Below are 110,074 nucleotides of genomic sequence, written 5' to 3'. Positions count from 1 at the left end.
AAGAAACCACGCAGACCACGTTGATCGTAGTGGCTGTTGTTCTGGTTATGGCGTTGCTGTTGTGGGGGCTTGACTCCCTGCTCGGCTGGCTTGTTTCCTTGATTGTTGGCTAAGGGTGTCCCGTGGCTAAGCGTTGGTACGTTGTGCATGCTTACTCGGGTTACGAGAAGCATGTAATGCGTTCGTTGATCGAGCGCGTAAAGCTGGCTGGCATGGAAGATGGCTTTGGCGAAATTCTGGTTCCCACTGAAGAAGTGGTTGAGATGCGTAATGGCCAGAAACGTAAAAGCGAGCGCAAATTCTTCCCAGGTTATGTGCTGGTTCAGATGGATATGAACGAGGGTACTTGGCACTTGGTCAAGGATACTCCTCGGGTGATGGGTTTCATCGGTGGTACTGCCGACAAGCCTGCACCAATCACGGACAAAGAGGCGGAAGCCATTCTGCGTCGTGTCGCTGATGGTAGTGACAAGCCTAAGCCCAAGACTCTGTTCGAGCCGGGTGAGGTTGTTCGTGTTACCGATGGTCCGTTCGCTGACTTTAACGGCACCGTCGAAGAAGTTAACTACGAAAAGAGCCGGATCCAAGTGGCTGTGCTCATTTTCGGTCGCTCTACTCCGGTAGAGCTAGAGTTCAGTCAGGTCGAAAAGGCATAACTGAACGAGAATCCCATACCCCGCAGCCCAAGGCTGTGGGGTTTTGTCGTCACTGGGATAAACGCGCAAGTAACCGGGGAGCCTTTCTAGGCGTTTGAACCCGTAATTGGAGTGCCTCATGGCTAAGAAGATTACTGCTTACATCAAGCTGCAAGTGAAGGCCGCACAGGCCAACCCAAGTCCACCCGTCGGTCCAGCTCTGGGTCAGCACGGCGTGAACATCATGGAATTCTGCAAGGCCTTCAACGCCCGTACCCAGGGTCTTGAGCCAGGTCTGCCGACTCCTGTGATCATCACTGTTTACAGTGACCGCAGCTTCACTTTCGAAACTAAGAGCACCCCTGCTTCGGTTCTGCTGAAGAAAGCTGCTGGCCTGACCAGCGGTTCCGCTCGTCCGAACACCGTTAAGGTTGGCACCGTTACCCGTGCTCAGCTGGAAGAAATCGCGAAAACCAAAAACGCGGATCTGACTGCAGCTGATATGGATGCAGCCGTGCGTACTATCGCCGGTTCTGCTCGTAGCATGGGCCTTAACGTGGAGGGTGTGTAATGGCTAAGCTGACCAAGCGCCAAAAGGCTATCGCCGGCAAGATTGAAGCGGGCAAGGCCTACAGCTTCGTAGACGCAGCTGCTCTCCTGACCGAGCTGTCGACCGTCAAGTTCAGCGAGTCTGTTGACGTCGCTGTAAACCTGGGCGTTGACCCACGTAAATCCGACCAGGTTGTTCGCAGCGCTACCGTGCTGCCACACGGCACTGGCAAGACTGTGCGTGTAGCTGTGTTCACCCAAGGCCCAGCTGCTGAAGCTGCCTTGGCTGCCGGCGCTGATCGCGTAGGTATGGACGACCTGGCTGCCGAAATGAAAGGCGGCGACCTGAACTATGACGTAGTTATTGCTTCCCCGGATGCAATGCGCGTTGTAGGTCAGCTGGGCCAGATCCTCGGTCCACGTGGCCTGATGCCTAACCCTAAGGTTGGTACCGTAACTCCAGACGTAGCTGGCGCTGTTAAAAACGCCAAGGCTGGTCAGGTTCGTTATCGCACCGACAAAAACGGCATTATCCACACCTCCGTTGGCAAGGTCGGCTTCGACGCCGTCAAGCTGAAGGAAAACGTTGAAGCCCTGATCGCTGATCTGAAGCGTATCAAGCCAGCTTCCTCGAAAGGTATCTACGTCAAGCGCGTTACCCTGAGCACCACTATGGGCCCAGGTCTGGTCATCGACCAAGGTTCGCTGGACGTATAAGACACAGGTTGACGCAAGAGATTGCGTCAATTGAAAGATTGGGGTCCCTGCCTGGCGGGGGCTATCCAAGACCGTAGGCGACGCAAGTCTTAAACCACAAGCCTACGCAGATGGTGCTCCCGGTTCCTTACCGAATCAGACACCAAAACGACATCCGACCTCGGTTGGATGAAACGGTAACAAGCAGGAGTTAAACCCGTGGCAATTAAACTCGAAGACAAGAAGGCCATCGTCGCTGAAGTCAACGAGGCTGCCAAAGGCGCTCTGTCCGCTGTCGTGGCTGATGCCCGTGGTGTGACAGTAGGCGCTATGACCGGACTCCGTAAAGAGGCCCGCGAAGCTGGCGTGTATGTACGTGTCGTACGTAACACCCTGCTCAAGCGCGCTGTTGAAGGCACTCAATATGACGTGCTCAACGACGCGTTCGTCGGCCCTACCCTGATTGCATTCTCCAAGGAACATCCGGGCGCTGCTGCTCGTATTTTCAAAGAGTTCGCAAAGGGTCAGGAAAAGTTCGAGATCAAGGCAGCTGCGTTCGAGGGCAAGTACCTCGCAGCAAACGAGATCGACGTGTTGGCTTCGCTGCCAACTCGCGACGAAGCTATTGCGAAGCTGATGAGCGTGATCCAAGGCGCTACCAGCAAGCTGGCTCGTACTCTGGCGGCCATTCGCGACCAGAAAGAAGCTGCTGCTGCCTAAGGCACTGCAAGCCCTTTCAAAATCATATGTTTAATTTGATGGCTGCGTAGGCTGTCACCCCAATACAGGAATTTATAGTCATGTCTCTGACTAACGAGCAAATCATCGAAGCAATCGGCCAGAAAACCGTTCTGGAAGTTGTTGAGCTGATCAAAGCAATGGAAGAAACCTTCGGCGTTACCGCTGCTGTTGCCGCTGCTGGTCCAGCTGCTGCTGCCGCTGTTGTTGAAGAGCAAACTGAATTCAACGTCATGCTGACCGAAGCTGGCGAGAAGAAAGTTAACGTGATCAAGGCTGTACGTGAACTGACCGGTCTGGGCCTGAAAGAAGCCAAGGCTGTAGTTGACGGCGCTCCTGCCATGGTTCTGGAAGGCGTTGCTAAAGAAGCCGCTGACAAAGCCAAAGCAGCTCTGGAAGAAGCAGGCGCTAAAGTCGAGCTGAAGTAAGCATCGACTTTGTGTCTCCAGCCCAAGCGTTAAGCTGAGGCTGATGGCTGGTGGCTCTTGCCACCGGCCTTTTTCCGTTATTGGCAGCCGACTGGGTCGGTGCTTCTAACGTGCTGTAACCACCCTGTGCGGTGGCGCAAACCAAAGGGTTTGCACGATTTTCTGGCTGCTCCCGTCGGGAGGGGCCAAATAAGCAGGTGACCAAGCTGGGGAACGCTGATGGCTTACTCATATACTGAGAAAAAACGTATCCGCAAGGACTTTAGCAAGTTGCCGGACGTCATGGATGTGCCGTACCTCCTGGCCATCCAGCTGGATTCGTATCGTGAATTCTTGCAAGCGGGAGCGACTAAAGATCAGTTCCGCGACGTGGGCCTGCATGCGGCCTTCAAATCCGTTTTCCCGATCATCAGCTACTCCGGCAATGCTGCGTTGGAGTATGTCGGTTATCGCCTGGGCGAACCGGCATTTGATGTCAAAGAATGCGTGCTGCGCGGTGTAACTTACGCCGTACCTTTGCGGGTAAAAGTTCGTCTGATCATTTTCGACAAAGAATCGTCGAACAAAGCGATCAAGGACATCAAAGAGCAAGAAGTCTACATGGGTGAAATCCCCCTGATGACTGAGAACGGTACCTTCGTAATCAACGGTACCGAGCGTGTAATCGTTTCCCAGCTGCACCGTTCCCCTGGCGTATTCTTCGACCACGACCGTGGCAAGACGCACAGCTCCGGTAAGCTGCTGTACTCCGCACGCATCATTCCTTATCGCGGTTCCTGGTTGGACTTCGAGTTCGACCCGAAAGACTGCGTATTCGTGCGTATCGACCGTCGTCGCAAGCTGCCTGCATCGGTACTGCTGCGTGCGCTGGGCTACACCACTGAAGAAGTGCTGGATGCTTTCTACACCACCAACGTATTCCATGTGCGCGGCGAAAACCTGAGCCTGGAACTGGTACCTCAGCGCCTGCGTGGTGAAATTGCAGTCCTCGATATTCAGGATGACAAAGGCAAGGTTATTGTCGAGCAGGGTCGTCGTATTACCGCTCGCCACATCAACCAGCTGGAAAAAGCCGGGATCAAAGAGCTGGAAGTGCCTCTGGACTACGTCCTGGGTCGTACTACCGCGAAGGTCATCGTGCATCCGGCCACCGGCGAAATCCTGGCAGAGTGCAACACCGAGCTGAACACAGAGATCCTGGCGAAGATCGCCAAGGCTCAGGTTGTGCGCATCGAAACGCTGTACACCAACGATATCGATTGCGGTCCGTTCGTTTCCGACACTCTGAAGATCGACTCCACCACCAACCAGCTGGAAGCGTTGGTCGAGATCTATCGCATGATGCGTCCTGGCGAGCCTCCAACCAAGGATGCGGCCGAGACCCTGTTCAACAACCTGTTCTTCAGCCCTGAGCGTTATGACCTGTCTGCGGTCGGCCGGATGAAGTTCAACCGTCGTATCGGTCGTACCGAGATCGAAGGTTCGGGCGTGTTGTGCAAGGAAGACATCGTTGCGGTTCTGAAGACTCTGGTCGACATCCGTAACGGCAAAGGCATCGTCGATGACATCGACCACCTGGGTAACCGTCGTGTTCGCTGTGTAGGCGAGATGGCCGAGAACCAGTTCCGCGTTGGCCTGGTGCGTGTAGAGCGCGCGGTCAAAGAGCGTCTGTCGATGGCTGAAAGCGAAGGCCTGATGCCGCAAGACTTGATCAACGCCAAGCCAGTGGCTGCGGCGGTGAAGGAGTTCTTCGGTTCCAGCCAGCTGTCCCAGTTCATGGACCAGAACAACCCGCTGTCCGAGATTACCCACAAGCGTCGTGTCTCCGCACTCGGCCCAGGCGGTCTGACTCGTGAGCGCGCAGGCTTCGAAGTTCGTGACGTACACCCGACTCACTACGGTCGTGTATGCCCGATCGAGACGCCGGAAGGTCCGAACATCGGTCTGATCAACTCCCTGGCTGCCTATGCTCGCACCAACCAGTACGGCTTCCTCGAGAGCCCGTACCGCGTGGTGAAAGAAGGTCTGGTGACCGACGAGATCGTGTTCCTGTCCGCTATCGAAGAGGCCGATCACGTGATCGCCCAGGCTTCGGCGACCATGAACGACAAAGGTCAGCTGATCGACGAACTGGTGGCTGTTCGTCACCTGAACGAATTCACCGTCAAGGCGCCAGAAGACGTCACCTTGATGGACGTTTCGCCGAAGCAGGTAGTTTCGGTTGCAGCGTCGCTGATTCCGTTCCTCGAGCACGACGACGCCAACCGTGCGTTGATGGGTTCGAACATGCAGCGTCAGGCTGTACCAACCCTGCGTGCCGACAAGCCGCTGGTAGGTACCGGCATGGAGCGTAACGTTGCCCGTGACTCCGGCGTTTGCGTTGTGGCTCGCCGTGGCGGCGTGATCGACTCGGTTGACGCCAGCCGTATCGTGGTTCGTGTTGCAGATGACGAAGTTGAACCAGGCGAAGCCGGTGTCGACATCTACAACCTGACCAAATACACCCGCTCCAACCAGAACACCTGCATCAACCAGCGTCCGCTGGTGAGCAAGGGTGATCGGGTTCAGCGCAGCGACATCATGGCCGACGGTCCGTCCACCGACATGGGTGAGCTGGCTCTGGGTCAGAACATGCGCATCGCGTTCATGGCATGGAACGGCTTCAACTTCGAAGACTCCATCTGCCTGTCCGAGCGTGTGGTTCAGGAAGACCGCTTCACCACGATCCACATCCAGGAACTGACCTGTGTGGCCCGTGACACCAAGCTTGGCCCAGAGGAAATCACTGCGGACATCCCGAACGTGGGTGAGGCTGCACTGAACAAGCTGGACGAAGCCGGTATCGTTTATGTAGGTGCTGAAGTTGGCGCAGGCGACATCCTGGTCGGTAAGGTCACTCCGAAAGGCGAGACCCAGCTGACTCCGGAAGAAAAACTGCTGCGTGCAATCTTCGGTGAAAAAGCCAGCGACGTTAAAGACACCTCCCTGCGTGTACCTACCGGTACCAAGGGTACTGTCATCGACGTACAGGTCTTCACTCGTGACGGCGTAGAGCGTGACGCTCGTGCCCTGTCGATCGAGAAGAGCCAGCTCGACGAGATCCGCAAGGACCTGAACGAAGAGTTCCGTATCGTTGAAGGCGCCACTTTCGAACGTCTGCGTTCCGCTCTGGTCGGCCACAAAGCCGAAGGCGGCGCCGGTCTGAAGAAAGGTCAGGAAATCACCGACGAAGTACTCGACGGTCTTGAGCATGGTCAGTGGTTCAAGCTGCGCATGGCTGAAGATGCTCTGAACGAGCAGCTCGAGAAGGCCCAGGCCTACATCGTTGATCGCCGCCGTCTGCTGGACGACAAGTTCGAAGACAAGAAGCGCAAGCTGCAGCAGGGCGATGACCTGGCTCCAGGCGTGCTGAAAATCGTCAAGGTTTACCTGGCAATCCGTCGTCGCATCCAGCCGGGCGACAAGATGGCCGGTCGTCACGGTAACAAGGGTGTGGTCTCCGTGATCATGCCGGTTGAAGACATGCCGCACGATGCCAATGGCACCCCGGTCGACGTCGTCCTCAACCCGTTGGGCGTACCTTCGCGTATGAACGTTGGTCAGATTCTCGAAACCCACCTGGGCCTCGCGGCCAAAGGTCTGGGCGAGAAGATCAACCGCATGGTCGAAGAGCAGCGCAAGGTCGCGGAACTGCGTAAGTTCCTGGACGAGATCTACAACCAGATCGGTGGTCGTAACGAAGATCTGGATAGCTTCTCCGATCAGGAAATCCTGGATCTGGCGAAAAACCTGCGCGGCGGCGTGCCGATGGCCACTCCGGTGTTCGACGGTGCCAAGGAAAGCGAAATCAAGGCCATGCTGAAACTGGCGGACCTGCCAGAAAGCGGCCAGATGCAGCTGACCGACGGCCGTACCGGCAACAAGTTCGAGCGCCCGGTTACTGTTGGCTACATGTACATGCTGAAGCTGAACCACTTGGTAGACGACAAGATGCACGCTCGTTCTACCGGTTCGTACAGCCTGGTTACCCAGCAGCCGCTGGGTGGTAAGGCGCAGTTCGGTGGTCAGCGTTTCGGGGAGATGGAGGTCTGGGCACTGGAAGCATACGGTGCTGCATACACTCTGCAAGAAATGCTCACAGTGAAGTCGGACGATGTGAACGGTCGGACCAAGATGTACAAAAACATCGTGGACGGCGATCACCGTATGGAGCCGGGCATGCCCGAGTCCTTCAACGTGTTGATCAAAGAAATTCGTTCCCTCGGCATCGATATCGATCTGGAAACCGAATAACACGTGACGCGAATCGAGAGCGGGGCAGGATTGCCCGCTCTCTGCTCCGCCAGGAGGAAAGGCCTTGAAAGACCTACTGAATTTGCTGAAAAACCAGGGTCAAGTCGAAGAGTTCGACGCCATCCGTATCGGATTGGCCTCGCCTGAGATGATCCGTTCGTGGTCGTTCGGTGAAGTTAAAAAGCCGGAAACCATCAACTACCGTACGTTCAAGCCTGAGCGTGACGGCCTGTTCTGCGCCAAGATCTTTGGCCCGGTAAAGGATTACGAGTGCCTGTGCGGTAAGTACAAGCGCTTGAAGCATCGTGGTGTGATCTGCGAGAAGTGCGGCGTTGAAGTTGCACTGGCCAAAGTTCGTCGTGAGCGCATGGCGCACATCGAACTGGCTTCGCCGGTTGCCCACATCTGGTTCCTGAAATCGCTGCCGTCCCGTATCGGCCTGCTGATGGACATGACCCTGCGTGATATCGAGCGTGTTCTCTACTTCGAGAGCTACGTCGTTATCGATCCGGGCATGACCACTCTGGAAAAAGGCCAGCTGCTCAACGACGAGCAGTATTTCGAAGCGCTGGAAGAGTTCGGTGACGACTTCGACGCCCGCATGGGTGCCGAGGCTGTCCGCGAACTGCTGCACGCTATCGACCTGGAACACGAGATTGGCCGTCTGCGCGAAGAGATTCCGCAAACCAACTCGGAAACCAAGATCAAGAAGCTGTCCAAGCGTCTGAAGTTGATGGAAGCCTTCCAGGGCTCCGGCAACCTGCCAGAGTGGATGGTGCTGACCGTTCTGCCGGTTCTGCCGCCAGATCTGCGTCCACTGGTCCCACTGGATGGCGGTCGTTTCGCGACTTCCGACCTCAACGATCTGTATCGTCGAGTGATCAACCGTAACAACCGTTTGAAGCGCCTGCTGGATCTGTCCGCTCCGGACATCATCGTGCGCAACGAAAAGCGTATGTTGCAGGAAGCTGTCGACGCACTGCTCGACAACGGTCGTCGTGGCCGCGCTATCACCGGTTCCAACAAGCGTCCTCTGAAATCCCTGGCCGACATGATCAAGGGTAAGCAGGGTCGTTTCCGTCAGAACTTGCTCGGTAAGCGTGTTGACTACTCTGGCCGTTCGGTAATTACCGTAGGCCCGACCCTGCGTCTGCACCAGTGCGGTCTGCCTAAGAAAATGGCTCTCGAGCTGTTCAAACCGTTCATTTTCGGCAAGTTGGAAATGCGTGGCCTGGCCACCACCATCAAAGCCGCGAAGAAAATGGTCGAGCGCGAGCTGCCAGAGGTTTGGGACGTTCTCGCTGAAGTGATTCGCGAACACCCAGTGCTCCTCAACCGTGCACCGACCCTTCACCGTCTGGGTATCCAGGCGTTTGAACCAGTACTGATCGAAGGTAAGGCTATCCAGCTGCACCCTCTGGTCTGTGCCGCGTACAACGCCGACTTCGACGGCGACCAAATGGCCGTGCACGTACCGCTGACACTGGAAGCCCAGCTGGAAGCGCGTGCGTTGATGATGTCGACCAACAACATCCTGTCGCCAGCCAACGGTGAGCCAATCATCGTTCCGTCGCAGGACGTTGTATTGGGCCTGTACTACATGACTCGTGAAGCGATCAACGCCAAGGGCGAAGGTCGTGTGTTCGCGGATCTGCAGGAAGTTGACCGTGTGTTCCGTGCCGGTGAAGCCGCACTGCATGCCAAGGTCAAGGTGCGGATCACCGAAACCGTCAACGATCGTGATGGCGGCAGCGTGACCAACACTCGTATCGTCGACACCACTGTCGGCCGTGCGCTGCTGTTCCAGGTTGTGCCAAAAGGTCTGTCGTACGACGTCGTCAACCTGCCGATGAAGAAGAAGGCAATCTCCAAGCTGATCAACCAGTGCTACCGCGTGGTTGGTCTGAAAGAGACTGTGATCTTCGCTGACCAGTTGATGTACACCGGTTTTGCCTACTCGACCATTTCCGGCGTTTCCATCGGTGTTAACGACTTCGTTATCCCGGACGAGAAAGCCCGCATCATCGGTACTGCTACCGATGAAGTGAAAGAAATCGAGAGCCAGTACGCCTCCGGCCTGGTAACCCAGGGCGAGAAGTACAACAAAGTGATCGACCTTTGGTCGAAAGCGAACGATGAAGTCTCCAAGGCGATGATGGCCAACCTCTCGAAAGAGAAAGTCATCGACCGTCACGGCGACGAAGTCGAGCAAGAATCGTTCAACTCGATGTACATGATGGCCGACTCGGGTGCGCGGGGTTCCGCAGCACAGATTCGTCAGCTGGCCGGTATGCGTGGTCTGATGGCCAAGCCGGACGGTTCCATCATCGAAACGCCGATTACCGCGAACTTCCGTGAAGGTCTGAGCGTACTCCAGTACTTCATCTCGACTCACGGTGCTCGTAAAGGTCTGGCGGATACCGCGTTGAAAACTGCGAACTCCGGTTACCTGACTCGTCGTCTGGTAGACGTGGCGCAGGATCTGGTTGTAACCGAGATCGACTGTGGCACCGAGCACGGCCTGCTGATGACTCCGCACATTGAAGGCGGTGACGTTGTTGAGCCGCTGGGTGAGCGCGTGTTGGGTCGTGTTATCGCCCGTGACGTATTCAAGCCAGGTACCGAGGACGTCATCGTTCCTGCCGGCACTCTGGTCGACGAGAAGTGGGTCGAGTTCATCGAGCTGAACAGTATCGACGAAGTGATCGTACGCTCGCCGATCAGCTGCGAAACCCGCTACGGCATTTGCGCCAAGTGCTACGGCCGCGACCTGGCTCGTGGTCACCAGGTGAACATCGGTGAAGCGGTCGGCGTTATCGCTGCTCAGTCCATCGGTGAGCCGGGTACCCAGTTGACGATGCGTACGTTCCACATCGGTGGTGCGGCAAGCCGGACCTCCGCGGCCGACAGCGTTCAGGTGAAGAATGGCGGTACCGTCCGTCTGCACAACCTGAAGCACGTTGAGCGAGTGGATGGTCACCTGGTTGCTGTGTCCCGTTCCGGTGAGCTGGCGATCGCGGACGACTTCGGTCGTGAGCGCGAGCGTTACAAGCTGCCGTACGGTGCCGTGATTTCGGTTAAAGAAGGTGACAAGGTCGACGCTGGCTCTATCGTGGCCAAGTGGGATCCGCACACTCACCCAATCGTTACCGAAATGAAAGGTACCGTGACCTACGTGGGCATGGAAGAAGGCATCACGATCAAGCGTCAGACTGACGAATTGACCGGTATGACCAACATTGAAGTGCTCGACGCGAAAGATCGTCCAGCTGCCGGCAAAGACATCCGTCCAGCCGTGAAGATGGTTGACGACAACGGCAAGGATCTGTTGCTGCCAGGCACTGACGTAATCGCTCAGTACTTCCTGCCAGCTAACGCCCTGGTCGGTGTAGCGGACGGCGCGAAGATCGCGATCGGTGACGTTATCGCTCGTATCCCGCAAGAAACTTCGAAGACTCGTGACATCACCGGTGGTCTGCCGCGTGTTGCCGACCTGTTCGAAGCTCGTCGTCCGAAAGAAGCCTCGATCCTGGCTGAAGTCAGCGGCACCATCGCGTTCGGTAAAGAGACCAAAGGCAAGCGCCGTCTGGTCATTACCCCGAACGACGGTAGCGATCCGTACGAAGAGCTGATTCCGAAGTGGCGCCACCTGAACGTCTTCGAAGGCGAACAGGTAAACCGCGGCGAAGTTATCTCCGACGGTCCAAGCGATCCACACGACATCCTGCGTCTGCTGGGTGTGAGTGCGCTGGCCAAGTACATCGTGAACGAGATCCAGGACGTTTACCGTCTGCAAGGCGTGAAAATCAACGACAAGCACATCGAGACCATCCTGCGTCAGATGTTGCGTAAGGTTGAGATCGCTGAATCCGGCGATTCCAGTTTCATCAAGGGCGACCAGATGGAACTGACTCACGTACTGGTAGAGAACGAGCGTCTGAACACCGAAGACAAGTTTGTCGCCAAGTTCACCCGCGTTCTGCTGGGTATCACCAAGGCGTCGCTGTCGACCGAATCGTTCATCTCGGCGGCCTCTTTCCAAGAGACCACTCGCGTACTGACCGAAGCGGCGGTAACCGGCAAGCGCGATTACCTGCGCGGCCTGAAAGAAAACGTGGTCGTGGGTCGCCTGATCCCGGCTGGTACCGGCCTGGCGTATCACAGCGAGCGTAAGCGTCGTCGTGATGCCGACAAGCCGCTGCGCGTAAGCGCAAGTGAAGTTGAAGCTGCACTGACCGAAGCGCTGAACTCCAGCGGTAACTGAGGTCTGCAGTAGATTGAGATAGGGCCCTGGCTTTTCCGCTCACGAATCAAGACGATTTTGTCGGGGTTCGCTGATCGGGGAGGCCGGGGCCTTGCCTTGACTGGGGACAAGATCCTCTTTAGACTCTTGTACCCCTAAATTTGGTGGGGCTTGCGCCCTGCCATTTTGTTTATGTCGAAAGACAACAGTGGAGCTAGTAGATGGCAACTATCAACCAGCTGGTACGTCAGCCGCGTAAGCGTATCGTCGAGAAATCCGACGTGCCTGCGCTGCAGAACTGCCCGCAACGTCGTGGCGTGTGCACTCGCGTGTATACCACTACGCCGAAAAAACCTAACTCGGCACTGCGTAAAGTATGCCGTGTGCGTCTGACCAACGGTTTCGAGGTTTCCTCGTACATCGGTGGTGAGGGCCACAACCTGCAAGAGCACAGCGTGGTACTGATCCGCGGCGGTCGTGTAAAAGACTTGCCAGGTGTTCGTTACCACACCGTTCGCGGCTCCCTGGATACCTCCGGCGTTAAAGGTCGTAACCAAGGTCGTTCGAAGTACGGTACCAAGCGTCCGAAGTAATCGGCCGTTTTGCAGTTAATTATTTTATTGAGTCGATAAGAGTAAGGTCGGGCACGAGTCCTTTGGATCAACTGTCCCGAGCTAACCTGAAGACCGTTTGAGGGCTTATCATGCCAAGACGTCGCGTAGCAGCCAAACGTGAGATTCTGGACGATCCGAAATACGGAAGCCAGATCCTCGCCAAGTTCATGAATCACGTAATGGAAAGCGGCAAGAAAGCCGTTGCCGAGCGTATCGTTTATGGCGCGCTGGAAAAAGTTAAAGAACGCAAGAACAGCGATCCCCTGGAAATCTTCGAGAAAGCTCTCGACGCCATCGCTCCGCTGGTCGAAGTGAAGTCGCGCCGTGTTGGCGGTGCTACTTACCAGGTTCCGGTCGAAGTTCGTCCGTCCCGTCGTAACGCTCTGGCAATGCGCTGGTTGGTAGACTTCGCCCGTAAGCGCGGCGAGAAGTCTATGGCTCTGCGCTTGGCTGGCGAACTGCTGGACGCTGCCGAAGGCAAAGGTGCTGCAGTTAAGAAGCGTGAAGACGTACACCGTATGGCTGAAGCCAACAAGGCTTTCTCGCACTACCGCTTCTAATATCGGCATCATTCATTTTGCGAGGGCTCTATGGCTCGTACTACAGCAATCAACCGCTACCGTAACATCGGTATCTGTGCCCACGTTGACGCGGGCAAGACTACCACTACCGAGCGGATCCTGTTCTACACAGGTCTCAGCCACAAGATGGGTGAGGTGCATGACGGCGCTGCTACCACCGACTGGATGGTGCAGGAGCAGGAGCGTGGTATCACCATTACCTCCGCTGCTGTAACTACCTTCTGGAAAGGTTCGCGCGGCCAATACGATAACTATCGTGTAAACGTTATCGATACCCCTGGCCACGTAGACTTCACCATTGAAGTAGAGCGTTCGCTGCGTGTACTCGACGGCGCGGTCGTTGTGTTCTGCGGTACTTCCGGTGTTGAGCCTCAGTCTGAAACCGTATGGCGTCAAGCCAACAAGTACGGCGTTCCACGTGTTGTTTACGTGAACAAGATGGACCGTGCCGGTGCCAACTTCCTGCGCGTTGTTGCTCAGATCAAAAACCGTCTGGGTCACACCCCGGTTCCAGTTCAGCTGGCTATCGGCGCAGAAGATAACTTCGAGGGTCAGATCGATCTGATCAAGATGAAGGCTATCTACTGGAACGACGACGACAAGGGTACTACCTATCGCGAGGAAGAAATTCCTGCCGATATGCTGGACCTGGCTAACGAGTGGCGCTCCAACATGGTTGAAGCTGCTGCTGAAGCCAACGAAGAGCTGATGAACAAGTACCTTGAAGAAGGTGAGCTGACCGTCGAAGAGATCAAGGCAGGCCTGCGTGCGCGCACCCTGGCCAGCGAGATCGTTCCGGCTGTCTGCGGTTCCTCGTTCAAGAACAAGGGCGTTCCGCTGGTTCTTGATGCTGTCATCGACTTCCTGCCGGCTCCGACCGAGATCCCTGCAATCCAGGGTATCCATCCGGACAACATGGATGATGAAAACGCTCCGAAAATCGAGCGTCACGCCGACGATAGCGAGCCGTTCTCGGCTCTGGCGTTCAAGATTGCTACCGACCCGTTCGTGGGTACCCTGACCTTCGTGCGCGTTTACTCGGGCATGCTGCAGTCTGGCGACTCCGTGATCAACTCGGTCAAGGGCAAGAAAGAGCGCGTTGGTCGTATGGTGCAGATGCACGCCAACCAGCGTGAAGAAATCAAGGAAGTTCTCGCGGGCGACATCGCCGCGCTGATCGGCATGAAGGACGTCACCACTGGTGACACCCTGTGTGATGCTGCCAGCCCGGTTATCCTCGAGCGTATGGATTTCCCTGAGCCGGTAATTTCGGTAGCTGTTGAGCCGAAAACCAAGCAAGACCAGGAGAAGATGGGTATTGCACTGGGCAAGTTGGCTCAGGAAGACCCGTCGTTCCGCGTCAAGACTGACGAAGAAACTGGTCAGACCATCATCTCGGGTATGGGTGAGCTTCACCTGGACATCCTCGTTGACCGCATGAAGCGCGAGTTCAACGTCGAAGCGAACATCGGTAAGCCGCAGGTTTCCTACCGCGAGAAGATCACCGTCGGCTGTGAAGTTGAAGGTAAGTTCGTTCGTCAATCCGGCGGTCGTGGCCAGTTCGGCCATTGCTGGATCCGTTTTGCTCCGGCAGACGTCGACGAAAAAGGCAATATCACTGAAGGTCTGGTGTTTGCCAACGAGGTCGTTGGTGGTGTGGTTCCGAAGGAATACATCCCGGCAATCCAGAAAGGTATCGAAGAGCAGATGAAGAACGGCGTTGTCGCCGGCTATCCGCTGATCGGCCTGAAGGCTACCGTGTTTGATGGTTCTTACCACGACGTCGACTCTAACGAGATGGCGTTTAAGGTAGCGGCCTCCATGGCGACCAAGCAGCTGCGTGAGAAGGGCAAGGGCGTAGTTCTTGAGCCGATCATGAAGGTTGAAGTAGTAACCCCTGAGGACTACATGGGTGACGTGATGGGTGACCTGAACCGTCGTCGTGGTCTGATCCAGGGTATGGAAGACTCGGTCTCTGGCAAGGTTATCCGTGCTGAAGTGCCGCTGGGTGAAATGTTCGGTTATGCGACCGACGTTCGTTCCATGTCCCAGGGTCGCGCGAGCTACTCCATGGAGTTCTCCAAGTACGCCGAAGCTCCGTCGAATATCGTCGAAGCACTCGTTAAAAAACAAGGCTAATCCAGCCCTTTAGGCAAGAGGTTCACTGTCGTGGCTAAAGAAAAATTTGAACGTAACAAACCGCACGTCAACGTTGGCACCATCGGTCACGTTGACCACGGTAAAACCACTCTGACCGCTGCACTGACTCGTGTTTGCTCCGAGGTTTTCGGTTCGGCTCGCGTTGACTTCGACAAGATCGACAGCGCTCCAGAAGAAAAAGCTCGTGGTATCACCATCAACACCGCGCACGTAGAGTACGACTCGAACATTCGTCACTACGCGCACGTTGACTGCCCAGGTCACGCCGACTACGTCAAAAACATGATCACTGGTGCTGCCCAGATGGACGGCGCGATCCTGGTTTGCTCGGCTGCCGATGGTCCGATGCCGCAAACTCGCGAGCACATCCTGCTGTCCCGTCAGGTAGGCGTTCCGTACATCGTTGTCTTCCTGAACAAGGCTGACATGGTTGACGACGCTGAGCTGCTGGAGCTGGTTGAGATGGAAGTGCGCGATCTGCTGAGCACTTACGACTTCCCAGGTGATGACACTCCAATCATCATCGGTTCGGCTCTGATGGCTCTGAACGGCCAAGACGACAACGAAATGGGCACTACCGCTGTTAAGAAGCTGGTAGAAACTCTGGATACCTACATCCCAGAGCCAGAGCGTGCTATCGACAAGCCGTTCCTGATGCCTATCGAAGACGTATTCTCGATCTCTGGTCGTGGCACCGTGGTAACTGGCCGTGTTGAGCGTGGTATCGTTCGCATCCAGGAAGAAGTTGAGATCGTTGGTCTGCGCGATACTCAGAAAACTACCTGCACCGGCGTTGAAATGTTCCGCAAACTGCTCGACGAAGGTCGTGCTGGCGAGAACTGCGGCGTTCTGCTGCGTGGCACCAAGCGTGACGACGTTGAGCGTGGCCAGGTTCTGGTTAAGCCAGGTACTGTTAAGCCGCACACCAAGTTCACCGCTGAAGTGTACGTTCTGAGCAAAGAAGAAGGCGGTCGTCATACTCCGTTCTTCAAAGGCTACCGTCCTCAGTTCTACTTCCGTACTACTGACGTGACTGGTAACTGCGAGCTGCCAGAAGGCGTTGAAATGGTAATGCCAGGTGACAACATCCAGATGACTGTCACTCTGATCAAAACCATCGCGATGGAAGATGGTCTGCGTTTCGCTATTCGTGAAGGCGGTCGTACCGTCGGCGCTGGCGTCGTAGCTAAAGTCATCGAGTAATCGGCGACTCATGAAAAAGCCCCGCTTGCGGGGGCTTTTTTATTGGGTTGACACTCTGTGGGGCCGTCTATAGAATTGCGCCTCCTTTTAACGGGCGTATTGCGCCCGGTGGGAATAGCAGCCTGGAGTCTGAAATCCAATGCAAAATCAGCAAATCCGTATCAGGTTGAAGGCTTTCGACCATCGCCTGATCGACCAATCCACCCAGGAAATCGTGGAAACCGCGAAACGTACTGGTGCTCAAGTGCGTGGTCCTATTCCACTGCCTACCCGTAAAGAGCGGTTCACCGTTCTGGTCTCCCCGCACGTCAACAAAGACGCGCGTGACCAGTACGAGATCCGTACTCATAAGCGCGTACTGGACATCGTCCAGCCAACGGATAAAACCGTTGATGCACTTATGAAGCTTGATCTTGCGGCAGGTGTGGAAGTGCAGATCAGCCTCGGCTAAGACTCGGTCTTAGTCGTGTAACGCTCTGAAATGGGCGGCCATAGCGGGTGAAAGCCCCGTACACTCATGAGGTTTACAACATGACTATTGGTGTAGTCGGTCGTAAATGCGGTATGACCCGTATTTTCACCGAAGAAGGTGTCTCCATTCCGGTCACGGTCATTGAGATCGAGCCGAATCGCGTCACCCAGTTCAAAACTGAAGAAACCGATGGCTATCGTGCAGTGCAAGTCACTGTAGGTGAGCGTCGTGCTTCGCGTGTGACTGCTGCTCAAGCAGGTCACTTCGCTAAAGCGAACGTTGCTGCCGGTCGTGGCGTTTGGGAATTCCGTCTTGAAGAAGGCGAGTACCAAGCTGGCGATCTGATCAATGCAGAAATCTTCGCAGCTGGCCAACTGGTAGATGTTACCGGTCAGTCGAAAGGTAAAGGCTTCGCCGGTACCATCAAGCGTTGGAATTTCCGCGGTCAAGATAACACCCACGGTAACTCCGTTTCCCACCGCGTCCCGGGCTCTATTGGCCAGTGCCAGACTCCTGGTCGTGTATTCAAGGGCAAAAAAATGTCCGGTCATATGGGCGCTGAGCGCGTGACCGTGCAGTCCCTGGAAGTAGTGCGCGTCGACGCTGAACGCAATCTGTTGTTGGTCAAGGGTGCTGTTCCTGGCGCTACTGGCGGCAACCTGGTTGTACGTCCGGCGGCCAAGGCTCGCGGTTAAGGGGAAGCTGACATGCAATTAAATGTAAATGACGCTCAAGCGATCGAAGTTTCCGAACTGACATTTGGCGGCGAATTCAACGAGACGCTGGTTCACCAAGCAGTCGTGGCCTACATGGCCGGCGGCCGTCAAGGTAGCAAGCAGCAAAAGACCCGTTCCGACGTTTCCGGTGGCGGCAAGCGCCCGTGGCGTCAGAAAGGTACTGGCCGTGCTCGTGCCGGTACTATCCGTAGCCCAATCTGGCGTGGCGGCGGTACCACTTTCGCAGCTCGTCCACAGGATCACTCCCAGAAGCTGAACAAGAAGATGTATCGCGCAGCAATGCGTTCCATCCTTGCTGAGCTGGTGCGTACTGATCGTCTGGTCGTGGTTCAGGATTTCGCTGTTGAAACTCCGAAAACCAAAGATCTGCTGGGCAAGCTGAACAACATGAGTCTGACCGACGTTCTGATCGTGTCGGACGCTGTTGATCAGAACCTGTACCTGGCTGCTCGTAACCTGCCACACGTTGATGTACGTGACGTGCAAGGTTCCGATCCAGTTAGTCTGATCGCATACGACAAAGTGTTGATCACTGTGTCGGCCGTGAAGAAATTCGAGGAGCTGCTGGGATGAACCAGGAACGCGTATTTAAAGTTCTGCTTGGCCCGCACGTTTCCGAGAAGGCTACGGTTCTGGCAGACAAGAAAGGCCAGTTCGTTTTCAAGGTTGCTACTGATGCAACCAAGCTGGAAATCAAGAAGGCCGTCGAAAGCCTGTTCAGCGTGAAAGTGGAGCGCGTTACTACCCTGAACGTTCTGGGTAAGAGCAAGCGTACCGCTCGCGGTCTGGGCAAGCGTAATGACTGGAAGAAGGCAGTTATCTCCCTTCAGCCAGGCCAAGATCTCGATTTCAGCAGCAGTGCTGAGTAAGGAAGGGGTGCATCATGGCAATCGTTAAATGCAAACCGACTTCCCCTGGCCGCCGTTTTGTGGTCAAGGTGGTCAACCAGGAGCTGCATAAAGGCGCTCCTCACGCACCGCTGCTCGAGAAGAAGTCGAAGTCTGGTGGTCGTAACAACAATGGCCGCATTACCACTCGTCACGTTGGTGGTGGTCATAAGCAGCATTACCGTCTGGTCGACTTCCGTCGCAACGACAAAGATGGCATCGCTGCCACTGTCGAGCGTATCGAATACGATCCAAACCGTACTGCTCACATCGCTCTGCTGCTGTACGCAGACGGCGAGCGTCGCTACATCATCGCCCCTAAAGGCGTGAGCGCTGGCGACCAGCTGATCGCAGGTGCTCTGGCACCGATCAAGCCGGGCAACGCTCTGCAACTGCGTAACATTCCAGTTGGTAGCACCGTACACGGCATCGAACTGAAGCCAGGTAAAGGCGCGCAAATCGCTCGTTCCGCTGGTGCTTCGGCTCAGCTGATCGCTCGTGAAGGTGTCTACGTGACCCTGCGTCTGCGTTCTGGTGAGATGCGTAAAGTCCTGGCTGAATGCCGTGCGACCCTGGGCGAAGTCTCGAACTCCGAGCACAGCCTGCGTTCGCTGGGTAAAGCCGGTGCCAAACGCTGGCGTGGCGTTCGCCCAACCGTTCGTGGTGTTGCCATGAACCCGGTTGACCACCCACATGGTGGTGGTGAAGGTCGTACCTCTGGTGGTCGTCATCCGGTATCGCCATGGGGCTTCCCGACTAAGGGCGCGAAGACTCGTGGTAATAAGCGTACCGACAAAATGATCGTCCGTCGTCGCAAGTAAATAGAGGGATACGACAGTGCCACGTTCTCTGAAAAAAGGTCCTTTTATTGATCTTCACCTACTGAAGAAGATCGAAGTGGCGGCGGAAAAGAACGATCGCAAACCAGTTAAGACCTGGTCGCGCCGTTCCATGATCCTGCCACAAATGGTCGGTCTGACCATTGCTGTGCATAACGGTCGTCAACATGTTCCAGTTCTCGTGAACGAAGACATGGTCGGCCACAAACTGGGCGAGTTCGCCGGTACCCGTACATATCGCGGGCACGTGGCTGACAAGAAAGCCAAGCGTTAAGGGGTAAGGAACGATGGAAGTAGCCGCTAAGTTGTCGGGCGCTCGAATCTCCGCCCAGAAAGCCCGCTTGGTCGCCGACCAGATCCGCGGGAAGAAGGTGGGCGAAGCGCTCAACCTGTTGGCTTTCAGCAGTAAGAAAGCCGCCGAGATCATGAAGAAAGTGCTGGAGTCGGCCGTAGCCAACGCCGAGCATAACGAAGGCGCAGACGTTGATGACCTGAAGGTCTCCACCGTTTTCGTCAACGAAGGGCGTTCGCTGAAGCGCATCATGCCACGTGCCAAAGGTCGTGCTGATCGCATCGTCAAGCGGTCTTGCCATATCACTGTCAAGGTTGCTGACAAGTAACGGAGTCGAAGAGATGGGTCAGAAAGTACATCCCATTGGCATTCGCCTGGGAATCGTCAAGGAGCACACCTCCGTCTGGTACGCAGACGGTCGGACTTATGCGGACTATTTGCTCGCAGATCTGAATGTGCGTGAGTACCTCCAAGACAAACTAAAAAGCGCGTCCGTAAGCCGTATCGATATCCATCGTCCGGCTCAAACTGCACGCATCACCATCCACACCGCTCGTCCCGGCATCGTGATCGGCAAGAAAGGTGAAGATGTTGAGAAACTGCGTCAGGACCTGACCAAGCAAATGGGTGTGCCTGTGCACATCAATATCGAAGAGATCCGCAAGCCGGAGCTCGACGGTATGCTGGTTGCCCAGAGCGTAGCTCAGCAGCTGGAGCGTCGTGTAATGTTCCGTCGCGCTATGAAGCGCGCAGTACAGAACGCCATGCGCATTGGTGCCAAAGGCATCAAAATCCAAGTGAGCGGTCGTCTCGGCGGTGCTGAAATCGCACGTACTGAATGGTATCGCGAAGGTCGTGTGCCACTGCACACCCTGCGTGCCGATATCGACTATGCCACCTACGAAGCTCACACCACTTACGGTGTGATCGGTGTGAAGGTTTGGATCTTCAAAGGCGAAGTAATTGGTGGTCGCCAAGAAGAGCTGAAGCCACAAGCACCTGCGCCTCGTAAAAAAGCTGCTAAGTAAGGGGTACGCCAAATGTTGCAACCAAAGCGTACGAAGTTCCGCAAGCAAATGACCGGCCACAACCGTGGTCTGGCATTGCGCGGTAGCAAAGTCAGCTTCGGCGAGTTCGCGCTGAAGTCTGTTGCTCGTGGTCGTCTCACCGCTCGTCAGATCGAGTCGGCACGTCGTGCTCTGACCCGTCACGTAAAACGTGGCGGCAAGATCTGGATCCGTGTATTCCCGGACAAGCCTATTTCCAAGAAGCCACTCGAAGTTCGGATGGGTAAAGGTAAGGGTAACGTCGAATACTGGGTTGCCCAGATTCAGCCAGGCAAAGTCCTGTATGAAATCGAGGGTGTTTCTGAAGAGCTGGCGCGTGAGGCTTTCGCCCTGGCTGCTGCAAAGCTGCCGCTCGCCACCTCCTTTGTTAAACGGACGGTGATGTGATGAAAGCGAATGAACTTCGTGAAAAATCCGCACAGCAGCTGAACGAGCAACTGCTCGGCCTGCTGCGCGACCAGTTCAATCTGCGTATGCAGAAGGCAACTGGCCAGTTGGGGCAGTCTCATCTGCTCTCGCAAGTTAAACGTGACATCGCTCGCGTGAAGACTGTGCTCAACCAGCAGGCAGGTAAGTAATCATGGCTGAAGCCGAAAAAACTGTCCGTACGCTGACTGGCCGTGTTGTCAGCGACAAGATGGACAAGACCATCACCGTTCTGATCGAGCGTCGCGTTAAGCACCCTATCTACGGTAAATACGTTAAGCGTTCGACTAAGCTGCACGCGCACGACGAAACCAACCAGTGCCACATCGGCGACAAAGTCACTATTCGTGAAACTCGTCCGATGGCCAAGACCAAGTCTTGGGCTCTGGTTGATGTTCTCGAACGCGCTGTGGAAGTCTAAGGGCTAAGGGTCGGAGAAATTATATGATTCAGACTCAATCCATGCTCGATGTGGCCGATAACAGCGGCGCTCGCCGCGTTATGTGCATCAAGGTGCTGGGTGGCTCCCATCGTCGTTACGCTGGTATCGGTGACATCATCAAAGTTACCGTCAAGGAAGCAATTCCTCGCGGTAAGGTGAAGAAAGGTCAAGTGATGACTGCTGTTGTAGTCCGCACTCGCCATGGCGTCCGTCGTGCTGACGGCTCCATCATCCGCTTTGATGGCAATGCTGCTGTTCTGTTGAACAACAAGCAAGAGCCGATCGGCACCCGTATCTTTGGGCCAGTGACCCGTGAACTTCGTACTGAGAAGTTCATGAAGATCGTCTCGCTCGCCCCAGAAGTGCTGTAAGGAGATCCGACATGCAAAAGATTCGTCGTGACGACGAGATCATCGTGATCGCCGGCAAAGACAAGGGTAAGCGCGGTAAGGTGCTTAAGGTTCTCGCTGACAACCGTCTGGTTGTTGGTGGTCTGAACCTGGTTAAGCGTCATACCAAGCCTAACCCGATGTCGGGCGTACAGGGCGGTATCGTCGAGAAAGAAGCGCCACTGCACGCTTCCAACGTCGCCATTTTCAACGGCGAAACCAACAAGGCTGACCGCGTTGGTTTCAAAGTAGAAGACGGCAAAAAAATTCGTGTCTTCAAGTCGACCCAAAAAGCGGTTGATGCTTGAACACTGCTAGGTAGAAGACCATGGCACGACTACAAGAGATTTACCGGAAGGAAATCGCTCCGAAACTTAAGGATGAACTTAAGCTTTCGAACGTGATGGAAGTTCCGCGCGTTACCAAAATCACCCTGAACATGGGTCTGGGCGAAGCGATCGGCGACAAAAAAGTCATCGAGCACGCTGTTGCTGACCTGGAAAAGATCACCGGCCAGAAAGTCGTTGTGACCTACGCTCGGAAATCCATCGCTGGCTTCAAAGTCCGTGAAGGTTGGCCGATCGGCGTCAAAGTGACCCTGCGCCGTGAGCGTATGTACGAATTCCTGGATCGTCTGCTGTCGATCTCCCTGCCTCGGGTTCGCGACTTCCGCGGCCTGAATGCCAAGTCCTTCGATGGTCGTGGCAACTACAGCATGGGCGTGAAAGAGCAGATCATCTTCCCGGAAATCGACTACGACAAGATCGATGCTCTCCGCGGTCTGGACATTACCCTGACCACCACTGCCAAGAACGATGATGAAGGCCGCGCTCTGCTGCGTGCTTTCAAATTCCCGTTCCGCAACTGATTGGAGTAGGAAAATGGCCAAGAAGAGCATGAAAAACCGTGAGCTGAAGCGTCAGCTCACCGTTGCCAAGTACGCCACCAAGCGTGCAGCGCTGAAAGCTATCATCGTCGATCTGAACGCAAGTCCAGAAGCGCGTTGGGAAGCTACCGTAGCTCTGCAGAAGCAGCCACGTGACGCAAGCGCTTCGCGCATGCGTAACCGCTGCCGCCTGACTGGTCGTCCGCACGGCGTTTACCGCAAGTTCGGCCTCGGCCGTAACAAGCTGCGTGAAGCTGCAATGCGTGGTGACGTACCAGGTCTGGTTAAAGCCAGCTGGTAATAGCTATCAAAGTCGCGGTGTTCGGGGTCGCAAGATCCTGACCACCGGTGGCATTGAACATGAATCAAGCCCCTTTTGGGGCTTGATTCATTTCTGGGGTGTGTCTAGAATGACCGGCTCGCCTGAGCCCGTGTTTTTTGCCCGGAATTTCTCGGCGACAAGCTGTAGCCGCAAGGCTCATTTTTTTTGTATCAGGAGCGTCTAGCCCATGAGTATGCAGGACCCGTTAGCGGACATGCTAACTCGAATCCGTAATGCCCAGATGGCTGAAAAGTCCGTCGTAAGCATGCCGTCTTCCACGCTGAAGGTGGCTGTAGCAAAAGTCCTGAAGGACGAAGGTTACATCGCGGGTTATCAGATCAGCAGCGAAACCAAGCCACTGCTGTCCATCGAGCTGAAATACTTCGAAGGCCGTCCGGTCATCGAGGAAGTGAAGCGCGTTAGCCGTCCAGGCCTGCGTCAGTACAAGTCCGTTGAAGATCTGCCGAAAGTTCGTGGCGGTCTCGGCGTGTCTATCGTCTCCACCAACAAAGGTGTGATGACTGATCGTGCTGCGCGCGCTGCCGGTGTCGGCGGCGAAGTTCTTTGCACTGTGTTCTAAGGGGGGATAAGCATGTCTCGCGTCGCTAAGAACCCCGTTAAGCTGCCAGCTGGTGTTGAAGTTAAATTCGCCGGCCAACAGCTTTCGGTGAAGGGTGCCAAGGGCACTCTCGAACTGAACGTACACTCGTCCGTTGAAATTGTTCAGGAAGCTGGTGAGCTGCGTTTCGCTGCTCGCAATGGCGACCAACAAACTCGCGCAATGGCCGGTACCACTCGTGCGTTGGTAAACAACATGGTCCAAGGCGTAAGCCAAGGCTTCGAGCGCAAGCTCCAGCTGGTCGGTGTTGGTTACAAAGCGCAAGCAAAAGGCACAGTGCTGAACCTGGCCCTTGGCTTCTCGCATCCAGTGGACTACGAGCTGCCGGAAGGCATCACCGCTGAGACTCCTAGCCAGACCGATATCCTGATCAAGGGCATCGACAAGCAGCTGGTAGGTCAAGTGGCCGCTGAGATCCGCGACTTCCGTCCACCAGAGCCTTACAAAGGCAAAGGTGTGCGCTACGCGGACGAAGTCGTCCGTCGTAAAGAAGCCAAGAAGAAGTAGGGCATAGCAAATGACCGACAAAAAAGTTACTCGACTGCGTCGCGCTCGCAAAGCACGCCTGAAAATGCACGAACTCGAAGTCGTGCGTCTCTGCGTGTTCCGCTCTTCGCAGCACATCTACGCCCAGGTCATTTCGGCCGACGGCAACAAAGTCCTGGCAAGCGCCTCGACTTTGGATAAAGAACTGCGTGATGGCGCCACTGGCAACATCGACGCGGCCACTAAGGTTGGCCAGCTGGTCGCTACGCGTGCAAAAGCCGCTGGCGTCTCGCAGGTGGCTTTCGACCGCTCTGGCTTCAAGTACCACGGCCGCGTCAAGGCGCTGGCTGATGCTGCTCGTGAAGCTGGGCTGGAGTTCTAAGTTATGTCAAATAACGACCAAAAGCGCGACGAAGGCTACATCGAGAAGCTGGTTCAAGTTAACCGCGTAGCCAAAACCGTAAAAGGCGGCCGTATCTTCACTTTCACCGCGTTGACCGTGGTTGGTGATGGTAAAGGTCGCGTTGGCTTCGGCCGTGGCAAGTCGCGTGAAGTGCCTGCTGCGATCCAGAAGGCAATGGAAGCTGCTCGCCGCAACATGATCCAAGTTGATCTGAACGGCACCACTCTGCAGTACGCAATGAAGTCCGCTCACGGCGCTTCGAAGGTGTACATGCAGCCTGCTTCTGAAGGTACCGGTATCATCGCTGGCGGCGCTATGCGTGCTGTCCTCGAAGTTGCTGGCGTTCAGAACGTTCTGGCCAAGTGCTACGGCTCGACTAACCCAGTAAACGTGGTTCACGCCACTTTCAAGGGTTTGAAAGCAATGCAGTCCCCTGAATCCATTGCCGCCAAGCGTGGCAAAAGCGTCCAGGAGATCATCTGATCATGGCTACCGTTAAAGTAACGCTGATCAAAAGCATGACCGGCCGTATCCCTAACCACAAACTGTGCGTTAAGGGTCTGGGTCTGCGTCGCATCGGTCACACTGTAGAAGTCCAGGATACTCCCGAGAACCGCGGGATGATCAACAAGGCTTACTACATGCTGCGTGTCGAGGGTTAATCGATGAAACTCAATGATCTGAGTCCAGCGCCGGGTTCCCGTCGCGAAAAGCATCGTCCGGGCCGTGGTATCGGTAGTGGTTTGGGTAAGACTGGTGGCCGTGGTCACAAAGGTCAGACTTCCCGCTCCGGTGGCACCATTGCTCCAGGCTTTGAAGGCGGTCAACAGCCGCTGCATCGTCGCCTGCCGAAGTTCGGTTTCGTATCCCTGAAAGCCATGGATCGCGCAGAAGTGCGTCTGTCCGAGCTGGCTAAAGTGGAAGGCGATATCGTTACCGTGCAGTCCCTGAAAGATGCCAACGTGATTAACCAGAACGTACAGCGTGTGAAAATCATGCTGTCCGGCGAAGTTACTCGCGCTGTGACTATCAAGGGCATCGCAGCCACCAAAGGTGCGCGTGCGGCTATCGAAGCAGCTGGCGGCAAGTTCGAGGAATAAATGGCTAAGCAAGGTGCTCTCTCTGCGCTCGGCAAAGGCGGTATGTCTGAACTCTGGGCACGTCTGCGTTTTCTGTTCCTGGCGATTATCGTCTACCGAATAGGCGCACACATCCCGGTTCCAGGTATCAACCCTGACCGACTCGCAGACCTGTTTCGACAGAATGAGGGGACCATTCTTAGCTTGTTCAACATGTTTTCCGGCGGTGCGCTGGAGCGGATGAGCATCTTTGCACTGGGGATCATGCCGTACATCTCGGCATCGATCATCATGCAACTGATGACCGCCGTCAGCCCGCAGCTGGAGCAGTTGAAGAAGGAAGGTGAAGCTGGCCGTCGCAAGATCAGCCAGTACACCCGCTACGGCACTGTCGTCCTAGCTCTTGTTCAGGCCATCGGCATGTCCGTTGGCCTGGCAGGGCAGGGCGTTGCGTTCACTGGTGACTTTGGCTTCCATTTCGTCGCGGTATCCACTTTTGTGGCTGGTGCGATGTTCATGATGTGGCTGGGTGAGCAGATTACTGAGCGTGGTGTTGGCAACGGTATCTCGATGTTGATTTTCGCAGGTATCGTCGCCGGTCTTCCGAGAGCGATCGGGCAGTCTTTCGAGTCTGCGCGTCAGGGTGATATCAACATTTTTGCCCTGGTTGCCATCGGTTTGCTGGCAGTAGCGATTATCGGTTTTGTGGTGTTCATTGAGCGTGGTCAGCGGCGTATTGCTGTTCACTATGCCAAGCGTCAGCAGGGCCGCAAGGTGTTTGCTGCGCAGACTAGCCACTTGCCGCTGAAAGTGAATATGGCAGGCGTTATTCCTGCTATTTTCGCGAGCAGCATTTTGCTGTTCCCGGCTTCGTTGGGTGCCTGGTTCGGTCAGTCTGAAGGTATGGGCTGGTTGCAGGACATCTCGCAGTCGATCGCTCCTGGTCAGCCGTTGAATATTCTGCTGTTTAGTGCAGGGATTATTTTCTTCTGCTTCTTCTATACGGCGTTGATGTTCAATCCGAAAGACGTAGCGGAAAACCTGAAGAAGTCCGGTGCCTTTATTCCGGGCATCCGTCCAGGTGAGCAGTCTGCGCGCTACATTGATGGCGTTCTGACCCGCTTGACCATGTTCGGTGCTCTATATATGACGGCCGTCTGCCTGTTGCCCCAGTTCCTGGTGGTTGCAGCAAACGTTCCGTTCTACCTTGGCGGGACCTCGTTGCTGATCGTGGTCGTGGTTGTTATGGACTTTATGTCGCAAGTACAATCGCACCTCGTTTCGCACCAGTACGAATCCCTGATGAAGAAAGCCAACCTGAAGGGTTACGGCAGCGGCATGCTGCGCTGACCCATAAGGTTCGAGGAGTTGGTGATGAAAGTTCGTGCATCGGTGAAAAAGCTGTGCCGTAACTGCAAGATTATTCGCCGCGAAGGTGTTGTTCGAGTAATTTGCAGCGCGGAACCGCGTCACAAACAGCGCCAAGGCTGAGTGTGATTGTGCTTCAAGCCCAGCAGCTAGTGCGCTGCTGGGTTGATTATTTGTTATTACAGCGATATTATCTCGCGCCCTATTTCTTGGCTTCCGGGGCGTAGGTAGCTGTCAATTGGAGTCCCACTGAATGGCCCGTATTGCAGGCGTTAACATTCCAGATAACAAGCATACTGTTATCTCGCTGACCTACATCTATGGTGTTGGTCGCACGACTGCGCAGAAAATCTGTGCAGAGACTGGGGTCAACCCAGCCGCAAAGATCAAGGATCTGAGCGACGAGCAAATTGAACAGCTGCGTGGCGAAGTGGCGAAGTTCACCACTGAAGGTGACCTGCGTCGCGAAATCAACATGAAAATCAAACGCTTGATGGATCTGGGCTGCTACCGCGGTCTGCGCCATCGTCGTGGTCTGCCAGTACGCGGTCAGCGTACCAAGACCAACGCGCGTACTCGCAAAGGTCCGCGTAAGCCGATCCGCAAGTAATCGCACCAGCGAATCGACAGGAATTTAGTCATGGCAAAACCTGCTGCTCGTCCTCGTAAAAAGATTAAAAAGACAGTGGTTGATGGCATCGCCCACATCCACGCGTCTTTCAACAACACCATCGTGACCATCACCGACCGTCAAGGTAACGCTCTTTCCTGGGCAACCTCCGGTGGTTCGGGTTTCCGCGGTTCCCGCAAGTCCACCCCGTTCGCTGCTCAAGTAGCTGCTGAGCGTGCTGGTCAAGCTGCGCTGGAATATGGCCTGAAAAACCTCGACGTTAACGTCAAGGGCCCAGGTCCAGGTCGTGAATCCGCAGTCCGCGCTTTGAACGGCTGTGGCTACAAGATCGCCAGCATCACCGACGTGACGCCAATCCCGCATAACGGGTGCCGTCCGCCGAAGAAGCGCCGCGTGTAATCCAGGAGATTGTAAAGAATGGCTCGTTACATTGGTCCAAAATGCAAACTGGCTCGTCGCGAAGGCACCGATCTCTTCCTGAAGAGCGGCGTGCGCGCTATCGAATCCAAGTGCAACATCGAAGCAGCACCTGGTATCCACGGCCAGCGCCGCGGTCGCCAGTCCGACTACGGCACCCAACTGCGTGAAAAGCAGAAGGTCCGTCGTATCTACGGCGTTCTCGAGCGTCAATTCAGCGGCTACTACAAAGAAGCTGCTGGCAAGAAAGGTGCAACCGGTGAAAACCTGCTGCAACTGCTCGAATGCCGTCTGGACAACGTTGTATACCGTATGGGCTTCGGTTCGACTCGTGCCGAATCCCGTCAGCTGGTATCGCACAAGTCGATCAGCGTAAACGGTCAGACCGTTAACGTTCCGTCCTACCAGGTTCGTGCTGGTGACGTGGTTGCTGTTCGCGAGAAAGCAAAAAACCAACTTCGCATTGTCCAAGCTCTCGATCTGTGTGCCCAACGTGGCCGCGTAGAATGGGTAGAAGTAGACACTGAGAAGAAGTCGGGCGTTTTCAAGAACGTTCCAGCTCGCAGTGATCTGTCCGCCGACATCAACGAAAGCCTGATTGTCGAGCTCTACTCCAAGTAAGGGCTAGAAAATAGGTGCATCCATGCAGATTTCGGTAAATGAGTTCCTGACACCCCGCCATATTGATGTGCAGGTTGTCAGTCCAACCCGCGCCAAGATCACCCTCGAGCCTCTCGAGCGTGGTTTTGGCCACACCCTGGGCAACGCGCTGCGCCGCATCCTGTTGTCCTCAATGCCCGGCTGTGCAGTAGTCGAGGCCGAGATTGACGGTGTGCTCCACGAGTACAGCGCCATCGAAGGTGTACAGGAAGACGTAATTGAAATCCTGTTGAACCTTAAAGGTCTGGCTATCAAGCTGCACGGCCGTGACGAAGTTACGCTGACCTTGTCGAAGAAGGGTTCGGGGGTGGTTACCGCTGCCGATATTCAGCTGGATCATGATGTCGAGATCGTTAACCCCGATCACGTAATCGCTAACCTGGCGTCTAACGGCGCCCTGAACATGAAGCTCGTAGTAGCTCGTGGTCGTGGTTATGAACCGGCAGACTCGCGTCAGAGCGATGAAGACGAAAGCCGCAGCATCGGTCGCTTGCAGCTTGACTCTTCGTTCAGCCCGGTTCGCCGCATCGCATACGTGGTGGAAAACGCCCGTGTCGAGCAGCGTACCAACCTGGACAAGCTGGTTATTGATCTGGAAACCAACGGTACTCTGGATCCTGAAGAGGCTATCCGCCGTGCTGCAACCATCCTGCAACAGCAGTTGGCTGCGTTCGTCGACCTCAAAGGTGACAGTGAGCCAGTGGTAATCGAGCAGGAAGACGAGATCGATCCGATCCTGCTTCGCCCGGTTGACGATCTGGAACTGACTGTACGTTCGGCTAACTGCCTTAAGGCGGAAAACATTTACTACATCGGCGACCTGATTCAGCGTACCGAAGTAGAACTGTTGAAGACTCCGAACCTTGGCAAGAAATCCTTGACCGAAATCAAGGACGTTCTGGCCTCCCGCGGTCTGTCCCTCGGCATGCGCCTCGACAACTGGCCGCCTGCAAGTCTTAAGAAGGACGACAAGGCGACTGCCTGATCGTCGTAATCACCGAACGTTGTGTTTGGTAAGGAATGAACCATGCGTCATCGTAAAAGTGGTCGTCACCTGAGCCGCACCAGCTCGCACCGCAAGGCCATGTTCCAAAACATGGCGGTGTCGCTGTTCGAGCACGAGCTGATCAAAACTACACTGCCGAAAGCTAAAGAACTGCGCCGCGTTGCTGAGCCGCTGATCACTTTGGCCAAGACAGACAGCCTGGCTAACCGCCGTCTGGCTTTCGACCGTACTCGTTCGAAAGCTATCGTTGGCAAGCTCTTCAACGACCTGGGCAAGCGTTACGCTACCCGTGAGGGTGGCTACCTGCGCATCCTCAAGTGCGGTTTCCGCGCTGGCGACAACGCGCCTATGGCGTACGTCGAGTTGGTTGATCGTGCTGTCGGCGGTGAAGCTGTATCCGCTGAGTAAGACGTCAAAAACAAAGGACCGGGCCTAGTGCCCGGTTTTTTGTGTTTGCTGTATTAGAAAAAATCTATCGATAGTAATCATTTAATGAATTTGATGCTGTCATCTTGATGGTCGATACTCCTCGTCAGCCGATTAGCCGGCAGTTCCAAGACTGACAGAGGAAGATTGAGCATGAGCCAAAACAAAACGCTTACCACCGCAAGTGGCGCTCCAGTCGCCGATAACCAGAATTCCCGTTCTGCTGGCCCTCGTGGCCCGCTGCTGCTCGATGATTTTCATCTGATCGAGAAGCTGGCCCACTTCAACCGTGAAAACATTCCTGAGCGTCGTGTGCACGCCAAGGGCTCGGGTGCTTACGGTACTTTTACCGTGACCCGGGACATCACCGAATACACCAGCGCCAAGCTTTTCGAGTCCGTGGGTAAGCAAACCCCTACCTTCCTGCGTTTCTCCACCGTAGGTGGCGAGCGTGGTTCGGCTGATACCGAGCGCGACCCGCGTGGCTTTGCCCTGAAGTTCTATACCGAAGAAGGTAACTGGGACATCGTCGGCAACAACACGCCTGTGTTCTTCATTCGCGATCCACTGAAGTTTCCCGACTTTATCCACACCCAGAAACGTCTGCCGCAGAGCAACCTGAAGAGCGGCCAGGCAATGTGGGATTTCTGGTCGCACTCGCCCGAGGCGCTGCACCAGGTCACCATCCTGTTCTCGGATCGCGGGATTCCAGACGGCTATCGTCATATGCACGGCTTCGGTAGCCACACCTACAGCCTGATCAACACCAAGGGCGAGCGGCACTGGGTGAAATGGCACTACAAGACCAAGCAGGGCATCAAGAACCTGGCGCCGGCCGAGGCTGCCCGCCTGGCGGGTACCGATCCGGATTACGCTCAGCGTGACCTGTTCAACGCGATCGAACGCGGCGACTTCCCGAAATGGAGCGTGTGCATTCAGATCATGACCGAAGCCGAGGCGGCCGCTCACTACGAGAACCCGTTCGACGTCACCAAGACCTGGTCGCAGAAAGAGTTTCCTCTGATCGAAGTCGGTGAGCTGGAGTTGAACCGCAACCCGCTGAACTACTTCGCGGAAGTCGAGCAGGCTGCCTTTGGTCCTAGCAACATGGTTCCAGGCGTTGGCCTGTCGCCGGACCGCATGCTGCAAGGCCGCGTATTCGCTTACGCTGACGCTCATCGCTATCGCGTCGGTACCAACCATCAGCAACTGCCGGTCAACGCCCCACGCAGCCCGGTGCACAGCTACCAGCGTGATGGCTCCATGGCCTTTGGCAGCAATGGTGGTGCGGCACCGAACTACGAGCCGAACAGCTACGCCGATGCGCCTAAGCAGGCTCCTCGCTACGCGGAGCCCGCCCTGGCCCTCAGCGGTGCGGCGGATCGTTACGATCACCGTGAGGACACCGACTACTACAGCCATGCAGGCGCCCTGTTCCGCCTGATGAACGATCAGCAGCAAGCTCTGTTGATCAGCAACATCGCCGGCGCAATGGCGGGTGTCAGCTCGGATGTGGTTCAGCGTCAGCTGCAGCATTTCTTCAAGGCCGACCCGGCTTATGGAGAGGGCATCGCAAAGGCGTTGGGCGTACAGCTTAACTAAGTCTAAACGAGAAGCAGAACCGCCCTCATTTGGGCGGTTTTTGCGTTTTTTCGGCTACTTTTCTCTGAAAATCTTCACTTTGTTAGCGTTTTTACAGTGACCTGCAAGTCAGCTTGGTTCAAAATACAGACTTTCAAGCAGGGAGATGTAGGGCGATGCAAGGTCACCCGGACGTAATCGATTACCTCAACACGTTGCTGACGGGCGAACTGGCGGCGCGTGACCAATATTTCATCCACTCGCGTATGTATGAAGACTGGGGCTTCAGCAAGCTCTACGAGCGCATCAATCACGAGATGGAAGAAGAGACTCAACACGCTGACGCATTGATGCGTCGCATCCTGATGCTCGAGGGCACGCCACGCATGCGCCCTGACGATCTGGATATCGGCACCACCGTGCCGGACATGTTCGCCGCCGACCTGCGCCTGGAGTACAAGGTCCGCGCCGCGCTGTGCAAGGGCATCGAACTGTGCGAGAAGCACAAGGACTATGTCAGCCGCGACATCTTGCGTGTGCAGTTGGCCGATACCGAAGAAGACCATACCTACTGGCTGGAAAAGCAGTTGGGCCTGATCAAGTCGATCGGTCTGGAAAACTACCTGCAGTCGCAGTTCTGATGCGTTAGTCATTCCCGGCAGCCAACTGTAGGGTTCTGACAGACACAAAAAAGCCCCTGCCATTTCACAATGGCAGGGGCTTTTTCATTGGGCTCAGGCCCGGTCGCGGGTCAGCAGTGGCTTGAGGTAGTAACCGGTGTGGGATTGCGGCATTTCCGCCAATTGCTCCGGTGTACCCACGGCAATGATCTGTCCGCCCTTGGAGCCGCCTTCCGGCCCCAGGTCCACCAGCCAGTCGGCGGTCTTGATCACGTCCAGATTGTGCTCGATCACCACCACGGTGTTGCCGTGGTCACGCAGGCGATGCAGAACGTCCAGCAACTGCTGGATATCGGCGAAGTGCAGACCGGTGGTCGGTTCGTCGAGGATGTAGAGGGTCTTGCCGGTGTCGCGCTTGGACAGCTCGCGAGACAGCTTGACCCGCTGCGCTTCACCGCCGGACAAGGTCGTCGCCGACTGCCCCAGCTTGATATAGGACAGCCCCACGTCCATCAGCGTCTGCAGCTTGCGCGCCAGCGCCGGCACCGGGTCGAAGAACTCCCGCGCTTCCTCGATGGTCATTTCCAGGACCTCGTGGATGCTCTTGCCCTTGTATTTGATCTCAAGGGTTTCGCGGTTGTAGCGCTTGCTCTTGCACACATCGCACGGCACGTAGATGTCCGGCAGGAAGTGCATTTCCACCTTGATCAGGCCGTCGCCCTGGCAGGCTTCGCAGCGCCCACCCTTGACGTTGAAGGAGAAGCGGCCCGGGCCGTAGCCGCGCGAGCGCGATTCGGGAACCCCGGCAAACAGTTCGCGGATCGGCGTGAACAGCCCGGTGTAGGTCGCGGGGTTGGAGCGCGGTGTGCGGCCGATCGGGCTCTGATCGATATCCACCACCTTGTCCAGGTGCTGCAGGCCGTTGATGCTGTCGTGCGTGGCGGCTTCCAGCGTGGTCGCGCCGTTCAGGGCCGTGGCGCTGAGGGGGAACAGGGTGTTGTTGATCAGGGTCGACTTGCCCGAGCCGGAGACACCGGTCACGCAGGTCAGCAGGCCGATCGGAATCTCCAGGTCGACGTTGCGCAAGTTGTTGCCGCGGGCCCCTTTGAGGGACAGCGAAAGCTTCTTGTTGCGCGGCGTACGCTTGGCCGGCACGGCGATCTTCACCCGCCCGGAGAGGTACTTGCCGGTCAGCGAGTCGGGATGGGACATCACCTCGTCGGGTGTACCTTCGGCGACGATCTGCCCGCCATGCACACCGGCGCCAGGACCGATGTCCACCACATAGTCGGCCAGGCGAATGGCGTCCTCGTCGTGTTCAACCACGATCACTGTGTTGCCGATATCCCGCAGGTGTTTCAGGGTGCCCAGCAGGCGGTCGTTGTCGCGCTGGTGCAGGCCGATAGAGGGTTCGTCGAGGATATACATCACCCCCACCAGGCCGGCGCCGATCTGGCTGGCCAGGCGAATCCGCTGGGCCTCGCCGCCGGACAGGGTGTCGGCGCTGCGATCCAGGGTCAGGTAATCCAGGCCGACGTTGACCAGGAACTGCAGGCGCTCGCGGATCTCCTTGAGGATCTTGTCGGCGATCTCGCCACGCCGTCCGGTCAGCGACAAGGTACCGAAGTAATCGGTGGCATCGCCGATCGGCAGGCTGGTGACGGCCGGCAGGGTCTTCTCGCCGACCCACACATGGCGCGCTTCGCGACGCAGGCGGGTGCCGCGGCAGTCCGGGCACGGCTGGGTGCTGAGGAACTTGGCCAGTTCCTCGCGCACGGTGGCTGACTCGGTCTCGCGGTAGCGACGTTCCAGGTTTGGCACTATGCCTTCGAACGGGTGCGAGCGCTTGACGATATCGCCACGATCGTTGAGGTACTTGAAGTCGACGTTCTGTGTGCCGCTGCCGTTGAGGATGACCTTCTGCTGGTCGGCCGGCAGCTGGTTGAACGGCACTTCCAGGCTGAAGCCGTAATGGGATGCCAGCGAGCCGAGCATCTGGAAGTAATAGACGTTGCGCCTGTCCCAGCCGCGAATCGCCCCTTCGGCCAGGGTCAGCTCGCCATTGACCAGGCGCTTGATGTCGAAGAACTGCTTGACCCCCAGGCCGTCGCAGGTCGGGCAGGCACCGGCCGGGTTGTTGAAGGAGAACAGCTTGGGTTCCAGTTCGCTGATGGCGTGGCCACAGATCGGGCAGGCGAAGCGCGCGGAGAAGATGATTTCTTCGCCGGGTTCGTCGTCCATCGGCGCCACCAGGGCAATACCGTCGGCCAGCTTCAGCGCGGTCTCGAACGACTCGGCCAGACGCTGCTGCAGGTCGGCGCGGACCTTGAAGCGGTCGACCACCACATCGATCGAGTGCTTCTTCTGTTTATCCAGCTTCGGCAACTCATCCAGCTCGTAGAGCTTGCCGTTGACCCGGGCGCGGACGAAGCCCTGGGCGCGCAGTTCCTCGAAGACTGACAGGTGCTCACCCTTGCGCTCGCGAATCACCGGCGCCAGCAGCATCAGCTTGCTGCCTTCCGGCTGGGCCAGCACCAGGTCGACCATCTGGCTGACGGTCTGGGCTTCCAGCGGGATGTCGTGATCCGGGCAGCGTGGCGTACCCACGCGTGCATACAGCAGGCGCAGGTAGTCGTAGATCTCGGTGATGGTGCCCACGGTGGAGCGCGGGTTGTGCGAGGTGGATTTCTGCTCGATGGAAATCGCCGGCGACAAACCTTCGATGGTGTCGACGTCGGGTTTTTCCATCATCGACAGGAATTGCCGGGCATAGGCCGACAGCGACTCGACATAACGGCGCTGGCCTTCGGCGTACAGCGTGTCGAACGCCAGAGACGATTTGCCGGATCCGGACAAGCCGGTGATGACGATCAGTTTGTCCCGTGGCAGGGTCAGGTCGATGTTCTTCAGGTTGTGGGTTCGGGCCCCACGAATCAGGATCTTGTCCAAAGTGGCCTCGCTCGGCGGGCGTCGAAAACATAGGAGTATAAGGGCAAATACTGGATGGATGCACACTATCAAATGAGGTCTGTGCAGTCGTAGATGAAACCTGCGCGGCAAAGCGTCGCCATATACCCCGTCAATCGATCGGACTGGTAGAATCGCCGCCGGTTCACACGAGGTTTTTCCATGCATGATCCCCACAGCGAGCGCATGAGTGGCGCCGAGACCCGCGCGGCAAGCGGTCTGGCCCTGGTGTTCGCCTTCCGTATGCTTGGCATGTTCATGGTGTTGCCGGTCCTGGCGACCTATGGGATGGATCTGGCAGGAGCGACCCCGGCCCTGATCGGGTTGGCGATCGGCGCTTACGGCCTGACCCAGGCGATTTTCCAGATCCCGTTCGGGATCATTTCCGACCGTATCGGTCGTCGTCCGGTGATTTACCTGGGGTTGATCGTCTTTGCCCTGGGCAGTGTGCTGGCGGCCAACGCCGATTCGATCTGGGGCGTGATCGCCGGGCGCATCCTGCAGGGCGCCGGGGCGATTTCCGCGGCGGTCATGGCGCTGTTGTCGGACCTGACCCGCGAGCAGCACCGCACCAAGGCCATGGCCATGATCGGCATGACCATCGGCCTGTCCTTTGCCGTGGCCATGGTGGCCGGCCCGCTGCTGACCCGCGCTTTCGGTTTGTCCGGGCTGTTCTTCGCCACCGGCGGCATGGCGCTGCTGGGTATTTTCATCGTCGTCTTCATGGTGCCGCACTCGACCGGCCCGTTGCAGCACCGTGAGTCCGGGGTCGCGCGCCAGGCCCTGTTGCCGACGCTCAAGCATCCGGACCTGCTGCGCCTGGATCTTGGTATCTTCGTGTTGCACGCGATGCTGATGTCGAGCTTCGTCGCCTTGCCGTTGGCCCTGGTGGAAAAAGCCGGCCTGCCCAAGGAACAGCACTGGTGGGTCTACCTCACCGCGCTGTTGATCTCCTTCTTCGCCATGATCCCGTTCATCATCTACGGCGAGAAGAAACGCAAAATGAAACGAGTTCTGTTGGGCGCGGTCAGTACGCTGCTGCTCACCGAGCTATTCTTCTGGGAGTTCGGCGACAGCCTGCAGGCGCTGGTGATCGGCACGGTGGTGTTCTTCACCGCGTTCAACCTGCTGGAAGCTTCGCTGCCGTCGCTGATCAGCAAGGTTTCACCGGCCGGCGGCAAGGGCACGGCCATGGGGGTCTATTCCACCAGCCAGTTCCTCGGTTCGGCGCTGGGTGGCATTCTCGGCGGCTGGTTGTTCCAGCATGGCGGTTTGTCGGTTGTGTTCCTGGGGTGTGCAGGACTTGCTGCCCTGTGGTTGGCCTTTGCTGTTACCATGCGCGAACCACCTTACGTGACGAGCCTGCGCTTGCCGTTATCGCCCGAAGCGATCCGCGAAGCCGGTCTGGTCGAGCGCCTGAAGGCCGTTGTTGGGGTAACAGATGCAGTGATGGTGGCCGAAGAAGCCGCCATTTACATCAAATTGGACACCGAATTATTGGATCGCGCGACCCTCGAGCAGCTGGTCAACCCAGCCCGATCGGCGTGCGAAGCCTAGGAGAACGTTATGGCCCGTGGGGTTAACAAAGTCATATTGGTCGGCACTTGCGGCCAGGATCCTGAAGTTCGCTACCTGCCTAACGGTAACGCCGTGACCAACCTGAGTCTGGCCACCAGCGAACAATGGACCGACAAGCAGACCGGTCAGAAGGTCGAGAAGACCGAGTGGCACCGTGTGTCGATGTTCGGCAAGGTCGCGGAAATCGCCGGCGAGTACCTGCGCAAAGGTTCGCAGGTCTACATCGAAGGCAAGCTGCAGACCCGCGAGTGGGAAAAAGACGGCATCAAGCGTTACACCACTGAAATCATCGTCGACATGCAGGGCACCATGCAGCTGCTGGGCGGCCGTCCACAGGGCGACCAGGGCCAGGGCATGGGCAACTCCGCGCCACGTCCGCAGCAGTCGCGTCCGCAGCCTTCGCAGGCGCCACAACGCGAATCGCGTCCAGCGCCTCAGCAGTCCTCGCCACAGCCGGCGCAGAACTTCGACGACAGCTTCGATGACGATATTCCGTTCTAAGAGAGCCCTCTCGGCAACGGCATGAAGAAAGCCCGTAGCGCGCAAACGCTACGGGCTTTTTGCTTTCCATCTATCGCGAGTTCGGTGCCGGGGACGAGGTCCCCGCAAGGAACGGCCCGACAGAATCAGCGGCTGCCCGCCAGAAACTCATCGGTGGGCACCACGCTGGCGTAGGCGAACCCCAGGGACGACATGAACGCGGCATGCACCTGGGCCGCCGGCACTACCACACCATTGAATTCGAGGTCGCGGGTGGCGCAGGCGTCATGGATCACCGTGACGTCGTAACCCAGGTCGGCGGCGGCGCGGGTGACGCCGTCGATGCACATGTGGCTCATGCTGCCGACCACCACCAGTTGTTCGATGCCGTGTTGGTCGAGAATGGCTTCGAGCTCGGTTTCGCGGAATGAGTTGACGAAGTGCTTGAGCACCACCGGTTCGTCGGCGCGGTTGGTGACTTTGGCGTGCAGTTGCGCGCCGCTGGAGCCGGGGGTGAAGAACGGCGCGCTGTCGGAGGTGAATTCGTGGCGGATATGCACCACCTGCTGGCCGCTGTCACGGAAGGCCTGGATCAGCCGCGCGGCGTTGTCAGCGGCGGCTTCGACCCCGACCAGGGGCCACTTGCCGTTGGGGAAGTAGTCGTTCTGGATATCGACTACGATGAGCGCTTGCTTGGCCATGGGTGTTTCCTCTGAAGTAGTGGTTGGCTGTGGAGTCCAGTATTGGCTCCGGTAGGCCGGTCGAGGATTGGCCGCACCGACAATAGAAGGGGGAAAACTGACAATGGGTATGGAAAGCGCAGTCGCCGAACTGGGCGTGCTGATCTATCCCGGCGCACAGATGGCGGCGGTGCATGGCTTGACCGACCTGTTCGGGGTCGCCAACCGTATTGCTGCCGAACAATGCAGCGCGCAATTGCCACTGTTGCGCATCAGCCACTGGCAGGCACAGGCCGACCAGGCGCCCGTGCGGGTGTACGACAGCCATCCTGGGGCTGACGGTCCGTTGCTGGCGGTGCTGATTCCACCTTCGGTAGCCGGTTTCTCCCAGGCGCAGGCACCGCTGGCGCTGACCCAATGGCTGCGCCAGCAACATGCCAAGGGCGCGACCCTGGGCGGGGTCTGTGTCGGCTCGATCCTGCTGGCCGAAAGTGGCCTGCTCGACGGCCGCAGCGCCACCACTCACTGGACCTCGGCGAAGCAGTTCGCCGAGCGCTACCCGAACATCCGCCTGAACGCCGACAAGCCGATCGTCGACGATGGCGACCTGATCACCACCGCCGGCCTGATGGCCTGGTCCGAACTGGGGCTGCGCATGGTCGACCGCCTGCTGGGCCCGAGCATCGCCAGCGGCACCGCGCGTTTCCTGGTGATCGAACACAGCGACAGCGCCAGCCAGTGCGGCAGTAATTTCGCGCCGATCTTCGGCCACGGCGACGCGGCGATCCTCAAGGTGCAGCACTGGCTGCAGGCCAATGGCGCGGTGGACGTTTCCCTCGCCGTCATGGCGCAGCAGGCCGGGCTGGAGGAGCGCACCTTCCTGCGGCGCTTCCGGGCCGCCACCGGGCTCAAGCCCACCGAGTATTGCCAGCACTTGCGGGTGGGCAAGGCACGGGAAATGCTCGAGTTCACCAACGGCACCATCGACCATATCGCCTGGACGGTCGGTTACCAGGACCCGGGGGCGTTCCGCGCCACCTTCAAGAAGATCACCGGGCTTGCGCCCAGTGAATATCGCACGCGTTTCGGCGTGACTCCGCCGACACCGCTGGCGCGAGCAGAGCAGGGCTGACCCCGCGGGTCGTGCAAAGATAAAACAGGCAGCTGTGCCACAGGCGGCTTATCCATGGGACATTGGCCCTTCCATGACCTTGGTGTGCCCATGCCCTGAGCGATCCGGTGTCGCAGCAGGCCTGCACCTCGATCCTGGTGGACTGGATGTGGGGGAGTGCTTGAGCATCATTCAGTCGCGACAGTTGGGGGCGTTGGTTGAATGGCAGCGAAAGCCCGCTTCTGGAGAGGAACGTGCGCGTTTGTCGCGATAGCCTCAGTTGCCTTTGCGCGGCTTCTTCTCCACGCGCAATGCCTTGGCCTTGGCTTCCACCGCCAGGTACATCAGCAACGCGATCAGCAGCGGCAGGATGAAGTAGATCGCTCGGTAGGCGATCAACCCGGCCAGCAGGCTGCCACGGGATACCTCATGTTGCAGCAGAGCGATAAACACCGCCTCCAGCACCCCGAGCCCCGCCGGAATGTGGGTGATGACCCCGGCGATGCTGCTGATCAGCAGTACCCCGAGCACCAGTGGGTAATCGAGTTTGCTGGGCAGCAGGGTAAAGATCACCGCCGCCATCAGCGACCAGTTAAGTGCGCCCAGCGCCAGTTGCAGCAGGGCCATGCGCAGCGAGGGCAAATTGATCTCGACGCTGCGTATCGACCACTCGCGCCGGCGGGAAAACCGACAGGCCGCCAGGTAACCCACGCCCAGCACCAACAGCAGGACGCCCACCCCCTGCAAGGCATCGCTGCTGAGCTTCCAGCCAGGCGGCATCCGCACCAGGCCGCTGGCAAACACCGTGCCGGCCAGTGCCATGTAGCCGAGCCAGTTGGTAGCCAGGCTCAGGCCGAGGACCTTGGCGATATTGCCAGTGCTCACCCCGAGCCGGGAGTACAGCCGATAGCGCATGGCGATCCCGCCAACCCAGGCGCTGAGGTTGAGGTTGAAGGCGTAGCTGATGAACCCCACCGGCAGGATCTGCCGCCAGCCAAGGTTCTGCCGGATGTAGGTGCGACCGATCAGGTCGAAGCAGGCGTAGACCAGGAAGCTGGCCAGGGTCAGGGCCGCGGCGATGACCAGGGTGCGCACCTTGAAGTCGGCCAGGGTGCCGAGCACCTCGCTCCAGTCGATGCGCCGGGCCAGCAGGGTGAACAGCAGGATCAGCAGCAGGAAGAAGGCGACGGTCAGCGGTTTCTTCAGGCGTTGCCAGCGCGACCGGGAGTGCGGCACGGCGCGCGTCGAGCCAGGGGCGTCAGTGCGGCTCATGACGCGAATCCTGCCCGGTGTCGGTCTGGCCGAAGGGTTTCAATTGCGGCTTGCGCGCGGGCAGCCAACCGGCCCAGGCCGGGAAGTGGCGCAGTGCGTGGAACACCAGAAAGCCTACGGTCAGTCGCCACAAGCGGCCGCGGCTGGCGCCCATGGCCGGCATGACCCGGCAGTGGTCGCGGCTGAGCCGGTCGAGGCGCTCGAACAGGTCGCGATTGAACGCCCGGTCGCGGATCAGCACATTGGCTTCCAGATTCAGCGACAGGCTCAGCGGGTCGAGATTGCTCGAGCCCACGGTGCTCCAGTCGTCGTCCACCAGCGCCACCTTGCCGTGCAGCGGCCGCTCGCAATATTCGTAGATGGTCACGCCATCCTTGATCAGGTAGTCGTAGAGCATGCGTGCCGCCAGCCTGGCCACCAGCATGTCCGGCTCGCCCTGCAGGATCAGCCGCACCTCGACGCCACGGCGCGCGGCGTTGCGGATCTCGCGCAGCAGCCGGTAGCCGGGGAAGAAGTAGGCATTGGCGATCACCACTCGTTGCCGGGCCCCGCGCAGCACCAGGCGGTAGACCTCTTCGATATCGCTGCGGTGCTGGCGGTTGTCGCGATAGACCAGGCGTACCTGGCCGTCATGGTCGGTCAGGGCCAGCTCCGCGCGGCGCTGCCGACGACGTTGCCACCAGTAGCGGGCGCGAGCCGGGCGGTCGCCTTGCAGCAGGGCGAAATGGTGGATATCCACCACCGCCGGCCCCTGGATCTCTACCGAGTAATCCTGTTTGGCCTGGGGGCCGAAATCGGCCAGGTGATCGGCAGAGAAGTTGATCCCGCCGACAAAGGCGATGGCGCCGTCGACCACCACTATCTTGCGATGCAGGCGGCGGAACCAGTTGGTGCGCACCCCGAAGATCGGCTGCACCGGGTCGAATATCTGCAAGCGCACCCCGGCGTTGCTCATGGCGGCAAGGAACTCGGTGCTCAAGACTCCGCAACCGAAGCCGTCGAGGCTGACGGTGACTCGCACGCCGCGTTGTGCGGCTTCGATCAGGATGCGGTGCAGCTCATGGCCGACCTTGTCCTCGAAGAGGATGAAGGTCTCCAGCAGGATCTCGTTCTGCGCCTGGCGCAGGACTTCGAACACCCGGGGGAAGTACGCCTCGCCATTTTCCAGCAGCACCACCCGGTTGTTGCTGTGCCAGCCGTATTCGAGGTCCATCCGTGGCGGTTCGTGGGCCAGCCCCGCATCGGGCAGGCTGTCCACCGTGGTTTTTTCCAGGGGCATGTCGTTCATAGCTCGACCTCGACCGACAGCGGTGCGTGATCGGAGAGATGGGACCAGGGATGGGAGGCCAGTACCTGGGGGCGGTGGATTTTCAGGTGACGCACGTAGATCCGGTCCAGCCGCAGCAGGGGCAGGCGCGCGGGGAAGCTGCGCGCCGGTTTGCCATGCAGGCTGACAAAGGCCTCCCGCAAGCCGCTGGGTACAAGCCGCGCATCGGCACGTAGCCGCCAGTCGTTGAAGTCGCCGGCGACGATCAAGGGCGCGTCGGCGGGCAGCTCGGCGATCAGTTGCAGCAACAGATCCAGCTGTTGCTGGCGATGGCTTTCGCGCAACCCCAGATGCACGCAGATGGCATGCACTTCCAGAGCATCGCCGGGCAGGCGCAGCACGCAATGCAGCAGGCCGCGGCTTTCGTGCCCGGACAGGGAGATGTCGAGGTTGTCGTAGCGAATGATCTGGAATTTCGACAGCAGCGCATTGCCGTGGTCGCCCGCCGGGTACACCGCATTGCGCCCATAGGCGAACTGCGGCCAGATGCTGTCGGCGAGAAACTCGTATTGCGGCATGCTCGGCCAGTTGTTATAGCGCTGCGGATGCTGGTCGTGAGCGCCGTGCACCTCCTGCAGGAACACCACGTCAGCGGCCACGCTGCGCACCGCCTCGCGCAGCTCGGGCAGGATGAAGCGTCGGTTCAGGGCGGTGAACCCCTTGTGGGTATTGATCGTCAGCACGGTGAAGCGGCGCGCGGCGACAAGCTCCAGCGCGGACGGCGGGCTGTTGGCCGACTCGTCATGGCTCATGGCAGCACCCCTGGCGCGGCGGGCTCGCCGGGCGCCGTCGCCAGCGTCTTGTCGAGCCCGAAGCGCTGCAGCAACCGACGGGCGTCGAAGGGCGCGCGGACCTTGAGGTCATTGTCGAAATAGCAGAACACCTCCCGGCTCTTGCGGGGCCTGGGGGTGTGCCGGGCGTCGATCAGCCGGGCATCGGCGGGTTGTTTGCCGCTGTGCCAGGTCTCGATCCGGTCGCCCCAGCGCTTCAGGGCCTGGGGCGTATAGCCACTGGCGTACAGCGCCTTGTCGCCGTGCAGCCGCAGGTAGACGAAATCGCCGGTCAGGTCCTCGCAATAGGGCCACTTGCCGGCGGTGTCGGCCACCACCAGCGCCACGCCGTGCTGGCGTAGCAGGTGGGTGAATTCGGGCACGGCAAAGCTCTCATGGCGGATTTCCACGGCATGGCGCATGGCTCTTTTGCCGTAGGCCTTGGTGCTGGCCTGGCCGTTCAGGTGGGGTTCGTGCTGGCGGGCGAGGGCGGCGGCCTGTTCGGTATCGGCGGGCAATTGCTGGAGAAAGGCGCCGAACAGCTCGGCGTCGAACTCAAAGCTCGGCGGAAACTGCCAGAGGATCGGGCCGAGCTTGTTCTTGAGCTCCAGCACGCCCGAGGCGAAGAAGTTGGCGATCGGCTTGTGCACATCCCGCAGCCGCAGGATATGAGTGATGTAGCGCGGCGCCTTGACGCTGAACACGAAGTCCTTGGGGGTATCGGCATACCAGTCGGCATACCGCTCGGGGGGCTGCAGCGCGTAGAACGAACCGTTGATTTCGATGCTGTTGACTGCGCGGGAAGCGAATTGCAGCTCGCGCTTCTGCATCAGCCCCTCGGGGTAGAAGTCACCACGCCAGGGCTTGTAGCGCCAGCCGGAAATACCGATATGAATCGCCGCCATGTTCGCTCCTGTCTGATGCTCTCCGAACCGCCTCTATCTTTTGATGACTGCCCGGCTGACGGGAAAGTTTCGGTCTTCCTACGGACGGCACTTTTCATCCTGTAGGAGCGAGCTTGCTCGCGAGAGGCCGCGCAGCGGCTGCCAAACCAGCCTCCGCGTTGGCTCAGGCCAACCGCTATCCACCATCCCCCAGGCAAGCGCGGCCCTCTACGACCGGGCATAAAAAAACGCAGCCGGTCAGGGCTGCGCTTTTCTGGTTGGGCGCTGCCGGCGGGCTCAGTGCCCGACCACCACCCGGTTCGAACCCTCGGCCGGCTCGGTGTACACCGGGCCGAGGCGATCCAGGCGACCGCTCCAGGCGGTCAGGGCCAGGGCGCCCAGTACCACCAGGCCACCGATCCAGGCGGTGTGGATCAGCCCCAGGTGGGCGACGATCAGGCCGCCACCCCAGGCGCCGCCAGCGATGCCGAGGTTGAAGGCGGCGATGTTCAGGCCCGAGGCCACGTCCACCGCTTGCGGAGTGTGGTGTTCGGCCTGGCGTACCACGTAGACCTGCAGGCCCGGCACGTTGCCGAAGGCCACGGCGCCCCACACCAGTACGGTGGCCAGCGCCAGCCAAGGGTTGCCGGCGGTGAAGGTGAGCAGCAACAGCACGCCGGCCAGCAGGGCGAAGATGATCTTCAAGGCGCTGATCGGGCCGCGCTTGTCCGCCAGCTTGCCGCCCCAGATGTTGCCCACGGCGACCGAGATGCCGTAGACCAGCAGCACCAGGCTGACGGTGCTGGCGCTGAAGCCGGAAATGTCCTGGAGAATCGGCGCGAGGAAGGTGAAGGCGATGAACGAGCCGCCGTAGCCCACCGCGGTCATGGCGTACACCAGCAACAGGCGTGGTTGTTTCAGCACTTGCAGTTGTTGCAGCAGGGACGCCGGTTTGCTGTGGGCGATGTTTTTCGGCACGTAGATCAGGCTGCCGATAAAGGCGATCACCCCCAGGGCGGATACCGCGAGGAAGGTTTCGCGCCAGCCGAAATGCTGGCCGATAAAGGTCCCCAGCGGCACGCCGGTGACCAGGGCCACGGTCAGCCCGGTGAACATGATGGCAATCGCGCTGGCGGCTTTTTCCTTGGGCACCAGGCTGGTGGCGATGGTCGAGCCGATGGAGAAGAATACGCCGTGGGCCAGGCCGGTGACGATGCGCGCCAGGACCAGGGACTCATAGCTGGGCGCTTTCCAGGCCAGCAGGTTGCCGAGGGTGAACAGCACCATCAGCAACAGCAGCAACAGTTTGCGCGGGACCTTGCCGGTCAGCGCGGTGAGCACCGGCGCGCCGACGGCGACACCGAGGGCGTAGAGGCTGACCAGCAGCCCGGCGGACGGCAGGCTGACGCCGAGGTCGGCGCCGATGGTGGGTAACAGGCCAACGATGACGAATTCGGTCGTCCCGATGGCGAAGGCGCTGAGGGTCAGCGCGAGCAAGGCAATGGGCATGGCTGCAACTCCGGTGGATTTGACAATGGAGCGCAGTGTCCGGATTCGACTCGTGCGGAAAAATAGCGGTTTCGGTATTTGATATTTGACCTGCGAGCAAATATCGAATGACCAGGCTTCTGTAGGAGCGAAGCTTGCTCGCGATAAGGCCGACGCGATGTACCAGGCAGCCCGCGGCCCGATGTCAGTGACGAATCAACCGGGTCCGCAGCTCAAGGCTGGCCTGCGGCTCAAGGTCCAGCCAGAAGTGCTGTTTGCCGGCGATCTCGGCGGCCGCGGGCAGGCCGTCGCGGTACACCAGCCGGTTGCCGGCCAGGGCCGGGACCTTCTGCCCGGGCAGCAGGGTGCCGGCGAGGTTCAGCGGGTCGACGCCACACACCGCGATCAGGCTGCCATCCAGCGGGCGTCGGCGAACTTCGCGCAACAGGGCGATGGCTTCGGGCAGGGCGAACTGCTCGCCGGCCAGGCCGCTGACAAAACGCCCGCCGCGGATTTCGCCGCGGGCCTCCAGCCGATGGAAAGTGCGCAACAGTTCGCGCCAGCTCGGCAGCCAGTCGGCCTCGCGCTCCAACAGGCGCCAGAACACCACGCCATAACGCCGCAACAGGGTCATGGCGATGTGTTCCAGGGTGGCCGGTGGGATTGCCTGCGCATGGCTGTCGACGCCCTCCAGCACCTGCGACGGACGCCGTAGCAGGGCCCAACGCCCCGCATCGTCCATGCCGCCGACCAGCGCCCCGCGCCCGCGCCGGCTGCTGCGGGCCTGGCGCTTGCTGGCCGGGGTGATCAAGGCGCGCAGGCCGGCGAAGCTGTCGGCATTCACCCGCCCGGCGGCCACCAGTTCCTGCAGGGCGATCTCCAGTTCGGTGCGCAGAACCTGGGCTTCGTGCTGTAACTCATCGAAGAACAAGGCGCCGTGCTGGCTCAGGGCCTCATGGACCTTTTGCGCCTTGGGCGACAGCTCGCTGCTGTCGGGCTGCGCGCCCAACCCACTCCACAGCGCGACCTGGCTGCGGGGCAGCAGCACGATCGGCGTGTTGCGCAGGGTCGCACCGGTGGTTTTGTGTGGCGCGCTGAGCCTGCTCCAGACCACCTTGCCGGTGCGGCACAGCTCATCCAGCCAGGTGGCGGAGTAATCCTTGATCCGCGCCGGCAACAGGTCGCTGTCCCAGGCGCCGGCCGCGGCGGCATAGCCCTCGAACTGGACGAGCGTCTGCGCCAGCATGGCGCTGCCCTGGCCCTGGGTGGCGCTGGACAGGTGCTGCCAGTCGAACAGAAAACGCATCAAGTCCTGCAGCGACACCGGTTCGATTTCCCGGCGCAGGCGTTTGACGGTGTAGCGATGAATCCGCGCCAGCAGATGCCGTTCGCACCACTCCTCCCGGGCCTCGCCGGGGCTGAAGCGGCCGCGCAGCACATAACCTTCGCGCTCCAGTTGCGCCAGGGCCTGGGCGACCTCGCTGGCGCTCAGGCCCAGGGGCGCGGCGATACTCTCCAGCGGCAAGGGGCCGAAGCCACTGAGCCGGGCTCGAATCACCTCCACCAGCGCATCATCGCGCTGCCATTGCTCATCGAAGCCGGGCGGAGCCTCGAGGAGTGGTTGCAGCGGCGCCTGTGGATAAACCGTCCGCAGGCAGTCCAGGCGCTCGACGGCCAGCCACAGGACCTGCTCGCCGCCGATCTGCAACCGGCTGGCGCGGCCACTTTCCGCCAGGGCTCGCAGCCAGTCGGCCCACCGTGGGTAGGCCTGGACCTCGTGTTCGTCGATGCAGGCCAGGCTCATCAGCGCTTCATGCATTTCATCCGGGTTGCCGGGGGCGGGCCAGGCCTCCTCGCGCACCGACTGGATGGCCTCGGCATCCAGGGCGCCAAGGTCGTCGCTGGATTCGGGGTCGCTCCAGCGGCGGCTGAGCACGGCCTGGGTCCGGCGTTCCTCCAAAGGTGCATCGTCAAGGAAGGTGTATGGCTTGGCGCTGAGAATTTCCGCGGCCAGGGGCGAGGGCGCCGGCAGGTCGCGGCTGATCAGGCGCAGTTCGCCGCGCTCCATGCGCCGCAGCAGCTTCAGCCAGCCCTCGCTGTCCATGGCTTCGTGCAGGCAGTCGTCCAGGGTCTGCTCCACCAGTGGATGGTCGGGAACCTGCCGTTCGCCGGCGAGGTTTTCCAGGCAGGCGATCTGGTCGGGAAACACGCTGGCGATCAGGTCTTCGCTTTTCATCCGCTGGATCTGCGGCGCCACCTTGCGCCCGCCGACAAAGCGCGGCAGCGCCAGGGCTACACCGGCATTCCAGCGCCAGCGCACGCCGAACAGCGGCGCATCCAGTACGGCCTGGACCAGGATGTGTTCGGCGCTGTTGCTGTGCAGGTAACGCCAGACTTCGTCGAGCTCGAAACTGTGGCTGGTGGACAGCGACAGCACGATGGCGTCTTCGCTGGCGGCGGCCTGCAGTTCGAAGTTGAAGGTGCGGCAGAAGCGCTTGCGCAGCGCCAGGCCCCAGGCGCGGTTGATCCGGCTGCCGAACGGCGTGTGGATGATCAGTTGGGTGCCGCCGGACTCATCGAAAAAGCGCTCCATGATCAGCGTGTCCTGGGACGGCAGCGCGCCCAGGCTCTGGCGGGCGCGGGCCAGGTAGTCGACCAGCTGTTCGGCGCTGGCGGCGTCCAGGCCAAGGCTGTCGCCCAGCCAGTCGAGGGCTGGCTGCAAGTGGCCGGGTGTGGCGCCGAGCAGTTCGTCGAGCCGGGCCAGCAGGCGCGCCACGGCAAACGACAGTTCGGCACTGCGCCCGGGGGCTTCGCCGAGCCAGAACGGAATGGTCGGCGGATGGCCGTGGGCGTCCTCGACCCGCACCCGGCCGGTTTCCACCCGCAGAATGCGGTACGAGGTGTTGCCCAACTGAAACACATCGCCGGCGATGCTTTCCACCGCGAAGTCTTCGTTGACGCTGCCGATATTCAGCGCCTGGGGCTCCAGCAACACGGCGTAGTCGGCGTTGTCGGGGATGGTGCCGCCACTGGTCACCGCCGTCAGCTGGCTGCCCCGGCGGCCGCGCAGGCTGCGATTGACGGCATCGCGATGGAGATAGGCGCTGCGAATGCCCTGGCGACCGTTGTAGCCCTCGGCGAGCATGCGCAGCAGTGCCTGGAAATGCCCTTCGTCGAGGTCGCTGTAGGGCGAGGCGCGGCGGATCATTTCCAGCAGCGGCTGCTCCTGCCATTCCTGATTGCTGACTTCGGCGACGATCTGCTGCGCCAGCACATCCAGCGGTGCCTTGGGGATCTGCAGGGTGTCGAGTTCGCCGCGGCGCACGCAGTCGAGCAGGGCGGCACATTCGATCAGGTCGTCGCGGGTCAGGGCGAACAGGCGGCCCTTGGGCGTGCCGCCGACCTGGTGCCCGGAGCGTCCGACCCTTTGCAGGAAAGCCGAGATCGAGCGCGGCGAGCCGATCTGGCACACCAGGTCGACATCGCCGATATCGATGCCCAGCTCCAGCGAGGCGGTGGCGATCAGCACCTGCAGGTCGCCGCGCTTGAGGCGCTGTTCGGCGTCCAGGCGAAACTCCTTGGCCAGGCTGCCATGGTGGGCGGCCACCGCGTCCTTGCCCAGGCGCTCGCTCAGATGGCGGCTCAGGCGTTCCGCCAGGCGCCGGGTGTTGACGAACACCAGGGTGGTGCGGTGTTCCCGTGCCAGCTCGGCGATACGTTCGTAGACCAACTCCCAGACGTCGTTGGCCATGACCGCCGACAGCGGCACGGGCGGCACTTCGATGGCCAGGTCCCGGGGCCGGGCGTGGCCGATGTCGACGATCTCGCAGGGGCGTTCATGGCCCACCAGAAAGCGCGATACCGCTTCAATGGGCTTCTGCGTGGCCGACAGGCCGATGCGCGTCAGCGGCTCGCCGCACAGCGCTTGCAGGCGCTCCAGGCTCAAGGCCAGGTGGCTGCCGCGCTTGCTGGCGGCGATGGCGTGGATCTCGTCGACTATCACCGTGCGGGTGCTGGCGAGCATCTGCCGGCCAGAGCCCGAGCCCAGCAGCACATACAGCGATTCGGGGGTGGTCACCAGGATATGCGGCGCGCTCTTGCGCATGGCGCTGCGGTCTTTTTGCGGGGTGTCGCCGGTGCGCACCGCGGTGCTGATGCGCAATTGCGGCAGGCCCATGCGTTCGAGCTGTTGGGTAATCCCGGCCAGCGGGTCCTGCAGGTTGATCTGGATATCGTTGCTCAGGGCCTTGAGCGGCGAGACGTACACCACCAGGGTCTGATCCGGCAGCGTGCCGCCGTTTTCCAGGCCGCGATGAACCAGTTCGTCGATCACCGCGAGGAAGGCGGTCAGGGTCTTGCCCGAGCCAGTGGGCGCGGCGATCAGCGTCGAACGGCGCTGGCGGATCAGCGGCCAGGCCCGGGCCTGGGCAGCGGTCGCCGCGGGGAAGCAGTTGTTGAACCAGGCGCTGACCGCGGGGTGGAAACCCGGCAGGGCGTTGGCGGGGATCTGGGGAAGGTTCATGCACAACGTTATGCGACCGCCGGGGCGAAGTTGCAAGTCTGCCTTGTAGCCGCTGCCGCGGACTGCAACCGGTTATGTAGCCCCGCAAACCCGTGAGTGCGGGACTCCAGGTAGCCCTGGCACGGGCAGCGCGTTCAATCGCCGCTGGCGCCAGCAGCTATAAAGAGCGGTGTGGTTTGCTGCGTTGCACTTTCTCAGTGACGGTTGCGCCGGAAACCCGCAAAATGCAACGATTCTGAGCAATATTCATGGCCAAGCCCGCGGGGCTGGCCGATTCAAACCATCGTTCCGAACAGATTGGGCCTGCTGACTCTATGCGAATGCGCCTTATGTTACTGGGCGGCGGAAATGCCCTTGGGCAGGCGCTGATTCGCCTCGGTGCAGAGGAAGACATCGGTTTCCTCGCCCCCCGTCCGCCGCAAGACGGCTGGGATGCCGCGAGCCTGACGCAACTGCTCGACGACACCCGTCCGGATGCCTTGATCAACCTTGCCTACTACTTCGACTGGTTCCAGGCGGAGAGTGTCCCCGAGGCCCGTCTGGCCGGCCAGGAACGGGCGGTCGAGCGGCTTTCCGAGCTGTGCCAGCATCACAACATCATTCTTCTGCAGCCTTCCAGCTACCGCGTGTTCGACGGTTCGCGGGCCACCGCCTACAGCGAAAAAGACGAACCTGTACCGCTGGGCCTGCGTGGCCAGGCCTTGTGGCGAATCGAGCAGAATGTGCGCGCCACCTGTCCGCAGCATGTGCTGCTGCGTTTCGGCTGGCTGCTGGATGACAGCGCCGACGGCACCCTGGGGCGTTTCCTGGCGCGTGCCGAGCAACCCGAAGAACTGCTGCTGGCCGACGACCGTCGGGGCAACCCGACGCCGGTGGACGACGCCGCCCGGGTGATCATCTCGGTGCTCAAGCAACTCGATTGCGCCGCGCCGCTGTGGGGCACTTACCACTACGCCGGCCATGAGGCGACCACGCCTCTGGCGCTGGGCCAGGCGATCCTCACCGAGGCCCGCGGCCTGCATCCGCTGGCCATCGAGGCGCCGACCGCCCAGGCTCACGCCGCCCGGCCGGACGCCGCCGAAGAACCGCAGCACGCGGTGCTGGCCTGCAAGAAAATTCTGCACACCTTCGGGATCAAGCCACGTGCCTGGCGCGCGGCACTCCCGGCTCTACTGGATAGGTTTTATCGTCATGGCTGATGGCCCAATTCTGATCACCGGCGGTGCCGGTTTCATCGGTTCGCACCTGACCGACGCTTTGCTCGCCAAGGGCTACTCGGTGCGGATCCTCGACGATCTGTCCACTGGTAAACCAGACAACCTGCCGCTGGACAACCCGCGGGTCGAACTGATCGAAGGCGACGTCGCCGATGCGGCCCTGGTGGCACAGGCCATGAGCGGTTGCCGTGCGGTGGCGCACCTGGCGGCGGTCGCTTCGGTACAGGCTTCGGTGGACGACCCGGTGCGCACCCACCAGAGCAATTTCATCGGCACCCTCAACGTCTGCGAGGCCATGCGCCAGGCCGGCGTCAAGCGTGTGCTGTTCGCTTCCAGCGCGGCAGTCTATGGCAACAACGGCGAGGGCGAGTCGATCGACGAAGACACACCCAAGGCGCCGCTGACGCCTTATGCGTCGGACAAGCTGGCCAGCGAGTACTACCTTGATTTTTATCGCCGCCAGCATGGCCTGGAGCCGGCGATCTTTCGCTTCTTCAACATCTTCGGGCCGCGCCAGGATCCGTCCTCGCCGTACTCCGGGGTCATCAGCATCTTTTGCGAACGCGCGCAGAAAGGCCTGCCGATCACCGTATTCGGCGATGGCGAGCAGACCCGCGATTTCATGTATGTCGAAGACCTGGTGGACGTGCTGGTGCAGTCCCTGGAAATGCCGCAGTTGGAAGTCGGCGCGGTGAATATCGGCCTGAACCAGGCCACCACCCTCAAGCAATTGCTCGAGGCCCTGGGCGAGGTGGTGGGGCAGTTGCCTCCGATCAGCTACGGCCCGGCGCGTTCGGGGGACATTCGCCATTCGCGGGCGAACAACCAGCGCCTGTTGCAGCGCTTCAAGTTCCCCGAGCCGACGCCGATGAGCGTCGGGCTGGCACGTTTGCTGGGCCTCTGAGCTTTCCCCCAGCCATGAAAAAAGGCGCCTTTGCAGGCGCCTTTTTTTGTCTGGCCGATTTAGAACTTGTAGCCCAGGCCGACCATGTAGACCCATGGATCGACGTCCACGTCGACCTTGGCCCGAGTGCCGCCGGCGACTGCGTTGTTGTCCACGTAGGCGGTGGTGTCGATGTCGACGTAGCGCACCTGGGCGTTGATCATCACGTTGTCGGTCAGCATGTAGTCGGCACCGACCTGCCAGGCCAGGCCCCAGGAGTTCTTCGCCCGGAAGTTGTCGAAACCGGCGGCGCTGGCGCGGCTGCCGACGTGCTCGTCATAGATCCAGGTGTAGTTGATGCCGGCACCCACGTAAGGCTGGAAGGCGGCCTTGTGATCGAACGGGTAGTAGACCAGGCTCAGGGTCGGCGGCAGGTGCTTGAGGGTACCGAGCTTGCCGTTGGCGGCGTCCAGCGCGGTGCCCTTGAGCTTCACGTCATGCTCGAATGGGGTGGCCGCGAGCAGTTCGATACCGAGGTTGTTGGTCAGCATGTAGGCGAAGTTCAGGCCCAGCTGGGTGTCGCTGCTCATGGTCGCCTTGCCGCCGAGGTTGGTGCCGGCCAATGGGCCGCGGTCGACCTTGACGTCGCCGCTGTCGGCTTTCGGGTTGACGGTGATGGCACCGGCGCGAACGATGATGTCGCCCGCTTCGTGGGCGTGGGCGATCGGGGCGGCGAGCGCGAGCGCGAACAGGGAGGCGCTGAGCAGGGACTTGTGCATGGGAGCTCCAAAGGACGATTCGAGTTGGCTAGGTCCAATGGTAAGGATCGTCAAGGAACAGGCTTTGACTCAGCTCAATGAAAACCGGATCAGCGCGGGAGCAAGGGAAGTGGGAGGCTCTGGGGGGCTCTGGAACTGATCGCGGGCAAGCTCGCTGCTACAGGCAACTGTGCTGTTTTTGCAGGAGCAGGCCTGCTCGCGATGAGGTCACGGACGGTACTGCAGGATCTGTGGTTTCACTCCTGCAATTCGTACACGTAGATCTTTTGCGCCTCCATCTGGTAACCCGCGTCGGCGATTTCGCTGGTGGACGCCTTGACCTGCATCGGCCCTTCGATCCAGTACGGCTGATACAGCTCGTCGAGCTTCACGCCGACCTCGCTTTTCACGTGCACGATCTGGTTCGACGGCGGTGGCGGCACGTGGATGCAGGCGCCGAAATACGGTACCAGCAGAAACTCCGTGGTGCGGCCTTCCTCACTGACTTCCAGCGGCACTATGTAGCCGGGCAGGCGCACCGACAGGCCGTCCAGGCTCTGCACCACCGGGGCGTTGGGCATGTCCTGCTTGGCCGCCGGGGCGGACTCGGCGGCCAGGGCGTCACCCATCTGCGACAGGTCATGCAGCGGCTTCATGTTCGGTACTTCTGCCGGCGCGTCCGGCGGGATCATTTCCGACCAGGCCAGGTCCCGGGGTTCGGCGGCCCACAGCGGCAGGGCGACCAGCATCAACAGCGCAAGCAGGGCACGGGGCATGCCGGAGCTCCTCATAACTAGAGTTCCTCATAAACGGATGGACAGGCCATCGGCCAGCGATTGTCGGTAGGCGCGCCAGGCCGGCACGCTGCCCATCAGCAGGGCGGCGATCAGGATACCGCCGAGCAGCGTCCACTCATACTCGCTCGGCCAGGCCAACGGCAGGTACAGGCCGTAGGTCGACTGCACATAACCCTGGGCCAGGGCGATGCCCAGGTACAGAAGGCCCAGCCCGGCGAGCACGCCGAACAGCGCCAGGGCGAAGGCCTCCAGCACCAGCAAGGTCGCGATATGCCAGGGGCGGGCGCCGACCGAACGCAGGATCGCCATCTCCCGGCGGCGTTCGTTGAGGCTGGTGAGGATCGCCGTGAGCATGCCGATCAGGCCGGTCAGCACCACGAACAGCGACACCACGAACAAGGCCTTTTCCGCGGTGCCCATCAGGCTCCACAGCTCCTGCAGGGCGACCCCTGGCAGGATCGCCAGCATCGGTTCGCCGCGGTATTCGTTGATCTCGCGCTGCACCGCGAAGGTGGCGATCTTGCTGTTCAGGCCGAGCATGAAGGCCGTGATCGCTTGCGGCGTCAGGTCCATGTTGCGCGCCTGGTCGGCGCTGATGCGGCCGTTGCCCTGGGCCGGCACGCCGTTATGCCAGTCGATATGGATCGCCTCCATGCCGCCGAGGCTGATGTGCAGTGTGCGGTCCACCGGGGTGCCGGTACGCTTGAGGATGCCGACCACGGTGAAGGGTTTGTCGTCGTGTTTGACCAGGCTGATGGCCGCCACGCCGTGGGCCAGCACCAGCTTGTCGCCGAGCTTGTAATGCAGGGCCTCGGCGACTTCGGCGCCCAGCACCACTTCGAACGGATCGCTGGCGAACTCGCGGCCGCTGGCCAGTTGCAGGTTCTGCTGGTGGCCGTACTGGTAGTGCTCGAAGTAGGCCTCGGTGGTGCCCATCACCCGGTAGCCGCGATGGGAGTCGCCGAGGGAAATCGGGATCGCCCATTTCACTTTCGGGCTATTGGCGAAGTGCTCGAAGCTGTCCCAGCGGATGTTGTTGGTGGCGTTGCCGATGCGGAACACCGAGTACAGCAGCAGGTTCACCGAGCCGGAGCGGGCGCCGACGATCAGGTCGGTGCCGCTGATGGTGCTGGCGAAACTGGCGCGGGCTTCGGTGCGCACCCGTTCGACCGCCAGCAGCAGGCAGACCGACAGGGCGATGGCGAAGGCGGTGAGGATCGCGGTGAAGCGGCGGTTAGCCAGGCTGGCCATGGCTAGACGGAACAGATACATCTCAGACCTCTGCGGGCGTGGCGGCGCGATTGAGTTCGGCCAGCGACAGGTTGCGATCGAACAGCGGCGCCAGGCTCTGGTCGTGGCTGACGAATAGCAGGCTGGCCCCGGCCTCGCGGCATTCGGCGAACAGCAGGCGGATAAAGGCTTCGCGGGCGTCGTAGTCCAGCGCCGAGGTGGGCTCGTCGGCGATCACCAGTTCCGGCTGGCCGATCAGCGCGCGGGCGGCGGCGACCCGTTGTTGCTGGCCGATGGACAGCGAGTCGGCGCGCCGCCCTAGCAGGTTGGGGTCTTTCAACCCTAGGTGGGCGAGCAGAGTGGCCGCCGCCTGGTCGACGCTGCCGTGGCGCTGTACGGCGCGGCCGGCGCGCAATCTGGAGAAGTGGCAGGGCAGCTCGACGTTTTCGCGCACCGAAAGAAACGGCAGCAGGTTGAACTGCTGGAAGATGTAGCCGGTGTGATCGACCCGGAAGCGGTCGCGGGCGCCGGCGGAGAGTTCGGTCAGCTCCTGGCCCAGCAGGCGGATGCTGCCGCGGTCGGGTTTCTGCACGCCGCCGAGCAGGCCGAGCAGGGTGGTCTTGCCGCTGCCGCTGGGGCCCTTGAGGAACAGCGTTTCACCCGCTTCCAGGCGAAATGCCGGAATATCCAGCAACTGCGGATGGCCGGGCCAGCTGAAGCCCAGGTCGGACAGTTGGATCAGTGCTTGGGTCATGGGCATGGGGTCATGAGTGAGTGCTTATGTAGGAGCGAAGCTTGCTCGCGATGGCGGTTGTCCGGCTTGCATGATTTGTTGGCCGAAATATCGCTATCGCGAGCAAGCTTCGCTCCTACAGGGTGGGTGGGTCAGAACTTCAGGCTGGCGGCCTTGGAGGTCGCTTCCACGCCTTGCTGGCCACTTGGCGAGATGAGTTGTACCTGAATTTTCTGGGTGGCGGGGAAGGTCTTGAACACGCCGGCCAGATCCAGGCTTTTCAACGCGCCCGGCGTGGCACAGGTGAACTGGTAGTGCGCATGGATCTCGCTGTGTTCGTGGTGATGTTCGTGGCCGTTGGCGTCCTTCGCTTCGTCATGGTCTTCATCGTGATCCTCGGGCTTGTCGCCGAACAACGGGCTTTCCAGTTCTTGTTGCGCTACCACGCAACCGGCGGCAGGCGGCAGGTTGAACAGCGCCAGGGGTTTTTCCAGCTGGGCCCGCACGGCGGCGACCTTGGCTTTCTCCGCGTCGGTGCTGGCGGCGTGCTCGAAACCCACCAGGTTCATCGCCGGGCTTTCCAGTTCCAGCTCCAGGGTCTGGCCGTCCAGCGCCGCGTTCAGACGGGCCACGCCATGCTCGTGAGCTCCGAGGCTGCCGTGCTCATGGTCGTGGTCGTGTTTTTCGGCCGCGTGAGCGATGGCCAGGGGCAACAGAGCGAACGGCAGGGCGAGCAACAGACGACGCATGGCAAGTCTCCGGGAGCGAACATGAAAAAAATGTTATGTAATCTTATAACAAGAGTGGCGAGAGTTTGACCGCCTGCTTGGCGTTGCGCAAGACGCGTGGGAGCATGCTCGTCAGAAATATTCGGGAGCAGAGCGATGGTGCGGATTCGAGGAAGCATCGGCGAATGGCCGGTGGATTTGACCCTGGAACTGGACGAGGCCGACTGGGATCAGTTGAGTGCCCGGCTGGGGGCGCCGTTGCCGACGGCCAAGGCCGAAAGCGGCGCGGCTGTGGCCAAGCCGGTGAGCCAGGATGATGCGCTGTGGCAGATCGCCAGGGACTTGCTGCGCAAGGCCGGGCAATTGAGCGGCCCGGACCTGCTGGAGCAACTGGAAGGCCTGACCGGCAGCGCCGCAGCGGGCAAGCGCCTGTTGGTGCGCCTGCGCCATAGCGCACAGGTCAAGGTGGTGAGCGGCGGCGATACGCCGCTCTACAGCTGGATCGAGTAGGCGAGGGCTGAGCAGGTTCGCCCTGGGCGAGCCTGCTTGCAATCCAGCGGTGAATCAGTACAGCGCGGCGAACAGCTTGCGGCGGTAGGTGGTCACCAGCGGGTGATCGTTGCCCAGCAGTTCGAACACTTGCAGCAAGGTTTTGTGCGGCAGGCCTTCGTTGTAGCTGCGGTTGCGGATAAACAGCTTGAGCAGCGCATCCAGCGCCGCGTCGTACTGCTGGCGCGCCAGTTGCTGGATGGCCAGTTGATACACCGCCTCGTCGTCCTGCGGGTTCTGCGCCAGGCGGCTTTTCAGGTCGGCGCTGTCCGGCAGGTCGGCGGCCTGCTTGAGAAAGGTGATCTGTGCCTTGGCCCCGGCCAGCGCGGCCTTGTGCTCATCGCCGGTGACCGCGTCGAGCACGGTCTGGGCTTCACCCAGTTCACCGCGTTCGGCCAGGCAGCGGGCGTAGAGGATCAGCGCCTTGGCGTTGCTGTTGTCTTCGCCCAGCAGCACTTTCAGCGTGGCTTCGGCCTCGGCGATGCGCCCTTCGGCGAACAGCGCTTCAGCCAGTTCCAGCGGATCGGCGGCCTTGGGCGGCGGCATCTGCACATGGGGTTCGAGCATGGTGCGCACCGCGGACTCGGGTTGCGCTCCGGCAAAACCGTCCACCGGCTGGCCGTCCTTGAACAGCACCACGGTCGGCAGGCTGCGAATGCCGAAGCGGGCGACGATGTCCTGCTCGATATCGCAGTTGACCTTGGCCAGCAGCAACTCGCCCTGATAGCTCTCGGCGATCTGTTGCAGCATCGGCATCAGCGCCTTGCAGGGCGCGCACCATTCGGCCCAGAAATCCACCAGCACCGGCTTGTGGAACGAGTTCTCGATCACTGACTGGTCGAAGTCGGCGGTGCTGGCGTCGAAAATGTACGGCGTGTCCTGACTCATGGGGGATCTCGAAAAAACGTGAATGGAGCCACTATAAGGCTTGGCGGGGGGCGGCTGAAAGCAGGGTATGGGGTGACAGGTAGATTGTTTCGCGGGCAAGCCTCGCTCCTACAGACACCATTGAACTTTAGTAGGAGCGAGGCTTGCCCGCGATACGCGATAGAGCACAACCTGGTCTGTCCTTCATCAATCGCGCTGCGCGTGATACAGGCTCACATCGCGGAACTCCCAGGGCTCGGCCAGATCCGGCAGGGTCAGGGCGTGGAGCATTTCCAGGCGTCGGTACAGCGGATGCTGGAAGTCCTTGACCCGGGAGTCCGCCACCAGCGCCTGGCGTCCGCGGCTGAGGAACTGATCCAGCAGCGGCAGGTTGGCGCGGTCGTACAGCACGTCGGCTACCAGGATCAGGTCGAAGCGGTCGGCTTCCGCGAAAAAGTCCGTGGAGTAACCCAGTTCAACCCCGTTGAGCGCGGCATTCGCCCGGCAGGCGGCGATGGCCAGCGGGTCGAGGTCGCAGGCCACCACTTCCAGCGCGCCGGCTTTCAGCGCCGCGATGCCGGCCACGCCGGAGCCGGCGCCGAAATCCAGTACCCGCTTGCCTTGCACCCACTGCGGCCGCTCGGCCAGATAGCGCGCCAGGGCCAGGCCGCTGGCCCAGCAGAAACTCCAGTACGGCGGTTCGTGGAGAATTCGCCGGGTTTCTTCCGGGGTGAAGGCGCGGTCCATGTTGTCGGCATCGATCAACCACAGCTTCAGCTCGGTGTCCGGCAGTTCGCAGGCCACCAGTTGGGCATCGCCCAGCAGTTCGCTCAGGGCGCGTTGCAGGTCGAGCGGTGGGGTCATGGTGCTTTGACGAATTGCAGCTGGCCCACGGCCTGGGTGGTCGGCTGAGTGATGAGTTGCGCCGGCAGGTGCAGGATCAACTGGCCGGACTGGCTGGCGCGGCCGCGCAGTTCGACGCGGGCGCCCACCGGGAAGACATCGGGATTGAAGCGCAGGCGAAACGGCAGGACCTTGTTGTTGCCGATCAGGTTGCTGCTGGCCAGCAAACGTTGCGGCCGGCCGCGCTCGTCGATCACCAGCAGCGCCAGTTCCACTTCGGCACCCGCCGGCACACCTTGCAGTGTGCCGCTCAGCTCACGCTGGTAGGCCGGCAGGGGACCGAGGTCGGTGGATGCCTGGGCTTTTTTCACACTTTGCTGGGGCGGTAGGGTGGAGGCGGCAGGTTTCGGGGCGTCGCTGCTGCAAGCCACCAGCAGGCTGAAAAGGCTGAGCAAAACGAGCGGTCGTAGTGGCATGCGAAGCTCCAACAAGGCGAAATTCCATGTGCAAAACATAATAGTCGGTCTGTATACCGTAAAGGCTATGGCTTGTCTTGCCAGTGGGATGCGCTACCATGGCCCTCCCTTTTTTTGTTGCCTGCCACCATGCACTGTCCCTTCTGCGGTGCCAACGACACCAAGGTCATCGACTCGCGTCTGGTCGCCGAAGGCGAACAGGTGCGCCGCCGGCGTGAATGCCTGGCCTGCGGTGAACGTTTCACCACTTTCGAAACCGCCGAACTGGTGTTGCCGCGCCTGATCAAGACTGACGGCAGCCGTCAGCCCTTCGACGAAGAAAAACTCCGCGCTGGCATGCAGCGTGCCCTGGAAAAGCGTCCGGTCAGCGTCGAGCGCCTGGAAGCCGCGCTGGTGCATATCAAGCACAAGCTGCGCGCCACCGGCGAACGCGAGGTCAAATCCCTGGTCGTCGGCGAACTGGTGATGGCCGAGCTGCAAAAGCTCGATGAAGTGGCTTATATCCGCTTCGCCTCGGTCTACCGGCGCTTCCAGGATCTCAACGAATTCCGCGAAGAGATCGACCGTCTCGCCCGCGAGCCGGGCAAAGAATGAACATCTCTAGCGAACAGGCGGTGCTCGACGCCCACTACATGGCGCGAGCCCTGGAGCTGGCCGCAAAGGGCCGCTTCAGCACTCACCCCAATCCCCGGGTCGGTTGCGTGATCGTGCGCGACGGCCAGGTCGTCGGCGAAGGCTGGCATGTGCGGGCCGGCGAGCCCCACGCCGAAGTCCACGCCCTGCGTACCGCCGGTGCCAACGCCCGCGGCGCCACTGCTTACGTGACCCTCGAACCCTGTAGCCATCACGGCCGTACGCCGCCGTGCGCCGATGCCCTGGTGGATGCCGGTGTGGCGCGGGTTGTGGCGGCGATGCAGGACCCCAACCCGGAAGTCGCCGGCCGTGGCCTGCAGCGTCTGGCCCAGGCGGGCATCGCCACCCATAGCGGGGTGATGGAGCAGGAAGCCCGGGCGCTCAACCGGGGCTTCCTCAAGCGCATGGAGCAGGGCCTGCCGTTCGTGCGGGTCAAGCTGGCCATGAGCCTGGACGGGCGCACCGCCATGGCCAGCGGCGAAAGCCAGTGGATCACCGGCCCCGCCGCGCGTTCCGCGGTGCAGCGCCTGCGGGCCGAGGCCAGCGTGGTGCTGACCGGTGCCGACACGGTGCTGGCGGACAATGCACGGCTGACCGTGCGTGCCGAGGAGCTGGGGCTGGACGCGGAACAGACCGCCCTGGCCATGAGCCGTCCACCCTTGCGCGTATTGATCGACGGCCGCCTGCGGGTGCCGCTCGATGCGCCGTTCTTCAAGGCGGGGCCGGCGCTGGTCGCCACCTGCGCCGCGGTGGAGGAGCAGTACGCCAATGGTCCGGAATGCCTGATCGTGCCGGGTGTCGATGGCCAGGTGGACCTGCATCGGCTGCTGAGCGAGCTGGCCGCCCGTGGCGTCAACGAGGTGCTGGTGGAAGCCGGCCCACGCTTGGCGGGGGCCTTTGCCCAGCAAGGCCTGGTGGACGAGTACCAGATCTTTGTCGCCGGCAAGTTCCTCGGCTCCTCGGCGCGACCGCTGCTCGACTGGCCGCTGGCGCAGATGCGCGAGGCGCCGCAGCTGAAAATCATTGAAATGCGCGCCGTAGGCGATGACTGGCGAGTCATTGCCATTCCTCTGCCAGCAGCGAGCGTATAATTTCGGGCCTTCGCCACGCGGCGACCCTGTTCTCGAGGAGGACTCCATGTTTACAGGCATCATCGAATCCATCGGCAGCATCCGTGCATTGACTCCCAAAGGCGGCGATGTGCGGGTGTATGTGGAAACCGGCAAGCTCGACCTGGGCGACGTGAAACTGGGCGACAGCATCGCGGTGAACGGCGTCTGCCTGACCGCGGTGGAACTGCCGGGCGACGGCTTCTGGGCCGACGTCAGCCGCGAGACCCTGGACTGCACCGCTTTCCATCAGTTGAAGGCCGGCAGCCGGGTCAACCTGGAAAAGGCCCTGACCCCGACCACCCGCCTGGGCGGTCACCTGGTCAGTGGCCACGTCGACGGTGTCGGCGAGGTAGTGGCCCGGGAAGAAAATGCCCGCGCCATCCAGTTCCGCATCCGCGCGCCCAAGGACCTGGCCAAGTACATCGCCCACAAGGGCTCGATCACCGTCGACGGCACCAGCCTGACGGTCAACGCGGTCAATGGCGCCGAGTTCGAACTGACCATCGTCCCGCACACGCTGGCCGAAACCATCATGGCCGACTACCGGCCGGGCCGGCAGGTCAACCTCGAGGTTGATCTGCTGGCGCGTTACCTGGAGCGCTTGCTGCTGGGCGACAAGGCCGCGGAGCCTGCGAGCGGCGGCATTACCGAAAGTTTTCTGGCCGCTAACGGCTACCTCAAATCCTGAACCTCAAATTTTGAAAGAAGGGGGGTGCCGCGTGGCGCTCAACAGCATCGAAGAACTGGTTGAAGACATCCGCCAAGGCAAGATGGTCATCCTCATGGATGACGAAGACCGCGAGAACGAAGGCGACCTGATCATGGCCGCCGAGTGCTGCAAGGCCGAGCACATCAACTTCATGGCCAAGCACGCCCGCGGCCTGATCTGCATGCCGATGAGCCGCGAGCGTTGCGAACTGCTCAAGCTGCCTTTGATGGCGCCGCGCAACGGTTCCGGGTTCGGTACCAAGTTCACCGTGTCCATCGAGGCCACCACCGGCGTGACCACCGGCATTTCCGCCGCCGACCGCGCACGCACGGTGCAGGCGGCCGCCGCCAAGGATGCCAAGGCCGAAGACATCGTCAGCCCGGGCCACATCTTCCCGCTGATGGCCCAGCCGGGTGGCACCCTGGCCCGCGCCGGCCACACCGAAGCCGCCTGCGACCTGGCACGCATGGCCGGTTTCGAGCCGAGCGGGGTGATCTGCGAAGTGATGAACGACGACGGCACCATGTCCCGTCGCGCCGAGCTGGAAGCCTTCGCCGCCGAACACAAGATCAAGATCGGCACCATCGCCGACCTGATTCACTACCGGATGATCCACGAACGTACCGTTCAGCGGATTGCCGAGCAGCCACTGGACAGCGAATTGGGCCAGTTCAACCTGGTGACCTACCGTGATTCGGTGGAAGGCGACGTGCACATGGCGCTGACCCTGGGCAACATCTGCGCCGAAGAACCGACCCTGGTCCGCGTGCACAACATGGACCCGCTGCGCGACCTGCTGATGGTCAAGCAGCCTGGCCGCTGGAGCCTGCGGGCCGCCATGGCCACGGTGGCCGAGGCTGGCAGCGGCGTGGTGCTGTTGCTGGGCCACCCGCTGGACGGCGACGTGCTGCTGGCGCATATCCGCGAAACGGCCGAGCACGCGCCTGCGAAAAAACCGACCACCTATAGCATCGTCGGTGCCGGTTCGCAGATTCTGCGCGACCTGGGCGTACGCAAAATGCGCCTGATGAGTGCGCCGATGAAATTTAATGCGATATCCGGTTTCGACCTGGAAGTTGTAGAATACGTGCCCTCCGAATAAAAGCCGGCTGTTGCGGGCTTGAAATTCGCGGTTCAAATATCACTAGTGAGCGCGTAGTGAACGCGCTCCGGCTCTTTAAGAGATTTGTCGAATGACCCTGAAGACCATCGAAGGTACCTTCATCGCCCCCAAAGGCCGCTATGCCCTGGTGGTCGGCCGTTTCAACAGCTTCGTCGTCGAAAGCCTGGTCAGCGGCGCGGTTGACGCCCTGGTCCGTCATGGCGTGAGCGAAAGCGACATCACCGTGATCCGTGCCCCTGGCGCCTTCGAGATTCCGCTGGTTGCGCAGAAAGTCGCGCAGAAGGGCGAGTTCGCGGCGATCATCGCCCTGGGCGCGGTCATTCGTGGCGGTACTCCGCACTTCGAATACGTGGCGGGCGAATGCACCAAGGGCCTGGCCCAGGTGTCCATGGAGTTCGGCGTACCGGTCGCCTTCGGCGTGCTGACCGTCGACTCGATCGAGCAAGCCATCGAACGTTCCGGCACCAAGGCCGGCAACAAAGGTGCTGAAGCTGCCTTGTCCGCTCTGGAAATGGTCAGCCTGCTGGCGCAGTTGGAGGCCAAGTGATTAGCGACGAAAGCGATCGTTTCAACCCGCGCGATCCGAAACCTGCGGACGCTGGCAAGCCATCCAAGAGCGCCAAGCGTCGCGAAGCTCGTCAGCTCGCGACCCAGGCGCTGTACCAATGGCACATGGCCAAGCACTCGCTGAACGAGATCGAAGCGCAGTTCCGGGTCGACAACGATTTCACCGACATCGACGGTGCTTACTTCCGTGAGATCCTGCACGGCGTTCCGGCCAACAAGAACGAGATCGACAACGCTCTCGCCCCTTGCCTGGACCTCACCATCGAAGAGCTGGACCCGGTCGAACTGGCGGTCCTGCGCCTGTCCACCTGGGAACTGCTCAAGCGCGTCGACGTGCCGTACCGCGTTGTGATCAACGAAGGTATCGAACTGGCCAAGGTCTTCGGTTCCACCGACGGCCACAAGTTCGTCAACGGCGTACTCGACAAGCTGGCCCCGCGTCTGCGTGAAGCTGAAGTGAAGGCATTCAAGCGCTGATCCGCGCTTGCAGCTGCCATGGGCGAGTTTGAGCTGATCCGTAACTTCTTCGCTGCCGCGCCTTGTGCGCAGGGCGGCGAGGGCGTTGCACTGGGGATTGGCGACGACTGCGCCTTGCTGGCTGTTGCCCCTGGCGAACAGCTGGCGATTTCCACCGACACCCTGGTGGCCGGTGTGCATTTCGCAGACCCCTGCGACCCTTTCCTGCTCGGCCAGCGCTCGCTGGCAGTGGCAGTCAGCGACCTGGCGGCCATGGGCGCCGCGCCCGTCGCCTTCACCCTTGCCCTGACCCTGCCGACAGTCGAAGCCGATTGGCTGCAAGCCTATGCCAATGGCCTGAGCGCCATGGCGCAGAGCTGTGGCGTGCGCCTGGTAGGCGGCGACACCACGCGCGGCCCGTTGACCCTGACCATGACCGTGTTCGGTCGCGTGCCCGCCGGCCAGGCCCTGACCCGCAGCGGTGCCCGTCCGGGCGATCTGCTGTGCGTCGGCGGTGAACTGGGCAATGGCGCTGGCGCCTTGCCCCTGGTGCTCGGACAGCGCAGCGCCGATCCGGAGATCGCCGAGCCCTTGCTGGCCCACTACTGGTCGCCGCAGCCGCAACTGGCCCTGGGCCAGGCACTGCGTGGCAAGGCCAGCGCGGCCATGGATATCTCCGATGGCCTGCTGGCCGACTGCGGGCACATTGCTGCTGCTTCAGCTGTCGGCTTGCTGATCGAAAGTGAAAAACTGCCGATGTCCCGGGCGTTGTTGAGCTTTCTCGGTGAGAATGGCGCCCGCTCGGCGGCACTCAGCGGCGGCGACGACTACGTGCTGGTCTTCACCCTGCCCGAAGCCGAGCTGGCGCCGCTGCTCGCCGCCGGTTGGCCAGTGCATGTGCTGGGCCGGGTCGTGGCCGGGCAGGGTGTAGTGCTGCTGGATGCCGAGGGGCGGGACATCACCCCGAGCACTCGGGGCTATCAACATTTTCGGGAGACACCGTGACAGATCATCCCAAACAGGTTCCGGCAGAGTGCGTGCCGCCTTCCGTCTGGCGTAATCCCTGGCATTTTCTGGCCTTCGGCTTCGGTTCGGGCACCTTGCCCAAGGCCCCGGGCACCTGGGGCTCGCTGGTGGCGCTGCCTTTCATTCCGCTGTGGCAGATGCTGCCGGACTGGGGCTACTGGCTGATGCTCGGCATCACCATGCTGTTCGGCTTCTGGCTGTGCGGCAAGGTGGCCGACGACCTGCGGGTGCATGACCACGAAGGCATCGTCTGGGACGAAATGGTCGGCATGTGGATCACCCTGTGGCTGGTGCCGGAAGGCTGGCAGTGGTTGCTGGCGGGCTTCCTGATGTTCCGCTTCTTCGACATTCTCAAGCCCTGGCCGATCCGCTGGATCGACCGGCATGTGCACGGCGGTATCGGGATCATGCTCGACGACGTGCTGGCCGGGGTCTTCGCCTGGTTGGCGATGCAGGGACTGGTGTGGTGCTTTACCTGAGGAGTCAGCCATGCCGGTCGCTCGCGCTCTGCTGGTAACGCTCTGTGTCTTGACCGCCAGTCTGGTCCGGGCCGCCGAGCGGGCGGCGCTGCCCGGGGAAATCCGGGTGGCCAGCGAGGAGTGGGACAGCTACACCCAGGCCGATGGCCAGGGCATGGCCTGGGATATCCTGCGCGAGGTCTTCGAGACCCAGGGCGTGAAGCTCGACATGCGCAGCGTGCCCTACACCCGCTCGGTCGGGCTGGTGCAGCGGCGTGAAGTCGACGCCCTGGTCGGCTCCTATCGGGACGAAACCGATGGCGCCCTGTATCCGCGCTGGAATTACGACACCGACCATATCTACAGCCTGGGCTTGGCGACGAATTCGCCGCCGACCCTGGCCACGCTCGGCAACTACCGTCTGGTCTGGGTGCGTGGCTACCGGTACCAGGACTATCTGCCCAACATCAAGCGCTTCAATGAAATCCGCCGGCGTGTCGGTATCTTGCCGATGCTCCAGCAAGGCCGTGCCGACTTCTATATCGATGCCCTGACCGAGGTCGATTTTGTCCTGTCTCAGGCCGAGGACCGCGCGCAATTCCGGCGCACTCATCTGGCCGAACTGCCGCTGTTCCTGGGTTTTGCCAACAATGAACGGGGTCGGGTGCTGCGCGCGCTGTTCGATCGGCGGATGGCCGAGTTGGTGAAGAACGGCCGTCTGCGCCCGATTTTCCAGCACTGGCAGCAGCCCTATCCGTTCGATGCCGGCCGTCCGCCGGCCGACCGTTGATCTAACTTCTCGATCTTTATGCTCGATAATTCAGCCTAAGCGTCTGTCGGAAGCTGCTGCTACAATGCCGCCTCTGCGAATCTCCAGTCCCATACAGATCAGGAGCACAACGGTGCCCGTCGTTTTTGTTGCCGCTTCCAAGCTGCCCACCCCTTTTGCGCAATTCACCATGCACGGTTTTCTCGATGAAGCCACCGGCCGCGAGCACGTCGTGCTCAGCCTGGGTGATATTGCCGATGGCGCTCCGGTACTCGGCCGGTTGCACTCCGAATGCCTGACCGGCGATGCCCTGTTCAGCCAGCGTTGCGACTGCGGCTCGCAACTGGAAGCCGCCCTGCAGGCGATCGCCCGCGAAGGTCGTGGCGTGCTCCTGTACTTGCGCCAGGAAGGCCGGGGCATCGGCTTGCTCAACAAGATCCGCGCTTATGAATTGCAGGACGGCGGCGCCGACACCGTGGAAGCCAACGAGCGCCTGGGCTTTGCCGCCGACCAGCGTGACTACGCCATGTGCCTGCCGATGCTCGAGCACCTGGGGGTGAAATCCTTGCGCCTGATGACCAACAACCCGCGCAAGGTCAAAGCCCTGACCGAGATGGGTATAGTCGTGGCCGAGCGCGTGCCGCTGCATACCGGCCACAACCCGCACAACAAACTCTACCTGGCCACCAAGGCCAGCAAGCTCGACCACATGATGGGCAACGAGCACCAGGGCGAGGTAGACCGGGCGTGACCCGCGCTCAGGTCCGGCGGCGCCTGGCCGTCAGCTGGTGGCAATACCTGGCGCTGGCGCTGCTGCCGCTGTTCGTGCTCAACCTGGTGTTTGGCCAGGGCGAGCCGCTGCTGCCGATCCTGGCGATGCCGTTTTTCATCGCCGGGGTGGCTTCGATGTTTGTCAGCCTGCGTTTCTTCGGCGGCTACAAGCGCGCGCTGATCGCCACCCATAAAGCCCTCGATACCCCTTTGGAGCCGTCGGCCTGGATCGAACTGGCGGCCTGCCGTCGTGCGGCGTTTCTGGCTGCGGCGCTGCCGGCCTGGATTGGCGCCCTGGCGGTGTTCGTCGGCCTGGAAGCAGTGCCGCTGATCCTGCTGGCACTGTCCACCGCGGTGCTGTTCTACCTCTACCGCATCCCGCGTCAGCTCGGTTGATGGGTTGCTGGCTGGCAGTCCTGCTGCTGGCCCTCGCTGGTCCGGCGCTGGCCGTGGAGCGCGTGGTCAGCCTTGCGCCTTCTCTGTCGGAAATCGTCGTCGAACTGGACTCCGCCGACCTGCTGGTCGGCGTGCTGGATGCTGGCGAGCGTCCTCCCCAATTGCAGAACCTGCCGTCGGTGGGCCGCTACGGCCAGCTGGACATGGAGCGCCTGCTCAGCCTCAAGCCGGACCTGCTCCTGCTTTGGCCCGGCAGCGTCGGCCCGGCCCAGCGCGAGCAGCTCAGCCGCCTGGGTATCCCGACCCAGGTGGCCGAACCCCACAGCCTTGACCAGCTCACCACCCAGATCGAAACCATCGCCGCCCGGCTAGGGCGCCCACAACGCGGCCTGGTACGAGCCAACGAGTTGCGGCAGCAGTTGGCCAGCCTGCGTCAGCGCTATGCCCACAGTGCGCCGATGGCGGTGTTTTATCAGGTCTGGGATCAGCCGCTGTACACCGTGGGCGGCGGGCAAATCATCAGCGATGCTCTGGACGTGTGCGGCGCGCGCAATGTGTTTGCCGACCTGCCGCTGCCGGCGCCCCAGGTCAGTGTCGAGTCGGTGTTGCAGCGCGACCCTGAAGTGATCCTGGCCAGCACCCAGGCCCAACTGGATGCCTGGAAAGCCTGGCCGCAACTGAAGGCCGTGGCCCAAGGCAGGTTGTTGCTGATCAGCGATAAAGGCCTGGAGCGGCCGAGCGGGCAGATGATCGCCGCGACGGCCAAGCTCTGTGAGCTGCTTGATCCCGAGTAGCCGCAGCTAGCGCATCGTGGGCAAGCCTCGCTCCTACGGGCTGCGGATTCTGTAGGAGCAAGGCTTGCCCGCGATAGCGCCCTCACTGGTGCTACATGCCTAAAGCTCCGGCGTCCAGGTCACCCCGAACATCCAGGCCCGGCCCTGCTCCCGATACCCGTACTGCGCGCCATCATGGCTGTACAGCACCCGGCTGTAGGACTTGTCGAGCAGATTGTCGACCTTCAACTCCAGTCGGACCTCGCGATTCAGCGCCCAACTGCCGCGCAACCCCAGCAGGGCATAACCGCCGAGACGTTGCTGGTTGGCCAGGTCGTCATAGCTGCTGCTTACCGCCTGCCAGCTTGCGCCGAGGCCCAGGCGGTCGAATTGCCGATCCAGGTCCAGGCTCAGGGTGCGCCGGGCACGCCGGGCCAGGGTGTGGCCGGTGTCGCGGTCGCGGGGATCGATGATCGCCAGCCCCAGATTGCTCTGCCAGCCGAACAGCTCCTGCCGCAGCGCCGCCTCGAAGCCGTTGATCCGAGCCGAGGCCACGTTCTGCGGGCGCGAGTTGCTGCCGAAGATAATCGCGTCCTCCAGGTCGGTGCGGTACAGCGAGGTCTCCAGGCGCGTGCTTTCGCTCAACTGGCTGCGCCATTGCAGCTCGTAGCTTTTCGAGGTCTCGGGCTTGAGGTCGGGGTTGCTGAAGTCGGGGTAATACAGGTCGTTGAAGGTCGGCGCGCGGAAGCCTTCGCTGTAGGTCAGCAGGACATCGTTGTCTGCATTCAACGGCAGGGTGAGGGTGCCGCTCCAGCTGTTCTGGCCGCCGAACTGCTGGTTCTGGTCGCGGCGCAGGCCCAGCTCGGTGGAGAAACTCTCGGCCTTGAAGCGATGCTGGACAAAGGCCGCGCGGTTCCAGCGGCTGTCTTCGGCGAAGGCGGTGCTGCTGTTGACCCGGTCTTGGTACCAGTCGCCACCGACGATCAGGCTGTTGCGTTCGTCGAGGGTCAGGTCGTTCTGCCAGTTGACCGAGTCGCGGTAGGTGTTGAACACCGTGCGCTCGTCGCTGAGCTTGTCGAAGGTCTTCTCGCGGTTCTCGCTGTGGCCCAGTTCCAGGCGCGATCTCCAGACCTCGTTGATACGCCCGTCGACATAGCTGCTGAAGCTGCTGACCGCGAATTCGCTGTAGGGCTTCTGGGGGAGGCTCTCGAAGGTAGTGCTGTCGAAGCGCCCGAAGGGGTTGTCGAACTCGCTTTTGCCACGGTTATCCAGCAGGTTCAGGCCGGCTTCCCAGTCGTCATTGAAGGCGTGGCTCAGGCTCAGGCTGAGGGACTGGTTGCGGTAGGCGTCATTGTCGCGATCGCTGGCATAGGACTCATGGGTGCGATTGCTCCCGGCCGTGTCGTCGAGGCTGGCGCCCAAGCTGAAGCGGGTCTGCTGGTCGCCGCCGGACAGGCCGATGCTGCGCTCCCAGCTCTGGCGGCTGCCCAGCCCCAGGTGCAGGCGCGGTTGCAGGCCCTGCTCGGCGCTGCGTCGGGTGAAGATCTGGATCACCCCGCCGATGGCGTCGCTGCCGTAGATCACCGAGCGGGAGCCGCGCAGTACTTCCACCCGCTCGATCTGCTGGATATTCAGATGTTGCAGGTTGCTGTCGCCGGAGCTCGAACTGCCGATGCGCTGGCCGTCCACCAGCACCAGGGTCTGCGCCGACGAAGTGCCGCGGATGTAGATCCCCGGCACGCTGCCCCGGCCGCCGCTCTGCGCCACCTGCACGCCAGGCACTCGTTGCAGCAGGTCGGTGACGCTGGAGGGTTGCAGGCGGTCGATATCGTCGCGGGTGAAGACGGTGTTGGCGGCGCTGCTGTCGTTGCGTGCTTCCACCTGGCGGTTGGCGCTGATCAGCGTGTCCGGCAGCTTGAGGGCTTGTTCACGCTCGAGAGTATCGGCCAGCAGTTGGCCGGCGGGAAGCAGGGCAAGGGGCAGGAGGAGGCGGGAAGCTTTCATCGACAATCCGTTGCGAATTGGTCAGGCGAGAAGAAAAACGCTAGCCGCTGCCTCGAAAGCAACGCCCTTCGGGGCGATTGCAGTCTTGGCAGCGGCTACAGGTTACAGGCCGAGCAGTTGCAGGCGTGCTTGTACGGCGGCTTCGATGCCGGCTTCGTCCAGGCCGCATTCGGCCAGCATCTGCGCCGGCTTGGCGTGTTCGACGTAGAGGTCTGGCAAGCCCAGGTGCAGGATCGGCTTGAGGATCGCCTCGCGCGCCAGGAACTCGCTGACCGCGCCGCCGGCGCCGCCCATGATGGCGTTCTCTTCGACGGTCACCAGCAGCTCGTGGCTGGCAGCGATCTCACGTACCAGGGCTTCATCCAGCGGTTTGACGAAACGCATGTCGACCACAGTGGCATCCAGCTTGTCGGCGACTTTCAGCGCCTCGGCCAGTTGCACGCCGAATACCAGCAGGGCGACCTTGCTGCCCTGGCGGCGAACCACGCCCTTGCCGATCTCGATCGGCTGTAGGTCTTTTTCGATGGTGGCGTTCGGGCCGGTACCGCGTGGATAACGCACGGCGGCCGGGCCGTTGTACAGGTGGCCGGTGCTGAGCATCTTGCGCAGTTCGTTCTCGTCGCTCGGGGTCATCACCACCATGCCGGGGATGCAGCGCAGGAACGACAGGTCGAAGCTACCAGCGTGGGTCGGGCCGTCTTCGCCCACCAGGCCGGCGCGGTCGATGGCGAACAGCACGTCGAGGTTCTGCACCGCTACGTCATGCACGAGCTGGTCGTAACCGCGCTGCAGGAAGGTCGAATAGATCGCCACCACCGGCTTGGCGCCTTCGCAGGCCATGCCGGCCGCCAGGGTCACGGCGTGCTGCTCGGCAATCGCCACGTCGAAGTAGCGCAGCGGGAAACGCTCGCTGAAGGCCACCAGGTCCGAGCCTTCCTTCATCGCCGGGGTAATGCCCACCAGGCGCGGATCGGCGGCGGCCATGTCGCACAGCCATTCGCCGAACACACCGGAGTACTTCGGCCCACCGGCTTTTTTCGGCGCGGCGGCAGGGCTGTCCAGGGGATCGAGCTTGGTGATGGCGTGGTAGCCGATCGGGTCGACTTCCGCCGGGGCGAAACCCTTGCCCTTTTTGGTCACCACGTGCAGGAACTGCGGGCCCTTGAGGTCGCGCATGTTGCGCAGGGTGGCGATCAGGGTCGGCAGGTCATGGCCATCGATCGGGCCGATGTAGTTCCAGCCCAGCTCTTCGAACAGGGTGCCGGGAACCAGCATGCCTTTGGCGTATTCTTCGGTGCGGCGGGCGATTTCCCAGGCACCGGGCAGGCGCGACAGCACCTTCTTGCTGCCTTCGCGCATGCTGGCGTAGGTGCGGCTGGAGAGGATCTTGGCCAGGTAGTTGGACAGGCCGCCGACGTTGCGCGAGATCGACATGTCGTTGTCGTTGAGGATCACCAGCATGTTGGCGTCCACTTCCGGCGCGTGGTTCAGCGCTTCGAAGGCCATGCCGGCGGTCAGGGCACCGTCGCCGATCACCGCGATCGCCTTGCGCTCGCTGTTCTGCAGGCGGGCGGCAATGGCCATGCCCAGCGCTGCGCTGATCGAGGTGCTGGAATGGCCGACGCCAAAGGTGTCGTACTCGCTCTCGGAACGTCGCGGGAAGGCGGCCAGGCCATCCTTCTGACGCAGGCTGGCCATGCGCTCGCGGCGACCGGTGAGGATCTTGTGCGGATAAGCCTGATGACCCACGTCCCACACCAGACGGTCGTCCGGTGTGTCGAAGACGTAATGCAGCGCGATGGTCAGCTCGATGACGCCCAGGCCGGCACCGAAATGCCCACCGGTCTGGCCGACCGTATAGAGCAATTCCAGGCGCAACTCATCGGCCAGGGTTTCCAGCTCGGCTTCGCCTAACCGGCGCAGGCCGTCCGGCGTGTTGGCACGGTCGAGCAGGGGCGTGGTCGGGCGCTTGCGGGGAATCTCATGAAACGTCGTGGGCATCAGGCGAATCGTTATAGGTATAAAAGAGGCGGCAGTTTACCTTATGCATCGCAAGCTGCCCACGCAGAGCGCGGAACTTGGCTGATATGCGGTCTGCCGCGCCGGGGTCGATCAACTGCGTCGTTCGACGATATAACGCGCCAGTTCCCGCAGGGGCTCGGCGGCCGCGTCAAAGGGTCGCAGTGCGTGCAGGGCCTGATCGCGCAGCTCCAGGGCATACGCCTTGGCCGCTTCCAGGCCGAGCAGGGCCGGGTAGGTCGGCTTGTCCCGGGCGATGTCGGCACCCTGGCGTTTGCCGAGGGTCGCGGTATCGCTTTCCACGTCGAGAATGTCGTCCTGCACCTGGAACGCCAGGCCGATGGCCTGGGCATAGGTCTGCAAGGACTTGAGTTCGTCTTTTTCGGCCCGGCCGCTGGCCAGGGCGCCAAGCTTGACGCTGGCTTCGATCAGCGCGCCGGTCTTGTGCCGGTGCATGTATTCCAGGGCTTTCTGGTCGAGCTTGAGGCCGACCGAACCGAGGTCGATGGCCTGGCCGCCGACCATGCCCGCCGGGCCCGCCGCCAGCGCCAGGGCGCTGACCATCTGCAGGCGGATCTCGGCGCTCGAATCGCTCAGGCGCGGGTCGAGCAGGGCGCTGAAGGCCAGGCTCTGCAAACCGTCGCCGGCGAGAATCGCGCAGGCTTCATCGAAGGCTTTGTGGGTGGTCGGCTGGCCGCGACGCAGATCGTCGTCGTCCATCGCCGGCAAGTCGTCGTGCACCAGGGAATAGGCGTGGATCAGCTCCACCGCGCAGGCCGCGCCGTTGGCCTGTTCCGGCCGGGCACCGAGGGCTTCGCAGGCAGCGTAGGCCAACAGCGGGCGCACGCGCTTGCCGCCGTTCATCACGCTGTAGCGCATGGCCTCGTAAAGACGGGCCAGCTCCGGGCTTGGTGCGTGGAACAGGGTTTCCAGTGCAGCATTGACCCGGGCCTGGCTGCTGGCCTGATAGGCCGCGATCATTCTGGCTGTTCCGCGTCGAAAGGTTCTTCGGCCAGCTCGCCATCGCGCTCCAGCAGGATCTGCACCTTCTGCTCGGCCTGGGCCAGCGCCGCCTGGCAATCGCGGGTCAGGCCGATGCCTTGCTCGAAGGCGGTCAACGAGTCTTCCAGCGACAGCTCGCCGTTCTCCAGACGCTCGACCAGCGTTTGCAGGTCGGCGAGGGATTGTTCGAAATCTAAGGCAGCTTTTTTGCGGGCCATGGCGGCTATCCCGGTTGACGTTAAACCGGCGCGACACTAGCAGACATGGGGTTTTGGGGCAAATGAGCGGCGCTCGCCGAACGGGTAGGCAGGGCAGATTTTCTGCCCTGGGTCAGGGGCTTGTTGTGTGGGCCAGCCTTCTGTCGCCATTTCTTGCTTTGCGACAAGGAAAGTTGCGCGCACTTGCCTTGCAATGGCCCATCGTTGATTGGCAAGGAGAAGCTGCAATGAGTGTTTTTCGAAGTGTATTGGGGGCCTGTGTACTGCTTGGCAGCTGTGCCAGCAGCCTGGTGCTGGCCAGCGGGGCCGAGGGACTACAGCGGGTGAAGGTCGATCTGGTCGCGCCGCCGCTGGTTCATCCCCATGAACAAGTGGTCAGCGGGCCGCCCAAGGTGGTGCAGTTCCGCATGAGTATCGAAGAGAAAAAAATGGTCATCGATGACCAGGGCACCACGCTACAGGCCATGACCTTCAACGGGTCCATGCCCGGCCCGACCCTGGTGGTGCATGAGGGGGACTATGTGGAGCTGACACTGGTCAATCCGGCGACCAACAGCATGCCCCACAACGTCGACTTTCACGCGGCCACCGGCGCCCTGGGCGGGGCGGGCCTGACCCAGGTGGTGCCGGGGCAGGAAGTGGTGCTGCGTTTCAAGGCCGACCGCAGCGGCACCTTTGTCTATCACTGCGCGCCGCAGGGCATGGTGCCGTGGCACGTGGTGTCGGGCATGAACGGCGCGCTGATGGTGCTGCCCCGTGACGGCCTGCGCGACCCGCAGGGCAAACCCCTGCATTACGACCGCGTCTACACCATCGGCGAATCCGACCTGTATATCCCCAAGGATAAGGACGGCCACTACAAGGACTACCCGAACCTGGCGTCCAGCTACCAGGACACCCGTGCGGTGATGCGCACCCTGACCCCGAGCCACGTGGTGTTCAACGGCCGGGTCGGCGCCCTGACCGGGGCCAACGCGCTGACCTCCAAGGTCGGTGAAAGCGTGCTGTTCATCCATTCCCAGGCCAACCGCGACAGCCGTCCGCACCTGATCGGCGGCCATGGCGACTGGGTCTGGACCACCGGCAAATTCGCCAACCCGCCGCAACGCAACATGGAAACCTGGTTTATCCCCGGCGGCTCTGCGGTCGCGGCGCTGTACACCTTCAAGCAGCCGGGCACCTACGTGTACCTCAGCCACAACCTGATCGAAGCCATGGAGTTGGGGGCCCTGGCCCAGGTCAAGGTGGAGGGACAGTGGGACGATGACCTGATGACCCAGGTGAAAGCGCCAGGGCCGATCGTCGAGAGCAAGTAACAGGAGGAAGGGCGGGGATATTGTTCATGTCTTGAACATTTCGGAAAAGTCCGTAATATCTCCGCCATGCTCATCGATCAAATCAAAGCGCTGGCCAGCGACATCCGCATGCAGATGCTTGAATGGCTGAAGGACCCGGAAGGCAACTTTCCGCCCCAGGGGCATGACGCGCCGAAAGAAATCGGCATCTGCATGACTCACCTGCAGCACAAGGCCGCGCTATCGGCGTCCAGCACCTCCAGCCATCTGGCGATCCTGCAGCAGGCTGGCCTGGTCGAGGCCACGCGCATCGGCAAGTGGACCTACTTTCGCCGTAACGAAGCCGCCATTGCGGCCTTTACCGAGCAACTGAAGCACGAACTCTGAGTTTTTTACTTGAACATTTCGTTATTTTTCGAAATGAAAGGCAACCCAGGAGGATCTGTCCATGAAAGCAATCTACGTACAACCCGGTGGTGGTTACGACAAAGTAGTGGTCGGCGAGGCTCCGGCCGCGGCGCCGCAAGCGGGCGAAATCACCGTGCGTCTGCGCGCCAGTTCCCTCAACTACCACGATTTCGCGGTGGTCAGCGGCATGTGGGGCCCGACGGAATCGCGCATCCCGATGGCCGATGGCGCCGGTGAAGTGGTAGCCGTGGGCGAGGGGGTCAGTGAATTCGCCGTCGGCGATTCGGTGGTCAGCACTTTCTTCCCCGAGTGGCTGGACGGACGGCCCAATGTCGTCGGTTTTGCCACGGTGCCGGGTGACGGCCTGGACGGCTACGCCCGTGAAGTCGTCACCGCCCGCGCCACCTCCTTTACCCGTGCGCCCAAGGGCTGGAGCCACGCCGAAGCGGCGACCCTGACCACTGCCGGCCTCACCGCCTGGCGCGCGCTGGTGGACGACGGCCGGGTGACCGCCGGCGATACCGTGCTGGTGCAAGGCACCGGTGGTGTGTCGATCTTCGCCCTGCAATTCGCCAAGATGCTCGGTGCTACCGTGATCGCCACTTCGTCCAGCGATGCCAAGCTGGAGCGACTGAAAGCCCTCGGCGCCGATCATCTGATCAATTACCGCGAAGACCCGGCCTGGGGCGAAACCGTGCAGAAGCTCACCGCCGGCCGTGGCGTCGACCACGTGATCGAAGTGGGCGGTCCGGCCACCCTGGAGCAGTCGATGATCGCCGCCCGGGTTGGTGGCCATATCTCGGTGATCGGCATCCTGACCGGCGTGGCCGGCGAATTCCCGATCGTCACCGCGCTGGTCAAGCAACTGCGCCTGCAAGGCGTGCTGGTGGGCAGCCGTCGGCAGCAGCAGGACATGGTCCGCGCCATTGACGCCAACGGCATGCATCCGGTCCTCGACAAGCATTTCGCCCTGGAGGCGATAGTCGATGCCTTCCGCTACCAGGAAAGCAACCAGCACTTCGGCAAGATCATTCTCGATATCTGACCCTGCCTGGCCGGCCGCCGCGGATCACTCACTCTGGTCCGTGGTGGCCAGCACTTCGTTGATCTTCCAGCAGCCCTTGTCCTTGACCAGCAGCAGATCGACGATCTGCGTGGTGTCCGGCGTATTGCCCAGGGTCACCGACTCGCGTGCCGAGGTGCCTTGCACCTGGGGATCGCTGACCTTGATCTGGGTCAGCCACTCATCCATGTAGTCCTGGGTCTTGAGGAAGTAATCCTCTTCCAGACCCTCGGGGCTGCTCATCTGCTTCTTGATCCGTTCGATCAGCGCTTGCGTGACGTACTGCTGCAGGTGCGGCAGGTCATCGGTGATCGGGTCTTTCTCGTTGCTGAAACTCTGCAGGTACCAGTTGTAGAAGGCCTCGGCCACCGGCTTGGGCGAGCTGGCGCAGTCGGCGAGGGCGAGGGGTTGATGGAAAGCCGCGGCGAGGAGCAGCAGGGGGAACAGCTTTCTCATGGGGCGTCCTTACAGGGAAGTGGGGGGCTTTAAGGCATTGAGACAGCAAGAAAGGGTCGGCTGTTCGATTTCACCACGCGATGGCGCGGATCGCTATCGGCCTGTGCGCTGGCAGTGCTTTGCAATACAAATACGCTTTCAAATACTGTAGTCTTGAAACTACAGTCTCGGGATGATCGAGATCAAACAGACCGCGACCTTTATGGAGTGGGAAAACAGGCTCAAGGATTCCAGAGCCAGGGCGTTGATCGCTGCGCGGATTTTTCGCCTGGCCAACGGCCTTGCCGGTGACGTGTCACCGGTGGGCGAGGGCGTCAGTGAGCTGCGCATCCATTACGGGCCGGGCTACCGGGTTTACTTCCAGCAGCTCGGTTCGCAACTTGTCATTCTGTTATGCGGCGGCGACAAGAGTCGCCAGAGCCGCGATATCGAACTGGCCAAACAGCTGGCCCGTCGTTGGAGCCGATCATGAACGAACCGTTATTCGACTATGACCCCGCCACGTCCCTACGCGACCCGCAGGCCATTGCCCTGTTCATGGCGGACGCCTTCGAGACCGGCGATGCCGGCTACATCGCCAAGGCCCTGGGTGTGGTGGCGCGGGCCAAGGGTATGACCGAACTGGCCCATGAAACCGGGCTGTCCCGCGAGCAGTTGTATCGCTCGTTCAGCGACAAGGGCAACCCGACCCTGAAGACCCTGCTGGCGGTGATGCGTGCCCTGGGGCTGGACATGACGGCGCGGGTGCATGTCAGGCCGTAGCGGCCTCAGCCCAGCTCTGGGGCCAACAGTGTCTGCACCCGATTGCGCCCCTGGCCCTTGGCGCCATACAGCGCCTCGTCCGCCTGGGACAGCAACCGGGAAAGGTCGTAGCCCGTCGTCTGGCTGCTCACTACGCCGATGCTCACGCTCAGCAACCCAGGTTCGAGCAGGGACAGCGTCGCGAAATCCTGGCGAATCCGCTCGGCTACCTGCACCGCCTGTGGCTCTCGGGTATTCATCAACAGGCAGGCAAACTCCTCACCGCCGATCCGCGCGAACACATCCTGCGGGCGCAGGTTTTCCAGGGAAACCTGGCTGAAGGCGACCAGCGCCTGATCGCCCATCTGATGGCCGAAGGCGTCATTGAGCCGTTTGAAATGGTCCAGGTCGCACAGCAGCAGTGCCACGGGTTCTTCCCGGCGCGCGCACTCGGCCAGCATCTGCTCGCCATGAACCATAAACGCCCGGCGGTTACCCACGCCGGTCAAGGCATCGCTGAACGCCGCTGCCTTGAAGCGCAACTCGGCGCGCTCCTTGACCATCGCCAGCGTCACGTAGGCGATGCCGATCACATAGAGCATCGATTCGAACAGCATGAAGGAAAAAAACGGCATGCCCTGGCCAGTGCCCGAGAGTGCGTTATCGAAGGCCAGCCCACCGTCAGTAGCCGCCCGGACGATATAGAACGTGGTGTGCAGCAGGGTCAGGACCAGTGCCGGCAGATAGGCGACATCCAGTTGATGCCGGCTACGCCAGAACTCCAACGCCGTCAGCGTCCCGTAACCGACCACCAGTAACGAATAGACCAACACCCGTGTCGCCATCGTTCCATAGAAGGCGGGCACCAGGCACAGCCCCAGCCACAGCACGGCCCCCGCCAGAATGCCCGGCACCGAAGGCGCCCGCCCGGCGAACAGGCGCATCGCCGTCCAGTTCAGCGCCGCGCTCAGCAACAGCAGCACATTGCCCAGCACCAGGGGCACAAAGTCCCCGTCCAGGTTGCGCAGGCTGTTGAGCAGCAGGCCGATTGCTGCCAGCAGCATCATGCCGCCCAGGTACGCCAGGGGCTGCTCGCGGGTTTCCCGGGACCAGGCGTGAAAGCTCAACAGCCCCATCAGGCAGAAGATGAAGAGCGACACCACGAGCAGGGTAGGGATATGCAGCGCCATGTCCTTGGTTCTCGTTTTGCGTCATGCGGGGGATGCCCAAAGTCGTGGGCAGAGAGGGAGGCGCGGTAGGTGGGGCCGCAGCCTGGGGATCAAGGCGCAGGATTGTAGCGATATCTTTTGGCCACTGTCTGGGTTGTTTGGAGAGGGAGACGAGGCAGTTGAGGTTTGTCCCGTCTCCCTCAGGCGATTGCGCTGGGCTTTTATCTTCCCGGCGGGGCCGCAACCGGTCGGTTGGCATCCAGCAGTGAATCCACCACGGCCCTGGCCATTTCCACCGAATGGATCATCGACCAGATCAGCCCGCGCTCCACGCCGCTGGCGCGTTCGCTGATTTCATCGCTGACCTGCACCGCGCAATCCAGCAGCAGCGACACATGCACCAGGGCTTCTTCGGCGCTGACGCCGTGGCGGACGTTGAACAGCGAGTCGTGGCCCACGGCTGTCGCGGCGGTGTCTTTCAGGGAGGCGAGAACCGAGGGTTCGGCGTTGTTCGCGGCCAGGGCCAGGCGGATGCGCTGGGTGGCGAGGTCGTGTTCGAGGGTTCTGAATTGCCCGGGCAGGGGCATGGGTGGATCGGGGACGAGCTTTTTCATGGTGCATCTCCAATGTGAGTGGAGCTGCCGGAGATCGCTGCTAAACGAAAAAGGGAGGCAGCTGTACGCAGGTTAGCAGGCCGATCACATTGGAAACCGGCGCACCCGAAGGTGCCCTGCGCACAGCCACCATGACGTGCCGACTCGGTCAGACGGTAGGTGATGCTATACGCCCAATGCGATGTTTCGAGCTGCTAAACCCGGTCACTGATTCAGCAGTGACAGACCGAGCCTAGAGAGCCCATTTTGCAGGCGCAAGCGGGTTGGAGTTTCTAGGAAAAGTCGCTCAATAGAAAGCGAAGAGCCTTACTTCCAGACAGCCAAGGCGAGGGCGGCCTCCATGAAAACGAGGGCGACCTGTTGCGGGTCGCCGCTCGATGTGCTCGTTACTTCAGGTTGCCGCTGAGGAACTGCCGCAGGCGCTCGCTTTGAGGGTTACCCAATACGTCCTCGGGCGCGCCCTGTTCTTCGACCCGCCCCTGGTGCAGGAACAGCACCTGGTTCGACACTTTGCGCGCAAAGCTCATTTCGTGGGTCACCATGATCATGGTGCGGCCTTCTTCGGCCAGGCCCTGGATCACCTTGAGCACTTCGCCCACCAGCTCCGGGTCCAGGGCTGAAGTCGGCTCGTCGAACAGCATGATCTCCGGCTCCATGGCCAGGGCCCGGGCAATGGCGACCCGCTGTTGCTGGCCTCCCGAGAGGAACGCAGGGTATTGATCGGCCGCCCGCGCAGGCAGGCCCACCTTGTCCAGGTAACGCCGGGCGCGGTCCTCCGCATCCTTCTTGCTGACGCCCAGTACCCGGCGTGGGGCCATGGTGATGTTCTCCAGTACGGTCATGTGGCTCCACAGGTTGAAGTGCTGGAACACCATGGCCAGGCGGGTACGGATGCGTTGCAGTTCATTGGCGTCGGCCACGCGCATGCCGTGGCGGTCGTGGACCATCTGGATCGGCTGGTTGTCCAGGCTCATGGTGCCGTCGTTGGGCGTTTCCAGGAAGTTGATGCAGCGCAGGAAGGTGCTCTTGCCCGAACCACTGGCGCCGATCAGGCTGATCACATCGCCGGTCTTGGCGTTCAGCGAAACGCCCTTGAGGACTTCCAGGTTGCCGTAACTTTTGTGCAGGTTTTCAACGGTCAGTTTGTACATGTGCAAGCCTCCTGAATTAGTGAGCCGGGCCGAGGAAAGACAACCAGCGGCGTTCAGCCAGGCGGAACAGGCCGACCAGGGAGAAAGTGACTGCCAGGTAGATCATGGCGGCGATGCCGAACGACTCGAAGGTCATGAAGGTGGCCGAGTTGGCATCGCGCGCGACCTTGAGGATGTCCGGCACGGTGGCGGTGAAGGCCACGGTGGTCGAGTGCAGCATCAGGATCACTTCGTTGCTGTAGTAGGGCAGCGAGCGACGCAGGGCCGACGGCATGATGACGTAGGCATACAGCTTCCAGCCGTGCAGGCCATAGGCCTTGGCCGCCTCGACTTCACCGTGGTGCATGCTGCGGATCGCCCCGGCGAAGATTTCCGTGGTGTAGGCGCAGGTGTTCAGGGCAAAGGCCAGGATGGTGCAGTTCAGCGCATCGCGAAAGAACGCATCGAGCACGGGCTGGGCACGCACCGCGGCGATGCTGTAGATGCCGGTGTAGCAGATCAGCAACTGGATATACAACGGCGTGCCGCGGAACAGGTAGGTGTAGAACTGCACCGGCCAGCGCACCCAGGCATTGCTCGAGACCCGGGCGATCGACAGCGGGATCGACATCACGAAGCCGAAGAAGATCGAGGCGCTGAGCAGCCAGAGCGTCATGGCCAGCCCGGTGATGTGAGTGCCGTCCTGGAACAGGAAGGGTCTCCAGTACTCCTGTAGAAGTTCGATCATCGCACGGCCTCGCGGGTGCCTGCGGCGTAGAAAATTTCCATCCGGCGCAAGACGTAGTTCGAAACGGTGGTGATCACCAGATAGATCAGGGCGGCCAGCACCAGGAAGAAAAACAGCTGATAGGAACTCTTGCCCGCGTCCTGGGCCACCTTGACCAGATCGGCCAGGCCAATGATCGACACCAGCGCGGTGGCCTTGAGGATCACCATCCAGTTGTTACCGATGCCCGGCAGGGCAAAGCGCATCATTTGCGGGAACACCACCAGGCGAAAGCGCTGGGCACGGGTCAGGCCGTAGGCGGTCGCCGCTTCCATTTGCCCACGGGGCACGGCGAGGATGGCGCCGCGGAAGGTTTCGGTGAAATACGCCCCATAGATGAAGCCCAGGGTAATGACCCCGGCGCTGAACGGGTCGATCTCGACGTATTCCCATTCCATGAAGGTGGTGAAGGAGGACAGCCAGGTTTGCAGGCTGTAGAAAATCAGCAGCATCAGCACCAGGTCCGGAACCCCCCGGATCAGCGTGGTGTAGGCCTGCGCAGGGGCGCGCAGCAGTACCGATTTCGAAAGCTTGGCGCTGGCGCCGATCAGGCCCAGGCCCACGCTCACCAGCAAGCACAGAAAGGATAATTTGACAGTCATCCAGGAGCCTTGCAGCAACAGCGGGCCGAAGCCCTGGAGGCTGAAGCCCGACAGCCCGAGAATCTGCAATAGGTTTTCTAGCATTGTGCAGCCCTACGTCAGTCAAAAAAGCGCCCATCCGGAAATGGGCGCAGGGTCGTTATTTGCCGCTGTAGAGATTCAGATCGCCAAAGTGCTTCTGCTGGACGGCCGCATAGGTGCCGTTGTCGTGCAGTGCCTTGATCGCGGTGTTCAGCAAGGTCTGGAGTTCGGCGTTGCCTTTGGTCAGACCCACGGCGGTTTTGCTTGGCAGCAGCGGGCTTTCGACCGGCTCGCTGACTTGGAAGTCGGTGCCTTGTGGCGACTTCAGGAAGCCCAGTTCGGCTTGCAGCATGTCCTGGATCGAGGCCGCGAGGCGTCCGGAAATCAGGTCGGCGTAGACCTGGTCCTGGTTGGCGTAGGCCTGGGTCTCGACCCCGGCCTTGTCCAGCACGGCCTTGGCATAGGCTTCCTGGATGGTGCCTTGCTCGTAGCCGACTTTCTTGCCCTTGAGGGAGGCCGGATCGGTGCTGATGGCCGCGCCTTTCTTGAAGACCAGCGCGGTCGGACCAGAGAACAGCTCGCTCGAGAAGTCGATGACTTTCTCGCGCGCAGGCGTAGCGGTCATGGAAGAGATCACGCCGTCGAACTTGTTGGCCTTGAGGCCGGGGATCATGCCGTCGAAATCACTTTCGACCCATTTGCACTTGACCTTCAGCTCAGCGCAGATCGCATTGCCCAGATCGATATCGAAGCCCACCAGGCTGCCGTCGGCGGCCTTGGATTCGAACGGTGCATAAGAGGGGTCGACGCCAAAACGCAACTCCTTGTACTCCTTGGCCAGCGCAGAACCTGCAGCCATACAAAAAGCCAATGCAGAAATGGTTAGAAATGCTCTTTTCATTGTTTTATTCCCGAGGACCATTGGAAGCGCTTGCGCTGCAAGAGTGCGTGTACTGATAGGATCCAATGTCCTATGCACACGCAAATACTTGTACAGACAAGCATATGCAATCGCTCGGCCAATTCGCGGATCGGGGCTTTGAGAAAGCATGTAAAACGCTCTGCGATGGGCTTGGCAGGCAGGCAAACCCAGGGGCTTGGGCCGCCTGTGAGGCTGTTACCGAAGCAGGCTTTACCCCCGGCTGGGGTATGCGGTAACAAAGTGTGAGGTCAAGGCGCCAGGCCATCAGGAACAGGGGGTGGGTGGAAACAGGCTGACCCGGACCCTGAGCGAAAAGATCTCTTTGCCTCCCGATAGCCCACGGCCGACACCCCTCAGTCCCGCCGCCCGCCATCACAGATAAAGTCAATGAACGCCCGCAGTTTCGGCGTGAGGTGACGGCTCGATGGCCACACCACCTGGATGTTCAGGGTGCGCTGCACCCGATCGGGCAGGATCGATTCCAGTTCGCCGGCATCCAGCGCCTCGCGCACGGCGAATTCGGGGACGCAGGCGATGCCCAGGCGCGTCGTTCTTTTTCGTGCTCAGTGGCTTTGTGATCGCTGGGGCCGCGCGCAGCATCTGCCGATCCGGGGGCTGAGGGCCATTCGCGCAGGGGGGCATATTCCAGGCATTAAAAAGCCGGCTTGTGGCCGGCTTCTCGGGGACTGGCTTGGTTCATTTTTGGTAAACCGCACCAGCCTGCAAAACGTACACCCAGCTCTTGCGGCTGGCTGTGGGACTTGGCGAGAAAATCATCTGCCGCGTCGGGCGGATCTGACCGGTTGAACAGGTCGATGCGCAAAGGTGGGGCGCAGCATACTGATATTCGAGGAGAATTCCCAGCGGGAAACGCTCTCCAGAGCCTTTGGCGAGGCAGAAAAGTGCAGGTGTTTTGTCTCTGGGGGCGTTGTTGGGGTGGGGGAGTGCGTGCAAGCCCGTTTCCAACAGGTACAAAAAAGCCCCGGCTTGGCGGGGCTTTTTATTGAAGGGGTGCTTAGCCTTTGTAGGCGGCAACCGACTTCGTGATTGCGGCGCGGGCGGCGTCTGCGCCGTCCCAGCCTTCGATCTTCACCCACTTGCCTTTTTCGAGATCCTTGTAGTTCGCGAAGAAGTGCTCGATCTGCTGAATCAGCAGCGCTGGCAGGTCGGTGTATTCCTTCACGTCGACATACAGCTGGGACAGCTTGTCGTGAGGAACAGCGATGACTTTGGCATCGCCGCCGCCGTCGTCGGTCATGTTCAGGATGCCGACCGGACGGGCGCGGATCACCGAGCCTGGAGCAACCGGGTAAGGAGTCACGACCAGCACGTCGAGGGGGTCACCGTCGTCGGCCAGGGTGTTCGGGATGTAGCCGTAGTTGGCCGGGTAGAACATCGGGGTGGCCATGAAACGGTCAACGAACAGGCAGTCGCTGTCTTTGTCGATTTCGTATTTGATCGGCGCGTGGTTGGCCGGAATCTCGATTGCGACGTAGATGTCGTTCGGCAGGTCTTTGCCAGCCGGAATCTTGCTGTAGCTCATTGGGCGATGCCCCCGTTAGTTGACCAAAATGTCTTGGCCGGATTGACCAAAAAGTGGCGGCGATTATAGGCATATTCCAAGGGCTGTGCCACGTACCGAAGGACGTATGGACGCCTTGGGCCCACTGCCGCAAACCCTGTGCAGAAGCGGCTAGCGACGCTCGATTGCTTGCGAAAAGAAGAGTCGTTGCAACGCGTTTAGTTCAGGAACACCCCTCAGGATCGGCGATTATTTCGCCAGCGCACTGGCTCCGATGGACACCTCAGTGTTGCTGGTAGTGCGGGTCGCTGGCCTGCAGTTGCTGGAGCCGGGCCAGGGGATTCTGCCGGTAAAACAGCTGCAGTTGCTCGTAGACCTTCGGATAGGCCTCGTGGAGCAGATCCGGGGCGCTGAAGAAGTATTCGCTGGTGACGGCGAAGAATTCCGCGGGGTTTTCCGCGGCATAAGGATCGATGGCGGTTTCGGCGTCCGGGTTGTGGTCGAGCTGGCGGTTGAGGTCGTCGTAGGCCGCCTGCATCACCTGCGCCCAGTCGCTGATGCGCATGTCGCTGTGCAGCGGCGGCAGGCCGTTGGCATCGCCGTTGAGCATGTCCAGCTTGTGCGCCAGTTCGTGGATCACCAGGTTGTAGGCTTCCCAGCCGCCGCTGGCGAGCACGCCGGGCCAGGCCAGGATGATCGGGCCCTGTTGCCAGGCTTCGCCGCTGTGTTCGGCGTCCCATTCATGTTCGACGCCGCTGGCATCGCGATGGCGCTGGGGGCTGAGGAAATCGTCGGGGTAGAGGACGATTTCGTGAAAGCCCTGGTACCAGTTCAAATCCCCCAGGTGCAGCAGCGGCAGCTGGGCCTGGGCGGCCAGCAGCAGGCGCTCGAACTGGTGCAGTTCGACCCCGGGCAGGGCGCTCAGGTGCTTGTCGTCGAGAAACAGGACGCTGGTTTCCCGCAGCCACTGGTCCTCGGCAGCGCTCAGGCCATCAAGGAAGGGCAGGTGCTGGCGCACCCGTTGCCACATTTCATCGGCAATCGGGTGCTTGGCCAGCCGACGCCGGCGGCGCCAGGTGCTGAGGGGCCACATACCGATCAGTGGCTTTCGGCCTTTGCTGCCGAGCGGCCCAGGCGGCTGCGCACCACGCCGATGATCATCGGCACCAGCGACAGCAGGATGATGCCCACCACCAGCAGCGACAGGTTTTTCTTGATGAATGGCACGTTGCCGAAGAAGTAGCCCAGGGTTACCAGGCCGCCGACCCAGAGGATGGTGCCGGCCACGCTGAAAGCGAAGAAGCGCGGGTAAGGCATCTTGGCCACGCCGGCGACGAAGGGGGCAAAGGTGCGGATGATCGGCAGGAAACGCGCCAGGGTCACGGTTTTGCCGCCGTGACGGTCGTAGAAGTCGTGGGTCTTTTGCAGGTAGTCGCGGCGGAAGATCTTCGAGTTCGGGTTGCTGAACAATCGCTCGCCGGCCGTTCGCCCGATGATGTAGTTGGTACTGTCGCCGAGGATTGCCGCCAGCATCAGCAAGCCGCCGAGCAGCACCGGGTCCATGGCGCCACCTGCGGCGACCGCGCCGGCAATGAACAGCAGGGAGTCGCCAGGCAGGAATGGCGTCACCACCAGGCCGGTTTCGCAGAAAATCACCAGGAACAGGATGGCGTAGATCCATGGCCCGTAGTTGGTCACCAACATGTCGAGGTAAACGTCGAGATGGAGGATAAGGTCGATCGGGTTGAAATCCATTAGGGCACCTGTGGTGATGGCCCGACTCTGCAGGCCTGTGCGATGACCGGGGCGAAAACTTACAGTTGGCGCAGATTCATCTTACGCCCCGAAAAGGACGGCATTATAAGACCTGATATGTGAAATAGGCGTTGAGTTTGTAGCGAGGAATGTCTTGGGGCGATGGTTGACCAGAGGCGAAAGGTCGTGGCCTTCGGCAGCGTCTTCCCTGGCGCTGTCGAAGGTTGTGAGCGGGCGGTTTGAGATGGGTCTTAATCGTCGCTGATCGGCAATATGTAGTTCTTGAACTCGGTATCTTCGCGAAAACCGATGGATTCATAGGTTTTCTGCGCCACTTCATTGTCACTGCTGGTGGAGACACGCATGCGCACGGCATGGGTGTCCTTGGCCATTTTCTTCGCGGTGCGGATCAGGTTGTCGGCCACCAGCTGGCGGCGAGCGTCTTCGGCGACATAGATGTCGTTGAGGATCCATACGCGCTTGAGGGACAGGGAGGAGAAGCTGGGGTAGAGCTGGCAGAAACCGAGGAGTTTCTTGTCGTCATCGTCTGGCAGGGCCAGGTAGATCACCGACTCCTTGCGGCGCAGGCGTTTTTCCAGGAAGGCCCGGGAGGAGTCCGGAAAAGGCAGGGCGCCATAGAACTCGCGGTATTTGACGAACAGGGGCGTTAACAGATCCAGGTGTTCGAGGGTCGCTTGAGTAATCCGCATGGTTGTCCTCAACTTCAAATGGATACGACGGCAAACGGTTCATTACTCGGGCAGCCGTGCTTCGATGCTGCCTAAAGCGTGGAAAAAGCGCAATCGTCTCGAAAAATCACGGCTTTGCTGGCCCCAGCAGGAAATTGCCCTTGAGCGTGTCGGGTGCGTCGCTGTCCAGGGTGTTCACCTGGGCCTCGTCTTTCAGGTTGACCCCCGAGAGCTGCCGTCTGCAGGCCTCGCGCATCAGGTACAGCAAACGGTGGGCCGCCATGCCGTAGCTCAGGCCCTCCAGGCGCACGTTGGAGATGCAGTTGCGATAGGCATCGGTGAGCCCGACCTTCGGGTTATAGGTGAAATATAGCCCCAGGCTGTCCGGTGAGCTGAGGCCCGGGCGCTCGCCGATCAGGATTACGGTCATTTTCGCGCCGAGCAGCTCGCCGATTTCGTCGGCCACCGCCACTCGGCCCTGTTCCATCAGGATGACCGGCGACAGCGACCAGCCTTCGGCCTGGGTCTGTTCTTCAAAACGGGCGAGAAACGGCAGGGTGTGGCGATGTACTGCCAATGCCGACAAACCGTCCGCCACCACCACCGCCAGATCGACGCCGCCCGGGTTGGCCGATGCGTGATCGCGCAGGGCCTGGGCCGACGCGTCACTGAGCTTGCGCCCCAGGTCCGGGCGTTGCAGGTAGCTGTGGCGATCGCTGGCGGCGCTGTGCAGCAGCAGGCTGTCGCGGCCGCGTTCGGCCAGTTGGCTGCTCAGCCCGGCATGGTCGAAGGGCAGGTGCACCGCATCGCGGGCCTGGGCGTGGGCGAACTGGAAATCCAGTTGGGCGCCGGTGGGCAGGCTGGTGCCGGTACGGCCCAGGGCGATACGCGCCGGGGTCAGGCGGCGCAGCTCCAGCCAGGGGTTCTGGCTGTCGGTCGGGTGTTTGTCCATAAGCCTGTCCTTACTGAAGCTGTGCCAGCGCCTGGCGGAAGGCCGGCGGCAGGTTGTGGCCGAACCGCACCTTGCCGTCGGGCTGGGTGAAGATGCCGGTTTTCGCCAGCCACTGCTCGAACTCCGGCGCCGGTTTCAGGCCCAGGGTCTGGCGGGCATAGAGCGCGTCGTGAAAGGAGGTGGTCTGGTAGTTGAGCATGATGTCGTCGGAGCCGGGGATGCCCATGATGAAGTTGATCCCGGCCACGCCCAGCAGGGTCAGCAGGGTGTCCATGTCATCCTGGTCGGCTTCGGCGTGGTTGGTGTAGCAGATATCGCAGCCCATGGGCACGCCCAGCAGCTTGCCGCAGAAGTGATCTTCCAGGCCGGCGCGGATGATCTGCTTGCCGTTGTACAGGTACTCCGGGCCAATGAAGCCGACCACGGTGTTCACCAGGAACGGCTTGAAGTGCCGGGCCACGGCATAGGCGCGGGTTTCGCAGGTCTGCTGGTCGACGCCGAAGTGGGCGTTGGCCGACAGCGCGCTGCCCTGGCCGGTTTCGAAATACATCAGGTTCTGCCCCAGGGTGCCGCGCTTGAGGCTCAGGCCGGCCTCGTAGCCTTCCTGCAGGACATTGAGGTTGATGCCGAAGCTGGCGTTGGCCGCTTCGGTGCCGGCAATCGACTGGAACACCAGGTCCAGCGGCACGCCACGGTTGATCGCCTCGATGGAGGTGGTGACGTGGGTCAGTACGCAGGCCTGGGTGGGGATTTCATAACGCTGGATGATCGCGTCGAGCATTTCCAGCAGGGCGCAGATCGAGGCGATGCTGTCGGTGGCCGGGTTGATGCCGATCATGGCGTCGCCGTTGCCGTAGAGCAGGCCGTCGAGAATGCTCGCGGCGATGCCCGCCGGTTCGTCGGTCGGGTGGTTGGGTTGCAGGCGGGTCGACAGGCGCCCGCGCAGGCCCAGGGTGCCGCGGAACCGGGTGACCACGCGGATCTTCTGCGCCACCAGCACCAGGTCCTGGACGCGCATGATCTTCGACACGGCGGCGGCCATTTCCGGGGTCAGCCCGGGTGCCAGGGCACGCAGGCTCTGTTCGTCGGCGGCGTCGCTGAGCAGCCAGTCGCGGAAACCGCCGACCGTGAGGTGGCTGACGGTGGCGAAGGCGGCCTTGTCGTGGGTGTCGATGATCAACCGGGTGACTTCATCGGTTTCGTAGGGAATCAGCGCCTCTTCGAGGAAATGCTTGAGCGGAATGTCCGCCAGGGTCATTTGCGCGGCGACCCGCTCGCCGTCGTTGAGGGCGGCGACGCCGGCCAGGAAGTCCCCGGAGCGCGCCGGGCTGGCCTTGGCCATGACGTCCTTGAGGCTGTCGAAGCGGTAGGTCTGGGCGCCGATGGTGTGGGCAAATGCAGCCATGGTGCGCGATCCTCCAATCAAGATTTCATTCTGCTTTCGTGTGGGGGCGGGCTTGCACTTCTATAAGGCAGGCACCGAGCGCAGGGCCCGGTGCCGGTGCAACTCACACTCCTTCGAGCATAGCGTCCGCCGGTGCTTCGGAACGTTGCTTGGCGGTCAGCTGGAAGTACAGGTAACCGGCGGCCATGAAACCGAGGAACACACAGCCGATCAGGGTGTTGAACCAGGCCATCGCCACCAGGCACACCAGCGCCAGGAACAGCGCGATGGCCGGCACCACCGGATAACCCGGCGCGCGGAAGGTGCGCTCCAGATTCGGTTCGGTCCTGCGCAGTTTGAACAGGCTGAGCATACTGATGATGTACATCACAATCGCGCCGAATACCGACATGGTGATCATCGCCGCCGTCAGGGTCATGCCTTGCAGGTTGACCAGGCCGTCGCTGTAGATCGCGGCGATGCCGATCACGCCGCCGGCGATGATGGCCCGGTGCGGGGTCTGGAAGCGCGACAGCTTGGCCAGCCCTTTGGGCAGATAGCCGGCGCGGGCGAGGGCGAAGAACTGCCGCGAGTAGCCAAGAATGATCCCGTGGAAGCTTGCCACCAGGCCGAACAGGCCGATCCACACCAGCATGTGCATCCAGGTCGAGTTGTTGCCGACCACGGCTTTCATCGCCTGGGGCAGCGGGTCGTTGATGTTCGATAGGGTGCGCCAGTCGCCGACGCCGCCGGCCATCACCATCACGCCGATGGCGAGGAACACCAGGGTCAGGATGCCGCTGACATAGGCCCGGGGAATCGTGCGTTTCGGGTCCTTGGCTTCCTCGGCGGCCATGGCCGCGCCTTCGATGGCGAGGAAGAACCAGATCGCAAACGGGGTCGCGGCGAAGATCCCCGGAATCGAGCCCAGGGTGAACTCGTTGGCGCCCGACCAGCCGTTGAGCACGAAATTGCTGAAACTGAAGCCCGGTGCGACCACGCCCATGAATACCAGCAGTTCGGCCACCGCCAGTACGGTGACCACCAACTCGAAGGTCGCGGCGATGCTGACGCCGAGGATGTTCAGGGTCATGAACACAAAGTACGCGCCGACCGCCGCGACTTTCGGGTCGAGCCCCGGATATTGCACGTTGAGGTAGGCGCCGATGGCCATGGCGATGGCGGGCGGGGCGAACACGAACTCGATCAGGGTGGCGATGCCGGCGATCAATCCGCCTTTCTCGCCGAAGGCTCGGCGGCTGTAGGCGAACGGCCCGCCCGCATGGGGGATTGCGGTGGTCAGTTCGGTGAAACTGAAGATGAAACAGGTGTACATGGTCGCGACCATCAGGGCCGTGACCAGGAAACCCAGGGTGCCGGCGGTGCCCCAGCCGTAACTCCAGCCGAAGTATTCGCCGGAAATCACCAGGCCGACGGCAATGCCCCACAGGTGCAGGGTGCCGAGTGTGGGTTTGAGCTGTGTGGTGGAAGTCATAAGTCCTCTCTGTCTCTTTTTATTGTTCGATCTGTTGGACTTTCAGGTGCAGCGTTTGAGATGGATGGAAGCTGTTCACGCAGCGGCGGATACTGAACGACAGGTACGCAAGGCCCGTGCCAGAGCGGCCAGGCCATGTGTGTCAGGTCATTGGGGACGCCTTCGCGGGCTTACCCGCGAAGGCGGTTGAACAGGCGACACCGAAACCCCGGTGTCGCCACAGGGTTTTAGAAGAAGCCCAGCGGATTGATGTCGTAGCTCACCAGCAGGTTTTTGGTCTGCTGGTAGTGGTCGAGCATCATCTTGTGGGTTTCACGGCCGACGCCGGACTTCTTGTAACCGCCGAACGCCGCGTGGGCGGGGTAGAGGTGGTAGCAGTTGGTCCACACACGACCGGCCTTGATCGCCCGGCCCATGCGGTAGGCGCGGTTGATGTCGCGGGTCCAGAGGCCGGCGCCGAGGCCGAACTCGGTGTCGTTGGCGATGGCCAGGGCTTCGGCTTCGTCCTTGAAGGTGGTGATGCTCACCACCGGGCCGAAGATTTCTTCCTGGAACACGCGCATCTTGTTGTTGCCCTTGAGCAGGGTCGGCTGGATGTAATAACCGCTGGCCAGGTTGCCTTCGAGTTTTTCCACCTTGCCGCCGGTCAGCAATTGCGCGCCTTCGCCCTTGGCGATTTCCAGGTAGGACAGGATCTTGTCGAACTGCTGCTCGGAGGCCTGGGCGCCGACCATGGTGTCGGTGTCCAGCGGGTCGCCGCGCTTGATCTGCTCGACCTTTTTCATCACCACTTGCATGAACTCGTCGTAGATCGACTCTTCCACCAGGGCGCGGGACGGGCAGGTGCAGACTTCGCCCTGGTTGAAGAACGCCAGCACCAGGCCTTCGGCGGCTTTTTCAATGAAGCTCGGTTCGGCCTGCATGATGTCGGCGAAGAAGATGTTCGGCGACTTGCCGCCCAGCTCCACGGTGGATGGGATGATGTTCTCGGCGGCGCATTTCATGATGTGCGAGCCCACCGGGGTCGAACCGGTGAAGGCGATCTTGGCGATGCGCTTGCTGGTGGCCAGGGCTTCGCCCGCTTCCTTGCCGAAACCTTGCACCACGTTGAGCACGCCCGGCGGCAGCAGGTCGCCGATCAGTTCCATCAGCACGCAGATGCCCAGCGGGGTCTGCTCGGCTGGCTTGAGTACCACGCAGTTACCGGCGGCCAGGGCGGGCGCGAGTTTCCAGGCGGCCATCAGCAGCGGGAAGTTCCATGGGATGATCTGCCCGACCACGCCCAGCGGTTCGTGAATGTGATAGGCCACGGTGTTGCCGTCGATTTCCGCGGCGCTGCCTTCCTGGGCCCGCAGGCAGCCAGCGAAGTAGCGGAAGTGGTCGGCGGCCAGGGGGATGTCGGCGTTGAGGGTTTCCCGTACGGCCTTGCCGTTGTCCCAGGTTTCGGTGATGGCCAGCAGTTCGAGGTTCTGCTCGATGCGGTCGGCGATTTTCAGCAGGATCAGCGAGCGGGCCTGTGCCGAGGTGGCACCCCAGGCATCGGCGGCGGCATGGGCGGCGTCCAGGGCTTTCTCGATGTCTTCGGCGGTGGAACGCGGGAACTCGGCGATCGGTTGGCCGTTTACTGGCGAGGTATTGGTGAAGTACTGACCTTTGACAGGCGCGACGAATTCGCCGCCGATGTAGTTACCGTATTTGCTCTTGAACGAAACGATAGCGCCTTCAGTACCGGGGTGTGCATAACGCATGGTGGGTATCTCCTGGCTTTTGTGCTTATTGGGAGGACGCGCTGTTGCGCTTGTAAAAGCGTAGAGCAAAGCCCGGGCCACTGCGTTGTAGGCCAGGTAAATCAAGGGTTTGCGAGTGTTTCGGCGACCCTGCGCCGAGTGTCTGTGGCAGTTGTGGCACAGGGCGGGTGACACTTTGTACCGTTTGTGGCACAGCCCGTGACTCATTGGTCGAAGTGGCATTGCAATGCGTCCATGGCTGGAGGATGCTGGGCTTCGCCTTGATCTGAATCGCTTGATGCAGCCGTCAGCGCAGCAGGAGAACAATAAGAAATGCACAGCAATCACCTCACCCGGCACGCCCAGCAAGTGCTGACCGTGACCCAGGGCAAGGCCCATTTGCAGGGGCCCGGCAGCGATCCTTCCATCGCCCGCTCCTGGCTGCGTTGCCTGGAGGACTATCACCTCGACCCGGCCCTGAGCATGGCGCCCACCGTGCTTGAGCATGGCCGCCTGCTGGAAAGCCGCGAACGCCTGCAGCAGGTGCTGCAGATCGCCGGCAACGAGATGACCAGCCTGCACCAGCAGCTGTCCGGCGCCGGCCATGCGGTACTGCTGACCGACGCCCGCGGGGTGATCCTCAACTGTGTCACTGCGCCCGCCGAGCGCAAGATTTTCGAGCGCGCCGGGCTCTGGCTCGGCGCCGACTGGAGCGAGGCCTGCGAGGGCACCAACGGCATAGGCACCTGCCTGGTGGAGCGCCAGTCCCTGACTATCCATCAGGACGAACATTTCCGTGGCCGTCACACCGGCCTGACCTGCTCGGCCAGCCCGGTGTTCGACCCCCACGGCGAACTGCTGGCGGTGCTCGATGTTTCCTCGGCGCGCCCGGATGTATCGCGGCAGAGCCAGTTCCACACCATGGCCCTGGTCAATCTCTCGGCGAAGATGATCGAGAGCTGCTATTTCCTGCGTTATTTCGACAATCAATGGTTGCTGCGTTTCCACCTGCAGGCCGAGTCCGTCGGCTTGTTCAGCGAAGGCTTGCTGGCATTCGACGGGGAAGGGCGGATCAGCGCGGTGAACCAGAGTGCCCTGAACCTGCTGGGGCATATTCGCGGCGGCTTGTTGGGCAAACCAGTGGAAGCCTTTTTTGACTGCTCGCTGGACGAGCTGCTGGGCCGCGCCAGTGTCAATGCCAGCGCCAGCTGGCCGCTGCGCACTCGCGATGGTCGGCACCTGTTCGCGGTGTTGCGTGGCCAGCCGCGCAGCGTGCCGAAACCGCTGCCGCCGAGGGCGCTGGTGCTGGAGCGGCCGCGTCTGTCCGGGATCTGCCTGGGCGATGCGGCCCTGCAAGACGACTTCCGCAAATCCTTGCGGGTGTTCGAACGTGATGTGCCGTTGCTGATCAACGGCGAGACCGGCTCCGGCAAGGAGGCGTTCGCCAAGGCGGTGCACCAGGCCAGCCAGCGGGCGGAGAAAGCCTTCGTTGCCTTGAACTGCGCGGCGATTCCCGAAAGCCTGATCGAAAGCGAGCTGTTCGGTTATCGCGGCGGCAGCTTCACCGGGGCGCGCAAGGAAGGCATGCGCGGCAAGTTGCAGCAGGCCGATGGCGGTACGCTGTTCCTCGATGAAATCGGCGATATGCCGCTGGCCTTGCAGACCCGCCTGTTGCGGGTGCTGGAGGACCGCATGGTGGTGCCTATCGGCGGCGAGCCGCAGGCGGTCAACGTGCGCATCATCAGCGCTACTCACCGGGACCTGCTGGAGCGGGTACAGGATGGCAGCTTCCGCGAGGATCTGTACTACCGCCTCAATGGTCTGGAAATCAGCTTGCCGGCGCTGCGCGAACGCAGCGACAAATCCCAGTTGCTGGATTTTCTCCTGGCGGAAGAAGCCGGCGATCAGCAGGTCTCGCTCGACGGCCCGGCGCGCCAGGCTCTGCTGGACTTCCATTGGCCAGGCAACGTGCGGCAACTGCGCAACGTGCTGCGCACCCTGGCGGCGCTCTGTGACCACGGGCGAATCGGCCTGGAGGATATACCGGCGATGATTCGCCAGGGCCGTCCGGCACCGGTGCCGGCAGCTGTCGAGGAGGCGGGCGAATACCCGTTGAACGATGCCGAACGCCTGGCCTTGCTCAACGCCCTGGAACAACAGCGCTGGCACATGACCCACACTGCCGAGCAGTTAGGGGTGAGCCGCAACACCCTCTATAGAAAGCTGCGCAAGCATGGGATTGCTCGCTAGGCCTGGCACCGCGTCATCGTTCATCGCGGGCAAGCCTCGCTCCTACAGAAGATACGCATTCCTCTGTAGGAGCAGCCGGTCGGCGCTCGATTGCTCGCGATAGGCGGTGCAGCCGCCGATACGTCTGTAACCGCGGTCCAAGCCTCCAGCCGCGTTCGGGCGATTCCCCGTCAAAAGCCCCGTAGAACTCGTCATAGCCTCCGGCAGCGATAACCGCGTGTTCCCCCATCAGCTAAAGAGTGCGATTTGCAGCCCTCTACGCTAACCTGCCTCGATGTTTTACGAGGTCGACTATGCACATTCATATTCTCGGTATTTGCGGCACCTTCATGGGCTCGATGGCGGTTCTGGCCAAAGAACTGGGCCATCATGTCACCGGCTCCGATGCCAATGTCTACCCGCCGATGAGCACCCAGCTCGAAGCCCAGGGCATCGAGTTGACCCAGGGCTACGACCCGGCTCAGCTTGACCCGGCGCCGGACCTGGTGGTGATCGGCAACGCCATGTCCCGCGGCAACCCGGCGGTGGAATATGTGCTGAACAAGGGCCTGCCCTATGTTTCCGGCCCGCAATGGCTGGCCGACCATGTGCTGCAAGGCCGTTGGGTACTGGCGGTCGCCGGCACCCACGGCAAGACCACCACCAGCAGCATGCTGGCCTGGGTACTGGAGCATGCGGGCATGAGCCCGGGTTTCCTGATCGGTGGCGTGCCGCAGAACTTCTCGGTGTCGGCCCGCCTGGGCGGCACACCGTTCTTCGTGATCGAGGCCGATGAATACGACAGCGCCTTCTTCGACAAGCGCTCGAAGTTCGTGCACTACCGTCCGCGCACGGCGATCCTGAACAATCTCGAGTTCGATCATGCGGACATCTTTCCCGATCTGCCGGCTATCGAGCGACAGTTCCACCATCTGGTACGGACCATCCCGAGCGAAGGCCTGGTCATCCACCCGACCACCGAGCCGGCCCTGCAGCGAGTGATCGAAATGGGCTGCTGGACCCCGGTGCAAACCACCGGCGCGGGCGGCCAATGGCAGGTCAAGCTGCTCAGCGAAGACGGCTCGAAGTTCGAGGTGATGTTCGAGGGCGAGGCCCAAGGCGTGGTCGAGTGGGATATGACTGGCCAGCACAACGTCGCCAACGCCCTGGCCACCCTGGCCGCGGCGCGCCATGTCGGCGTGGTGCCGGCCATGGGCATCGCCGCGCTGAGCGCGTTCAAGAGCGTCAAGCGGCGGATGGAGAAGGTGGCTGAAGTCCATGGCATCACCATCTACGACGATTTCGCCCACCACCCGACCGCCATCGCCACTACTTTGGACGGCCTGCGCAAGCGCATCGGCGATGCGCCGTTGATCGCGATCATCGAGCCGCGCTCCAACTCCATGAAGCTCGGCGCTCACCGTGACGGGCTGCCGGAAAGCGTCAACCAGGCCGATCAGGTGGTCTGGTATTCGCCGGCCAACCTCGGTTGGGACCTGGGTGCCACCGCTGCGCTGTGCACTGTGCCGTCGATTGTCAGCGATTCCCTGGAAGGCATCATCGAGCGGGTGAAGAGCCAGGCCAAGCCGGGCACCCACGTGGTGATCATGAGCAACGGCGGCTTCGGCGGCCTGCACGGCAAGCTGGCCGAGGCACTGCGATGAACAACGGCCCGGAACGCATCACCCTGGCGATGACCGGCGCCTCGGGCGCCCAGTACGGCCTGCGCCTGCTGGATTGCCTGGTGCGCGAAGACCGTGAAGTGCACTTCCTGATCTCCAAGGCCGCGCAGCTGGTGATGGCGACCGAGACCGACGTGACCCTGCCGTCCAAGCCGCAGACCATGCAGGCCTTCCTCACCGAGTACACCGGTGCGGCGGCCGGGCAGATCCGGGTGTATGGCAAGGAAGACTGGATGTCGCCGGTGGCTTCGGGCTCCGGCTCGCCAGCGGCGATGGTGGTGGTGCCTTGTTCCACCGGCACCTTGTCGGCCATCGCCACGGGCGCTTGCAACAACCTGATCGAGCGGGCAGCGGACGTCACCCTGAAGGAGCGCCGCCAGCTGATCCTGGTGCCACGCGAGGCGCCTTACTCCAGCATCCACTTGGAGAACATGCTCAAGCTGTCGAACATGGGGGTGACCATTCTACCGGCCTCTCCGGGTTTCTATCACCAGCCGCAGACCATCGACGACCTGGTGGATTTTGTCGTGGCGCGGATTCTCAACCTGTTGAACATCCCGCAGGACATGTTGCCGCGGTGGGGCGAGCATCATCTGAGCAGCGATGAGTAAGTCGCTGCTGATTCTGCTGGTCGCCCTGCAGTTGGGCGGTTGCGCCACGGCCCGCACGCTCAACGCGGCCAAGCCGGGAGCGCCGGTGGTGTATTCCGGGACGCGCTTGGACTGGTATGTGATGCAGGGCGGCTGTTGTCCTATGGATCGCTTCGGCGCTGAAGCGCCGAGCTATCCAGGTGTCGACCTGCCGGCCAGCGCCTTGCTCGACACGCTGCTGTTGCCGCTGTCGGTACTGACGGTATTGGGGGTTGGGTTTCAGGCCACGGGCGGGTTGTAGTTCTTTCGCGGGCAAGCTCCGCTCCTACAGAAAAGCACATGCTTCTGTAGGAGCGGAGCTTGCCCGCGATGCTTTCTAATGCCCGTTATTTACCCAGCTTGCGCAATTCGTCGGACTCGACGATCCGCACGCCATCCTGCTCTTCCAGCGCCAGGCGCCACATGGCCCGGGCCAGATGGCAGGCTTCGATGCCGTGGTATTTGCCGGGAATCAGCTTGGACAGCGGCCCGGCCAGCTGTTCGGCGAGCCGCGGCTCTATGCGTTCGCCAAGCAGCAGCGACGGCCGGCAAATGGTCAGTTGCGGCCAGTCCTGGGCCTTCAGCGCCTGTTCCATTTCGCCTTTGACCCGGTTGTAGAAAATCGAGGATTTCGTGTCCGCGCCCAGGGCACTGATCACGACCAGGTGCCGCGCGCCCATCTCCCGTGCGCGCTTGCCGAAGGCCACCACCAGGTCCAGGTCGACGGCGCGGAACGCCTGTTCGGAGCCGGCTTTCTTGAGGGTGGTGCCCAGGCAGCAGAACGCCAGGTCCACCCGGCCGCTGAGCTGCGGCAGGATTACCGCCGGGTCGCCGACCGGGTTTTGCAGGCGTGGGTGTTCGCTCAGGGGGCGCCGGCTGGGCGCCAGTACGCGGGTTACCGTGGGTTCGTTGAGCAGGCGGTCGAGCAAGTGCTCGCCAGTCAGGCCGGTCGCGCCGGCGAGCAAGATATGCTGAGGCGTCAAGTACATAATGTTTCCCCCTTGATACTGTTTCAGCTTAGTTGCTCTTTGCTTCCTTGCTGTCGTTGGCGGCGCTTTGCAGCGCCTTTCGTGCTTGTTGCTTGCGCAGATGCTGCCAGTGCGCCAAGACCCCCTTGGGCGCCCAGATCTGCGGTTCGGAAGCTTCGAAGTTGTCCGTCTGTTCGCGTTCGGCCACGGTCGCCCTGGCCAGCTTGAAGGCCTGCTCCAGGTCGTCGGTCTGGTTCAGCGCCTGGGCGAACAGGGCGTCGCCGAAGTAGGTGAAGTCGGCTTCTTCCGAGCAGCCGAAGGATACGCGATCGGCCTGCGAAGCGGTCATGATCAGGGTCCGGTCATCCTTGAGCGCGGGAATGAATCCGCCGGAATAACAGGCCGAGATCACGATGATCTTGTCGCGGTTTTTCAGCGGCGCCAGCACCGCGGCCAACTCGTCGGCCGGCAGGTCGGCCAGCTCCAGGCGCGGCTGGTCGAGCACCAGTTCGTGTTCGCTGGTGCCGTGGCTGGTCAGGTAGATGAACAGCAGGTCTTCCGGGCCGCTGCGTTCGGCCAGGACCTGTACCGCGCGCCGCAGGTTTTCCCGGGTGGCCATGGGGCGGCTGTCGAGACGGTCGCGGTGGTTGACCAGGCGGATCTGTCCGTAGGCGCCGAAGCGGGTGGCGAGCATGTTGCTGACGTAATCAGCCTCGCGCAGAAACACGCTTTGCTTGCCATCGCCGGCCAGCGTCAGGCTGTAGAGCTCGATGGCGGACGTCGACGCCGGCACCGCGGCGAGGGCGTCGTCGAGCAGGCGGCCCTGGGCCAGCAAGCCGGTCTCCAATGGGTCGGGCAACAGTCGGCCGTCGGCATCGCGAACCCGCAGGCCATTGATCCAGTCGCCGCTTTGCACGGTGCCATCGCGCAGCACTAGCACGCCGTGGCCCTGGTAGTTGTCGCCTTCGAAGCCACCGATGTAGAAGCTGCCGTCGCTGAGGTTCAGGCGGCCCTGGCCGCTGAAGCGCCAGTCGCTGAAGCGGCCGATGTAATGGCTGCCGTCGACGCCGATCAGTTCACCCTTGCCACTGAGGGCGCCTTCCTTGAACTGGCCGATCCAGACATCGCCGTCGGCGTTTTCGTAGCGCCCCTTGCCGCTGAGCTGGTTCTGTTTGAAGCCGCCGACGTAGAGATCGCCCTCGGCGCTGCCGAAGGTGCCGTTGCCTTCCAGCTGGCCATCGACGAAGTGGCCGCTGAACTGGTTGCCGCTGGCATCGCTGCGCTGGCCTTCGCCGTTGGGTTTGCCGCGGGAGAACTGGCCCTGGTACTGGCTGCCGTCTTCCAGTTCGAGACGGCCGAGCCCGGAATACAGGTCGGACTTGAATTCGCCGCGGTAGGTCATGCCGCGTTCCTTGAGAGTGCCTTCACCGTCGCGCCGGCCCAGTTTGAAGCCGCCGGTGTAGCTGCTGTCCTTGGTGGTCAGGCTGCCCTGGCCATGGAACAGACCCTGCTGGAATTGTCCGCGGTAGACCTCGCCATCGCTGCCGTGCCACTCGCCCTGGCCATGCCACTGGCCGCTGTCGAACTGACCCGCATACCAGCTGCCGTTGGGGTAGTCGATGCGGCCTTGTCCCTGCAACAACCCGTTGACCACATCGCCGCGGTAGCGGCCACCGTCCGGCAGACGGGCGTCGGGAGGCAGCAGCGATTCGCCGTCTCCACATGCGGTGAGCAACAGGGTCAGAGCCAGGGGTACAAGTGGGCGCATAGCGGGATCCGGATAATTAGGGGACCGAGTATGCCGCAGCAACGAGGCTTATATATAGAGAGGCTGCGCGAAACAGCGTGAGCTGTTTCGCATCAGGAAGGTTTCAGACAAAGCAGAGGGACAATGGCTCGGCGATGTAGGCTGGTTTTTCCTGGCCTTCGATTTCCAGAGTGGCGGTGGCCTTGAGCAGCCATTGGCCGGGTTTCTTCTCGGTGACGTCCACCAGGTCGACCTTGAGGCGGACCCTGGAATCGACCTTGACCGGCTGGATGAAGCGCACGCTGTCCAGGCCGTAGTTGACCGCCATCTTCAGACCCTCGGGCAGGATCAGGATGTCTTCCATCAGTTTCGGGATCAGCGACAGCGACAGGAAACCGTGGGCAATGGTGCCGCCGAACGGCGTCTGGGCGGCTTTCACCGGGTCTACGTGGATGAACTGGAAGTCACCCGTGGCTTCGGCGAACAGGTTGATACGCTGCTGGTCGATGGTGAGCCATTCGGAACGTCCTAGTTCCTTTCCGACATAATCTTTGAGCTCTGCAACAGGAACATACGGCATTGAGACTCTCCTTGGGTTCATCGGTTTTATCGTTCTAAAGGGTCGGGGGCGTACCCCCTGACAACCCACTGTAGATCATCATGGGGGTTTGCTCCGGTCAACCTTCCATGCTTTTGGCGAATGCCGGTCCATAGCGTTCGCGTGCTTATAATGCCCGGCGTTTTTTCGGGGGGATGAGGGATGTTGTTACGCGGTCTGACATGGCTGGTGCTGTTTCAATTGCTCGGCACGGCGATCAATCACCTGTTCCTGCCGATCCTGCCGGGGCCGATTGTCGGTCTGCTGTTGCTGCTGATCTTTCTGGTGGCGCGCGGCGAGGTGGGCGAGCCGCTGAGCCTGGCCGCCTCCAGCCTCCTGCGTTACCTGCCGCTGTTGCTGGTGCCGCCCGCGGTGGGCGTGATGGTGTACGCGGCGGATATCGCCGCGGATTTCTGGGCGATAGTCGGCGCGCTGGTGTTGTCGCTGGTGATCTCGATGGCCTTCGTCGGCGTGCTGATGCAGCGGCTGGTCAAGCGCCACGGACACCGGGAGGGCGGCCAATGATGTTCGACTGGCAGGGCGCCTGGGCGTCGGTGATCCACCATCCGTTGTTCGGTATCGGCATTACCCTGGGCGCCTATCAACTGGTGCTCGCGGCCTTCGAGAAAACCCGCTGGATCTTTCTGCAACCGGTGCTGGTCTCCATGCTGCTGGTGATCGGCGTGCTGCTGAGCTGCGGCCTGAGCTACGCCGAGTACCGCAAGAGCACGGAGATCCTCAGCATTCTCCTGGGCCCGGCCACGGTGGCGCTGGCCGTACCGCTGTACCTCAACCTGCGGCGGATTCGACAGTTGTTCTGGCCGATATTTACTACGCTGGTGATTGGAGGGGTGGTCGCCACCGGCCTGGGCGTACTGCTGGGGTGGTGGTTCGGTGCCGAGAACATGATCCTGATGACCATGGCGCCGAAATCGGTGACCTCGCCGATCGCCATGCTGGTGGCCGAACAGATTGGCGGTGTCGCAGCGCTGGCCGCGGTATTCGTATTGATCACCGGGGTGATCGGGGCGATTTTCGGCCCGGCCATCCTCAACCGCCTGCAGGTGCATAGCCCGGAAGCCCGAGGCATGGCGCTGGGCATGACGGCTCACGCGGTGGGCACTTCGGTGGCCTTGCAGGAAAGTGATGAGTGCGGTGCTTTCGCGGCGCTGGCGATGAGTCTGATGGGTGTGGCCACGGCGGTCTTCCTGCCGTTGGCGGTGTCGTTGGTGGTTTAAGGAAACCTGTATGAGCCTGGCGCTTTTCCCGCTGAATACGGTGCTGTTCCCCGACTGCATTCTCGACTTGCAGATTTTCGAGGCGCGCTACCTGGACATGATCGGTCGCTGCATGAAACAGGGCAGTGGCTTCGGCGTGGTGTGCATCCTTGAAGGCGAAGAGGTGGGGATCGCCCCGGAAGGTTTTGCGCGGGTGGGCTGTGAAGCGCTGATCACCGACTTCCATCAGCAGGACAACGGCCTGCTGGGAATTCGGGTCAAGGGCGGGCGGCGTTTTCGGGTGCTGAGCAGCGAAGTGCAGCGCGATCAGTTGCGGGTGGCTGAAGTCGAGTGGCTGGGCGAGGCGCCGGAGCGGCCGCTGCAGGATGACGACGGGGACCTGATCGCCTTGCTCAAGGCGCTGGCCGAACACCCGATGGTCGAAGCCCTGAACATGGGCACCGAAGCCACCGGTCAGCAGTCGCTGGCCAACCAGCTGGCCTACCTGTTGCCGTTCTCCGAGCTGGACAAGATCGACCTGCTGCAACTGGACGACCCGCAACAACGCTTGGATGCGATCCAGGCCTTGTTGGACGAATTGCAGGGCGAGCTGTTCGCCTGATCCTCGCGGCTATAAAACCTCAATACGCATAACGCAGCAGGGCGTGCGGCAGATGCCTGACTGCTTCGAAACCGAACAATGCTACCAGCGCCGGCAATACCAGCCACCAGATCTTGGCCGGCATGGGTTCCAGTGGAGTCTGGCGCTGGGCGAGCCATAGGCTGGCGGCGCACACGCAGGCGGCAAGCATGGCGCCGGCGAGGATGTCGGTGGGCCAATGCGCGCCCAGGTAAATCCGCGACACGGCAATCGCGGCCGCCGGCAGGCAGCCCAGCAGCAGCCAGGTCAGGCGCATGCGCGGCGGCTGGCCGCGACCGGCGAGCACCGCCAGGGTCAGGAACAGGGCGAACGAACCGGAGCTGTGGCCGCTGGGCATGCTGTAGCTGGTCAGTGGGTCGGTCAGGACTTCCGGACGTACGCGGGCGAAGAAGAGTTTGGTGCCGGTGTTGGCCAGCGCGGTGCACAACAACGTAGCGCCCGCGAACATCGCCTGCCGCCATTGTCGGGCAACCAGCAACAGCAGGGTGACCAGGGCGCTGGCGAACAGCATGGTGCGGAATTCGCCGAACTGGGTGAGCACCACCATCACCTCGTCCATTACCGGGCTGCGGTGCTCCTGGACCAGCGCCATCAGGCCCTGGTCGAAATGGTTCAGGTAGGGATAACCGATGAACAGCCCGGCCAGGATTGCCAGGCTGAGGCCCGCTACCAGCGGGCTGGCCTTGCGATGGCGGCGCACGGTGCTGTTGATACTCAGGCCCAGCAGCAGGGCGATGCTGGCGGCGACAATTCCCGCCTGTGGCCAGAATCCTTCAGGCAAGGGCAGGCGGATCGCCGCGCCCGTGGCCCAGCCCGGCAGCAGGTAGGCGACTGTCCAGCCGGCCGCGGCCAGCAGGCTGACGGCGAAAAAGCGCGGGAACGACATGTCGAACATGCCGGCTACCATCGGCAGCATGGGCCGCAAGGGACCGATAAAGCGCCCGACCAGCAGGCTGGCAATACCGTAACGCTGGAAATAGGCTTCGGCGCCGTTGATCCATTCCGGGTGATGGCGCAGCCCTGGCAGGCGGCGGATGTTCTGGTGAAAACGCCGGCCCAGCAGGTAGGACACCACATCCCCGAGCAAGCCGCCGAAGAACCCCAGCGCCAGGGTTTCACCCAGGGACAGCGCGCCGCTGCCGGCCATCACGGCGATGGCGAACAACAGCACGGTGCCAGGTACGATCAGGCCGGCAATCGCCAGGCATTCGACGCAGGCGACGATGAACACGGCTGCCGCCAGCCACTGAGGGTTCATCGTCAGCCAGCCGGTTATTCCATCGAGCCATTGGCCCATAGGTTTCAACTCCGATTATTCGGTGGTTCAACTGTAGGGACGGGCTTGCTCGCGATAAAACCATCCGCGGGCACGCCGGTTCCTGCGAAAGGGATCAATCGAGCAGCAAATAGTCGCGACCTTCGACCTGCCCGCGACGTAGCGGGTTCCGGGTGCAGTAGGGGGCGTAAGCGGCATCGACAAAGCGGTACATCAAGTGTTCATCGCGGCCGTGGGGAATGCCCAGGCGGGTGGTCTGGATGATGCTGGCGACGGGCGTGCCGACATCTTCGACGAACAGCACTTCATGGTCGAAGCGCTTGGCATCCCACACCGGGACTTTCAGGCCCAGTGCCTTGCACAGCAGGGTCTGGCCGGCGCAGAGCTTCTGTGAGGGGCGCGGCCGGCCGCTGGCATCGGGATTGTTCAGGAGCATCTGCGCCAGGCTGGCGGGGCCCGAGACTTCGTCGACCCAGGGGTAGGCCGACTTGATCAGCACCGCGTTGCCTGGCCCCTGGGCGCTGAAGTTCAGCGAGTCGCCACCGCGGGCGTAGTACATATAGATGTGGCCGCCGTCCAGAAACAAAGCCTTACGCTTTTCTGTGTAGCCGAGGGAGGCATGGCTGCCTTTTTCCTCACAGTAATAGGCTTCTGTTTCGATAATGCGCGCCGACAACCACAGATCGCCGACCCGATGGCGGATGATCTTGCCGAGCAGCTCACGGGCCAGGACCTGGGCGTCTCGGTCGAAAAAGCCGTCGGGCAGGGCCTTGGGCAGCGTCGGAGTGGACAGAATGGACATGGTAGCCAGGAGCGATGACGGGAATTGGGTCGGAATGATATCAATTCCAGGCTTAATTCAGGCTGAACGAGAGGTATTTGCCGTCCATTTCGACCATCCGCCCGTGACCGCTGTCCGTGGACCGGCGCGACAGCTATAATCAGCCGCTTTCCTCTTTGCCAAGACCACAGCAGACCATGACTGAGTCCGTTCTTGACTACATGACCCGTTTGGGTCGCGCTGCCCGCGAAGCCTCGCGGGTAATCGCCCGTGCCACCACTGCGCAGAAAAACCGCGCACTGCTGGCGGCTGCCGATGCATTGGACGCGGCTCGCCCCGAGCTGAACGCGGCCAATGAGCAGGACCTGGCCAACGGCCGGGCCAATGGTCTGGAACCGGCATTGCTCGATCGTCTGGCGCTGACCCCGGTGCGTATCGACGAAATGATCGAAGGATTGCGTCAGGTGGCCAAGCTGCCTGACCCCATCGGTGAAATCCGCGATATGCGCTACCTGCCTTCGGGCATCCAGGTCGGCAAGATGCGCGTGCCCCTGGGGGTGATCGGCATCATCTACGAGTCGCGTCCCAATGTGACCATCGACGCCGCCAGCCTGTGCCTGAAGTCTGGCAACGCCACGATCCTGCGTGGTGGCTCCGAGGCGATCAATTCCAACCGCGCCATTGCCACTTGCATTCAGCAAGGGCTGGCGGTGGCCGGTCTGCCGGCGCAGGTGGTGCAGGTGGTGGAAACCACCGATCGCGCCGCCGTTGGCGCGCTGATCACCATGCCCGAGTTCGTCGACGTGATCGTGCCGCGTGGCGGCAAGAGCCTGATCGAGCGGGTCAGCCGCGACGCCAAGGTGCCGGTGATCAAGCATCTGGACGGCGTCTGCCATGTGTTCATCGACGTGGCGGCCGACCTGGACAAGGCGATTCGCATCGCCGACAACGCCAAGACCCAGCGTTACGCGCCCTGCAATACCATGGAGACCCTGTTGGTCCACGCCGGTATTGCCGAGCGCGTGTTGCCGCCGCTGGCGGCGATCTATCGCGACAAGAAGGTCGAGCTGCGTGGTTGCCCGCGTACCCGCGCCTTGCTGGGCGACGATGTGATCGAGGCCACCGAAGAAGACTGGCGCACCGAGTACACCGCGCCGATCCTGTCGATTCTGGTGGTCGACAGCCTGGACGCGGCCATCGAGCACATCAACACCTACGGTTCGCAGCACACCGACGCCATCGTCACCGAGAACTTCACCGACGCCCGGCGTTTCCTCAACGAGGTGGACTCCAGCTCGGTGATGGTCAATGCCTCGACCCGGTTTGCCGACGGTTTCGAATATGGCCTGGGCGCGGAGATCGGTATTTCCACCGACAAGCTGCACGCCCGTGGCCCGGTCGGCCTGGAAGGGCTGACCAGCGAGAAATATGTCGTCTTCGGCGACGGCCATGTGCGCACTTGATGAGCAAACGTATCGGTCTGCTGGGCGGTACCTTCGACCCCGTGCACATCGGTCACCTGCGCAGCGCGCTGGAGGTGGCCGACTCGCTGGGGCTCGATGAGCTGCGTCTGACGCCCAGTGCGCGGCCGCCGCATCGCGATGCGCCGCAGGTTTCGGCCCTGGACCGTCTGGCGATGGTCGAGTGCGCGGTGGCGGGCGTTTCACCCCTGGTGGTGGACGACCGTGAGCTGAAACGGGACAAGCCGTCCTACACCATAGACACCCTGGAACAGATGCGGGCCGAGATGGCCGCGGATGACCAGTTGTTCCTGTTGCTGGGCTGGGACGCTTTTTGCGGCCTGCCTACCTGGCATCGCTGGGAAGAGTTGCTCCAGCATTGCCACATCCTGGTGCTGCAACGCCCGGATGCCGACAGCGAGCCGCCGGATGCGTTGCGCAACCTGCTGGCGGCGCGCTCGGTGAGCGATCCCCTGGCCCTGCAAGGGCCCGGAGGACACATTGCATTCGTCTGGCAGACACCGCTCGCGGTGTCTGCCACCCAGATCCGTCAACTGCTGGCCAGCGGTAAGTCGGTACGTTTCCTGGTGCCTGATGCGGTCCTGGCCTATATCGATGCCCACGGTCTTTACCGTGGGCCGAACTGAAGGCGCGCTGCCGGCCGATGCCGTGCAACGCGCCAAACATACGAGCTGAACGAGTTTTATATGACTAACCAAGTAATGAAAGGCGAAGATCTGGTCAAGGTGGCAGTCGCCGCGCTGGAAGACGTCAAGGCCCAGGACGTCCTGGTGATCGATGTTCGCGACAAGCAGAGCATCACCGACTACATGATCATCGCCACCGGTACTTCCAACCGCCAGATCGGCGCGATGCTGGAAAAGGTCCGCGAGATGGTCAAGGCCCAGGGCGTCAAGCCGCTGGGTGAAGAAGGCAAGGGCGACAGCGACTGGGTGCTGCTGGACCTGGACGACGTGATCGTGCACATGATGACCGCCTCCGCACGCCAGTTCTACGACCTGGAACGTCTGTGGCAGGGCGCCGAGCAGAGCCGTGCGGCCGATGGCAAGCACCACAGCCCGGAGCACACCCATGAGCACTTCACCAAGCTCAACAAAGACCAGCAATAAGGGACGGCTGTGCGCCTGCGTCTGATCGCTGTCGGTTCACGCATGCCCAAGTGGGTGGAAGAGGGTTGGCACGAGTATGCCAAGCGTCTGCCATCCGAACTGGCGCTGGAACTGGTGGAAATACCGCTCAATACCCGTGGCAAGAACGCCGATGTGGCTCGCTTCATCCGTCAGGAGGGCGAAGCCATGCTGGCCAAGGTCGGCCCGAACGAGCGGATCGTTACCCTCGAGGTGCACGGCAAGCCCTGGAGCACCGAGCAACTGGCGGTGGAACTGGACCGCTGGCGCCTCGACTCGCGCACCGTGAACTTCATGGTCGGCGGCCCCGAGGGGCTGGCGCCGGAAGTCTGCGCGCGGGCGGATCAGCGCTGGTCGCTGTCGCCGCTGACCTTGCCGCACCCGCTGGTACGGATCCTGATCGGTGAACAGCTGTATCGCGCCTGGACAGTCCTGTCCGGGCACCCTTATCACAAATAGTCCGCGCCCCTAATGTCCCAGCCGATCCGTATCAAGGACCACGAAAAAGACGCCCGTCTGGTGCGTGGCCGGGTCGTGTTCGGGGCTATTGCCGTGGTCTGCCTGATCGGGGTGCTGATCGCGCGCCTGTATTACCTGCAGGTGATCCAGTACGACTATCACTCGACCCTGTCGGAAAACAACCGGGTTCACGTCCAGCCGATTCCGCCGACCCGCGGCCTGATCTTCGACCGTAATGGCGTGGTGGTGGCCGATAACCGGCCGAGCTTCAGCCTGAGCATGACCCGCGAGCGTTCCGGCGACTGGCGCCAGGTGCTCGACGTCATTGTCGAAGTGCTGGAGCTGACGCCGGAAGACCGGGTGCTGTTCGAGAAACGCATGAAGCAGGGGCGTCGGCCGTTCGAGCCGGTGCCGATCCTGTTCGAACTCAACGAAGAGCAGATTGCCCGGATCGCGGTCAATCAGTTCCGCCTGCCCGGAGTGGAAGTGGTGGCGCAGCTGGTCCGCCATTACCCGCAGGGCGCGCACTTCGCGCACTCGGTGGGCTACATGGGGCGGATCAACGAGAAAGAGCTGAAGACCCTGGACCCGGTGAACTACAGCGGCACCCACCACATTGGCAAGACCGGTATCGAGCGTTTCTACGAGCCCGAGCTGCACGGCCAGGTGGGTTACGAAGAGGTCGAGACCAACGCTCGCGGTCGCGTGTTGCGGGTGCTCAAGCGTACCGACCCGATTCCCGGCAAGGACATTGTCCTGAGCCTGGACATCAAGCTGCAGGAAGCCGCCGAGGCGGCCTTGGGTGGCCGGCGTGGCGCGGTGGTGGCGCTGGACCCGAACACCGGGGAAGTGCTGGCCATGGTCAGCCAGCCGAGTTTCGATCCGAACCTGTTCGTGACCGGCATCAGTTTCAAGGCCTATGCCGAGCTGCGCGACTCCATCGATCGTCCGCTGTTCAACCGGGTGCTGCGCGGCCTGTATCCGCCGGGCTCGACCATCAAGCCGGCGGTGGCGATCGCCGGCCTCGATTCCGGGGTGGTGACGGCCTCCACGCGGGTCTATGACCCGGGCTATTACCAACTGCCCAACTACGATCACAAGTACCGTAACTGGAACCGTAGCGGTGACGGTTACGTCGACCTCGACACCGCGATCATGCGGTCCAACGACACCTACTTCTATGACCTGGCCCACAAGCTGGGGATCGACCGGTTGTCCGCCTACATGAACAAGTTCGGGATCGGCCAGAAGGTCTCGCTGGACATGTTCGAGGAGTCGCCGGGCCTGATGCCGTCGCGGGAATGGAAGCGCGCCACCCGTCGCCAGGCCTGGTTCCCGGGCGAGACGCTGATTCTCGGGATCGGCCAGGGCTACATGCAGTCCACCCCGTTGCAGCTGGCCCAGGCCACGGCGCTGGTGGCGAACAAGGGCAAATGGAATCGTCCGCACCTGGCCAAGACCATCGAAGGCGAAAAGCCGGTGGATGAAAACCCGATGCCGGACATCGTCCTGCGCGATCCGTCGGACTGGACGAAGGTCAACCACGGCATGCAGCAGGTGATGCACGGTGCCCGCGGCACGGCGCGCAAGGCGGCCATCGGCTCGCAATACCGAATTGCTGGCAAGAGTGGTACGGCCCAGGTGGTCGCGATCAAGCAGGGCGAGAAGTACGACCGCTCCAAGGTTCAGGAGCGCCATCGCGACCACGCCCTGTTCGTCGGCTTCGCGCCGGCGGAAAACCCGAAAATCGTGGTTTCGGTCATGGTCGAGAACGGCGAGTCTGGTTCCGGCGTGGCGGCCCCAGTGGTACGCCAGGTGATGGATGCCTGGCTCCTCGGCCCGGATGGCCTGCTCAAGCCTGAGTTTGCCGGCCCTATCAGTGCGGAGGCTACGGCCCGTGAAGAGTAATTTTGATCGCATCCTGTCCAGCGAGGATGTGATGCGTCGCCGTGCGACGCTGTTGCAGCGCATGCACATCGACGGTCCATTGCTGATTCTGTTGCTGACCCTGGCGGCCGGCAGCTTGTTCGTCCTGTATTCGGCCAGCGGCAAGAGCTGGGACCTGCTGGGCAAGCAGGCAACATCGTTCGGCATCGGCCTGGTGTCGATGATCGTCATTGCCCAGTTCGAACCCCGGTTCATGGCCCGCTGGGTGCCACTGGCCTATGTGTTCGGCGTGGTGCTGCTGGTGGTGGTGGATGTCATGGGGCACAACGCCATGGGCGCCACCCGCTGGATCAATATTCCCGGGGTGATTCGTTTCCAGCCCTCGGAGTTCATGAAGATCATCATGCCGGCGACTATCGCCTGGTACCTGGCCAAGCGCAGCTTGCCGCCGCAGCTCAAGCATGTGGGCATCAGCCTGATCCTGATCGGTATTCCGTTCATTCTGATCGTGCGCCAGCCGGACCTGGGTACCTCGCTGCTGATCCTTGCCGGCGGCGCCTTCGTGCTGTTCATGGGCGGGCTGCGCTGGCGCTGGATCCTCAGCGTGCTGGCCGCCGCGGTGCCGGTGGCGATCGCCATGTGGTTCTTCATCATGCACGACTACCAGAAGCAGCGGATCCTGACCTTCCTCGACCCGGAAAGCGATCCGCTGGGCACCGGTTGGAACATCATTCAGTCCAAGGCGGCCATCGGCTCCGGCGGCGTGTTCGGCAAGGGCTGGTTGCTGGGCACTCAGTCCCACTTGGACTTTTTGCCCGAGAGCCACACTGACTTTATTATCGCGGTCATGGGCGAAGAGTTCGGCCTGGTGGGCATCTGCGCCTTGCTGCTGATCTATCTGCTGCTGATCGGTCGTGGGCTGGTGATCACCGCCCAGGCGCAGACACTGTTCGGCAAATTGCTTGCCGGCGCCCTGACCATGACGTTTTTTGTTTACGTTTTCGTCAACATCGGTATGGTCAGTGGCCTGTTGCCGGTCGTGGGGGTGCCGTTGCCGTTCATTAGCTACGGAGGAACTTCGCTGGTGACGCTGCTGTCAGCGTTTGGGGTTTTGATGTCGATCCATACCCATCGTAAGTGGATCGCGCAGGTTTGAATAAGGTGAAGAATTCAATGCAAGTAATGCGTGGCTGGACCGCTCGGTATGCGCCGTGGGTCGGTCTGGTAGGCATCCTTGGTGCGGCGCAGGAAGCGCTGGCCGGCGGCGAATACGAAGGCTCGCCCCAAGTGGCCGAATTCGTGGGCGAAATGACTCGCGACTATGGCTTTGCGGGCGAACAGCTGATGGGTGTGTTTCGCGAGGCCGAGCGTAAGCAGTCGATCCTCGACGCCATTTCCCGGCCCGCCGAGCGGGTCAAACAGTGGAAAGAATACCGGCCGATGTTCATCACCGACGCGCGAATCGCCCGTGGTGTGGACTTCTGGCGCCAGCACGAGGCGGTACTGGCCCGTGCCGAGCAGGAATACGGGGTGCCGGCCCAGGTGATAGTGTCGATTATCGGCGTTGAAACCTTCTTCGGGCGCAACACCGGTAATTACCGGGTGATCGACGCGCTGTCGACCCTGGGCTTCGATTACCCGCCACGTGCCGAGTTCTTCCGTAAGGAATTGCGCGAATTCCTGCTGCTGGCCCGTGAAGAACAGGTCGATCCGCTGACCCTGAAAGGCTCCTACGCCGGTGCCATGGGGTTGCCGCAGTTCATGCCAAGCAGTTTTCGCGCCTATGCTGTGGACTTCGACGGCGATGGCCACATCAATATCTGGACCAATCCGGACGATGCCATCGGCAGTGTTGCCAGCTATTTCAAGCGTCACGGCTGGGAGGCCGGGCAGCCGGTGGTCAGCCGGGCCGAAGTGCGTGGCGATCAGGTCGACGAAGGCCTGACCACCGGTATCGAACCGACGAAAACCGTCGGGGAGTTGCGGGCGCTGGGCTGGTCGAGTCATGATGCGCTGCGCGATGATATGCCGGTCACGGCTTTCCGCCTGGAAGGTGACAATGGCCCCGAATACTGGATGGGCCTGAAGAATTTCTACGCGATCACGCGTTATAACCGCAGCGTGATGTACGCCATGGCCGTACATCAGCTCTCTGAACAGCTGGTCCAAGCACGGGGCGTCAAGTAATGCTGGCATCGCCAATCCGCAA

121 protein-coding genes and 1 pseudogene (2 of these 122 running past the window's edge) are annotated in these 110,074 nt (G+C 61.5%); 81 read left to right on the top strand and 41 right to left on the bottom strand.

The window, feature by feature from the left end; all coding sequences use genetic code 11:
- From secE to bfr, 42 genes are all read left to right on the top strand, one after another.
- Positions 1-113, top strand: partial view of a preprotein translocase subunit SecE gene (secE, locus tag C4K38_RS28865; protein WP_009045851.1) — the 3' portion only. It extends 256 nt beyond the left edge of the window; 113 of the gene's 369 nt are visible here — the last part of the coding sequence; its start codon lies beyond the left edge, outside the window; it ends in the stop codon at positions 111-113.
- A 9-nt stretch (positions 114-122) separates the two neighbouring features.
- Complete coding sequence (nusG, locus tag C4K38_RS28860) at positions 123-656, top strand: transcription termination/antitermination protein NusG (protein ID WP_002555501.1); 534 nt, start codon at positions 123-125, stop codon at positions 654-656.
- 118 nt (positions 657-774) lie between these two features.
- A complete protein-coding gene (gene rplK / locus C4K38_RS28855) occupies positions 775-1,206 on the top strand; it encodes a 50S ribosomal protein L11 (protein WP_003176435.1) in 432 nt (143 codons plus the stop codon).
- Positions 1,206-1,901, top strand: coding sequence for a 50S ribosomal protein L1 (rplA, locus tag C4K38_RS28850; protein WP_007925952.1), 696 nt, complete (start codon positions 1,206-1,208; stop codon positions 1,899-1,901). The genes rplK and rplA overlap by 1 nt, the downstream gene beginning before the upstream one ends.
- Positions 1,902-2,099: 198 nt before the next feature.
- Positions 2,100-2,600, top strand: coding sequence for a 50S ribosomal protein L10 (rplJ, locus tag C4K38_RS28845; protein WP_007925954.1), 501 nt, complete (start codon positions 2,100-2,102; stop codon positions 2,598-2,600).
- Between the two features lie 80 nt (positions 2,601-2,680).
- On the top strand, positions 2,681-3,046 hold the full coding sequence (gene rplL / locus C4K38_RS28840; RefSeq protein WP_007925956.1) for a 50S ribosomal protein L7/L12: 366 nt from the start codon (positions 2,681-2,683) through the stop codon (positions 3,044-3,046).
- Positions 3,047-3,265: 219 nt separating this feature from the next.
- On the top strand, positions 3,266-7,339 hold the full coding sequence (rpoB, locus tag C4K38_RS28835; protein ID WP_053281133.1) for a DNA-directed RNA polymerase subunit beta: 4,074 nt from the start codon (positions 3,266-3,268) through the stop codon (positions 7,337-7,339).
- A gap of 64 nt (positions 7,340-7,403) precedes the next feature.
- Positions 7,404-11,603: a DNA-directed RNA polymerase subunit beta' gene (gene rpoC / locus C4K38_RS28830; RefSeq protein ID WP_053281132.1), complete on the top strand. Its 4,200-nt coding sequence runs from the start codon at positions 7,404-7,406 to the stop codon at positions 11,601-11,603.
- Between the two features lie 200 nt (positions 11,604-11,803).
- Positions 11,804-12,175, top strand: coding sequence for a 30S ribosomal protein S12 (rpsL, locus tag C4K38_RS28825; protein WP_003186084.1), 372 nt, complete (start codon positions 11,804-11,806; stop codon positions 12,173-12,175).
- A 110-nt stretch (positions 12,176-12,285) separates the two neighbouring features.
- Entirely contained in the window at positions 12,286-12,756 is a 471-nt protein-coding gene (gene rpsG, locus C4K38_RS28820) for a 30S ribosomal protein S7 (protein WP_007925959.1), read from the top strand.
- A 30-nt stretch (positions 12,757-12,786) separates the two neighbouring features.
- Positions 12,787-14,916, top strand: coding sequence for an elongation factor G (fusA, locus tag C4K38_RS28815; protein WP_025804434.1), 2,130 nt, complete (start codon positions 12,787-12,789; stop codon positions 14,914-14,916).
- A 30-nt stretch (positions 14,917-14,946) separates the two neighbouring features.
- Positions 14,947-16,140 carry an elongation factor Tu gene (gene tuf, locus C4K38_RS28810; protein WP_007924207.1) on the top strand — a complete coding sequence of 398 codons (1,194 nt, stop codon included), beginning with the start codon at positions 14,947-14,949 and terminating at the stop codon, positions 16,138-16,140.
- 139 nt (positions 16,141-16,279) lie between these two features.
- Positions 16,280-16,591: a 30S ribosomal protein S10 gene (gene rpsJ / locus C4K38_RS28805; RefSeq protein ID WP_003186070.1), complete on the top strand. Its 312-nt coding sequence runs from the start codon at positions 16,280-16,282 to the stop codon at positions 16,589-16,591.
- Between the two features lie 80 nt (positions 16,592-16,671).
- The gene (gene rplC, locus C4K38_RS28800) at positions 16,672-17,307 is read left to right on the top strand and encodes a 50S ribosomal protein L3 (RefSeq protein ID WP_007924205.1); all 636 of its coding nucleotides are present in this window, start codon (positions 16,672-16,674) and stop codon (positions 17,305-17,307) included.
- 12 nt (positions 17,308-17,319) lie between these two features.
- On the top strand, positions 17,320-17,922 hold the full coding sequence (gene rplD, locus C4K38_RS28795) for a 50S ribosomal protein L4 (protein WP_007924200.1): 603 nt from the start codon (positions 17,320-17,322) through the stop codon (positions 17,920-17,922).
- Positions 17,919-18,218: a 50S ribosomal protein L23 gene (rplW, locus tag C4K38_RS28790; protein WP_002555488.1), complete on the top strand. Its 300-nt coding sequence runs from the start codon at positions 17,919-17,921 to the stop codon at positions 18,216-18,218. The genes rplD and rplW overlap by 4 nt, the downstream gene beginning before the upstream one ends.
- A gap of 14 nt (positions 18,219-18,232) precedes the next feature.
- Positions 18,233-19,057, top strand: coding sequence for a 50S ribosomal protein L2 (gene rplB / locus C4K38_RS28785; protein WP_007924198.1), 825 nt, complete (start codon positions 18,233-18,235; stop codon positions 19,055-19,057).
- 16 nt (positions 19,058-19,073) lie between these two features.
- On the top strand, positions 19,074-19,349 hold the full coding sequence (gene rpsS / locus C4K38_RS28780) for a 30S ribosomal protein S19 (protein ID WP_002555486.1): 276 nt from the start codon (positions 19,074-19,076) through the stop codon (positions 19,347-19,349).
- A gap of 13 nt (positions 19,350-19,362) precedes the next feature.
- On the top strand, positions 19,363-19,695 hold the full coding sequence (gene rplV / locus C4K38_RS28775) for a 50S ribosomal protein L22 (protein ID WP_003103908.1): 333 nt from the start codon (positions 19,363-19,365) through the stop codon (positions 19,693-19,695).
- A gap of 13 nt (positions 19,696-19,708) precedes the next feature.
- Positions 19,709-20,395: a 30S ribosomal protein S3 gene (gene rpsC, locus C4K38_RS28770; protein WP_007924192.1), complete on the top strand. Its 687-nt coding sequence runs from the start codon at positions 19,709-19,711 to the stop codon at positions 20,393-20,395.
- A 12-nt stretch (positions 20,396-20,407) separates the two neighbouring features.
- On the top strand, positions 20,408-20,821 hold the full coding sequence (rplP, locus tag C4K38_RS28765; RefSeq protein WP_003228729.1) for a 50S ribosomal protein L16: 414 nt from the start codon (positions 20,408-20,410) through the stop codon (positions 20,819-20,821).
- Positions 20,821-21,012, top strand: a complete 192-nt coding sequence (gene rpmC, locus C4K38_RS28760) for a 50S ribosomal protein L29 (RefSeq protein ID WP_002555481.1) — start codon at positions 20,821-20,823, stop codon at positions 21,010-21,012. The genes rplP and rpmC overlap by 1 nt, the downstream gene beginning before the upstream one ends.
- Positions 21,013-21,014: 2 nt before the next feature.
- Positions 21,015-21,281 (top strand): 30S ribosomal protein S17, encoded by a 267-nt coding sequence (gene rpsQ / locus C4K38_RS28755; RefSeq protein WP_003194644.1) that lies wholly within the window; start codon positions 21,015-21,017, stop codon positions 21,279-21,281.
- Positions 21,282-21,304: 23 nt separating this feature from the next.
- Positions 21,305-21,673, top strand: coding sequence for a 50S ribosomal protein L14 (gene rplN / locus C4K38_RS28750; protein ID WP_002555479.1), 369 nt, complete (start codon positions 21,305-21,307; stop codon positions 21,671-21,673).
- 11 nt (positions 21,674-21,684) lie between these two features.
- Positions 21,685-21,999, top strand: coding sequence for a 50S ribosomal protein L24 (gene rplX, locus C4K38_RS28745; protein WP_003186046.1), 315 nt, complete (start codon positions 21,685-21,687; stop codon positions 21,997-21,999).
- 20 nt (positions 22,000-22,019) lie between these two features.
- Positions 22,020-22,559: a 50S ribosomal protein L5 gene (gene rplE, locus C4K38_RS28740; protein WP_007924186.1), complete on the top strand. Its 540-nt coding sequence runs from the start codon at positions 22,020-22,022 to the stop codon at positions 22,557-22,559.
- A 13-nt stretch (positions 22,560-22,572) separates the two neighbouring features.
- Positions 22,573-22,878, top strand: a complete 306-nt coding sequence (rpsN, locus tag C4K38_RS28735; RefSeq protein WP_003228726.1) for a 30S ribosomal protein S14 — start codon at positions 22,573-22,575, stop codon at positions 22,876-22,878.
- 208 nt (positions 22,879-23,086) lie between these two features.
- Positions 23,087-23,479 (top strand): 30S ribosomal protein S8, encoded by a 393-nt coding sequence (gene rpsH / locus C4K38_RS28730; protein ID WP_003228724.1) that lies wholly within the window; start codon positions 23,087-23,089, stop codon positions 23,477-23,479.
- Between the two features lie 12 nt (positions 23,480-23,491).
- Positions 23,492-24,025, top strand: coding sequence for a 50S ribosomal protein L6 (gene rplF / locus C4K38_RS28725; RefSeq protein WP_007924185.1), 534 nt, complete (start codon positions 23,492-23,494; stop codon positions 24,023-24,025).
- Positions 24,026-24,035: 10 nt separating this feature from the next.
- Entirely contained in the window at positions 24,036-24,386 is a 351-nt protein-coding gene (gene rplR, locus C4K38_RS28720; protein ID WP_003186037.1) for a 50S ribosomal protein L18, read from the top strand.
- A 3-nt stretch (positions 24,387-24,389) separates the two neighbouring features.
- Positions 24,390-24,890 (top strand): 30S ribosomal protein S5, encoded by a 501-nt coding sequence (gene rpsE, locus C4K38_RS28715; RefSeq protein ID WP_007924184.1) that lies wholly within the window; start codon positions 24,390-24,392, stop codon positions 24,888-24,890.
- Between the two features lie 2 nt (positions 24,891-24,892).
- Complete coding sequence (gene rpmD / locus C4K38_RS28710) at positions 24,893-25,069, top strand: 50S ribosomal protein L30 (RefSeq protein ID WP_003176408.1); 177 nt, start codon at positions 24,893-24,895, stop codon at positions 25,067-25,069.
- A 3-nt stretch (positions 25,070-25,072) separates the two neighbouring features.
- Positions 25,073-25,507, top strand: coding sequence for a 50S ribosomal protein L15 (gene rplO / locus C4K38_RS28705; RefSeq protein ID WP_007924183.1), 435 nt, complete (start codon positions 25,073-25,075; stop codon positions 25,505-25,507).
- Positions 25,508-26,836 (top strand): preprotein translocase subunit SecY, encoded by a 1,329-nt coding sequence (gene secY, locus C4K38_RS28700; RefSeq protein WP_007924182.1) that lies wholly within the window; start codon positions 25,508-25,510, stop codon positions 26,834-26,836.
- A 24-nt stretch (positions 26,837-26,860) separates the two neighbouring features.
- Complete coding sequence (rpmJ, locus tag C4K38_RS28695; protein ID WP_002555468.1) at positions 26,861-26,977, top strand: 50S ribosomal protein L36; 117 nt, start codon at positions 26,861-26,863, stop codon at positions 26,975-26,977.
- Between the two features lie 130 nt (positions 26,978-27,107).
- Positions 27,108-27,464: a 30S ribosomal protein S13 gene (gene rpsM / locus C4K38_RS28690; RefSeq protein WP_009045849.1), complete on the top strand. Its 357-nt coding sequence runs from the start codon at positions 27,108-27,110 to the stop codon at positions 27,462-27,464.
- A 30-nt stretch (positions 27,465-27,494) separates the two neighbouring features.
- The gene (rpsK, locus tag C4K38_RS28685; protein ID WP_007924177.1) at positions 27,495-27,884 is read left to right on the top strand and encodes a 30S ribosomal protein S11; all 390 of its coding nucleotides are present in this window, start codon (positions 27,495-27,497) and stop codon (positions 27,882-27,884) included.
- An 18-nt stretch (positions 27,885-27,902) separates the two neighbouring features.
- A complete protein-coding gene (rpsD, locus tag C4K38_RS28680; protein WP_003176404.1) occupies positions 27,903-28,523 on the top strand; it encodes a 30S ribosomal protein S4 in 621 nt (206 codons plus the stop codon).
- A 22-nt stretch (positions 28,524-28,545) separates the two neighbouring features.
- Positions 28,546-29,547: a DNA-directed RNA polymerase subunit alpha gene (locus tag C4K38_RS28675; protein WP_007924176.1), complete on the top strand. Its 1,002-nt coding sequence runs from the start codon at positions 28,546-28,548 to the stop codon at positions 29,545-29,547.
- Positions 29,548-29,589: 42 nt separating this feature from the next.
- Entirely contained in the window at positions 29,590-29,976 is a 387-nt protein-coding gene (gene rplQ / locus C4K38_RS28670; RefSeq protein WP_007924175.1) for a 50S ribosomal protein L17, read from the top strand.
- A gap of 171 nt (positions 29,977-30,147) precedes the next feature.
- Positions 30,148-31,596, top strand: a complete 1,449-nt coding sequence (locus C4K38_RS28665; protein WP_053281129.1) for a catalase — start codon at positions 30,148-30,150, stop codon at positions 31,594-31,596.
- Between the two features lie 155 nt (positions 31,597-31,751).
- Positions 31,752-32,216, top strand: coding sequence for a bacterioferritin (bfr, locus tag C4K38_RS28660; RefSeq protein ID WP_007924173.1), 465 nt, complete (start codon positions 31,752-31,754; stop codon positions 32,214-32,216).
- A gap of 93 nt (positions 32,217-32,309) precedes the next feature.
- Here the strand turns inward: bfr and uvrA are convergent, their stop codons facing one another.
- A complete protein-coding gene (uvrA, locus tag C4K38_RS28655; RefSeq protein ID WP_025807824.1) occupies positions 32,310-35,144 on the bottom strand; it encodes an excinuclease ABC subunit UvrA in 2,835 nt (944 codons plus the stop codon).
- Positions 35,145-35,324: 180 nt separating this feature from the next.
- Here uvrA and C4K38_RS28650 point away from each other — a divergent pair, with 180 nt between their 5' ends.
- Together C4K38_RS28650 and C4K38_RS28645 are read left to right on the top strand one after the other, a co-directional pair.
- A complete protein-coding gene (locus C4K38_RS28650) occupies positions 35,325-36,719 on the top strand; it encodes an MFS transporter (RefSeq protein WP_053281128.1) in 1,395 nt (464 codons plus the stop codon).
- Positions 36,720-36,728: 9 nt separating this feature from the next.
- Positions 36,729-37,241, top strand: coding sequence for a single-stranded DNA-binding protein (locus C4K38_RS28645; RefSeq protein WP_009045846.1), 513 nt, complete (start codon positions 36,729-36,731; stop codon positions 37,239-37,241).
- Positions 37,242-37,366: 125 nt separating this feature from the next.
- On the opposite strand, the gene C4K38_RS28640 is transcribed toward C4K38_RS28645, so the two are convergent.
- The gene (locus C4K38_RS28640) at positions 37,367-37,921 is read right to left on the bottom strand and encodes a cysteine hydrolase family protein (protein WP_053281127.1); all 555 of its coding nucleotides are present in this window, start codon (positions 37,919-37,921) and stop codon (positions 37,367-37,369) included.
- Between the two features lie 103 nt (positions 37,922-38,024).
- On the opposite strand from C4K38_RS28640, the gene C4K38_RS28635 reads away from it, so the two are divergent.
- The gene (locus C4K38_RS28635; protein ID WP_053281126.1) at positions 38,025-39,032 is read left to right on the top strand and encodes a GlxA family transcriptional regulator; all 1,008 of its coding nucleotides are present in this window, start codon (positions 38,025-38,027) and stop codon (positions 39,030-39,032) included.
- An 89-nt stretch (positions 39,033-39,121) separates the two neighbouring features.
- Positions 39,122-39,213: pseudogene (locus C4K38_RS28630) on the top strand (alpha/beta hydrolase); the annotation flags it as partial.
- A 74-nt stretch (positions 39,214-39,287) separates the two neighbouring features.
- Here the strand turns inward: C4K38_RS28630 and C4K38_RS28625 are convergent.
- From C4K38_RS28625 to C4K38_RS28600, 6 genes are all read right to left on the bottom strand, one after another.
- The gene (locus tag C4K38_RS28625; RefSeq protein WP_053281125.1) at positions 39,288-40,283 is read right to left on the bottom strand and encodes a lysylphosphatidylglycerol synthase domain-containing protein; all 996 of its coding nucleotides are present in this window, start codon (positions 40,281-40,283) and stop codon (positions 39,288-39,290) included.
- Positions 40,270-41,571 carry a cardiolipin synthase ClsB gene (gene clsB / locus C4K38_RS28620; protein ID WP_053281124.1) on the bottom strand — a complete coding sequence of 434 codons (1,302 nt, stop codon included), beginning with the start codon at positions 41,569-41,571 and terminating at the stop codon, positions 40,270-40,272. Before clsB ends, C4K38_RS28625 begins: the two co-directional genes overlap by 14 nt.
- The gene (locus C4K38_RS28615; RefSeq protein ID WP_053281123.1) at positions 41,568-42,362 is read right to left on the bottom strand and encodes an endonuclease/exonuclease/phosphatase family protein; all 795 of its coding nucleotides are present in this window, start codon (positions 42,360-42,362) and stop codon (positions 41,568-41,570) included. The genes clsB and C4K38_RS28615 overlap by 4 nt, the downstream gene beginning before the upstream one ends.
- Positions 42,359-43,285, bottom strand: coding sequence for a DUF72 domain-containing protein (locus tag C4K38_RS28610; protein ID WP_053281122.1), 927 nt, complete (start codon positions 43,283-43,285; stop codon positions 42,359-42,361). Before C4K38_RS28610 ends, C4K38_RS28615 begins: the two co-directional genes overlap by 4 nt.
- Positions 43,286-43,561: 276 nt before the next feature.
- The gene (locus C4K38_RS28605; protein ID WP_053281121.1) at positions 43,562-44,773 is read right to left on the bottom strand and encodes an MFS transporter; all 1,212 of its coding nucleotides are present in this window, start codon (positions 44,771-44,773) and stop codon (positions 43,562-43,564) included.
- A gap of 184 nt (positions 44,774-44,957) precedes the next feature.
- On the bottom strand, positions 44,958-49,274 hold the full coding sequence (locus C4K38_RS28600; RefSeq protein WP_053281120.1) for a DEAD/DEAH box helicase: 4,317 nt from the start codon (positions 49,272-49,274) through the stop codon (positions 44,958-44,960).
- A 314-nt stretch (positions 49,275-49,588) separates the two neighbouring features.
- On the opposite strand from C4K38_RS28600, the gene C4K38_RS28595 reads away from it, so the two are divergent.
- Both C4K38_RS28595 and C4K38_RS28590 read left to right on the top strand, forming a co-directional pair.
- Positions 49,589-50,473: a sugar nucleotide-binding protein gene (locus C4K38_RS28595; RefSeq protein ID WP_053281131.1), complete on the top strand. Its 885-nt coding sequence runs from the start codon at positions 49,589-49,591 to the stop codon at positions 50,471-50,473.
- Positions 50,466-51,395, top strand: a complete 930-nt coding sequence (locus tag C4K38_RS28590) for a UDP-N-acetylglucosamine epimerase PgnE (protein WP_053281119.1) — start codon at positions 50,466-50,468, stop codon at positions 51,393-51,395. Before C4K38_RS28595 ends, C4K38_RS28590 begins: the two co-directional genes overlap by 8 nt.
- 59 nt (positions 51,396-51,454) lie before the next feature.
- Here the strand turns inward: C4K38_RS28590 and C4K38_RS28585 are convergent, their stop codons facing one another.
- The 5 genes from C4K38_RS28585 to C4K38_RS28565 form a co-directional block, all read right to left on the bottom strand.
- Positions 51,455-52,153, bottom strand: a complete 699-nt coding sequence (locus tag C4K38_RS28585; RefSeq protein ID WP_053281118.1) for an OmpW/AlkL family protein — start codon at positions 52,151-52,153, stop codon at positions 51,455-51,457.
- Between the two features lie 236 nt (positions 52,154-52,389).
- Positions 52,390-52,908, bottom strand: coding sequence for a DUF3299 domain-containing protein (locus tag C4K38_RS28580; RefSeq protein ID WP_025807811.1), 519 nt, complete (start codon positions 52,906-52,908; stop codon positions 52,390-52,392).
- A 27-nt stretch (positions 52,909-52,935) separates the two neighbouring features.
- Complete coding sequence (locus C4K38_RS28575) at positions 52,936-54,201, bottom strand: ABC transporter permease (RefSeq protein WP_038635565.1); 1,266 nt, start codon at positions 54,199-54,201, stop codon at positions 52,936-52,938.
- Between the two features lies 1 nt (position 54,202).
- Positions 54,203-54,913 (bottom strand): ABC transporter ATP-binding protein, encoded by a 711-nt coding sequence (locus tag C4K38_RS28570; protein WP_053281117.1) that lies wholly within the window; start codon positions 54,911-54,913, stop codon positions 54,203-54,205.
- 131 nt (positions 54,914-55,044) lie between these two features.
- Positions 55,045-55,641 (bottom strand): DUF2796 domain-containing protein, encoded by a 597-nt coding sequence (locus C4K38_RS28565; RefSeq protein WP_053281116.1) that lies wholly within the window; start codon positions 55,639-55,641, stop codon positions 55,045-55,047.
- Positions 55,642-55,776: 135 nt separating this feature from the next.
- Between C4K38_RS28565 and C4K38_RS28560 the strand changes: the two genes are divergently transcribed.
- Positions 55,777-56,130: a hypothetical protein gene (locus C4K38_RS28560; protein ID WP_053281115.1), complete on the top strand. Its 354-nt coding sequence runs from the start codon at positions 55,777-55,779 to the stop codon at positions 56,128-56,130.
- A gap of 54 nt (positions 56,131-56,184) precedes the next feature.
- Here C4K38_RS28560 and trxA read toward each other — a convergent pair whose 3' ends face one another.
- The 3 genes from trxA to C4K38_RS28545 form a co-directional block, all read right to left on the bottom strand.
- A complete protein-coding gene (gene trxA / locus C4K38_RS28555) occupies positions 56,185-57,057 on the bottom strand; it encodes a thioredoxin (protein WP_053281114.1) in 873 nt (290 codons plus the stop codon).
- A gap of 186 nt (positions 57,058-57,243) precedes the next feature.
- Complete coding sequence (locus tag C4K38_RS28550; protein ID WP_053281113.1) at positions 57,244-57,900, bottom strand: class I SAM-dependent methyltransferase; 657 nt, start codon at positions 57,898-57,900, stop codon at positions 57,244-57,246.
- Complete coding sequence (locus C4K38_RS28545; protein WP_053281112.1) at positions 57,897-58,355, bottom strand: hypothetical protein; 459 nt, start codon at positions 58,353-58,355, stop codon at positions 57,897-57,899. Before C4K38_RS28545 ends, C4K38_RS28550 begins: the two co-directional genes overlap by 4 nt.
- A gap of 129 nt (positions 58,356-58,484) precedes the next feature.
- On the opposite strand from C4K38_RS28545, the gene nrdR reads away from it, so the two are divergent.
- The 12 genes from nrdR (at position 58,485) to C4K38_RS28485 (ending at position 67,169) form a co-directional block, all read left to right on the top strand.
- On the top strand, positions 58,485-58,949 hold the full coding sequence (nrdR, locus tag C4K38_RS28540; protein ID WP_007924133.1) for a transcriptional regulator NrdR: 465 nt from the start codon (positions 58,485-58,487) through the stop codon (positions 58,947-58,949).
- Positions 58,946-60,079 carry a bifunctional diaminohydroxyphosphoribosylaminopyrimidine deaminase/5-amino-6-(5-phosphoribosylamino)uracil reductase RibD gene (ribD, locus tag C4K38_RS28535; protein WP_053281111.1) on the top strand — a complete coding sequence of 378 codons (1,134 nt, stop codon included), beginning with the start codon at positions 58,946-58,948 and terminating at the stop codon, positions 60,077-60,079. The genes nrdR and ribD overlap by 4 nt, the downstream gene beginning before the upstream one ends.
- 46 nt (positions 60,080-60,125) lie before the next feature.
- Entirely contained in the window at positions 60,126-60,788 is a 663-nt protein-coding gene (locus tag C4K38_RS28530; RefSeq protein WP_053281110.1) for a riboflavin synthase, read from the top strand.
- Positions 60,789-60,819: 31 nt separating this feature from the next.
- On the top strand, positions 60,820-61,911 hold the full coding sequence (ribBA, locus tag C4K38_RS28525) for a bifunctional 3,4-dihydroxy-2-butanone-4-phosphate synthase/GTP cyclohydrolase II (protein WP_023969328.1): 1,092 nt from the start codon (positions 60,820-60,822) through the stop codon (positions 61,909-61,911).
- A 91-nt stretch (positions 61,912-62,002) separates the two neighbouring features.
- Positions 62,003-62,479 carry a 6,7-dimethyl-8-ribityllumazine synthase gene (gene ribH / locus C4K38_RS28520; RefSeq protein ID WP_007924117.1) on the top strand — a complete coding sequence of 159 codons (477 nt, stop codon included), beginning with the start codon at positions 62,003-62,005 and terminating at the stop codon, positions 62,477-62,479.
- Complete coding sequence (gene nusB / locus C4K38_RS28515) at positions 62,476-62,976, top strand: transcription antitermination factor NusB (protein WP_009051090.1); 501 nt, start codon at positions 62,476-62,478, stop codon at positions 62,974-62,976. The genes ribH and nusB overlap by 4 nt, the downstream gene beginning before the upstream one ends.
- 18 nt (positions 62,977-62,994) lie before the next feature.
- Positions 62,995-63,960 (top strand): thiamine-phosphate kinase, encoded by a 966-nt coding sequence (thiL, locus tag C4K38_RS28510; RefSeq protein ID WP_053281109.1) that lies wholly within the window; start codon positions 62,995-62,997, stop codon positions 63,958-63,960.
- Positions 63,957-64,460 carry a phosphatidylglycerophosphatase A family protein gene (locus tag C4K38_RS28505; RefSeq protein WP_023969326.1) on the top strand — a complete coding sequence of 168 codons (504 nt, stop codon included), beginning with the start codon at positions 63,957-63,959 and terminating at the stop codon, positions 64,458-64,460. Before thiL ends, C4K38_RS28505 begins: the two co-directional genes overlap by 4 nt.
- Positions 64,461-64,470: 10 nt before the next feature.
- Complete coding sequence (locus tag C4K38_RS28500) at positions 64,471-65,229, top strand: substrate-binding periplasmic protein (RefSeq protein WP_053281108.1); 759 nt, start codon at positions 64,471-64,473, stop codon at positions 65,227-65,229.
- Between the two features lie 112 nt (positions 65,230-65,341).
- On the top strand, positions 65,342-65,959 hold the full coding sequence (gene ribA / locus C4K38_RS28495; protein WP_007924108.1) for a GTP cyclohydrolase II: 618 nt from the start codon (positions 65,342-65,344) through the stop codon (positions 65,957-65,959).
- Positions 65,956-66,375 (top strand): hypothetical protein, encoded by a 420-nt coding sequence (locus tag C4K38_RS28490; protein WP_053281107.1) that lies wholly within the window; start codon positions 65,956-65,958, stop codon positions 66,373-66,375. The genes ribA and C4K38_RS28490 overlap by 4 nt, the downstream gene beginning before the upstream one ends.
- Positions 66,375-67,169, top strand: coding sequence for a cobalamin-binding protein (locus C4K38_RS28485; RefSeq protein ID WP_053281106.1), 795 nt, complete (start codon positions 66,375-66,377; stop codon positions 67,167-67,169). Before C4K38_RS28490 ends, C4K38_RS28485 begins: the two co-directional genes overlap by 1 nt.
- Positions 67,170-67,268: 99 nt before the next feature.
- On the opposite strand, the gene C4K38_RS28480 is transcribed toward C4K38_RS28485, so the two are convergent.
- The 4 genes from C4K38_RS28480 to C4K38_RS28465 form a co-directional block, all read right to left on the bottom strand.
- Complete coding sequence (locus C4K38_RS28480; RefSeq protein ID WP_053281105.1) at positions 67,269-69,152, bottom strand: TonB-dependent receptor domain-containing protein; 1,884 nt, start codon at positions 69,150-69,152, stop codon at positions 67,269-67,271.
- A 102-nt stretch (positions 69,153-69,254) separates the two neighbouring features.
- On the bottom strand, positions 69,255-71,153 hold the full coding sequence (dxs, locus tag C4K38_RS28475; RefSeq protein ID WP_053281104.1) for a 1-deoxy-D-xylulose-5-phosphate synthase: 1,899 nt from the start codon (positions 71,151-71,153) through the stop codon (positions 69,255-69,257).
- 111 nt (positions 71,154-71,264) lie between these two features.
- A complete protein-coding gene (gene ispA / locus C4K38_RS28470) occupies positions 71,265-72,152 on the bottom strand; it encodes a (2E,6E)-farnesyl diphosphate synthase (RefSeq protein WP_053281103.1) in 888 nt (295 codons plus the stop codon).
- Complete coding sequence (locus C4K38_RS28465; RefSeq protein WP_007924102.1) at positions 72,149-72,391, bottom strand: exodeoxyribonuclease VII small subunit; 243 nt, start codon at positions 72,389-72,391, stop codon at positions 72,149-72,151. Before C4K38_RS28465 ends, ispA begins: the two co-directional genes overlap by 4 nt.
- A 227-nt stretch (positions 72,392-72,618) precedes the next feature.
- On the opposite strand from C4K38_RS28465, the gene nirK reads away from it, so the two are divergent.
- From nirK to C4K38_RS28450, 3 genes are all read left to right on the top strand, one after another.
- Positions 72,619-73,707, top strand: coding sequence for a copper-containing nitrite reductase (gene nirK / locus C4K38_RS28460; protein WP_053281102.1), 1,089 nt, complete (start codon positions 72,619-72,621; stop codon positions 73,705-73,707).
- Positions 73,708-73,773: 66 nt separating this feature from the next.
- A complete protein-coding gene (locus tag C4K38_RS28455) occupies positions 73,774-74,073 on the top strand; it encodes an ArsR/SmtB family transcription factor (RefSeq protein WP_053281101.1) in 300 nt (99 codons plus the stop codon).
- A gap of 55 nt (positions 74,074-74,128) precedes the next feature.
- On the top strand, positions 74,129-75,139 hold the full coding sequence (locus C4K38_RS28450; protein ID WP_172833187.1) for a zinc-dependent alcohol dehydrogenase family protein: 1,011 nt from the start codon (positions 74,129-74,131) through the stop codon (positions 75,137-75,139).
- Positions 75,140-75,163: 24 nt separating this feature from the next.
- Here the strand turns inward: C4K38_RS28450 and C4K38_RS28445 are convergent, their stop codons facing one another.
- Complete coding sequence (locus tag C4K38_RS28445; RefSeq protein WP_053281099.1) at positions 75,164-75,613, bottom strand: DUF3828 domain-containing protein; 450 nt, start codon at positions 75,611-75,613, stop codon at positions 75,164-75,166.
- A 172-nt stretch (positions 75,614-75,785) separates the two neighbouring features.
- On the opposite strand from C4K38_RS28445, the gene C4K38_RS28440 reads away from it, so the two are divergent.
- Entirely contained in the window at positions 75,786-76,085 is a 300-nt protein-coding gene (locus C4K38_RS28440) for a type II toxin-antitoxin system RelE/ParE family toxin (protein WP_016702674.1), read from the top strand.
- On the top strand, positions 76,082-76,375 hold the full coding sequence (locus C4K38_RS28435; protein WP_053281098.1) for an addiction module antidote protein: 294 nt from the start codon (positions 76,082-76,084) through the stop codon (positions 76,373-76,375). The genes C4K38_RS28440 and C4K38_RS28435 overlap by 4 nt, the downstream gene beginning before the upstream one ends.
- Before the next feature lie 5 nt (positions 76,376-76,380).
- Here the strand turns inward: C4K38_RS28435 and C4K38_RS28430 are convergent, their stop codons facing one another.
- From C4K38_RS28430 to exaC, 15 genes are all read right to left on the bottom strand, one after another.
- Entirely contained in the window at positions 76,381-77,544 is a 1,164-nt protein-coding gene (locus C4K38_RS28430) for a GGDEF domain-containing protein (protein WP_053281097.1), read from the bottom strand.
- A gap of 200 nt (positions 77,545-77,744) precedes the next feature.
- Entirely contained in the window at positions 77,745-78,137 is a 393-nt protein-coding gene (locus C4K38_RS28425; protein WP_053281096.1) for a DUF6124 family protein, read from the bottom strand.
- 386 nt (positions 78,138-78,523) lie between these two features.
- A complete protein-coding gene (locus C4K38_RS28420; RefSeq protein ID WP_053281095.1) occupies positions 78,524-79,288 on the bottom strand; it encodes an ABC transporter ATP-binding protein in 765 nt (254 codons plus the stop codon).
- Positions 79,289-79,304: 16 nt separating this feature from the next.
- On the bottom strand, positions 79,305-80,015 hold the full coding sequence (locus tag C4K38_RS28415; RefSeq protein ID WP_053281094.1) for an ABC transporter permease: 711 nt from the start codon (positions 80,013-80,015) through the stop codon (positions 79,305-79,307).
- On the bottom strand, positions 80,012-80,740 hold the full coding sequence (locus C4K38_RS28410) for an ABC transporter permease (protein ID WP_053281093.1): 729 nt from the start codon (positions 80,738-80,740) through the stop codon (positions 80,012-80,014). Before C4K38_RS28410 ends, C4K38_RS28415 begins: the two co-directional genes overlap by 4 nt.
- Before the next feature lie 55 nt (positions 80,741-80,795).
- Positions 80,796-81,578, bottom strand: coding sequence for a transporter substrate-binding domain-containing protein (locus tag C4K38_RS28405; RefSeq protein WP_053281092.1), 783 nt, complete (start codon positions 81,576-81,578; stop codon positions 80,796-80,798).
- A 374-nt stretch (positions 81,579-81,952) separates the two neighbouring features.
- Positions 81,953-82,111 (bottom strand): type 2 periplasmic-binding domain-containing protein, encoded by a 159-nt coding sequence (locus C4K38_RS28400; RefSeq protein WP_231998588.1) that lies wholly within the window; start codon positions 82,109-82,111, stop codon positions 81,953-81,955.
- 503 nt (positions 82,112-82,614) lie between these two features.
- Positions 82,615-83,142, bottom strand: coding sequence for an inorganic diphosphatase (ppa, locus tag C4K38_RS28395; RefSeq protein ID WP_007933577.1), 528 nt, complete (start codon positions 83,140-83,142; stop codon positions 82,615-82,617).
- 262 nt (positions 83,143-83,404) lie between these two features.
- Positions 83,405-84,214, bottom strand: a complete 810-nt coding sequence (locus tag C4K38_RS28390; protein WP_053281091.1) for a M90 family metallopeptidase — start codon at positions 84,212-84,214, stop codon at positions 83,405-83,407.
- A gap of 5 nt (positions 84,215-84,219) precedes the next feature.
- Complete coding sequence (locus C4K38_RS28385) at positions 84,220-84,876, bottom strand: DedA family protein (RefSeq protein ID WP_053281090.1); 657 nt, start codon at positions 84,874-84,876, stop codon at positions 84,220-84,222.
- A gap of 251 nt (positions 84,877-85,127) precedes the next feature.
- Positions 85,128-85,586 (bottom strand): GNAT family N-acetyltransferase, encoded by a 459-nt coding sequence (locus tag C4K38_RS28380; RefSeq protein WP_009051056.1) that lies wholly within the window; start codon positions 85,584-85,586, stop codon positions 85,128-85,130.
- A gap of 106 nt (positions 85,587-85,692) precedes the next feature.
- Positions 85,693-86,517 carry an ethanolamine ammonia-lyase subunit EutC gene (gene eutC, locus C4K38_RS28375; protein WP_053281089.1) on the bottom strand — a complete coding sequence of 275 codons (825 nt, stop codon included), beginning with the start codon at positions 86,515-86,517 and terminating at the stop codon, positions 85,693-85,695.
- A gap of 10 nt (positions 86,518-86,527) precedes the next feature.
- Positions 86,528-87,922, bottom strand: coding sequence for an ethanolamine ammonia-lyase subunit EutB (locus C4K38_RS28370; protein WP_053281088.1), 1,395 nt, complete (start codon positions 87,920-87,922; stop codon positions 86,528-86,530).
- A gap of 103 nt (positions 87,923-88,025) precedes the next feature.
- The gene (gene eat, locus C4K38_RS28365; protein ID WP_053281087.1) at positions 88,026-89,396 is read right to left on the bottom strand and encodes an ethanolamine permease; all 1,371 of its coding nucleotides are present in this window, start codon (positions 89,394-89,396) and stop codon (positions 88,026-88,028) included.
- A 227-nt stretch (positions 89,397-89,623) separates the two neighbouring features.
- Entirely contained in the window at positions 89,624-91,144 is a 1,521-nt protein-coding gene (exaC, locus tag C4K38_RS28360; RefSeq protein WP_007924088.1) for an acetaldehyde dehydrogenase ExaC, read from the bottom strand.
- Between the two features lie 312 nt (positions 91,145-91,456).
- On the opposite strand from exaC, the gene C4K38_RS28355 reads away from it, so the two are divergent.
- The 4 genes from C4K38_RS28355 (at position 91,457) to C4K38_RS28340 (ending at position 95,925) form a co-directional block, all read left to right on the top strand.
- Entirely contained in the window at positions 91,457-93,373 is a 1,917-nt protein-coding gene (locus C4K38_RS28355; protein WP_053281086.1) for a sigma-54-dependent Fis family transcriptional regulator, read from the top strand.
- Positions 93,374-93,666: 293 nt separating this feature from the next.
- A complete protein-coding gene (gene mpl, locus C4K38_RS28350; protein ID WP_053281085.1) occupies positions 93,667-95,016 on the top strand; it encodes a UDP-N-acetylmuramate:L-alanyl-gamma-D-glutamyl-meso-diaminopimelate ligase in 1,350 nt (449 codons plus the stop codon).
- Positions 95,013-95,645, top strand: a complete 633-nt coding sequence (gene ubiX, locus C4K38_RS28345; RefSeq protein WP_007927126.1) for a flavin prenyltransferase UbiX — start codon at positions 95,013-95,015, stop codon at positions 95,643-95,645. Before mpl ends, ubiX begins: the two co-directional genes overlap by 4 nt.
- On the top strand, positions 95,638-95,925 hold the full coding sequence (locus tag C4K38_RS28340) for a YceK/YidQ family lipoprotein (RefSeq protein WP_025807731.1): 288 nt from the start codon (positions 95,638-95,640) through the stop codon (positions 95,923-95,925). Before ubiX ends, C4K38_RS28340 begins: the two co-directional genes overlap by 8 nt.
- Before the next feature lie 85 nt (positions 95,926-96,010).
- Here C4K38_RS28340 and C4K38_RS28335 read toward each other — a convergent pair whose 3' ends face one another.
- The 3 genes from C4K38_RS28335 to C4K38_RS28325 form a co-directional block, all read right to left on the bottom strand.
- Positions 96,011-96,652, bottom strand: a complete 642-nt coding sequence (locus C4K38_RS28335) for an oxidoreductase (protein WP_053281084.1) — start codon at positions 96,650-96,652, stop codon at positions 96,011-96,013.
- A 28-nt stretch (positions 96,653-96,680) separates the two neighbouring features.
- Positions 96,681-98,399 (bottom strand): C13 family peptidase, encoded by a 1,719-nt coding sequence (locus tag C4K38_RS28330; protein WP_053281083.1) that lies wholly within the window; start codon positions 98,397-98,399, stop codon positions 96,681-96,683.
- Between the two features lie 103 nt (positions 98,400-98,502).
- On the bottom strand, positions 98,503-98,958 hold the full coding sequence (locus tag C4K38_RS28325; RefSeq protein WP_053281082.1) for a MaoC family dehydratase: 456 nt from the start codon (positions 98,956-98,958) through the stop codon (positions 98,503-98,505).
- Positions 98,959-99,138: 180 nt separating this feature from the next.
- On the opposite strand from C4K38_RS28325, the gene C4K38_RS28320 reads away from it, so the two are divergent.
- From C4K38_RS28320 to C4K38_RS28310, 3 genes are read left to right on the top strand one after another with little or no spacing between them, the layout of a single operon-like run.
- Complete coding sequence (locus C4K38_RS28320; RefSeq protein WP_053281081.1) at positions 99,139-99,501, top strand: CidA/LrgA family protein; 363 nt, start codon at positions 99,139-99,141, stop codon at positions 99,499-99,501.
- A complete protein-coding gene (locus C4K38_RS28315; protein ID WP_007927117.1) occupies positions 99,498-100,214 on the top strand; it encodes an LrgB family protein in 717 nt (238 codons plus the stop codon). The genes C4K38_RS28320 and C4K38_RS28315 overlap by 4 nt, the downstream gene beginning before the upstream one ends.
- Before the next feature lie 10 nt (positions 100,215-100,224).
- Positions 100,225-100,815, top strand: a complete 591-nt coding sequence (locus C4K38_RS28310) for an LON peptidase substrate-binding domain-containing protein (RefSeq protein WP_053281080.1) — start codon at positions 100,225-100,227, stop codon at positions 100,813-100,815.
- A 19-nt stretch (positions 100,816-100,834) separates the two neighbouring features.
- Here C4K38_RS28310 and C4K38_RS28305 read toward each other — a convergent pair whose 3' ends face one another.
- Positions 100,835-102,151 carry a bifunctional DedA family/phosphatase PAP2 family protein gene (locus tag C4K38_RS28305; protein WP_053281079.1) on the bottom strand — a complete coding sequence of 439 codons (1,317 nt, stop codon included), beginning with the start codon at positions 102,149-102,151 and terminating at the stop codon, positions 100,835-100,837.
- A gap of 94 nt (positions 102,152-102,245) precedes the next feature.
- Positions 102,246-102,932: a DNA-3-methyladenine glycosylase gene (locus C4K38_RS28300; RefSeq protein WP_053281078.1), complete on the bottom strand. Its 687-nt coding sequence runs from the start codon at positions 102,930-102,932 to the stop codon at positions 102,246-102,248.
- A 176-nt stretch (positions 102,933-103,108) separates the two neighbouring features.
- Between C4K38_RS28300 and C4K38_RS28295 the strand changes: the two genes are divergently transcribed.
- The 8 genes in view from C4K38_RS28295 to C4K38_RS28260 are tightly spaced (at most 60 nt apart) and all read left to right on the top strand, a layout consistent with a single transcriptional unit that may run on beyond the window.
- Entirely contained in the window at positions 103,109-104,374 is a 1,266-nt protein-coding gene (locus C4K38_RS28295) for a glutamate-5-semialdehyde dehydrogenase (protein WP_053281077.1), read from the top strand.
- A complete protein-coding gene (nadD, locus tag C4K38_RS28290; protein ID WP_025807711.1) occupies positions 104,374-105,018 on the top strand; it encodes a nicotinate-nucleotide adenylyltransferase in 645 nt (214 codons plus the stop codon). Before C4K38_RS28295 ends, nadD begins: the two co-directional genes overlap by 1 nt.
- 60 nt (positions 105,019-105,078) lie before the next feature.
- Positions 105,079-105,501 carry a ribosome silencing factor gene (gene rsfS, locus C4K38_RS28285; RefSeq protein WP_009051039.1) on the top strand — a complete coding sequence of 141 codons (423 nt, stop codon included), beginning with the start codon at positions 105,079-105,081 and terminating at the stop codon, positions 105,499-105,501.
- A 9-nt stretch (positions 105,502-105,510) separates the two neighbouring features.
- Complete coding sequence (gene rlmH / locus C4K38_RS28280; protein ID WP_003185785.1) at positions 105,511-105,978, top strand: 23S rRNA (pseudouridine(1915)-N(3))-methyltransferase RlmH; 468 nt, start codon at positions 105,511-105,513, stop codon at positions 105,976-105,978.
- A 12-nt stretch (positions 105,979-105,990) separates the two neighbouring features.
- Positions 105,991-107,886, top strand: coding sequence for a penicillin-binding protein 2 (mrdA, locus tag C4K38_RS28275; protein ID WP_023969282.1), 1,896 nt, complete (start codon positions 105,991-105,993; stop codon positions 107,884-107,886).
- 31 nt (positions 107,887-107,917) lie between these two features.
- On the top strand, positions 107,918-109,021 hold the full coding sequence (rodA, locus tag C4K38_RS28270; protein ID WP_051519227.1) for a rod shape-determining protein RodA: 1,104 nt from the start codon (positions 107,918-107,920) through the stop codon (positions 109,019-109,021).
- A 17-nt stretch (positions 109,022-109,038) separates the two neighbouring features.
- A complete protein-coding gene (mltB, locus tag C4K38_RS28265) occupies positions 109,039-110,052 on the top strand; it encodes a lytic murein transglycosylase B (protein WP_009045789.1) in 1,014 nt (337 codons plus the stop codon).
- Positions 110,052-110,074 carry the beginning of a septal ring lytic transglycosylase RlpA family protein gene (locus C4K38_RS28260; protein WP_025807696.1) on the top strand. The gene runs 979 nt beyond the window's last position, so the window shows 23 of its 1,002 coding nt (coding positions 1-23); it begins with the start codon at positions 110,052-110,054; the stop codon falls past the right edge of the window. Before mltB ends, C4K38_RS28260 begins: the two co-directional genes overlap by 1 nt.

Source organism: Pseudomonas chlororaphis subsp. piscium, assembly GCF_003850345.1.
Taxonomy (GTDB): domain Bacteria; phylum Pseudomonadota; class Gammaproteobacteria; order Pseudomonadales; family Pseudomonadaceae; genus Aquipseudomonas; species Aquipseudomonas piscium.
The sequence above is the reverse complement of the archived record's forward strand: the minus strand, read 5'-3'. Positions and strand labels throughout refer to the sequence as shown.

Coding starts and splice junctions, on each gene's coding strand:
- C4K38_RS28305 (WP_053281079.1), bottom strand. CDS start 102,151: ATGGGCCAATGGCTCGATGGAATAACCGGCTGGCTGACGATGAACCCT.
- C4K38_RS28370 (WP_053281088.1), bottom strand. CDS start 87,922: ATGGCTGCATTTGCCCACACCATCGGCGCCCAGACCTACCGCTTCGAC.
- rplV (WP_003103908.1), top strand. CDS start 19,363: ATGGAAGTAGCCGCTAAGTTGTCGGGCGCTCGAATCTCCGCCCAGAAA.
- rpsG (WP_007925959.1), top strand. CDS start 12,286: ATGCCAAGACGTCGCGTAGCAGCCAAACGTGAGATTCTGGACGATCCG.
- rpsK (WP_007924177.1), top strand. CDS start 27,495: ATGGCAAAACCTGCTGCTCGTCCTCGTAAAAAGATTAAAAAGACAGTG.
- rplC (WP_007924205.1), top strand. CDS start 16,672: ATGACTATTGGTGTAGTCGGTCGTAAATGCGGTATGACCCGTATTTTC.
- C4K38_RS28605 (WP_053281121.1), bottom strand. CDS start 44,773: ATGCCCATTGCCTTGCTCGCGCTGACCCTCAGCGCCTTCGCCATCGGG.
- nrdR (WP_007924133.1), top strand. CDS start 58,485: ATGCACTGTCCCTTCTGCGGTGCCAACGACACCAAGGTCATCGACTCG.
- rplL (WP_007925956.1), top strand. CDS start 2,681: ATGTCTCTGACTAACGAGCAAATCATCGAAGCAATCGGCCAGAAAACC.
- trxA (WP_053281114.1), bottom strand. CDS start 57,057: ATGAGTCAGGACACGCCGTACATTTTCGACGCCAGCACCGCCGACTTC.
- rplO (WP_007924183.1), top strand. CDS start 25,073: ATGAAACTCAATGATCTGAGTCCAGCGCCGGGTTCCCGTCGCGAAAAG.
- rpsD (WP_003176404.1), top strand. CDS start 27,903: ATGGCTCGTTACATTGGTCCAAAATGCAAACTGGCTCGTCGCGAAGGC.
- C4K38_RS28325 (WP_053281082.1), bottom strand. CDS start 98,958: ATGCCGTATGTTCCTGTTGCAGAGCTCAAAGATTATGTCGGAAAGGAA.
- C4K38_RS28390 (WP_053281091.1), bottom strand. CDS start 84,214: ATGTGGCCCCTCAGCACCTGGCGCCGCCGGCGTCGGCTGGCCAAGCAC.
- thiL (WP_053281109.1), top strand. CDS start 62,995: ATGGGCGAGTTTGAGCTGATCCGTAACTTCTTCGCTGCCGCGCCTTGT.
- rpsM (WP_009045849.1), top strand. CDS start 27,108: ATGGCCCGTATTGCAGGCGTTAACATTCCAGATAACAAGCATACTGTT.
- C4K38_RS28590 (WP_053281119.1), top strand. CDS start 50,466: ATGGCTGATGGCCCAATTCTGATCACCGGCGGTGCCGGTTTCATCGGT.
- C4K38_RS28640 (WP_053281127.1), bottom strand. CDS start 37,921: ATGGCCAAGCAAGCGCTCATCGTAGTCGATATCCAGAACGACTACTTC.
- rplB (WP_007924198.1), top strand. CDS start 18,233: ATGGCAATCGTTAAATGCAAACCGACTTCCCCTGGCCGCCGTTTTGTG.
- C4K38_RS28675 (WP_007924176.1), top strand. CDS start 28,546: ATGCAGATTTCGGTAAATGAGTTCCTGACACCCCGCCATATTGATGTG.
- C4K38_RS28575 (WP_038635565.1), bottom strand. CDS start 54,201: ATGTATCTGTTCCGTCTAGCCATGGCCAGCCTGGCTAACCGCCGCTTC.
- rpsE (WP_007924184.1), top strand. CDS start 24,390: ATGTCAAATAACGACCAAAAGCGCGACGAAGGCTACATCGAGAAGCTG.
- clsB (WP_053281124.1), bottom strand. CDS start 41,571: ATGAACGACATGCCCCTGGAAAAAACCACGGTGGACAGCCTGCCCGAT.
- nirK (WP_053281102.1), top strand. CDS start 72,619: ATGAGTGTTTTTCGAAGTGTATTGGGGGCCTGTGTACTGCTTGGCAGC.
- C4K38_RS28635 (WP_053281126.1), top strand. CDS start 38,025: ATGGGTATGGAAAGCGCAGTCGCCGAACTGGGCGTGCTGATCTATCCC.
- ispA (WP_053281103.1), bottom strand. CDS start 72,152: ATGATCGCGGCCTATCAGGCCAGCAGCCAGGCCCGGGTCAATGCTGCA.
- ppa (WP_007933577.1), bottom strand. CDS start 83,142: ATGAGCTACAGCAAGATTCCGGCTGGCAAAGACCTGCCGAACGACATC.
- C4K38_RS28330 (WP_053281083.1), bottom strand. CDS start 98,399: ATGCGCCCACTTGTACCCCTGGCTCTGACCCTGTTGCTCACCGCATGT.
- ribH (WP_007924117.1), top strand. CDS start 62,003: ATGACCCTGAAGACCATCGAAGGTACCTTCATCGCCCCCAAAGGCCGC.
- rplD (WP_007924200.1), top strand. CDS start 17,320: ATGCAATTAAATGTAAATGACGCTCAAGCGATCGAAGTTTCCGAACTG.
- C4K38_RS28600 (WP_053281120.1), bottom strand. CDS start 49,274: ATGAACCTTCCCCAGATCCCCGCCAACGCCCTGCCGGGTTTCCACCCC.
- eutC (WP_053281089.1), bottom strand. CDS start 86,517: ATGGACAAACACCCGACCGACAGCCAGAACCCCTGGCTGGAGCTGCGC.
- rpsC (WP_007924192.1), top strand. CDS start 19,709: ATGGGTCAGAAAGTACATCCCATTGGCATTCGCCTGGGAATCGTCAAG.
- rpsQ (WP_003194644.1), top strand. CDS start 21,015: ATGGCTGAAGCCGAAAAAACTGTCCGTACGCTGACTGGCCGTGTTGTC.
- bfr (WP_007924173.1), top strand. CDS start 31,752: ATGCAAGGTCACCCGGACGTAATCGATTACCTCAACACGTTGCTGACG.
- C4K38_RS28420 (WP_053281095.1), bottom strand. CDS start 79,288: ATGTACAAACTGACCGTTGAAAACCTGCACAAAAGTTACGGCAACCTG.
- rplN (WP_002555479.1), top strand. CDS start 21,305: ATGATTCAGACTCAATCCATGCTCGATGTGGCCGATAACAGCGGCGCT.
- C4K38_RS28310 (WP_053281080.1), top strand. CDS start 100,225: ATGAGCCTGGCGCTTTTCCCGCTGAATACGGTGCTGTTCCCCGACTGC.
- exaC (WP_007924088.1), bottom strand. CDS start 91,144: ATGCGTTATGCACACCCCGGTACTGAAGGCGCTATCGTTTCGTTCAAG.
- rpmC (WP_002555481.1), top strand. CDS start 20,821: ATGAAAGCGAATGAACTTCGTGAAAAATCCGCACAGCAGCTGAACGAG.
- ribD (WP_053281111.1), top strand. CDS start 58,946: ATGAACATCTCTAGCGAACAGGCGGTGCTCGACGCCCACTACATGGCG.
- C4K38_RS28355 (WP_053281086.1), top strand. CDS start 91,457: ATGCACAGCAATCACCTCACCCGGCACGCCCAGCAAGTGCTGACCGTG.
- C4K38_RS28595 (WP_053281131.1), top strand. CDS start 49,589: ATGCGAATGCGCCTTATGTTACTGGGCGGCGGAAATGCCCTTGGGCAG.
- nadD (WP_025807711.1), top strand. CDS start 104,374: ATGAGCAAACGTATCGGTCTGCTGGGCGGTACCTTCGACCCCGTGCAC.
- C4K38_RS28615 (WP_053281123.1), bottom strand. CDS start 42,362: ATGAGCCATGACGAGTCGGCCAACAGCCCGCCGTCCGCGCTGGAGCTT.
- rodA (WP_051519227.1), top strand. CDS start 107,918: ATGCGTCGCCGTGCGACGCTGTTGCAGCGCATGCACATCGACGGTCCA.
- rplR (WP_003186037.1), top strand. CDS start 24,036: ATGACCGACAAAAAAGTTACTCGACTGCGTCGCGCTCGCAAAGCACGC.
- C4K38_RS28300 (WP_053281078.1), bottom strand. CDS start 102,932: ATGTCCATTCTGTCCACTCCGACGCTGCCCAAGGCCCTGCCCGACGGC.
- C4K38_RS28445 (WP_053281099.1), bottom strand. CDS start 75,613: ATGAGAAAGCTGTTCCCCCTGCTGCTCCTCGCCGCGGCTTTCCATCAA.
- ubiX (WP_007927126.1), top strand. CDS start 95,013: ATGAACAACGGCCCGGAACGCATCACCCTGGCGATGACCGGCGCCTCG.
- rplP (WP_003228729.1), top strand. CDS start 20,408: ATGTTGCAACCAAAGCGTACGAAGTTCCGCAAGCAAATGACCGGCCAC.
- rpsH (WP_003228724.1), top strand. CDS start 23,087: ATGAGTATGCAGGACCCGTTAGCGGACATGCTAACTCGAATCCGTAAT.
- C4K38_RS28585 (WP_053281118.1), bottom strand. CDS start 52,153: ATGCACAAGTCCCTGCTCAGCGCCTCCCTGTTCGCGCTCGCGCTCGCC.
- rpsL (WP_003186084.1), top strand. CDS start 11,804: ATGGCAACTATCAACCAGCTGGTACGTCAGCCGCGTAAGCGTATCGTC.
- C4K38_RS28645 (WP_009045846.1), top strand. CDS start 36,729: ATGGCCCGTGGGGTTAACAAAGTCATATTGGTCGGCACTTGCGGCCAG.
- C4K38_RS28485 (WP_053281106.1), top strand. CDS start 66,375: ATGGGTTGCTGGCTGGCAGTCCTGCTGCTGGCCCTCGCTGGTCCGGCG.
- C4K38_RS28545 (WP_053281112.1), bottom strand. CDS start 58,355: ATGCCACTACGACCGCTCGTTTTGCTCAGCCTTTTCAGCCTGCTGGTG.
- C4K38_RS28580 (WP_025807811.1), bottom strand. CDS start 52,908: ATGCCCCGTGCCCTGCTTGCGCTGTTGATGCTGGTCGCCCTGCCGCTG.
- C4K38_RS28465 (WP_007924102.1), bottom strand. CDS start 72,391: ATGGCCCGCAAAAAAGCTGCCTTAGATTTCGAACAATCCCTCGCCGAC.
- mpl (WP_053281085.1), top strand. CDS start 93,667: ATGCACATTCATATTCTCGGTATTTGCGGCACCTTCATGGGCTCGATG.
- fusA (WP_025804434.1), top strand. CDS start 12,787: ATGGCTCGTACTACAGCAATCAACCGCTACCGTAACATCGGTATCTGT.
- rplA (WP_007925952.1), top strand. CDS start 1,206: ATGGCTAAGCTGACCAAGCGCCAAAAGGCTATCGCCGGCAAGATTGAA.
- C4K38_RS28570 (WP_053281117.1), bottom strand. CDS start 54,913: ATGACCCAAGCACTGATCCAACTGTCCGACCTGGGCTTCAGCTGGCCC.
- C4K38_RS28385 (WP_053281090.1), bottom strand. CDS start 84,876: ATGGATTTCAACCCGATCGACCTTATCCTCCATCTCGACGTTTACCTC.
- rpsJ (WP_003186070.1), top strand. CDS start 16,280: ATGCAAAATCAGCAAATCCGTATCAGGTTGAAGGCTTTCGACCATCGC.
- rplW (WP_002555488.1), top strand. CDS start 17,919: ATGAACCAGGAACGCGTATTTAAAGTTCTGCTTGGCCCGCACGTTTCC.
- C4K38_RS28425 (WP_053281096.1), bottom strand. CDS start 78,137: ATGAAAAAGCTCGTCCCCGATCCACCCATGCCCCTGCCCGGGCAATTC.
- mltB (WP_009045789.1), top strand. CDS start 109,039: ATGCAAGTAATGCGTGGCTGGACCGCTCGGTATGCGCCGTGGGTCGGT.
- C4K38_RS28320 (WP_053281081.1), top strand. CDS start 99,139: ATGTTGTTACGCGGTCTGACATGGCTGGTGCTGTTTCAATTGCTCGGC.
- C4K38_RS28650 (WP_053281128.1), top strand. CDS start 35,325: ATGCATGATCCCCACAGCGAGCGCATGAGTGGCGCCGAGACCCGCGCG.
- eat (WP_053281087.1), bottom strand. CDS start 89,396: ATGACTTCCACCACACAGCTCAAACCCACACTCGGCACCCTGCACCTG.
- C4K38_RS28340 (WP_025807731.1), top strand. CDS start 95,638: ATGAGTAAGTCGCTGCTGATTCTGCTGGTCGCCCTGCAGTTGGGCGGT.
- C4K38_RS28295 (WP_053281077.1), top strand. CDS start 103,109: ATGACTGAGTCCGTTCTTGACTACATGACCCGTTTGGGTCGCGCTGCC.
- rpsN (WP_003228726.1), top strand. CDS start 22,573: ATGGCCAAGAAGAGCATGAAAAACCGTGAGCTGAAGCGTCAGCTCACC.
- C4K38_RS28565 (WP_053281116.1), bottom strand. CDS start 55,641: ATGCGTCGTCTGTTGCTCGCCCTGCCGTTCGCTCTGTTGCCCCTGGCC.
- C4K38_RS28335 (WP_053281084.1), bottom strand. CDS start 96,652: ATGTACTTGACGCCTCAGCATATCTTGCTCGCCGGCGCGACCGGCCTG.
- C4K38_RS28410 (WP_053281093.1), bottom strand. CDS start 80,740: ATGCTAGAAAACCTATTGCAGATTCTCGGGCTGTCGGGCTTCAGCCTC.
- rplK (WP_003176435.1), top strand. CDS start 775: ATGGCTAAGAAGATTACTGCTTACATCAAGCTGCAAGTGAAGGCCGCA.
- C4K38_RS28405 (WP_053281092.1), bottom strand. CDS start 81,578: ATGAAAAGAGCATTTCTAACCATTTCTGCATTGGCTTTTTGTATGGCT.
- C4K38_RS28665 (WP_053281129.1), top strand. CDS start 30,148: ATGAGCCAAAACAAAACGCTTACCACCGCAAGTGGCGCTCCAGTCGCC.
- C4K38_RS28625 (WP_053281125.1), bottom strand. CDS start 40,283: ATGAGCCGCACTGACGCCCCTGGCTCGACGCGCGCCGTGCCGCACTCC.
- C4K38_RS28430 (WP_053281097.1), bottom strand. CDS start 77,544: ATGGCGCTGCATATCCCTACCCTGCTCGTGGTGTCGCTCTTCATCTTC.
- rpoB (WP_053281133.1), top strand. CDS start 3,266: ATGGCTTACTCATATACTGAGAAAAAACGTATCCGCAAGGACTTTAGC.
- secY (WP_007924182.1), top strand. CDS start 25,508: ATGGCTAAGCAAGGTGCTCTCTCTGCGCTCGGCAAAGGCGGTATGTCT.
- C4K38_RS28550 (WP_053281113.1), bottom strand. CDS start 57,900: ATGACCCCACCGCTCGACCTGCAACGCGCCCTGAGCGAACTGCTGGGC.
- rplQ (WP_007924175.1), top strand. CDS start 29,590: ATGCGTCATCGTAAAAGTGGTCGTCACCTGAGCCGCACCAGCTCGCAC.
- C4K38_RS28455 (WP_053281101.1), top strand. CDS start 73,774: ATGCTCATCGATCAAATCAAAGCGCTGGCCAGCGACATCCGCATGCAG.
- C4K38_RS28435 (WP_053281098.1), top strand. CDS start 76,082: ATGAACGAACCGTTATTCGACTATGACCCCGCCACGTCCCTACGCGAC.
- C4K38_RS28560 (WP_053281115.1), top strand. CDS start 55,777: ATGGTGCGGATTCGAGGAAGCATCGGCGAATGGCCGGTGGATTTGACC.
- C4K38_RS28440 (WP_016702674.1), top strand. CDS start 75,786: ATGATCGAGATCAAACAGACCGCGACCTTTATGGAGTGGGAAAACAGG.
- rplF (WP_007924185.1), top strand. CDS start 23,492: ATGTCTCGCGTCGCTAAGAACCCCGTTAAGCTGCCAGCTGGTGTTGAA.
- rplX (WP_003186046.1), top strand. CDS start 21,685: ATGCAAAAGATTCGTCGTGACGACGAGATCATCGTGATCGCCGGCAAA.
- C4K38_RS28380 (WP_009051056.1), bottom strand. CDS start 85,586: ATGCGGATTACTCAAGCGACCCTCGAACACCTGGATCTGTTAACGCCC.
- rpmD (WP_003176408.1), top strand. CDS start 24,893: ATGGCTACCGTTAAAGTAACGCTGATCAAAAGCATGACCGGCCGTATC.
- C4K38_RS28610 (WP_053281122.1), bottom strand. CDS start 43,285: ATGGCGGCGATTCATATCGGTATTTCCGGCTGGCGCTACAAGCCCTGG.
- dxs (WP_053281104.1), bottom strand. CDS start 71,153: ATGCCCACGACGTTTCATGAGATTCCCCGCAAGCGCCCGACCACGCCC.
- rpmJ (WP_002555468.1), top strand. CDS start 26,861: ATGAAAGTTCGTGCATCGGTGAAAAAGCTGTGCCGTAACTGCAAGATT.
- C4K38_RS28500 (WP_053281108.1), top strand. CDS start 64,471: ATGCCGGTCGCTCGCGCTCTGCTGGTAACGCTCTGTGTCTTGACCGCC.
- C4K38_RS28530 (WP_053281110.1), top strand. CDS start 60,126: ATGTTTACAGGCATCATCGAATCCATCGGCAGCATCCGTGCATTGACT.
- mrdA (WP_023969282.1), top strand. CDS start 105,991: ATGTCCCAGCCGATCCGTATCAAGGACCACGAAAAAGACGCCCGTCTG.
- rsfS (WP_009051039.1), top strand. CDS start 105,079: ATGACTAACCAAGTAATGAAAGGCGAAGATCTGGTCAAGGTGGCAGTC.
- C4K38_RS28480 (WP_053281105.1), bottom strand. CDS start 69,152: ATGAAAGCTTCCCGCCTCCTCCTGCCCCTTGCCCTGCTTCCCGCCGGC.
- C4K38_RS28415 (WP_053281094.1), bottom strand. CDS start 80,015: ATGATCGAACTTCTACAGGAGTACTGGAGACCCTTCCTGTTCCAGGAC.
- rplE (WP_007924186.1), top strand. CDS start 22,020: ATGGCACGACTACAAGAGATTTACCGGAAGGAAATCGCTCCGAAACTT.
- C4K38_RS28315 (WP_007927117.1), top strand. CDS start 99,498: ATGATGTTCGACTGGCAGGGCGCCTGGGCGTCGGTGATCCACCATCCG.